106 protein-coding genes and 1 pseudogene (2 of these 107 only partly in view) are annotated in these 115,343 nt (G+C 53.5%); 59 read left to right on the forward strand and 48 right to left on the reverse strand.

Features of this window, described 5'->3' with window-relative positions; translation table 11 throughout:
* The 7 genes from CDH47_RS02915 to CDH47_RS02945 form a co-directional block, all read left to right on the forward strand.
* Positions 1–363, forward strand: the 3' portion of a protein-coding gene (locus tag CDH47_RS02915; protein ID WP_100638313.1) for a ribonucleotide reductase subunit alpha. The gene continues 39 nt to the left of window position 1, outside the view; 363 of the gene's 402 nt are visible here — the last part of the coding sequence; its start codon lies off the left edge, out of view; the stop codon is at positions 361–363.
* 185 nt (positions 364–548) lie between these two features.
* Positions 549–2,639, forward strand: coding sequence for a transcriptional regulator NosR (gene nosR, locus CDH47_RS02920; protein ID WP_100638748.1), 2,091 nt, complete (start codon positions 549–551; stop codon positions 2,637–2,639).
* Between the two features lie 73 nt (positions 2,640–2,712).
* Positions 2,713–4,608 carry a TAT-dependent nitrous-oxide reductase gene (gene nosZ, locus CDH47_RS02925; protein ID WP_100638314.1) on the forward strand — a complete coding sequence of 632 codons (1,896 nt, stop codon included), beginning with the start codon at positions 2,713–2,715 and terminating at the stop codon, positions 4,606–4,608.
* 210 nt (positions 4,609–4,818) lie between these two features.
* Positions 4,819–6,084, forward strand: a complete 1,266-nt coding sequence (locus tag CDH47_RS02930; protein ID WP_100638315.1) for a nitrous oxide reductase family maturation protein NosD — start codon at positions 4,819–4,821, stop codon at positions 6,082–6,084.
* Complete coding sequence (locus tag CDH47_RS02935; RefSeq protein WP_100638316.1) at positions 6,084–7,016, forward strand: ABC transporter ATP-binding protein; 933 nt, start codon at positions 6,084–6,086, stop codon at positions 7,014–7,016. The genes CDH47_RS02930 and CDH47_RS02935 overlap by 1 nt, the downstream gene beginning before the upstream one ends.
* Positions 7,013–7,843, forward strand: coding sequence for an ABC transporter permease (locus CDH47_RS02940; RefSeq protein ID WP_100638317.1), 831 nt, complete (start codon positions 7,013–7,015; stop codon positions 7,841–7,843). Before CDH47_RS02935 ends, CDH47_RS02940 begins: the two co-directional genes overlap by 4 nt.
* A 27-nt stretch (positions 7,844–7,870) precedes the next feature.
* Complete coding sequence (locus CDH47_RS02945) at positions 7,871–8,425, forward strand: nitrous oxide reductase accessory protein NosL (RefSeq protein ID WP_100638318.1); 555 nt, start codon at positions 7,871–7,873, stop codon at positions 8,423–8,425.
* On the opposite strand, the gene CDH47_RS02950 is transcribed toward CDH47_RS02945, so the two are convergent.
* Both CDH47_RS02950 and moaA read right to left on the reverse strand, forming a co-directional pair.
* Positions 8,422–10,152: a thiamine pyrophosphate-binding protein gene (locus tag CDH47_RS02950; RefSeq protein ID WP_100638319.1), complete on the reverse strand. Its 1,731-nt coding sequence runs from the start codon at positions 10,150–10,152 to the stop codon at positions 8,422–8,424. The genes CDH47_RS02945 and CDH47_RS02950 overlap by 4 nt on opposite strands.
* Positions 10,153–10,289: 137 nt before the next feature.
* Entirely contained in the window at positions 10,290–11,282 is a 993-nt protein-coding gene (gene moaA, locus CDH47_RS02955) for a GTP 3',8-cyclase MoaA (RefSeq protein ID WP_100638320.1), read from the reverse strand.
* A 242-nt stretch (positions 11,283–11,524) separates the two neighbouring features.
* On the opposite strand from moaA, the gene CDH47_RS02960 reads away from it, so the two are divergent.
* From CDH47_RS02960 to CDH47_RS02970, 3 genes are read left to right on the forward strand one after another with little or no spacing between them, the layout of a single operon-like run.
* Positions 11,525–11,740: a hypothetical protein gene (locus CDH47_RS02960; RefSeq protein ID WP_100638321.1), complete on the forward strand. Its 216-nt coding sequence runs from the start codon at positions 11,525–11,527 to the stop codon at positions 11,738–11,740.
* Positions 11,741–11,787: 47 nt separating this feature from the next.
* Positions 11,788–12,156 carry a YbaN family protein gene (locus CDH47_RS02965; protein WP_100638322.1) on the forward strand — a complete coding sequence of 123 codons (369 nt, stop codon included), beginning with the start codon at positions 11,788–11,790 and terminating at the stop codon, positions 12,154–12,156.
* Positions 12,157–12,185: 29 nt separating this feature from the next.
* Positions 12,186–12,623 carry an RrF2 family transcriptional regulator gene (locus CDH47_RS02970; protein ID WP_100638323.1) on the forward strand — a complete coding sequence of 146 codons (438 nt, stop codon included), beginning with the start codon at positions 12,186–12,188 and terminating at the stop codon, positions 12,621–12,623.
* Positions 12,624–12,797: 174 nt separating this feature from the next.
* Here the strand turns inward: CDH47_RS02970 and CDH47_RS02975 are convergent, their stop codons facing one another.
* The gene (locus tag CDH47_RS02975; RefSeq protein ID WP_100638324.1) at positions 12,798–14,240 is read right to left on the reverse strand and encodes a WS/DGAT/MGAT family O-acyltransferase; all 1,443 of its coding nucleotides are present in this window, start codon (positions 14,238–14,240) and stop codon (positions 12,798–12,800) included.
* Positions 14,241–14,464: 224 nt separating this feature from the next.
* On the opposite strand from CDH47_RS02975, the gene CDH47_RS02980 reads away from it, so the two are divergent.
* Entirely contained in the window at positions 14,465–15,343 is an 879-nt protein-coding gene (locus CDH47_RS02980; protein ID WP_100638325.1) for a bile acid:sodium symporter family protein, read from the forward strand.
* Between the two features lie 54 nt (positions 15,344–15,397).
* Here the strand turns inward: CDH47_RS02980 and CDH47_RS02985 are convergent, their stop codons facing one another.
* Positions 15,398–15,874, reverse strand: a complete 477-nt coding sequence (locus tag CDH47_RS02985; protein ID WP_100638326.1) for a hypothetical protein — start codon at positions 15,872–15,874, stop codon at positions 15,398–15,400.
* Between the two features lie 170 nt (positions 15,875–16,044).
* Here CDH47_RS02985 and CDH47_RS02990 point away from each other — a divergent pair, with 170 nt between their 5' ends.
* From CDH47_RS02990 to CDH47_RS03000, 3 genes are read left to right on the forward strand one after another with little or no spacing between them, the layout of a single operon-like run.
* Entirely contained in the window at positions 16,045–16,413 is a 369-nt protein-coding gene (locus CDH47_RS02990) for a PepSY domain-containing protein (RefSeq protein WP_100638749.1), read from the forward strand.
* A complete protein-coding gene (locus CDH47_RS02995) occupies positions 16,410–17,084 on the forward strand; it encodes a winged helix-turn-helix domain-containing protein (RefSeq protein ID WP_100638327.1) in 675 nt (224 codons plus the stop codon). Before CDH47_RS02990 ends, CDH47_RS02995 begins: the two co-directional genes overlap by 4 nt.
* Complete coding sequence (locus CDH47_RS03000; protein WP_239985553.1) at positions 17,081–18,442, forward strand: sensor histidine kinase; 1,362 nt, start codon at positions 17,081–17,083, stop codon at positions 18,440–18,442. Before CDH47_RS02995 ends, CDH47_RS03000 begins: the two co-directional genes overlap by 4 nt.
* On the opposite strand, the gene CDH47_RS03005 is transcribed toward CDH47_RS03000, so the two are convergent.
* From CDH47_RS03005 to tmpT, 4 genes are all read right to left on the reverse strand, one after another.
* Positions 18,431–19,990 carry a SpoVR family protein gene (locus CDH47_RS03005; protein WP_100638328.1) on the reverse strand — a complete coding sequence of 520 codons (1,560 nt, stop codon included), beginning with the start codon at positions 19,988–19,990 and terminating at the stop codon, positions 18,431–18,433. The two genes, CDH47_RS03000 and CDH47_RS03005, sit on opposite strands and share 12 nt — an antisense overlap.
* The gene (locus tag CDH47_RS03010; protein ID WP_100638329.1) at positions 19,987–21,282 is read right to left on the reverse strand and encodes a YeaH/YhbH family protein; all 1,296 of its coding nucleotides are present in this window, start codon (positions 21,280–21,282) and stop codon (positions 19,987–19,989) included. The genes CDH47_RS03005 and CDH47_RS03010 overlap by 4 nt, the downstream gene beginning before the upstream one ends.
* Positions 21,283–21,350: 68 nt before the next feature.
* Entirely contained in the window at positions 21,351–23,273 is a 1,923-nt protein-coding gene (locus tag CDH47_RS03015; RefSeq protein WP_100638330.1) for a PrkA family serine protein kinase, read from the reverse strand.
* A gap of 238 nt (positions 23,274–23,511) precedes the next feature.
* Complete coding sequence (tmpT, locus tag CDH47_RS03020; RefSeq protein WP_100638331.1) at positions 23,512–24,165, reverse strand: thiopurine S-methyltransferase; 654 nt, start codon at positions 24,163–24,165, stop codon at positions 23,512–23,514.
* Between the two features lie 74 nt (positions 24,166–24,239).
* On the opposite strand from tmpT, the gene CDH47_RS03025 reads away from it, so the two are divergent.
* From CDH47_RS03025 to CDH47_RS03050, 6 genes are all read left to right on the forward strand, one after another.
* Positions 24,240–25,175 (forward strand): D-2-hydroxyacid dehydrogenase, encoded by a 936-nt coding sequence (locus tag CDH47_RS03025; protein ID WP_100638332.1) that lies wholly within the window; start codon positions 24,240–24,242, stop codon positions 25,173–25,175.
* Positions 25,176–25,425: 250 nt separating this feature from the next.
* The gene (locus CDH47_RS03030) at positions 25,426–26,934 is read left to right on the forward strand and encodes a COG3014 family protein (RefSeq protein WP_239985554.1); all 1,509 of its coding nucleotides are present in this window, start codon (positions 25,426–25,428) and stop codon (positions 26,932–26,934) included.
* Between the two features lie 35 nt (positions 26,935–26,969).
* Positions 26,970–27,362, forward strand: a complete 393-nt coding sequence (locus CDH47_RS03035; protein ID WP_100638333.1) for a YcfL family putative periplasmic lipoprotein — start codon at positions 26,970–26,972, stop codon at positions 27,360–27,362.
* 12 nt (positions 27,363–27,374) lie between these two features.
* Positions 27,375–27,977, forward strand: coding sequence for a penicillin-binding protein activator LpoB (gene lpoB / locus CDH47_RS03040; protein ID WP_100638334.1), 603 nt, complete (start codon positions 27,375–27,377; stop codon positions 27,975–27,977).
* Positions 27,978–28,016: 39 nt separating this feature from the next.
* Entirely contained in the window at positions 28,017–29,408 is a 1,392-nt protein-coding gene (locus tag CDH47_RS03045; protein ID WP_153045455.1) for a DUF6844 domain-containing protein, read from the forward strand.
* Positions 29,408–30,670: a CsgG/HfaB family protein gene (locus CDH47_RS03050; RefSeq protein ID WP_100638336.1), complete on the forward strand. Its 1,263-nt coding sequence runs from the start codon at positions 29,408–29,410 to the stop codon at positions 30,668–30,670. Before CDH47_RS03045 ends, CDH47_RS03050 begins: the two co-directional genes overlap by 1 nt.
* Before the next feature lie 83 nt (positions 30,671–30,753).
* Here the strand turns inward: CDH47_RS03050 and CDH47_RS03055 are convergent, their stop codons facing one another.
* Positions 30,754–32,007 (reverse strand): OmpP1/FadL family transporter, encoded by a 1,254-nt coding sequence (locus CDH47_RS03055; RefSeq protein WP_100638337.1) that lies wholly within the window; start codon positions 32,005–32,007, stop codon positions 30,754–30,756.
* A 206-nt stretch (positions 32,008–32,213) separates the two neighbouring features.
* On the opposite strand from CDH47_RS03055, the gene CDH47_RS03060 reads away from it, so the two are divergent.
* Complete coding sequence (locus tag CDH47_RS03060; protein ID WP_100638338.1) at positions 32,214–33,548, forward strand: YihY/virulence factor BrkB family protein; 1,335 nt, start codon at positions 32,214–32,216, stop codon at positions 33,546–33,548.
* Here CDH47_RS03060 and CDH47_RS03065 read toward each other — a convergent pair.
* The 4 genes from CDH47_RS03065 to CDH47_RS03080 form a co-directional block, all read right to left on the reverse strand.
* Entirely contained in the window at positions 33,526–34,566 is a 1,041-nt protein-coding gene (locus tag CDH47_RS03065; protein WP_100638339.1) for an HDOD domain-containing protein, read from the reverse strand. The genes CDH47_RS03060 and CDH47_RS03065 overlap by 23 nt on opposite strands.
* A 109-nt stretch (positions 34,567–34,675) precedes the next feature.
* Positions 34,676–35,905 (reverse strand): DUF445 domain-containing protein, encoded by a 1,230-nt coding sequence (locus CDH47_RS03070; RefSeq protein ID WP_100638340.1) that lies wholly within the window; start codon positions 35,903–35,905, stop codon positions 34,676–34,678.
* 105 nt (positions 35,906–36,010) lie between these two features.
* Positions 36,011–36,745: a 16S rRNA (uracil(1498)-N(3))-methyltransferase gene (locus CDH47_RS03075; protein ID WP_100638341.1), complete on the reverse strand. Its 735-nt coding sequence runs from the start codon at positions 36,743–36,745 to the stop codon at positions 36,011–36,013.
* A gap of 15 nt (positions 36,746–36,760) precedes the next feature.
* Complete coding sequence (locus CDH47_RS03080) at positions 36,761–38,110, reverse strand: adenosylmethionine--8-amino-7-oxononanoate transaminase (protein WP_100638342.1); 1,350 nt, start codon at positions 38,108–38,110, stop codon at positions 36,761–36,763.
* Positions 38,111–38,295: 185 nt separating this feature from the next.
* Between CDH47_RS03080 and CDH47_RS03085 the strand changes: the two genes are divergently transcribed.
* From CDH47_RS03085 to CDH47_RS17515, 3 genes are all read left to right on the forward strand, one after another.
* Complete coding sequence (locus tag CDH47_RS03085; RefSeq protein WP_100638343.1) at positions 38,296–38,784, forward strand: DUF2505 domain-containing protein; 489 nt, start codon at positions 38,296–38,298, stop codon at positions 38,782–38,784.
* A 38-nt stretch (positions 38,785–38,822) separates the two neighbouring features.
* Complete coding sequence (locus tag CDH47_RS17660; RefSeq protein WP_239985555.1) at positions 38,823–40,049, forward strand: type VI secretion system PAAR protein; 1,227 nt, start codon at positions 38,823–38,825, stop codon at positions 40,047–40,049.
* Between the two features lie 711 nt (positions 40,050–40,760).
* Positions 40,761–40,937, forward strand: a complete 177-nt coding sequence (locus tag CDH47_RS17515) for a hypothetical protein (RefSeq protein ID WP_161494473.1) — start codon at positions 40,761–40,763, stop codon at positions 40,935–40,937.
* A gap of 43 nt (positions 40,938–40,980) precedes the next feature.
* On the opposite strand, the gene CDH47_RS03105 is transcribed toward CDH47_RS17515, so the two are convergent.
* The 7 genes from CDH47_RS03105 to CDH47_RS03135 form a co-directional block, all read right to left on the reverse strand.
* Positions 40,981–41,727, reverse strand: a complete 747-nt coding sequence (locus CDH47_RS03105) for an amino acid ABC transporter ATP-binding protein (protein WP_100638345.1) — start codon at positions 41,725–41,727, stop codon at positions 40,981–40,983.
* A gap of 13 nt (positions 41,728–41,740) precedes the next feature.
* A complete protein-coding gene (locus CDH47_RS03110; RefSeq protein WP_100638346.1) occupies positions 41,741–42,412 on the reverse strand; it encodes an amino acid ABC transporter permease in 672 nt (223 codons plus the stop codon).
* Between the two features lie 90 nt (positions 42,413–42,502).
* A complete protein-coding gene (locus tag CDH47_RS03115; RefSeq protein WP_100638347.1) occupies positions 42,503–43,261 on the reverse strand; it encodes a transporter substrate-binding domain-containing protein in 759 nt (252 codons plus the stop codon).
* A 217-nt stretch (positions 43,262–43,478) separates the two neighbouring features.
* Positions 43,479–44,348, reverse strand: coding sequence for a methylenetetrahydrofolate reductase [NAD(P)H] (metF, locus tag CDH47_RS03120; RefSeq protein ID WP_100638348.1), 870 nt, complete (start codon positions 44,346–44,348; stop codon positions 43,479–43,481).
* 12 nt (positions 44,349–44,360) lie between these two features.
* Complete coding sequence (gene ahcY, locus CDH47_RS03125; RefSeq protein ID WP_100638349.1) at positions 44,361–45,734, reverse strand: adenosylhomocysteinase; 1,374 nt, start codon at positions 45,732–45,734, stop codon at positions 44,361–44,363.
* Positions 45,735–45,949: 215 nt separating this feature from the next.
* Entirely contained in the window at positions 45,950–47,140 is a 1,191-nt protein-coding gene (gene metK / locus CDH47_RS03130; RefSeq protein ID WP_100638350.1) for a methionine adenosyltransferase, read from the reverse strand.
* A 177-nt stretch (positions 47,141–47,317) separates the two neighbouring features.
* Positions 47,318–48,322: a metalloregulator ArsR/SmtB family transcription factor gene (locus CDH47_RS03135; protein WP_100638351.1), complete on the reverse strand. Its 1,005-nt coding sequence runs from the start codon at positions 48,320–48,322 to the stop codon at positions 47,318–47,320.
* A 256-nt stretch (positions 48,323–48,578) separates the two neighbouring features.
* On the opposite strand from CDH47_RS03135, the gene tkt reads away from it, so the two are divergent.
* The 19 genes and pseudogenes from tkt (at position 48,579) to CDH47_RS03230 (ending at position 67,520) form a co-directional block, all read left to right on the forward strand.
* Entirely contained in the window at positions 48,579–50,579 is a 2,001-nt protein-coding gene (gene tkt, locus CDH47_RS03140) for a transketolase (protein WP_100638352.1), read from the forward strand.
* Positions 50,579–51,607, forward strand: a complete 1,029-nt coding sequence (locus CDH47_RS03145; protein ID WP_100638353.1) for a type I glyceraldehyde-3-phosphate dehydrogenase — start codon at positions 50,579–50,581, stop codon at positions 51,605–51,607. The genes tkt and CDH47_RS03145 overlap by 1 nt, the downstream gene beginning before the upstream one ends.
* Positions 51,608–51,645: 38 nt before the next feature.
* Positions 51,646–52,806 (forward strand): phosphoglycerate kinase, encoded by a 1,161-nt coding sequence (locus tag CDH47_RS03150; RefSeq protein ID WP_100638354.1) that lies wholly within the window; start codon positions 51,646–51,648, stop codon positions 52,804–52,806.
* Positions 52,807–52,855: 49 nt separating this feature from the next.
* Positions 52,856–53,920 carry a class II fructose-bisphosphate aldolase gene (fba, locus tag CDH47_RS03155; protein ID WP_100638355.1) on the forward strand — a complete coding sequence of 355 codons (1,065 nt, stop codon included), beginning with the start codon at positions 52,856–52,858 and terminating at the stop codon, positions 53,918–53,920.
* A 642-nt stretch (positions 53,921–54,562) separates the two neighbouring features.
* Positions 54,563–55,765, forward strand: coding sequence for a reverse transcriptase family protein (locus CDH47_RS03160; protein WP_205077490.1), 1,203 nt, complete (start codon positions 54,563–54,565; stop codon positions 55,763–55,765).
* A complete protein-coding gene (locus tag CDH47_RS03165) occupies positions 55,762–56,451 on the forward strand; it encodes a retron Ec48 family effector membrane protein (RefSeq protein ID WP_100638356.1) in 690 nt (229 codons plus the stop codon). The genes CDH47_RS03160 and CDH47_RS03165 overlap by 4 nt, the downstream gene beginning before the upstream one ends.
* Before the next feature lie 537 nt (positions 56,452–56,988).
* A pseudogene (locus tag CDH47_RS03170) lies at positions 56,989–57,216 on the forward strand (diguanylate cyclase domain-containing protein); the annotation flags it as partial.
* Positions 57,217–57,465: 249 nt separating this feature from the next.
* Complete coding sequence (locus CDH47_RS03175; RefSeq protein ID WP_100638358.1) at positions 57,466–58,083, forward strand: 2'-5' RNA ligase family protein; 618 nt, start codon at positions 57,466–57,468, stop codon at positions 58,081–58,083.
* Complete coding sequence (locus tag CDH47_RS03180) at positions 58,080–59,162, forward strand: endonuclease/exonuclease/phosphatase family protein (protein WP_100638359.1); 1,083 nt, start codon at positions 58,080–58,082, stop codon at positions 59,160–59,162. The genes CDH47_RS03175 and CDH47_RS03180 overlap by 4 nt, the downstream gene beginning before the upstream one ends.
* A gap of 70 nt (positions 59,163–59,232) precedes the next feature.
* A complete protein-coding gene (locus CDH47_RS03185) occupies positions 59,233–60,096 on the forward strand; it encodes a phytanoyl-CoA dioxygenase family protein (RefSeq protein WP_100638360.1) in 864 nt (287 codons plus the stop codon).
* 18 nt (positions 60,097–60,114) lie between these two features.
* Positions 60,115–60,333 carry a VF530 family protein gene (locus CDH47_RS03190; protein WP_100638361.1) on the forward strand — a complete coding sequence of 73 codons (219 nt, stop codon included), beginning with the start codon at positions 60,115–60,117 and terminating at the stop codon, positions 60,331–60,333.
* Positions 60,334–60,369: 36 nt separating this feature from the next.
* Positions 60,370–60,768, forward strand: coding sequence for a nuclear transport factor 2 family protein (locus tag CDH47_RS03195; RefSeq protein WP_100638362.1), 399 nt, complete (start codon positions 60,370–60,372; stop codon positions 60,766–60,768).
* A gap of 67 nt (positions 60,769–60,835) precedes the next feature.
* Complete coding sequence (locus CDH47_RS03200) at positions 60,836–61,204, forward strand: DUF3703 domain-containing protein (RefSeq protein WP_100638363.1); 369 nt, start codon at positions 60,836–60,838, stop codon at positions 61,202–61,204.
* A gap of 66 nt (positions 61,205–61,270) precedes the next feature.
* Positions 61,271–63,679, forward strand: coding sequence for a Lon protease family protein (locus tag CDH47_RS03205; RefSeq protein WP_100638364.1), 2,409 nt, complete (start codon positions 61,271–61,273; stop codon positions 63,677–63,679).
* Positions 63,621–64,526 carry a universal stress protein gene (locus CDH47_RS03210; RefSeq protein ID WP_239985556.1) on the forward strand — a complete coding sequence of 302 codons (906 nt, stop codon included), beginning with the start codon at positions 63,621–63,623 and terminating at the stop codon, positions 64,524–64,526. The genes CDH47_RS03205 and CDH47_RS03210 overlap by 59 nt, the downstream gene beginning before the upstream one ends.
* A 57-nt stretch (positions 64,527–64,583) precedes the next feature.
* Positions 64,584–65,051, forward strand: coding sequence for a DUF1643 domain-containing protein (locus CDH47_RS03215; RefSeq protein WP_100638366.1), 468 nt, complete (start codon positions 64,584–64,586; stop codon positions 65,049–65,051).
* Between the two features lie 44 nt (positions 65,052–65,095).
* Positions 65,096–65,857, forward strand: a complete 762-nt coding sequence (locus CDH47_RS03220) for a metallophosphoesterase family protein (RefSeq protein ID WP_100638367.1) — start codon at positions 65,096–65,098, stop codon at positions 65,855–65,857.
* Between the two features lie 85 nt (positions 65,858–65,942).
* Positions 65,943–66,509 carry a tellurite resistance methyltransferase TehB gene (tehB, locus tag CDH47_RS03225; RefSeq protein ID WP_100638368.1) on the forward strand — a complete coding sequence of 189 codons (567 nt, stop codon included), beginning with the start codon at positions 65,943–65,945 and terminating at the stop codon, positions 66,507–66,509.
* A gap of 186 nt (positions 66,510–66,695) precedes the next feature.
* On the forward strand, positions 66,696–67,520 hold the full coding sequence (locus tag CDH47_RS03230) for a TSUP family transporter (RefSeq protein ID WP_100638369.1): 825 nt from the start codon (positions 66,696–66,698) through the stop codon (positions 67,518–67,520).
* Positions 67,521–67,750: 230 nt separating this feature from the next.
* Here CDH47_RS03230 and CDH47_RS03235 read toward each other — a convergent pair whose 3' ends face one another.
* The 10 genes from CDH47_RS03235 to CDH47_RS03280 form a co-directional block, all read right to left on the reverse strand.
* Positions 67,751–68,164: a hypothetical protein gene (locus CDH47_RS03235; protein WP_100638370.1), complete on the reverse strand. Its 414-nt coding sequence runs from the start codon at positions 68,162–68,164 to the stop codon at positions 67,751–67,753.
* Positions 68,165–68,268: 104 nt separating this feature from the next.
* Positions 68,269–69,456 (reverse strand): AAA family ATPase, encoded by a 1,188-nt coding sequence (locus tag CDH47_RS03240; protein ID WP_100638371.1) that lies wholly within the window; start codon positions 69,454–69,456, stop codon positions 68,269–68,271.
* Positions 69,457–69,458: 2 nt separating this feature from the next.
* Positions 69,459–70,088 carry a DUF2894 domain-containing protein gene (locus tag CDH47_RS03245; protein ID WP_100638372.1) on the reverse strand — a complete coding sequence of 210 codons (630 nt, stop codon included), beginning with the start codon at positions 70,086–70,088 and terminating at the stop codon, positions 69,459–69,461.
* Complete coding sequence (locus CDH47_RS03250) at positions 70,085–70,741, reverse strand: OmpA family protein (RefSeq protein WP_100638373.1); 657 nt, start codon at positions 70,739–70,741, stop codon at positions 70,085–70,087. Before CDH47_RS03250 ends, CDH47_RS03245 begins: the two co-directional genes overlap by 4 nt.
* A complete protein-coding gene (locus CDH47_RS03255; RefSeq protein ID WP_100638374.1) occupies positions 70,741–72,732 on the reverse strand; it encodes a DUF802 domain-containing protein in 1,992 nt (663 codons plus the stop codon). The genes CDH47_RS03250 and CDH47_RS03255 overlap by 1 nt, the downstream gene beginning before the upstream one ends.
* A complete protein-coding gene (locus CDH47_RS03260; protein ID WP_100638375.1) occupies positions 72,729–73,433 on the reverse strand; it encodes a DUF3348 family protein in 705 nt (234 codons plus the stop codon). Before CDH47_RS03260 ends, CDH47_RS03255 begins: the two co-directional genes overlap by 4 nt.
* Positions 73,434–73,593: 160 nt before the next feature.
* On the reverse strand, positions 73,594–74,328 hold the full coding sequence (locus tag CDH47_RS03265; RefSeq protein ID WP_100638376.1) for a glutathione peroxidase: 735 nt from the start codon (positions 74,326–74,328) through the stop codon (positions 73,594–73,596).
* A gap of 259 nt (positions 74,329–74,587) precedes the next feature.
* On the reverse strand, positions 74,588–75,142 hold the full coding sequence (locus CDH47_RS03270; protein WP_100638377.1) for a hypothetical protein: 555 nt from the start codon (positions 75,140–75,142) through the stop codon (positions 74,588–74,590).
* Positions 75,142–76,158, reverse strand: a complete 1,017-nt coding sequence (locus CDH47_RS03275) for a hypothetical protein (protein WP_153045456.1) — start codon at positions 76,156–76,158, stop codon at positions 75,142–75,144. Before CDH47_RS03275 ends, CDH47_RS03270 begins: the two co-directional genes overlap by 1 nt.
* 148 nt (positions 76,159–76,306) lie before the next feature.
* Positions 76,307–76,804, reverse strand: coding sequence for a DUF2780 domain-containing protein (locus CDH47_RS03280; RefSeq protein WP_100638379.1), 498 nt, complete (start codon positions 76,802–76,804; stop codon positions 76,307–76,309).
* A gap of 243 nt (positions 76,805–77,047) precedes the next feature.
* Here CDH47_RS03280 and CDH47_RS03285 point away from each other — a divergent pair, with 243 nt between their 5' ends.
* Positions 77,048–77,653, forward strand: a complete 606-nt coding sequence (locus CDH47_RS03285; protein ID WP_100638380.1) for a M15 family metallopeptidase — start codon at positions 77,048–77,050, stop codon at positions 77,651–77,653.
* 132 nt (positions 77,654–77,785) lie between these two features.
* Here CDH47_RS03285 and CDH47_RS03290 read toward each other — a convergent pair whose 3' ends face one another.
* The 6 genes from CDH47_RS03290 to CDH47_RS03315 all read right to left on the reverse strand — a co-directional run bounded on the left by CDH47_RS03290 (position 77,786) and on the right by CDH47_RS03315 (position 82,785).
* The gene (locus CDH47_RS03290; protein ID WP_100638381.1) at positions 77,786–79,048 is read right to left on the reverse strand and encodes a TRAP transporter large permease; all 1,263 of its coding nucleotides are present in this window, start codon (positions 79,046–79,048) and stop codon (positions 77,786–77,788) included.
* The gene (locus CDH47_RS03295) at positions 79,045–79,563 is read right to left on the reverse strand and encodes a TRAP transporter small permease (protein WP_100638382.1); all 519 of its coding nucleotides are present in this window, start codon (positions 79,561–79,563) and stop codon (positions 79,045–79,047) included. Before CDH47_RS03295 ends, CDH47_RS03290 begins: the two co-directional genes overlap by 4 nt.
* Entirely contained in the window at positions 79,564–80,559 is a 996-nt protein-coding gene (locus tag CDH47_RS03300) for a TRAP transporter substrate-binding protein (protein ID WP_100638383.1), read from the reverse strand. It abuts the gene before it with no gap.
* Between the two features lie 189 nt (positions 80,560–80,748).
* Entirely contained in the window at positions 80,749–81,366 is a 618-nt protein-coding gene (locus tag CDH47_RS03305; protein WP_100638384.1) for a TPM domain-containing protein, read from the reverse strand.
* 54 nt (positions 81,367–81,420) lie between these two features.
* On the reverse strand, positions 81,421–82,203 hold the full coding sequence (locus CDH47_RS03310; protein ID WP_205077492.1) for a TPM domain-containing protein: 783 nt from the start codon (positions 82,201–82,203) through the stop codon (positions 81,421–81,423).
* A complete protein-coding gene (locus CDH47_RS03315; protein WP_420843658.1) occupies positions 82,204–82,785 on the reverse strand; it encodes a LemA family protein in 582 nt (193 codons plus the stop codon).
* 270 nt (positions 82,786–83,055) lie between these two features.
* On the opposite strand from CDH47_RS03315, the gene CDH47_RS03320 reads away from it, so the two are divergent.
* The 8 genes from CDH47_RS03320 to CDH47_RS03355 all read left to right on the forward strand — a co-directional run bounded on the left by CDH47_RS03320 (position 83,056) and on the right by CDH47_RS03355 (position 91,547).
* The gene (locus CDH47_RS03320; RefSeq protein WP_100638386.1) at positions 83,056–83,772 is read left to right on the forward strand and encodes an NYN domain-containing protein; all 717 of its coding nucleotides are present in this window, start codon (positions 83,056–83,058) and stop codon (positions 83,770–83,772) included.
* A gap of 130 nt (positions 83,773–83,902) precedes the next feature.
* Positions 83,903–84,382 carry an FKBP-type peptidyl-prolyl cis-trans isomerase gene (locus tag CDH47_RS03325; RefSeq protein WP_100638387.1) on the forward strand — a complete coding sequence of 160 codons (480 nt, stop codon included), beginning with the start codon at positions 83,903–83,905 and terminating at the stop codon, positions 84,380–84,382.
* 57 nt (positions 84,383–84,439) lie between these two features.
* Positions 84,440–84,970 (forward strand): RNA 2',3'-cyclic phosphodiesterase, encoded by a 531-nt coding sequence (thpR, locus tag CDH47_RS03330; protein ID WP_100638388.1) that lies wholly within the window; start codon positions 84,440–84,442, stop codon positions 84,968–84,970.
* A gap of 106 nt (positions 84,971–85,076) precedes the next feature.
* On the forward strand, positions 85,077–87,212 hold the full coding sequence (locus CDH47_RS03335) for an EAL domain-containing protein (RefSeq protein ID WP_100638389.1): 2,136 nt from the start codon (positions 85,077–85,079) through the stop codon (positions 87,210–87,212).
* Positions 87,213–87,467: 255 nt separating this feature from the next.
* Positions 87,468–87,965 carry a PaaI family thioesterase gene (locus CDH47_RS03340; RefSeq protein WP_100638390.1) on the forward strand — a complete coding sequence of 166 codons (498 nt, stop codon included), beginning with the start codon at positions 87,468–87,470 and terminating at the stop codon, positions 87,963–87,965.
* A gap of 20 nt (positions 87,966–87,985) precedes the next feature.
* Complete coding sequence (gene radD / locus CDH47_RS03345) at positions 87,986–89,749, forward strand: DNA repair helicase RadD (protein ID WP_100638391.1); 1,764 nt, start codon at positions 87,986–87,988, stop codon at positions 89,747–89,749.
* 55 nt (positions 89,750–89,804) lie between these two features.
* On the forward strand, positions 89,805–90,365 hold the full coding sequence (locus tag CDH47_RS03350; RefSeq protein WP_100638392.1) for a YgjV family protein: 561 nt from the start codon (positions 89,805–89,807) through the stop codon (positions 90,363–90,365).
* Between the two features lie 39 nt (positions 90,366–90,404).
* A complete protein-coding gene (locus CDH47_RS03355; protein ID WP_100638393.1) occupies positions 90,405–91,547 on the forward strand; it encodes an iron-containing alcohol dehydrogenase in 1,143 nt (380 codons plus the stop codon).
* Between the two features lie 14 nt (positions 91,548–91,561).
* Here CDH47_RS03355 and CDH47_RS03360 read toward each other — a convergent pair whose 3' ends face one another.
* The 4 genes from CDH47_RS03360 to CDH47_RS03375 form a co-directional block, all read right to left on the reverse strand.
* Positions 91,562–92,044: a nucleoside deaminase gene (locus CDH47_RS03360; RefSeq protein WP_100638394.1), complete on the reverse strand. Its 483-nt coding sequence runs from the start codon at positions 92,042–92,044 to the stop codon at positions 91,562–91,564.
* Positions 92,045–92,107: 63 nt separating this feature from the next.
* On the reverse strand, positions 92,108–92,626 hold the full coding sequence (locus tag CDH47_RS03365) for an NUDIX hydrolase (RefSeq protein ID WP_239985557.1): 519 nt from the start codon (positions 92,624–92,626) through the stop codon (positions 92,108–92,110).
* A 165-nt stretch (positions 92,627–92,791) separates the two neighbouring features.
* Positions 92,792–93,688 carry a patatin-like phospholipase family protein gene (locus CDH47_RS03370; RefSeq protein ID WP_100638395.1) on the reverse strand — a complete coding sequence of 299 codons (897 nt, stop codon included), beginning with the start codon at positions 93,686–93,688 and terminating at the stop codon, positions 92,792–92,794.
* A gap of 110 nt (positions 93,689–93,798) precedes the next feature.
* The gene (locus CDH47_RS03375; protein WP_100638396.1) at positions 93,799–94,767 is read right to left on the reverse strand and encodes a ribonuclease Z; all 969 of its coding nucleotides are present in this window, start codon (positions 94,765–94,767) and stop codon (positions 93,799–93,801) included.
* A 141-nt stretch (positions 94,768–94,908) separates the two neighbouring features.
* On the opposite strand from CDH47_RS03375, the gene CDH47_RS03380 reads away from it, so the two are divergent.
* On the forward strand, positions 94,909–95,556 hold the full coding sequence (locus CDH47_RS03380; RefSeq protein WP_100638397.1) for a DsbA family oxidoreductase: 648 nt from the start codon (positions 94,909–94,911) through the stop codon (positions 95,554–95,556).
* On the opposite strand, the gene CDH47_RS03385 is transcribed toward CDH47_RS03380, so the two are convergent.
* The 7 genes from CDH47_RS03385 to CDH47_RS03415 all read right to left on the reverse strand — a co-directional run bounded on the left by CDH47_RS03385 (position 95,553) and on the right by CDH47_RS03415 (position 108,353).
* The gene (locus tag CDH47_RS03385) at positions 95,553–95,894 is read right to left on the reverse strand and encodes a DUF5368 family protein (protein ID WP_100638398.1); all 342 of its coding nucleotides are present in this window, start codon (positions 95,892–95,894) and stop codon (positions 95,553–95,555) included. The two genes, CDH47_RS03380 and CDH47_RS03385, sit on opposite strands and share 4 nt — an antisense overlap.
* 11 nt (positions 95,895–95,905) lie before the next feature.
* On the reverse strand, positions 95,906–97,240 hold the full coding sequence (locus CDH47_RS03390; protein WP_100638399.1) for an FAD-dependent oxidoreductase: 1,335 nt from the start codon (positions 97,238–97,240) through the stop codon (positions 95,906–95,908).
* Positions 97,241–97,460: 220 nt separating this feature from the next.
* On the reverse strand, positions 97,461–100,598 hold the full coding sequence (locus tag CDH47_RS17665) for an efflux RND transporter permease subunit (protein WP_100638400.1): 3,138 nt from the start codon (positions 100,596–100,598) through the stop codon (positions 97,461–97,463).
* 7 nt (positions 100,599–100,605) lie between these two features.
* Positions 100,606–101,679: an efflux RND transporter periplasmic adaptor subunit gene (locus CDH47_RS03400; protein ID WP_100638401.1), complete on the reverse strand. Its 1,074-nt coding sequence runs from the start codon at positions 101,677–101,679 to the stop codon at positions 100,606–100,608.
* A gap of 249 nt (positions 101,680–101,928) precedes the next feature.
* Positions 101,929–104,391, reverse strand: coding sequence for a molybdopterin guanine dinucleotide-containing S/N-oxide reductase (locus CDH47_RS03405; RefSeq protein WP_100638402.1), 2,463 nt, complete (start codon positions 104,389–104,391; stop codon positions 101,929–101,931).
* On the reverse strand, positions 104,384–105,529 hold the full coding sequence (locus CDH47_RS03410) for a NapC/NirT family cytochrome c (RefSeq protein WP_100638403.1): 1,146 nt from the start codon (positions 105,527–105,529) through the stop codon (positions 104,384–104,386). Before CDH47_RS03410 ends, CDH47_RS03405 begins: the two co-directional genes overlap by 8 nt.
* A 139-nt stretch (positions 105,530–105,668) precedes the next feature.
* Positions 105,669–108,353, reverse strand: coding sequence for an EAL domain-containing protein (locus tag CDH47_RS03415; RefSeq protein WP_153045457.1), 2,685 nt, complete (start codon positions 108,351–108,353; stop codon positions 105,669–105,671).
* 184 nt (positions 108,354–108,537) lie between these two features.
* Between CDH47_RS03415 and CDH47_RS03420 the strand changes: the two genes are divergently transcribed.
* The 6 genes from CDH47_RS03420 to zapE all read left to right on the forward strand — a co-directional run bounded on the left by CDH47_RS03420 (position 108,538) and on the right by zapE (position 114,687).
* Positions 108,538–109,752, forward strand: coding sequence for a serine hydrolase domain-containing protein (locus tag CDH47_RS03420; RefSeq protein WP_100638405.1), 1,215 nt, complete (start codon positions 108,538–108,540; stop codon positions 109,750–109,752).
* Complete coding sequence (locus CDH47_RS03425) at positions 109,749–110,216, forward strand: peroxiredoxin family protein (protein ID WP_100638406.1); 468 nt, start codon at positions 109,749–109,751, stop codon at positions 110,214–110,216. The genes CDH47_RS03420 and CDH47_RS03425 overlap by 4 nt, the downstream gene beginning before the upstream one ends.
* Positions 110,217–110,298: 82 nt before the next feature.
* Complete coding sequence (locus CDH47_RS03430; RefSeq protein WP_100638407.1) at positions 110,299–111,471, forward strand: RtcB family protein; 1,173 nt, start codon at positions 110,299–110,301, stop codon at positions 111,469–111,471.
* Between the two features lie 121 nt (positions 111,472–111,592).
* Positions 111,593–112,327 carry a glucose 1-dehydrogenase gene (locus tag CDH47_RS03435; protein WP_100638408.1) on the forward strand — a complete coding sequence of 245 codons (735 nt, stop codon included), beginning with the start codon at positions 111,593–111,595 and terminating at the stop codon, positions 112,325–112,327.
* A 76-nt stretch (positions 112,328–112,403) separates the two neighbouring features.
* Positions 112,404–113,522, forward strand: coding sequence for a baeRF11 domain-containing protein (locus tag CDH47_RS03440; protein ID WP_100638409.1), 1,119 nt, complete (start codon positions 112,404–112,406; stop codon positions 113,520–113,522).
* A 52-nt stretch (positions 113,523–113,574) separates the two neighbouring features.
* A complete protein-coding gene (gene zapE, locus CDH47_RS03445) occupies positions 113,575–114,687 on the forward strand; it encodes a cell division protein ZapE (RefSeq protein WP_100638410.1) in 1,113 nt (370 codons plus the stop codon).
* 19 nt (positions 114,688–114,706) lie between these two features.
* Here the strand turns inward: zapE and CDH47_RS03450 are convergent, their stop codons facing one another.
* Positions 114,707–115,343, reverse strand: partial view of a class I poly(R)-hydroxyalkanoic acid synthase gene (locus CDH47_RS03450; protein WP_100638411.1) — the final stretch only. It continues 1,175 nt past the right edge of the window; the window shows 637 of its 1,812 coding nt (coding positions 1,176–1,812); its start codon lies beyond the right edge, outside the window; it ends in the stop codon at positions 114,707–114,709.

The raw sequence follows: 115,343 nt of genomic DNA on the forward strand, positions 1-115,343 counted from the left end.
AACGAGCACGAGCCTCAAAGACTTTTGTTCGTATTCTGTCGAGCCGAGCTGCCCGATGATGCGTCCGCTGATGAAAAAGCCGCTTTTGAACAAGGTGAGGGTGGTGCCCTCACACCAGTTATCTGCGTAGACAAAGCGTTGCACGAAGTTCTTGAGTTTCCTCTGCTGGTCGAAGAATCCAAAAGTACCGGCCAACCCTGGGATGTGGTCTTTGTTGCAGCTATGTCCGGCAGGGGTGGTACGCCTCCTACGACTGACGAAGCGCAACAGCCATTGACAATGATGGTGGAGTCCATTCGTCTGGGGCATATCAGTAACTACTTACCCCTCGACAAGAGCGGAAACGCTGTCAGCCTCGGCTGACACGCGTATCTCGTTGGTTTCCAAGAGGAAGATATAACCATATAGAGGTATTTGATTTACATCTGGATCGATTAGGCTGTAAGCATCACAAGTAGGTGATCTGCTGTTTCTGTCGGGGGCATGTTTTGAACGTTATTTTCCGCACTGTTTTTTGTTTCTTTTCTGCGTTGTTGGTACTCACATCCATGGCTCAGGCAGAGCCGCTAAGCCAGTATGAGCCGATCGCCGGGCGTCAGGTTATCGAGAAGGCCTTCCCGGAAGTAGACCGGATCGAACCGAAGGAAGGTAATCGAGCAATACAAGAGTTGTATGCCGGCGACGAACTTAAAGGCTACGCCTATCAGTCCCTTGACTTTGTCCAGACACCTGCCTATTCCGGAAAACCATTGAACGCGATGGTGGTGCTCGATACCGAAGGCGCAATCCGTTTTGCCAAAGTGATTCATCACGATGAGCCCATATTGTTGGTGGGCATCCCCGAGAGCAAAATGCATGATTTTACCGACCAGTACGCGGGCCTGAAAGCAGACCAGCGAGTAACCGTGGGCGGTACCTCTACCGAGCGCAAGGTCGCAGTTGACGGTCTCTCCGGTGCGACGGTAACGGTGATGGTGATTAACGAAGTCATTATGCGAACCGCTCACCGGGTGGGTGTTGAGCTGGGGCTGGTTGAAGGTAGTGGTGCCAAGCGCCCGCCTGTTGCTGAGGTTATCGAAGATGGTTACCAGTCACGTTCCTGGGAGGAGTTAACCGGCGATGGTTCGATTCGTCGCATGCTTCTGACCAAGGGGCAGGTTGATGATTCCTTCATAGGCACTGATGCGGAAGGCATTGAAACAGCCGCGCCTGATGAGCGCGATGAAGCGCTGATTGATCTTTACGCTACCTACCTGGATGTGCCGTCGATTGGTCGAAACCTGTTAGGCGAAAAGCAGTATGACTGGCTGATGACGGAATTGAAGGAAGGTGAGCAGGCCATTGCCGTGTTGGCTAACGGTGAATACTCCTTTAAAGGCTCAGGCTATGTGCGCGGTGGTATTTTTGACCGAGTACAGATCCGTCAGTTTGGCGACACCTTTAACTTCCGCGATCTGGATTTTTACCGACTCAGCGATGTTTATGCCCAAGGCATGCCCGGGTTTATGGAAATGGCGATTTTCATTATCCGGCAGCAGTACAACTTTGACCCGGGTTCACCCTGGACTTTGGAGTTAACAGTTAAGCGCCAGACCGGACCCTTGGACAGTGAATTCCAGGTGTTCCCTCTGGAATACCAGCTCCCGGAGCAGTATTACACCCGTGCGGAGCCAGTACTTACCGAGGAGGAGTGGCTCGAAACCCAACCGCTCTGGGTGCAGGTTTGGTATCAGCGTCAGTTCCAGGTGATCGTTCTGGGGGTTGGCATCGGAGTACTGCTACTGATTCTGTTCTTCCAGGACTGGTTGGTGAAAAAGCCCAAGGTGACGCGCTGGATTCGTCATGCATTTCTTACCTACACAGTGTTTTTCATTGGTTGGTATGCCTTGGGCCAGTTGTCCATCGTTAACGTGCTGGCGTTTGTACACAGCCTGGTTAGCGGATTCACCTGGGAAACCTTCCTGATTGACCCGATTATCTTTGTGCTCTGGGCCTCTGTAGCAGGCATCGTGTTGCTATGGGGGCGTGCCGTCTATTGCGGTTGGCTGTGCCCGTTTGGAGCACTGCAGGAGCTGATCAACGAGATTGCCCGCTTCTTCAAGGTTCCACAGTACAACGTGCCCTGGCCCATTCATGAGCGTTTGTGGGCGGTGAAGTACATCGTATTGCTGGTGCTGTTCGGTGTGTCTCTGGATTCGCTGGCAACCGCCGAGAGGATGGCAGAAATCGAGCCCTTCAAAACCGCGATTACTCTCCGCTTTGATCGCAGTTGGCCATTTGTCACCTACGCGGTCCTGCTGCTTGTAGTAAACATTTTTACCCGCAAGGTGTTCTGCCGCTACATGTGCCCGCTGGGTGCGGCATTGGCGTTACCCACCAAACTGCGTGTTTTCGACTGGCTCAAGCGTCGTAAGGAGTGCGGCAACCCATGTCAGCTGTGTGCCAAGGAATGTGAAGTTCAGGCCATTCACCCTGACGGCACCATCAACTATCAGGAATGTCATTACTGCCTGGATTGCCAGATGACCTATTTCGATGATCACAAATGCCCGCCGCTGATCGTTAAGCGTCGTGGCAAGCGCCGTGGTCGCAATGCACCGGGTCGCCCTGAAGAAATTCCAGTGGTTCAGGTGACCTAGCAGAGTAAAACCCAAAAAAAGAAAAAGCGAAGCAGAAATAGAACCGCCATTACCAATAACGGAGTTCAATGCTATGAAAAAGAAAGATGAGTTAGGAGCCGAAGTGGCTGAAAATGGCGAAAGTGGCCTGAGCCGTCGTCGTTTCCTGGGTGCCACTGCTCTGGCCGGAGCGGTTGGCGCAGCGGGCCTGGGTGGTGCCGTAATGACCCGTGAATCCTTTGCTGCTGCAGCCAAGGAGGCCCAAAACAAGATCCACGTAGGGCCCGGTGAGCTGGACGAGTACTACGGTTTCTGGAGTGGTGGTCACCAGGGTGAAGTACGTGTGCTTGGTGTTCCGTCCATGCGTGAACTGATGCGGATTCCCGTGTTCAACGTTGATTCAGCCACAGGCTGGGGTATCACCAACGAAAGTAAGGATATCCTGGGACGCGACAAAACCTATCTGAACGGTGATTGTCACCACCCCCACATTTCCATGACCGACGGTCGCTATGATGGCAAATACCTGTTCATCAACGACAAGGCCAACACCCGCGTTGCCCGTATCCGCCTGGATATCATGAAGTGTGACAAGATTACCCATATTCCCAACGTACAGGCCATTCACGGTTTGCGCTTGCAGAAAGTGCCCCACACCAAGTATGTGTTCTGCAACGCGGAATACATGATTCCACACCCCAACGATGGTAGCGATTTCTCCATGGAGAACAGCTACACCATGTTCAACGCGCTGGATGCGGAAACCATGGAAGTCGCCTGGCAGGTGATTGTAGACGGCAACCTGGATAACACAGATGCTGATTACACTGGCAAGTACGCGGCTTCTACCTGCTACAACTCAGAGAAAGCAACGGATCTGGCAGGCACCATGCGCAACGACCGCGACTGGGTGGTTGTGTTCAACGTTGAGCGCATTGAGGAAGCCGTCAAAAACGGCGACTTCAAGACTCTGGGCGATTCGAAAGTTCCCGTGGTTGATGGCCGTGGTAAATCCAGGCTGACACGCTACATTCCCGTACCAAAGAACCCGCACGGCATTAACACTTCTCCCGATGGCAAGTACTTCATTGCCGCCGGTAAGCTGTCGCCAACCTGTTCGGTGATTGCCATCGACAAGCTGGACGACTTGTTTGATGACAAAATCGAACTGCGTGATGCGATTGTTGCCGAGCCTGAGTTGGGTCTTGGGCCCCTGCATACCACCTACGATGGTCGCGGCAACGCTTACACCACGCTGTTTATCGACAGCCAGGTCGCCAAGTGGAACATCGAGGATGCCATCAAGCACTACAATGGTGAAAACGTTAACTACCTGCGCCAGAAGCTGGATGTGCATTATCAGCCGGGCCATAACCATGCGTCTTTGACGGAATCTCGGGATGCCGATGGTAAATGGCTGGTTGTATTGTCGAAGTTCTCGAAAGACCGTTTCCTGCCGGTTGGCCCGCTGCACCCGGAGAACGATCAGTTGATCGATATTTCCGGCGAGGAAATGAAGCTGGTTCACGATGGTCCTGCGTTCGCAGAGCCTCATGACTGTATTCTGGTTCGCCGCGATCAGATCAAGACTCAGAAGGTTTATACTCGTGACGATCCCTACTTTGCAGCGGCTCGCGAGCAGGCCAAAAAGGATGGGATTACTCTGGAAGCCGACAACAAGGTGATTCGCGATGGTAACAAGGTTCGCGTTTACATGACGTCGGTTGCGCCTATGTTTGGCTTGAATGAGTTCAAGGTCAAGCAGGGTGATGAGGTGACTGTGTATGTTACTAACCAGGATACCATTGAGGATGTGACTCATGGTTTCTGTATGGTAAACCATGGTGTGAGCATGGAGATCAGTCCTCAGCAGACTTCTTCGGTGACGTTCATTGCGGATAAGCCGGGTGTTAACTGGTACTACTGCAACTGGTTCTGTCACGCTCTGCACATGGAGATGACAGGTCGGATGTTGGTAGAGCCGGCTTGATTTAGGCGCTTTGACCGGAGCTCTGTACGGGGCTCCGGTTATTTCTGACTTTGGAGTAGCAAGACACTGGAAGAGCGCTTTCCAAAACACGCTGTGGATACGTCCCTGTACGCTTGGCTCCGCCATCCATGGCTCCGCACAGTTTTGGAAAGCGCTCTTCCAGTCTCTTGCCCGAATTTGGCAGTAGCTTTTAGCTCGAGAACTTATTTGATGCACCACATTTTGCGTTTAGGGGCGGCCCTGACAGTCGCCTTGCTATCGCTGACCGCGCAGGCCGATATTCAACAGCAGTTGGATGATCTGGAGCCGGGCGCGACTTTTGATCTTCCTTCCGAAACTCTTCCATCTATCGCTATCCGGGTGCCGGGTGTGACTGTGGCCTGTGGGTCTGAAACTCTTATTGATGGCGGAGGCCAGGGCAATGGGGTGGAGATTCAGGCGGAGGGTGTAACGCTTACTGGTTGTCGTATCCGGAACTGGGGTACGGATTTGAATGAATTGAATGCCGGAGTGTTTGTTAAGCGGGAAGCCAGCAAGGCAACGGTTGAGAATAACGATCTGCAGGGTTCGGCGTTTGGTGTTTGGTTGGATGCAGCACCAGATGCGACGGTGAAGAATAATACGATTCGGGGGGATGCAACGGTTCGCCCGAATGATCGGGGTAATGGGATCCATCTGTTTAATACCACCGGGGCATTGATTGAAGGGAATGACATTCGCCAGACCCGGGATGCCATTTATATCGAGACTGCGAACAAGAACAGGATTCGCAATAACACCATGGCCGATCTGCGTTACGGGATTCACTACATGTATTCCATGGATAATCTCCTGGAAGGCAATGTGACCCAAGGGACTCGTACGGGTTATGCGCTGATGCAGAGCAAGCGGCTTACGGTGTTGAACAATCGTTCTGAGAATGATGAGAACTACGGCATTCTGATGAACTTTATTACTCACTCGGTATTGCGAGGGAATGTGGTTTTTGGAGTGTCGCAAGGGCAAACAGCCGGGGTGGCGGTTTCTGGTGCAGAGGGGAAGGCTGTTTTTATCTATAACTCTTTGTATAACACTTTTGAGAACAATGTGTTTCGAGACAGTGGTGTGGGGATTCACTTGACCGCTGGTTCGGAAGAAAACCATGTTTTCCGCAATGCGTTTATCAGTAATCAGCGTCAGGTTAAGTATGTAGCCCTGCGCACCCAGGAGTGGTCCAAGGACGGTGTGGGCAATTATTGGAGTGACTACCTGGGCTGGGATCGTAATCAGGATGGTGTTGGTGATGTGCCCTATGAGCCTAACGATAATGTTGACCGGTTGTTGTGGACCTATCCTGAAGCAAAAATCCTGATGTTCAGCCCGGCGGTGGATACGCTGCGTTGGGTTCAGGAGGCGTTTCCTGTTGTTAAAGCCGCGGGTGTCAAAGATTCTCACCCGTTGATGAGCCCGCCAAAATTATTGGAGCCGGAGTCCTGATGAGCTGTTTTCGTCTTGAGAATGTGAGCTACCGGTACGACAAAGCGCTGGTACTGAATGGCGTTGATTTGCGCCTTGATCCGGGGGAAATCCTCGGTCTTTTTGGTCACAACGGTGCCGGCAAGACCACCAGTATTAAACTGATCCTTGGGTTGATGGCCCCTTCACAAGGCAAGGTGACGGTGTTGGGTGGAGAAGCAGGTGATCCCAAGGTGAGCCAGTACATAGGCTATCTGCCAGAGAACGTGATGTTCTATCCGCAGTTGACCGGTCGCGAGATTCTTGCGCATTTTGCACGGCTGAAAGGTGCAGATCTGCGTCAGGTACCTGAGCTTTTGGGGCAGGTGGGTCTGGATGATGCTATGGATGCCCGGGTTAAAACCTACTCCAAAGGCATGCGCCAGCGCTTGGGGCTTGCCCAGGCTCTGCTCGGAAAGCCGCGTTTGCTGATGCTGGACGAGCCTACGGTTGGGCTGGACCCCATTGCTACGGCAGATCTTTATCGTTTGTTGCGCACCCTGCGTGATGATGGAACGGGTGTGGTGCTTTGTTCCCACGTGCTTCCCGGTGTGGAGCCGTATATTGATCGCGCCGCGATTCTGACCGAGGGCAGTCTGAAAGCGGCAGGGGACCTCGCTGCGCTGCGCAGGCAGGCAAATATGCCCACTACGCTTTCTCTGGAGCCTGAGAACTCAGTGGCCGCTCTGGAAGCGGTAGTGAACAGTGCCAAGGCCTCAGCGGGATTGATGATGCGTCAGGATAATGGGCGACTGCATGTGGATGTGCGTTCTGCAGAAAAAATGGGATTAATGAAAGCGTTGATGGCGTCGGGTGAAGTGCGGGATATGGGAGTTTACCAGCCAACTCTGGAGGATTTGTACGTGCACTTTATTGGTTCTGGTGGCTTGGCCCATCGCGGAGGCGCCCAATGAACAGCATCTGGACCATCGCTCGTAAAGAGTTAAGTGATAGCTTCAGAAACCGTTGGTTGATTGCCATAGCCCTGGTGTTTGCCACTCTTGCTGTGGGCATCGCCTGGTTTGGCGCAGCGGCTTCCGGGCAGGTGGGTTATGCGTCTACACCGGCAACGATTGCCAGCCTTGCCAGCCTCGGTATTTTTTTGATCCCGCTCATTGCGCTGCTACTGGCCTATGACGCGATTGTGGGCGAGGAGGAGGGCGGCACGCTCTTGCTGCTGATGACCTATCCACTAAGCCGTGGGCAACTGTTGTTTGGCAAGTTTTTCGGGCACGGGCTCACATTGGCGCTCGCCACCCTGATTGGCTTTGGTGTGGCGGGAATCGCCATAGCACTATTGGTAGAAGATGTTGCCGTTGGCGCTCTGGCCATTGCCATGTTGCGCTTTATTATTTCCACTACGTTGCTGGGCTGGAGCTTTATTGCGTTGGCGTATGTGGTCAGCGTACGAGTAAGTGAGAAGCCGATTGCCGCTGGTTTGGCCCTGGCAATCTGGTTCTTTTTTGTTCTGATTTTCGATTTGATGTTGCTGGGGGTTTTGGTCGCCAGCCAAGGCGAATTCAATGCGGAATTGCTGCCTTGGCTTCTGTTGCTGAACCCGACCGACATATACCGTTTGCTGAACATAGTTACCTTCAGCGATAGCGCGCAGTTGAGCGGGGTTCTTAGCCTTGGTTCGGATTTGCCCATAGGTCCGAGCGGGCTTTGGCTGGCGCTGGTGCTTTGGTTTGTTATTCCTTTGACCGGCGCCTGGGCGTTGTTCCGCGGTCGCCGTATCTGATCTTTGCAACCCACTCTGGAGAACTCCATGAAGTTCACTCATTTGAAATCCCTTTCACTAATGCTGTTGCTGGCATTGTTTCTGGTGGGCTGCTCCGGCGAAGCTGAAAAGGTGGTTGAAAAACCTGCCCCCGTGCACATCGAATCCGGCGATGAATGCCACATTTGCGGCATGGCCATAACCCGTTTTCCCGGGCCAAAAGGTGAAGTGATTACCGAGAAAGAACAAACCGTTCACAAGTTCTGTTCTACTCGCGACATGTTTGCCTGGGTGTTGCAGCCGGAGAACGTTATGCGCAAGCACACTCTGTATGTGCATGATATGAGCCAGACCGAATGGGCCAGCCCGGACGACACTGCGCTGATTGACGCCCGTGAAGCGGTTTATGTGATTGGTTCAGAGCGCAAAGGAGCCATGGGGCAGACAATGGCCTCCTTTGCTACAGAGGCGGCTGCCCACGATTTCGTGATGGAATACGGGGGTGAAGTGGTGCGCTTCGACGCAATCACCCTGGAGCACCTCAACACAGAGATGCCCATGGGGGATATGCACGGCGATATGCATGGAGAAATGAAGCACTAAGGCCGGACTCTTCTCCACAAGGCGCGGCCCACAATCTTCACCTTGTCTCGCGTCGCCATGCGGGAGAGGTTGGTTTTGACCACGCCTGCTGTGAAGCGTGTCGATTTGGAGTAGTCGATGCGCACATTCACCAGTACGGGCTTCCCAGCCGCCGATTTCTGCAGTGCGGCCTCTATGCTTGCAGGAATATCCTGATTGCCAGCGAGGGAAACATACTCAACACCCAAGGCCTTGGCTAAAGCCTCATAGTCTACTGAGCCAAGCACTGTGCAGGTTTTCTGGTTATAGGGAATCTGCTGTGCTTGAGCAATCTGTGACAGTTCGCCATCGTTGAAGACAAAAACCATCACCCCTACATCCAGGCGAGCAGCCGTTACCAGCTCCATGCCTGTCATCAGTAGCGCACCATCCCCTGCAATACCAACTACCTGCCGATGGGGATTTGCCAGTTTGGCGCCTATAGCACCTGGAACACAGTACCCCATTGCGTTGAAGTCGCTGGGTGACATGTAATTCCGTGCGCCCAGTATGGGCATGAGTTCAGCTACCAGAAATGTATGATTGCCGTCATCAGCAACCACTATGGCATCGTCATCAAGACGCTCACGGAGGTGACTGAAAAACAGCTCCGGGTTTACCCGGTCGCCGCTGTCATGATCCCGCCACTCTTTCTTGTAAGCCGCTTTATCTTTGGCAATCTGCTCGCGAATGCCTGTGTTTGACGCAGAGGGCTTCAGCTTTTTCACAGCTTCTAACAACGCCGGTAGAGTCACTCTGGCATCGCCCTCGATGGTGTGGCTGGCCGGGTAGTTGGCGCTGAATACCTCAGGATTGATGTCCATGTGAATCAAGGCTGCTGGCGGGGTGATGCCATAGCTACCTGTGGGGATTTCAGAAAAGCGTGTGCCTATGGCCAGCAGACAGTCGGTTTTGGCGAAGGCATTGGTTGCTGCTGGAACAGCATAGTTGCCCATACCCATGCCGGTATGCAGAGGGTGGTTGCCCGGAAAGGCGCTAAGGCCTTGCAGGGTTGTTGAAACGGGTGCGTCCAGCAGTTCCGCCAGTTCGATCAGATCGGCTTGAGCATCAACAGAGCCCCAGCCTGCAAAAATCCCGGGCTGTTTTGCTTGCACCAGGGCTTGGGCTGCCGCATCAACCAGAGCCTGATCCGGCTGTTTGAGTGTTGGGGGGGCTTGGTATAGCGGCATGTCATCTACTTCGCCCAGAAAATTACTGATGTTGACGGGGATTTCGATAAACACTGGCCCCGGCTCGCCACCCATGGCGGTGTCATAGGCCTCGTAGAGCGTCGGGATGATTTCTTTATGACTGGTAATACGCCAGGTTTTCTTGGTAATCGGCTTCAGCAGGGCGTGTTGGTCCATCTCGTGGAGCTGGTACCTGTGCCCGGATTCCGAATGAATCCCGCCAGAGATAATCAGCATGGGGATGCCATCTATGCCTGCTTCACCTATGCCGCTGGCTGCATGAGTAACGCCCGCAGCAGGTACAATCAGCAGCGTGCCTAATTCGGTACCAGTCCGGCTTATGGCATCGGCCATGAAGGCGCCACCACATTCATGGGTAACAAGTGTCGGTTCGATGCTTTCTGAGCGGTTAAGCTCATCATAGATTTCGGTGGTATGGACGCCCGGGATGCCAAACGTGCGGCGAATGCCGAGCTGCTCCAGTGCGTGGCGAACGAGTGTGGCGCCGGTTTTCTTCATGGATATGCCCTGAAATTTATTGTTGTGAGTTCAATAGCTTAAAGCTTAGCGACTAATCAGGCCAGTGATGGGAGTCATAGAGTGGAGAAATGCTGCAGGGATCTGGCTTGGCCAGCAGTGCGGCTATTACCGGGGGGTCACCCCCCAGTCATATTCATGAAACGCAAAATCTGCACATCACCGTTGGATGAGAAGTGATGGCGCTCTGGTTTCAGGTCCATGGAGTCGATGATGGTTTGTCTGAGCTTGTCGTCTGTTACCGGGTGGCCACGAAGAACCCGCCGCAGATCGACAGAATGCTCATTGCCCAGACAAAGCAGTAATCTGCCTTCAACAGTTACCCGCACCCGGTTGCAGGTGGAACAGAAGTTGTGGGAGTGAGGTGAAATAAAGCCAACCTTTATCGGGCTGTCAGACATTCGGTAATAGCGAGCTGGGCCACCTGAGTCTTCAGCTGTAGGGATCAGTTCGTGATGCTGGCCGACAATGTCGCGCACCTCATCACTGGTGCACAGAGCCTGTCCGCGATCACGCTCTGAAATCTCACCCAATGGCATTTCTTCAATAAATGTAATGTTGACGTTTTTCTTCCGTGCAAACTCGATCAGATCAGGAACCTCATGATCATTCCCGCCCTTCATCACCACGGTATTCAGCTTGATGCCTTCAAAGCCAGCATCACGGGCCGCATCTATGCCGTCCAATACCTGAGATAGCTTGCCGGTGCGGGTGATGCTCGCAAACTTTTGTGCATCCAGTGAGTCGAGGCTGATGTTCAGTCGCTTCAGGCCTGCTTCTCGAAGCTTCTCTGCCATGGCAGGTAGCTGGCTGCCATTTGTAGTCATGGCGAAATCGCGCAGGCCGTAGGTGCCAATCTCCCGAACCAGTTCAAGAATGTCCTTGCGAACCAGGGGTTCGCCACCGGTAAGGCGGATTTTCTCGGTTCCAAGAGATACAAACGTTTTCGCAACCCTGGCGATTTCCTCAAGCGTCAGAACCTGCTGTCGGGGAAGAAAGGTCATTTCTTCTGCCATGCAATACACGCAACGGAAATCACAGCGATCAGTAACAGACAGGCGTACATAATTGACGGTTCTGCCAAAACGGTCTGTCAGTTTGCTCATGGCCATTGGATTCATTCCTGTAATAACTGAATTCGTGCTTACGGATTCATTATAGGCCCAGTATCGCAGAACCCAACTGCGAATCCGATACCCCACGCGGGGTAAGCCTGGTGGCTTTCTTGAATCTTATGGCTTTGTGGGGGTGTCATCAAACATAGCATAAAGTGATTGATTTTCACCGTTAACATTACTATAAAATACTTGTTATGTTTTGGTGACTAAATTTGATGGTGTTCCTGGAGGGTAAAATGGAAAAACTACTGTTTCGTGCCAATAGCGCCATGGTTTGGTCCGTACTCGGGTTGGCGGCCACCGTTTTGATGGCCTATCCCCTTGCCGGGCGCTTCCCGATGATGGTTCAGGTATTGGCTCATGTCGGCACTTTGTTGTTTGCAGTCGGAATCAAAATATCCTATGTCGCTCGTCTGGTGTTTTTAAGTCGCTTGGGAAGACCTGTTCACTGATAAGCGGTAGAATAGGTGAAAGATTAAACAATGCTGAGGTTCTCGCCATGACCGTGCAATCCGGAAAAACCGGTTTCAGGGTTCTTGCGTACATATCCATAGGGCTTGCTGCCATCGGAGTGGTATTGCCTTTATTGCCTACTACGCCCTTTGTCCTGCTGGCCGCATATTTTGCCGGCAAGGGGTCCCCGGCCTTCGCCAGTTGGCTTGAGAGGCACCCTACGTTCGGGCCTGCCATCAGAGATTGGCGCCAGAGCCGGGTTATACCCTTAAAGGCCAAGATGCTTGCCTGCAGCATGATGCTGTTGAGCTGGGGAATGCTTTGTGCTCTTGGGGCAGCAGCAATAGTTTTGGTTATTTCGGGAACTTTTATGGCTGGCGTGGCGTCCTATTTGCTGACCAGGCCCTCGTACTGACTGCTTTCACCTAAAAACCGGAGTGCTGAATGCATATTACCCGTTACACCGATTACTCGCTTCGTGTACTGATTTATCTCTCAGTGCAGGGTGATCGCCTGACCACCATTCAAGAAATTGCGGATAGTTACGACATTTCTAAAAACCACCTGATGAAGGTGGTGCACCAGCTAAATAAAAAGGGCTACATAGAAACGGTGCGAGGGAAAAAAGGTGGAATGAGGCTGCACAGAGCCCCAGAAGATATCAACGTGGGTGTGCTGGTTCGGGAAACCGAACATGATCTTAGTATTGTTGAATGCTACTCATCGAAAAACGACTGCAAAATCTCTCCGGTTTGTGGCCTCAAGCCGATTTTCGGAGAGGCCTTGCAGGCTTTTCTCTCTGTACTCGATAAGTACACCCTGAAAGACATTATGCAAGAACAACATAAGCCACAATTACTCAGGCTGCTTCAGATCGCCTGATTGCCTTTATTCATGAACCATGGTGCCCCCGCGTGCTCTATACCCCTATTCTGAAGCGCAACTATGCCGCGCAGCAGAGCGTGGACGTAGCCAAGGTCTTTGTGGCCTTTTTCGATGATGCAGCAGCAGCGCATTTGGGATAACCAGCAACCCTGAAAACAGGGTTGCTGGTATTCAAGGTTTCGCGTTTTTGCTCGCCTGCGCTTTTTTTGGTTTGCGCTTTGGCGGCAAAATGAGCTGCTCCAATTCATCCAGAGCTTCGCCAGTGTAAACAGCCAGTTTCTGCATGCTGGGCAGGGTATCCCGGCAGCCGGTAAATCCGAAGTTCAGCGACCCCGCATAGCTCAGGCACGTAATGTTCAGTGCGCCGCCATGTGCAATCAGCGAAACCGGATACATGGCCTCCAGCTTTGCACCCTCGTAATACAAAGCCTCCTGAGGACCAGGTACGTTCGAGATGGTAACGTTGAACACCGGGCGCATACGGCCACCAAGGCCAGACACAAGCTGCAGAATATAGGGCGACATCAGCAGCATTGTGTACTGAGTGAGGGCGCTCTTGGGCAACTTTTGCAGGTGCTCTTTAGCCTGATGAGTGGAAGTCTTGATGCTCTGCAGACGTGTAAGAGGGTCGGCCTCATCGGTGGCCAGAGAAGCAATCATGAAACTGATCGCCGTTCCTGTGCCCTGATCATCCGCTGGGCGAATATTCACAGGAATGCCCGCTGTAAGAGGTGTATCTGGAAGATCGTCCTGCTCCAGCAGAAAACGCCTCAGAGCTGTGCCGCAAAGATAAAGAACGATGTCGTTAAGAGGGGAGCCGGATGCGTGGGCCAACTCCTTCAAACGATCAAGTTGATAGTGCTGGGTGGCGAAGCGACGCTGGCCGGTTACTCGATGGTTGATTTTGGAGACCGGGCCAGCGAAAGGTGCGGTAAGCCCCCCTTCCGGGTGGCGGGCAGACTGCACAAGGCGGTTACCCGCGCGCAAGAGTGTTGGCGCCATGTCTGCTTGCAGTTTTACGGCGCCCACCGCTTGTGAAAATATAGCGGGAACGCTTTGTCTGGTCTCGCCCTTGCGGGGCTTGAGCCTTTCTGGCCGCATAGCCCAAGGCGGCAACATGCCTCGCTCATCCGGGTCTTTGCTCAAAACCCGTTGTAGCAAACGTACGCCACTGATGCCGTCAATCATTGAGTGATGCATTTTTGTGTAAAGTGCAAAGCGGTTGTTTTCCAAGCCCTCGATAACGTGGCACTCCCATAGTGGGCGGGCGAAATCCAGAGGGTTGGAGTGCAGACGCGATACCAGAACACCCAGCTCCCGTTCACCACCCGGTTTGGGAAGTGCTGAGTGGCGTACGTGGTAGTCAAGATCGAGATCCTTGTCTACCTTCCAGGCGGGGGCCAGTAACCGGCCCAGTGTGCCAGACCAAGCCAGTTTGGAGCACCAGGGAGGAGCGATCTCTCCGGTTTCCTTCATGCTGGTAACCATATCGCGAAGGAAAGTGTCAGGCGCGCCTTCCGGCAATGAAAAGATCAGCATGTTCCCCACATGCATTGGCGTGTCTTCAGATTCTACGGCTAGCCACGAGGCGTCCAGTGTTCCCAGGCGTTTCATTCCTTGTTCACCTCTGCCCGGTTTGGGCTCAAAAGTTGGAATTTTAATTGTTAGTTGCAAGTATACGGGTTGATGGCCTTGCAGACGATCATGTGAGTGAAAAAATCACAAAGTGAGCACCGGGGCGGTTATGAATTCTTGTTCGTCATGCACTCCCGAAAGGGAAGCAGTTGTGTTATTTTCAGAACAATGAATTAATAAAAACAACAACATCCGGAGGCTCTGTGGAATCCAGTCCACTCATCTCAGCAGGATTACCGATCGCCCTGTTTATTATCATGATCGGTATAGGCATGACCCTCAACATCCGTGATTTTCGGCAGGTAGCAGTTTACCCCAAAGGGATGATCATCGGGACCTTGGCGCAGATTGTACTCATGCCTCTGGTAGCGTTTGCGCTTGCATCATTGCTGGCCGTGCCGCCTGCCATTGCGGTGGGCCTGGTCATTATTGCCGCCTGCCCTGGAGGAACAACGTCCAACCTGTTTGTATTGCTTGCCCGGGGTAATATTGCGCTGTCTATTGTGCTAACCGTTAGCGCCAGCCTGATTACCATCCTCACCTTGCCACTTTTTACCAACCTGGCACTGAAATTTTATATGGGTACGGAACACGACATTGTGCTGCCAGTATGGAAAACCATTGCCATGCTGACCGGCATTGTTCTTTTCCCGGTCGCAATAGGCATGCAGGTTCGCTCCCGTAAGCCGGAGGTGGCGCATAAAGCAGAGAGTATTGTGAGTGTGTTTGGTGGCATTGTGCTGGCCATTTTGATTGCTGTGATTGTTTATGGGGTGCGGGATGAGATCTGGGACTTGTTGAAACAGGCGGGGCCAGCAACGATTCTGCTGAATGTGGTGGGTATTTTCATGGGCTTGCTGGCAGGCCGTGCGGCCAGGCTTACCCAGCGGGAGTCTTTGGCTGTTGCAGTAGAGTTGGGTGTAAAAAATGGCACCATTGGTCTGATGGTCACGCTCACAATATTGGAGTCCAGCGCCATGTCCATACCGGCTGCGGTCTACGGCGTGCTGATGTTTCCGATCGGATTTTTACTTGCCATGTACGGTAGGCGCAATATTCCCGCAGCGACTGCTGGCTCTTGATAACAGGGGTTGTTGCTGCCGGCGGTCCCTCGACCGCCGGCAATGGTTTCGGGTTTACATCCGGCCGTCTCTATCCACTTTGGTGGGTTCCAGGCTGCCGGTGCGGAAATCAATTTCCAGCTCCTGCCCATCGGCGTTATCCCCTTCCACTTCAATATCGCCTCGAGCGTTGGAGTTAATTTCCTCAATCCGGCTCATGCCCTGGTTTACGCTGGCATCAATGTAGTCTGAAGCTTCGGCTGCGGATAGGCCCCATGGGCCATCTGTGCGCTTGCGGCGCTCCTCCTTACGGATGGAGCCATCGCTGTTTACATCCAGCTCTACGTACCACTCCCCATCTACCCAGCCTTCAATTTCCATGCTGCCATCGTCGTCGCGGTCATCTTCCAGCTCAATGCTGCTGAAGTGGGAAATGCCATAGTCCGAGCCGATCTGGATGGCTCGTTTGGCGTCGTCTATGGTTCCGGATGCAAAAGCCAGCGGCGCGCCCACAAGGCTGGCTGCAAGTGCGGATGCGATAAGTGTTTTCATGGTATAGCTCCTGATTCTTTGATTTACAGTACTTGTGATATTGCGCCCTTGGGGAAACCACCTGAAGGAAAACTTCCTGAGCGTTGAGTGCATCTTAAGTAACGTCCGCTTGCAGGAGGGTGAGTGTTTCGTTCATGGTTCATTCATCTTGGCTCTGCCAGAATGAACCTATGAAAAATCTGCCAGGCTATCTTTTGAAACTCATCATCCCCACCGCCGCGTGTATTGCTGCGGCGTTTGCCATTGCCTTGTGTCTGGCTGTTCCCGTGCCGGCCTCAGCTGACGACGACTGGCGCAAACTCCATGAAGAAGTGCAGGCAGGTCGTATAAAGCCCTTGGGCGATATTCTGGACAGCCTTCTGCGCGACTGGGACGGCCAGGTGATTGATGTGGAGTTTGAGGAAGACGATGGCCAGCGACTCTATGAAATTGAACTGCTGGGCTCAGAAGGCCAGGTGGTGGAGTTTGAGGTGGATGCAGTAACTGGTGAACTTTTGGGCATTGAAGGCACCAACATCAACGGAATGAGGCGCCAATGAAAATTCTACTGGTAGAAGATGATCAGCCCTTGGCTAAGGGGCTCGCTACGTCGCTGGAAGCTGCCGGACTGCTGGTGGAAGTTGCCGGTGATGGTCGTACGGCGGATTTTCTCATCAGCACCGAGCGCTACGATGCGGTTATTCTGGATCTGGGCTTGCCCGATGGCAGCGGGGTTCAGTGGTTGTCTGGGTGGCGCGAGCAGGGGATTGAGCTGCCGGTTCTGATTCTCACTGCCAGAGAGCGCTGGTCAGACAAAGCCGCAGGGTTTTCAGCAGGCGCCGATGATTACGTTACCAAGCCGTTTGAAACGGCTGAAATCCTGTTCCGGTTGAGAGCCTTGGTGCGCCGGGCCCACGGCCACGCCCACCCGGTTATTCGGGTAGGGGATATTTCCCTGGATACCCACAGTGCCCAGGTAACTCGTGCCGGCATGCCAGTATCCCTGACTGCTCAGGAATTCCGGCTGCTTTCCCACCTTGTTCATGCTGCGCCCCGGGTGGTCAGCCGAACCGAGTTAACCGAGCATGTGTATGACGGCGATACAGAGCCAGACTCCAACGTGATTGATGTGCAGGTCAGCCGCTTGCGCCGCAAACTGGGGAGCCAGAGCATTGAAACCCTGCGCGGCCAGGGCTATCGGATGCATGCAGATAACACTGAGACCCCATGATGCTGGCAAGCCGGCTGCGTCGTCTTCCCATTGCCATGCGCATGCTGGTATCCGCGTTGGTTCTGGTGGTGTTGGTATTGCCAGCTGCAGGCGCGCTGTTGTCATGGAACTTTCGCGAGGCGGTGAACACCGCCTTTGATGAGCGCCTGGAATCCCTGCTCAATGTGGTGATTGCCGGAGTTAGCTACGATGTTCGGCAAAATGCCTTGGTAACCAACCGGCAACTGGGCGATTCCCGCTTCGACCGGGTGTTTTCCGGCTGGTACTGGCAAGTCAGTAACGGCGGTGAGCGGGTGCTTACTTCCCGCTCGCTATGGGATCAGCGGCTGGCGGTTATCCGCGAGTCTGGTATGACTTTCCGCAGCATTACCGGCCCCAGAGGCAAACAGCTTCGATTGTTGGAGCGGGATATACGCCTTCCCAACCTGGATGAGGTGCTGCATGTGCAGGTGGCCGCGAGTCTGGACGAAGTAGAGGCACAGGTTGCGCGTTTCCAAACGTTACTGTGGCTGTCGCTGGTGACACTGGGCGTGGTTCTTGTTGTATTGATTGGTTTGCAGATTCGCTGGGGGCTGGCTCCTCTGCGCCGGGTTGAGCAAAGCCTGAAGGCGGTAGAGCAGGGCAGGCAAGCCTCGATTGAGACGGATTTGCCCAGGGAGTTGGCGCGGCTGGCAGGTGCCATCAATATCGTACTGGAAAGAGACCAGCGATTGATGGAGCGGGGCAGAACGGCAACGGGCAATCTGGCCCATGCCCTGAAAACCCCGGTGGCGGTACTGGGCACTCTGGTGGAGCGGTTGCCTCAGGAGCAGCAAGAGGCCATGGCGGCGGAACTCAAGCGTCTGGATGAGGCTATAAGTCACCATCTCGCCCGTGCTTCCGCAGCGGGGCCAGTAACTCTGGGGGCGGAACAGGATATCATGGTCGTACTCAAACCGGTGATTGAGGGTGTAAAGCGCCTTGCCGGCAGGCGCGGCCTGGTGTTTCACTGTGATGTGCAGCAAGGTCTCGGGGTACGGATTGATGCCCAGGACTTACAGGAAATTGTCGGCAATCTGCTGGAAAATGCCATCAATTGGGCCAAAAGTTCCATAGGCTTGACCAGTGCTGTGGAAGGCGGCTGGCTGGTGCTTGCGGTCTTTGACGACGGGCCAGGCATGTCACCAGAAACCCGTCAGCAGGCCCTGAGCCGGGGCGGCAAACTGGATGAAGCAAGGTCTGGCTCCGGGCTGGGGCTGTCGATTGTTACTGATCTTGTGGAGTTGCACGGCGGCGAGCTCCGCTTGGACGAAAGCCCCGAAGGCGGCTTGCGCGTTGAAGTAATCCTGCCCTTGGCGCACCTGCGTTCAGGGCTTTAGCGGTGGCGGGTGCGGGCAATGGTACTCCTCTACCACGGTGCCTTCGTCCACGCTTTCCAAATGCACATCAAAGCCCCAAAGCCTGTGGGCGTGGCGTAACACTTCTTCGGTATCCTCGCCCAGGGGCACTCTGTCTACAGGCACATGCCTGAGAGTGAGCGAACGGTCGCCCCGTAAATCCACGTTCCACACCTGGATGTTGGGCTCCCGATAGCTGAGATTATATTGGCGAGCCAGCTTCTCACGGAGTTCACGATAGCCCGGCTCATCGTGTATGGCGGTTACCTTGTAACTGTCCTCCATATCGTCATCCTGAATGGCAAACAGTTTCATATCCCGCATCACTTTGGGTGACAGGAATTGTTGGATAAAACTCTCATCCTTGAAGTTGGCCATCGCAAAGTGCAGGGTTTTTATCCAGTCTGTGCCGGCGATATCCGGGAACCATTCCCGATCCTCATCGGTGGGGTCTTCACAGATCCGCCGCAGGTCAGTGAAGATAGAAAATCCCAGGGTGTAAGGATTGATGCCGGAATACCAGGGGCTGTTGAACGGGGGCTGGTACACCACAGCTGTGTGGCTTTGCAGAAACTCCAGCATGAACCCGTCGGTGACCAGGCCTTTCTCGTACATTCTGTGCAGCAGAGTGTAATGCCAGAAGGTGGCCCAGCCTTCGTTCATCACCTGGGTCTGGCGTTGAGGGTAGAAGTACTGCGCCAGTTTGCGCACAATCCGGATGATCTCCCGCTGCCAGGTTTCCAGTAGCGGCGCGTTTTTCTCGATGAAGTACAACAGGTTTTCCTGGGGTTCCTCCGGGTAGCGCTTTTTGCGCTTTATCGGGTCTTCATCCTCGTCCATTTTCGGAATGGTGCGCCAAAGATCATTCACCCGGCGCTGCAGGTATTCTTCCCGTTCTTCCTGACGCAGAGCTTCCTTGGCGGCAGAAATCGGCGCAGGTCGTTTGTACCGGTCAACGCCGTGATTCATCAGCGCATGGCAGGAATCCAGTATTTGCTCAACCGCATCCACGCCGTAGCGCTCCTCACAGTCCGACACATAATTCCGGGCAAACACCAGGTAATCAATAATAGCGCTGGCGTCGGTCCAGGTGCGGAACAGGTAGTTACCCTTGAAGAAGGAGTTGTGACCGTAACAGGCATGGGCAATCACCAGTGCCTGCATGGGCAGGGTGTTTTCCTCCATCAGGTAGGCAATGCAGGGATTGGAGTTAATCACAATCTCATAGGCCAGGCCCATCTGGCCGCGCTGGTAACCTTTGGATGTGCTGAGGAATTGCTTGCCGAAGGACCAGTGATTGTAACCAACCGGCATGCCAACAGAACTGTAGGCGTCCATCATCTGCTCGGCGCTGATTACTTCAACCTGGTTGGGGTAGGTGTCCAGGCCGAACTCGGCCGCACACTTGGCGATTTCTTCATCGTATTGCCGGATCAACTCGAAGGTCCACTCTGACCCTGTGGAGACCGGGCTGCGAGTGTCCGGGTTTTCACTGCCCTGCACATTGGGGCGGTCGATAGCATCGCTCATGCCGCTTTCCTCTCAAACAGCCGGCGGAAAACCGGGTAGATCTCGCTCGGGTCGGCAATTTGCTGCTGGGCAAAGCTCCCCGGGAATTGCTCCTGCACCCGCTCGTATTCGTACCACAGCATCTGGTGATCCTGGGGCGTAATCTCCACATAGGCGAAGTACTGCACTAACGGCAGAATGCGCTCGGTCAGCAGCTTGCCGCAAATAGGGGAGTCGTCGTTCCAGTTGTCGCCATCGGATGCCTGGGCGGCATAGATATTCCACTCTGCTGGCGAGTAGCGGGAGTCGATGATCTTGTGCATCAGTTTCAGGGCGCTTGAAACAATGGTGCCACCGGTCTCCCGGGAATAAAAAAACTCTTCCTCATCCACTTCCTTGGCGCTGGTGTGGTGGCGTATGAACACCACGTCGATTTTCTTGTAGTTCTTTTTCAGGAACAGGTACAGCAGGATGAAAAACCGCTTGGCGGTATCCTTGTGCATCTGCGTCATGGAGCCGGATACATCCATCAGGCAAAACATGACCGCGCTGGTGGCGGGCTTGTGCTGCTTCAGGTGCTGGCGGTAGCGCAGGTCGATTTCATCAATGAAGGGGATGCGCTTCACATTGGCTTTCAGTCGGGCAATTTCGTCCTCAAGCACCCGGATTTGATCGTCGTGGCTGAAGGCTGCGTCCAGATCCGCAGGGGCGCTTTTGAGATCCGCGAGTTGCGCCTCAAGCTCCCGGATTTTCTTCCTGCGTGCGCCACCCAGCCCTAACCGGCGAGCATGGGCACCGCGTAAAGAGCGGATAACGTCGAGTTTGGCAGGCACGCCTTGGGTGCTGTACCCGGAGCGCACATAGTTGAAAGACTCAGTATCCTTGAGTTGTTTTCGGACAAGGTTCGGAAGTTCCAGATCATCGAACAGAAAGTTCAGGAACTCGTCCTGGGTGATCTGGAAAGCAAACTCATCCATGCCTTCGCCGTCAGGGCTGGCCTTGCCTTGCCCCTGGCCTTGACCGCTGCCACCCTCTGGCTTGGGTATCCTGTCTCCGGCTACAAAATCCTGGTTGCCCGGGTGCACCATTTCACGGTGTCCGCCCTGGCCGTGATGGAACACCGGCTCATCGATATCCCGGGTAGGAATGCTGACGTTCTCTCCCCGCTCTATATCGGTGATCGAACGCCGGTGTACCGCGTCAGAAACGGCTTTCTTGATGTGATGCCGGTAGCGGCGCAAAAATCGCTCCCGGTTCACTGCACTCTTGTTTTTGCCATTCAGCCGTCGGTCGACAATGTGGGTCATACCCATAATTCACACTCCACTTACACGTTCGGGGCTAAAGCTGCAGGCTGGGTTTCCCCAGCCATGCCGCCCTGCTAGTGGGACTTGCGAACCCGCAGGTACCACTCTGCCAGCAGGCGTACCTGCTTCTCGGTGTAGCCCCGATCGACCATACGTTCGACAAACTGCTTGTGTTTGCTCTGATCCTCCTGGCTGGCTTTGGGGTTGAAGGAGATAACTGGCAGCAGGTCCTCGGTATTGGAGAACATTTTCTTCTCGATCACACTGCGCAGTTTTTCATAGCTGAGCCAGGACGGGTTTTCACCCTGGTTGTTGGCTCGCGCCCGAAGCACAAAGTTGACGACCTCGTTGCGGAAATCCTTGGGGTTACTGATGCCCGCCGGTTTTTCGATCTTTTCCAGTTCCTCGTTGATAGAAGAACGGTCGAGAATCTCCCCGGTTTCCGGGTCCCGGAATTCCTGATCCTGAATCCACAGGTCGGCATAGGTTACGTAACGGTCGAACAGGTTCTGCCCGTATTCGCTGTAGCTTTCCAGATAAGCCGTCTGGATTTCCTTGCCGATAAACTGAACATAGTGGGGGGCCAGGAATTCTTTGATGAAGCGCAGGTAGCGCTCCTGAACTTCCGGTGCGAACTGTTCCTGTTCAATCTGCTTTTCAATCACGTAAAGCAGGTGCACCGGGTTAGCCGCCACTTCGGTGGTGTCGAAGTTGAACACCTTGGAGAGAATCTTGAACGCAAAGCGGGTGGAAAGGCCGTCCATACCTTCGTTTACGCCCGCCGCATCACGATACTCCTGGATGGACTTTGCTTTCGGGTCGGTATCTTTGATGTTCTGGCCGTCGTAGACTCGCATTTTGGAGAAGATACTGGAGTTTTCCGGCTCTTTGATCCGTGAAAGCACGGAAAACTGAGCCAGCATATCCAGCGTATCGGGAGCGCAGGGCGAGCCTGCAAGGGAGCTGTTTTTTAGCAGCTTCTTGTAGATCTCGACCTCTTCCGTAACCCGCACACAGTAGGGCACTTTGACGATGTACACCCGGTCAAGGAATGCCTCGTTGTGCTTATTGTTCCGGAAGGTCTGCCACTCGGATTCGTTGGAGTGGGCCAGGATAACGCCATCGAAGGGTACAGAGCCCATGCCTTCGGTGGTGTTGTAGTTGCCTTCCTGCGTTGCGGTCAGTAACGGGTGCAGCACTTTGATGGGCGCCTTGAACATCTCCACAAATTCCATTAGTCCCTGGTTGGCCTTGCACAGGCCGCCACTGAAGCTGTAGGCATCCGGGTCATCCTGGGAAAAGTCTTCCAGCATGCGGATGTTCACCTTGCCCACCAGAGCAGAGATGTCCTGGTTGTTGTCGTCCCCAGGTTCGGTTTTGGATACGCCAATCTGATCCAGCACAGAGGGGTACTTTTTCACCACGCGGAACTTGCTGATATCGCCACCATATTCGTGCAGGCGTTTCACCGCCCAGGGGGACATGATGTTCTTTGTATAGCGCGTGGGAATACCGTATTCCTCTTCCAGAATGGCGGCGTCTTCTGCGGGATCAAAAAGCCCAAGAGGGGATTCGTTAACGGGAGAGTCCTTGATGGCATAGAAGGGCACCTTCTGCATCAGGTACTTGAGCTTTTCCGCCAGTGACGATTTACCACCACCAACCGGACCCAGCAGGTATAGAATCTGTTTCTTTTCTTCCAGGCCCTGAGCCGCGTGCCGGTAAAAAGACACGATGTTTTCTACAGCTTCTTCCATACCGTAGAACTCGGAAAATTCCGGATAGCGCTTGATGATTTTGTTGGAAAATATGCGCGACAGACGGGTATCGCGGGAGGTGTCGACAAATTCGGGTTCGCCGATGGCAATCAGTAATCGTTCGGCGGCCGTGGCATAGGCCGTGGGGTCGTTCTTGCAGATCTCGAGGTATTCCTCGAGGCTGTACTCTTCTTCCTGGGTGCTCTCATACCGGTTTTTAAACTGCTGCAGTATGCTCATGGGTAGCCCCTCGCTTGCTGGTCTTCAGCTTTTAATACACGCAATATCCCCGTTGCAGTTACGGACGCCATGCTGGCGATTCGGTTAGTTAAGGGTGGGTGGAATCAACTAATACAGCGGGCCTCGATCTGTGTCGGGTTTCCGCCTGCTCATTCTGAGCTTAGTTCACGGTCACTGGGTTGGACAGGGAGTAAATGGTTAAGGTTCATTAAATTATGTTATCGCCAGAATTACAGCCTCAGCGTTTGGTAAGCCGAAAGACGCTCTCCGTTGCGCTGGCAAGGCCTTTGCGCTTGGTGAATGGGTGGTCGCTGGCCAGGGTGTTGGTAAGAATGTGCTCAATATTATAATCGGGTGAATAGAGTTCGCGGACTTCATCATCGCTCACGTTGAACGGCGGTGGGGTAATTTTGGTACCGTAGTCCAGAGTGATGAGCAGAATGCGTGTGCCCTCTGGGATGATGGCCGTAAGATGGTCAACATAAGCCTTGCGCATGGAGGCAGGCAGTGCGATTAACGCAGCGCGGTCGTAGACCAGGCGGGTGTACTGAAGGTCTTCCGACACCAGTTGAAAGAAATCGCCGCACCATAGTTGCAAGTTCTCATGCTTGAATGTGGTGAAGGGCTCGCTTGGGTGGACCATGGCTTTCTCGCCGGCCTCGGCAAAAAAATCCTTGCAGGCAATTTCGCTTAGCTCCACGCCGATGACAGGGTGGCCGCGATCGTGGAGCCACCACATATCGTGGGCCTTGCCGCACAAGGGTACAAAAACCCCTTCGGTGCCTCCGCCAGAAAGCTCCGGCCAGTGCTCGTAAAGATATTTGTTAACAGAGCCTTCATGGAAACCGATTTCTTTTTTGCTCCAGCGTTCGTGCCAGAATTCGTGTTCCATGGTTGCTGCTCCCTTACTTGTGTGTTTGATTCAGTTTACCCTAATCTTTGCGTTCATTGATGAAGGACGAAAGTATGAAAGCCGTATTTTTAGATGCCACTACACTGGGCGAAGATGTGGATCTCTCGCCTGTTGAGCAGGTTGCCGGCGGCCTGGTGAAGTATGAGGCCACCTCGCCAGGCCAGGTAGTTGAGCGGATTGGGGGCTTTGATACGGTGCTGGTCAACAAAGTGGTACTTGCCCGGGAACATATCGAACAATGCCCGGATCTGAAAACCATCGCTGTTGTGGCCACCGGGCTGAATAATATCGATCTGAATGCAGCTAAAGACCATGGCATACGGGTGCTGAATGTAAAGAACTATGGGCGCTCAACAGTGGCACAGCACACCATGGCACTGATGTTGGCGCTGGCAACACGCTTGCTGGATTACGACAGAGATGTGCGAGCCGGGCGCTGGGCGCAAAGCGACATGTTCTGCTTGATGAATCACCCGATTCTGGAGCTGGAAGGGAGGACTCTGGGTATTCTTGGCTACGGAGACCTCGGCCAGGGTGTTGCCGAGCGAGCCAAGGCATTCGGCATGAAGATACTGCTCGGCGCACGCCCCGGGCAAGCGACGGGGGAGGTCGATGGCTATCCCCGGATACCTCTGAATGAACTCCTGCCGCAGGTCGACGTTCTCTCTCTGCATTGTCTGCTCACGGACGAAACCCGCAACCTGATTGGCGCCCCGGAGCTGCAGGTGATGCGGTCAGACGCCTTGCTGATTAATACCAGTCGCGGTGGTTTGGTCGATGAGGCTGCGCTTGCAAATGCGCTGCGAAAGGGTGTTATCGGGGGAGCAGGGTTTGATGTGTTGACCGAGGAACCTCCGGTAAATGGCAATCCACTACTTGCTGATGATATTCCAAATCTGATTGTTACGCCGCACTCGGCCTGGGCCAGCCGTGAGGCAAGGCAGCGGATTGTGGAGATCACGGCACGAAACCTTGCTTCAGTTTTATGATTTGGTTGGTGTTTTGCACAAGTTGGTTGGTTACTGTGCAGTCAATAATTTTTGCTCGATGTTCGTGTAGCAATTTGTTGGTGGGATTGTAAAACGTTGCAATAAAAGCCGGGCTGCTTCTATCAAATCGGACGCTTTCAAACTAGGTTAACGCGTTGTAAGTATTTGGTAATCTAACGGCTGACATCAGTGTTATGGGCTTTTGCCTCTCACTGAGATAAAACAGCCAGCAGCTTCAGGGAGAGGATGTGTGACGGCAATCAAGTATTTGGTGCTGGTGTTAGGCGTTGCGGCAATGGTTTCCGGGTGTTCGTCATATCAGCATCGTAATCAGATGGCTTCGTTCAATACGGCTTATTCCTCGGGCGATTACGACGCTGCTTTGAAAACGGTGAGTTTCGGTTCCGAAGATGATGAGACCGTAGATTCTGAGGGGCGACTTCTGGAGCTCCTGCATCAGGGCGAGGTGTACCGGCTCACAGGACGTAACGAAGAGTCGGTAAGGGCGTACGATCTTGCAGAAGTGGGCATGAAGTACCTCGACACCGAGGGGATGCTTGAGACAGCTGCCGAGAACTTTATGGCGGTGATGGTGAACGACTCCCAGCGGGATTATGAAGCACTGATGGCTGAGGCTGTCCTGGTTAACACCTACAAAGCGCTAGCATTCCTGGCGGCCGGTAATAATGAGTACGCTCGCATTGAATTCAACCGGGCCAATGACCGTACCCGCCGTGCGGTTGATTACTTCCGTGAGGAAATTGCTGAACAGCAGGCTGCGCTTGAGGAAAAAGCGCGAGAGGGAGAAAACAACGCCTCTATGGTACGAAACAGCCTTCAGAACAAAGAGTTTCAGGCAGCGATTGAGAACCACTATGGTCCCGCCTCCAGCTGGTCTGTTTTTCCCGAGTTTATAGTTCCTTCGAGCACTTACCTCCACGGCATATACTTCCTTGCGAATGCCACGAGTGGTGGAGATTATGAGCGTGCGGCCACGTCGCTCAAGCGGGTTGCGCAGATGAGCCCCGATAGCGCCATATTGAAAGCCGATTCAGACCTGGCAACGAACCTTGCATCTGGCAAGCAAAGCTTGACCGAATTGCCTCCGCAAGTCTGGATTGTTTATGAAAACGGATTGGGTCCGGTTCTGCAGGAAGAGCGCTTTGATGTGCCCTTGCTGCTCTTTCATGGTAACCAGCAAGCTCCGGCTTACATTGGCATTGCATTGCCGAGATACGCTGACCGACCGATGGTCCCGGGAACCTTGGGGGTAATGGGCGATAACGCTGAGACTGTGCAAACGGAGCGGATCTCGGATATGGGCACAGTTATCCGTACCGAAATGAAAGAGCGCTTTGCCGGTGTGCTTACCAGAGCGGTAACTTCAGCGGTTATCAAAGCAGTGATACAGAATGAGGCAGCGGAGCAGTTTGGAGCCCTTGGGCAATTGGGCGCAGCAGCGCTCACGATTGCTACCACCCAGGCAGACTTGCGTGGGTGGCAGGCAATGCCGGATCACTGGCAGGCGGCCCGAATTGACCGGCCAGAGAGTGGTAACCTGACTCTGCTGGATAACCAGGGTGGCGTGCTTGGTAATGTGGAAATACCACAACAACCTTTTACTCTGGTGTATGTTAAGCGCCCGACAATGCTCGCCCCGGCAACGGTCATCACTATGGATCTGCAGGGCGGTGGCGAGGCCGTAGTGGCGCGCCTGCCTGAGATCGCAGAATCAGCTCAGGTGTCCGGTATTCAGTAACAAGTACAACGCATCAAAATCACAGGATGTAGATTATGAAAAGGATAGTGTTTGCCAGCATGCTGGTGCTCAGCCTGGTGGGCTGTGCTTCCCAGCCCGAAACCAGTAGCTCCCTGATCGACAGGCCTGAGTTGAAAGTAGATCCGGAGGTTGTTTACACCATGGGTGTGACCGAACTCTTTCAAGAACGCCTGGCTCAACCTGATGGTGAAAGCCTCCTGCAGGTACAGTTTGCAGTTGAAGCAAGATCAGACGCCGAACTGGCCTGGAAAGTGACCTGGTTTGACGCCAGCGGCATGATGGTTAAGGGCGTTGGTGAAAGCTACCGAAAAGCATCCTTGCTGACCGGCCAGACCCGTTACTTCAAGGCAACGGCGCCCCATTCACGGGTCGTCAGTTACCAGTTACATCTTCGCGAACCCCAATAAAAGGAACATTCAATGCTGATACGCGCTGTTGCTATCTCTGTAGGCCTTACCGTCATCGCCGGCTGTGCCGCACCCACTCGCTATATTGACCCGGCTGCCGACGATGGCCCTGTAGCCATGACTATGGATTACCGGGATTTTGAAAAAGCGGCGACCGATGCCGTGGAAGACATGCTTGCGAGCGGCGCTGTTAATAACCCCAACGGTGGGCGCTACATCATGGTGGTCAGCCGAATTACTAACGACACCATGCAGCGTATTGATACTGACCAGCTGACCAAGAAAATCCGTGTGGCACTTTTGCGCTCCGGCAAGGTAGTCACCACTACTGCCGTTGGCCTGAATGGCGCTGAAGACGAAATGTCCATGAGAGCCCGTGAGCTACGTGATTCCGAAGAATTCGACCAGTCTGGTGTGCAGCGCAAGGGTACGCTCCAAGCTCCCGATTTGAGCCTTTCCGGAAAAATCCTGCAGCGTAATCATCGGGTTGGTAAGGAGCAGCAGGTGGAGTACTACATCCAGCTGTCACTTACAGATTTGGCATCCGGCCTGGCTTTCTGGGAAGGCGAGACTCCCATCATCAAACGTGGCTCTGACAGCTCAGTTTCCTGGTAACCAATCGAGAGATTTGAATAAATGGAATTTCGCAGAACAATGTTATCACTGCTTGTTGCAGCCACCATCTCAGCCACACCGCTAATGACAGGTAGCGCCCTGGCGCAGGAAGATCTCAGCGCACAGGTTGAAGCTGCCGAGCAGGACGCCAGCAAAACCCCGCCGTCCCCCTTTATGGCGGTATCTGAGGTGGATTCAGGCAATGAAGAAGTGCAGAATTTTCTGGATGCAAGGGGTTGGGTGCAAGGTGAGTCTGAAAAGAATCCCGGTGGAGGCATGCTGGTTATTGGTCGCGCATACGTGGCTGCAGATCCACGGGATATCAGCTACAGCGAAGCCCGGATTCTGGCCACTCAGGAAGCCTTCCTGAGTGCCATGGGAGAGCTTATTTCCCAGAACGCGGTGCAGGTCGGTGCCCGGATGACAGACAAGTTCATGAAGGATGACTTGCCAGAGGATGTCAAAGACACCACCAGCATCGAAGCCTTCGGGAAAGCGGTAGCTGGCCGGGCTGCAGAGCTGACTGTGCAGGGGCTGAACGCTCTTCTTGAAGAGTTGGGAGCCGACACTTCCGAAATGCCGGAAATGAGCGTTGCCGAGCGCAAGAACATGCTCTATGACGAGTTTGTAGCTGAAGCAACCAAGCGGGCTATGGGCGAACTCTCAGGCATCGGTATTTTTGGGGTTATCCAGGAAGTGGGCGGCTCTGCAATATCGGAAAATGGCGCAGTTTCCGTTGTTGTTGTGAAGTCTGACCGTTTCAATGAGTTTGCGCGACAGTTGCGAACCGGTGATGTGGCTCCAGGCCAAGCTATTCCGGTAGATGATATTCAGAAGCGTTTGATGCCTCACGTTAAAGATAAGGTGCCCATGCTGGGATACTACGGCGTTCAGCCTATGGTGGACGGTTCCGGCAGGTTTGGTCTGGTGTCATTCGGTATGGCGGGGCCACAGCTGGTGCGTGGCACAATGGACAAGTACGACGTAGCCGCTGAGCTTGAGGCCTCGCGCAAAAGCGCCAATGCCATGGCCGATGCCTGGCTGGCACAGTTTGCATCCATGACCGTGAAAATGGATTACGAGGAAATCCGGCGCAAGCTGGTGCAGAAAGTTCGGGAAACCCGCGGCAACGGTCGTACGGAGATCAAGACATCCACTGGTGTGGGCAAGATGGTGAATGAAATCCTGCAGTCAGAGGCCAACGTGCGCCTGCGGGGAGTTCAAACCATCGCTCAGTGGGATGCGCAGGATCCGGAAACCGGCCACCCCTACCTGGGCTACGTAAAATACTGGTCGCCCAGCACATCTGCCAAGGCTCAGGGTATCGATAAGCCTGCCCCCAAGGCCGCAAAAAGCACGTCTGCAGATGGCGCCGGTAAAGCCGGTACAGAGCGCTCGGTGAGAAGCACCGGTTCGTTCGGAGACTGGTAATGAAGTGGCTCCAGATTGTTATTGCCTTTCTGCTTCCGGTTGTAGCCCATGCTGCAACCGAAATCAGGACCGTGTCTGCCGAGGCCACCGGAGTTAACCGGGAGGAGGCCGTCTACAATGCGCTGAGTGAGGCAATACGGCAGGTGCGTGGGGCCCAGATCAGTGCCAGCCGGCAGGTTCAGAGCGCTCTGCTCAGAGTTACCGAGCGTAGCGAGGGGGGGCGTGAACGCAGTACGACCATGTCGGCGACCCAGTCGAGCGATACGCAGGTATCATCAAGCGGTCTCATTTCCGGGTACAGGATTCTGTCGGTATCTGACGCGCCGGGTGGAGGTGGCAAGCTTGCCCGGCTGGAAGTGAAAGTTCCTGTTTATAAAACGCCAGGATCATCATCCCAGGATAGCCGCTGGCGGATGGCGGTTTATCCGGTCTGGGTACCCCGTCCACACTATCAGGTGGCCGAGCGGCGCCTGTCCAGGGTAGAGGTCTCTGATCGCATGACTCAGGCCATTAGCGAAGCTCTTGTTCAGTCCCGCCGCTTTGCAATGCTTGCTCGAGACAAGGAGCATGCCATGGTTCTGGAAAGGGCCCGCATGGCCGGGGAGGACATTCCAGTGGCAGAGAAGGCCATGCTCGGTAATGAACTCGGTGCAGAGTATCTGGTGGTTGCTCAGGTTACGGACTTGACGCTGGGCGTTGATGAAAAAGTATCCTCGCTCACCGGGGAACGCACACGGCAACAGACCGGAGCAGTCGTAGTTGAAGCGCGAGTGGTCGTGCCTGCCACTGGAGCGATGGTTTGGAGCGATACCCTTAACCTGTCAGCTGACGCTCTTGGCCTTGAGCTGGACGGATCTCCGGGAGCCATGCAGCGGCTCTTTGACAAGGCCGGGCAGGAAGTTGCCCTGGCTGTTATTGATGCAGTCTGGCCGCCTCTGGTTGAAGCCCGTCAGGGTGACGAGTTGGTGATTAATATGGGTGGCGAACTGATGAAGAAAGGTCAGCGCTGGGAGGTTTTCTCCCTCGGTAATGCCGTCCGAAATAGCCATACCGGCAAAAGCCTGGGGCGCACAGAGACTTTAATTGCAACTGTGGAAGTGACTCGCTCCACGCCCAAAATGGCATACGCTCGAATTGTTGAGGGTGCCGTTCAGGGAAAAGGGCATGTATTGCGCCAGCCTTCCTACGTTGAAAGTCAGGATCCGGCTGAAGCAATTCGGGGAACCCGTAAGCGCACTTGTTTGCCTATTGATCCTTGCTAATCAGCTTCCCCGGAAACTGGAGTCAAAATCTGATTCAGTGGTGTCCGGGGAAGTCTGGTCTACCCAATCGGTCGGCTTGGGTATCAGTACCTCCAGCCAACGCTGAAGGATGCACCCATCTGGCTCATGCTCAGCTCAATTTCCTGGCCAGGGCCCATTGGGTTATCGCCACGGACGCTTTTGCGTGGAGAGTAGAACGCCATACCGGACGCTTCCAGGCTTTCGCTGAAGTGATGGGTGAAGCCGCCGGTGAAGTGCCATTCCTGAACGCCCGGTGCGAGGATGTTAAACAGCACTTCCTCGTCGCGAATCGGTTGCTTGCCGTAGCTAACACCGGCGCGCCAGGTTTGCGTGTTGTCTTGCTGCCACTGCCAGCCGAGTTTAACGATGGTCATATCGTCCCAGCCAAAGCCGGCGCCTTGATCATCACCTAGCGGCGCTTGCATCAGGTTGGGCATCATCGGATTGCCAACACTGTTGATGTCACTGTAACGGACGTGCTGCACATCCAGCAGAATCCAGTGGTCTTGAATGCCTGACCAGGCAACGCCTGCATTGAACATCTGTGGAATATCGAATCCACCTTGTTCTGCAAACAGGCCTTCGTATCGGTCAAACTCTTCCATATCGAGAATGGTACGCCAACTTGCACCTGCACGAAGAGTTTCGCTTACCTGACCCTGCCAGCCAATTTGAATGCCATAGCCCCAGGCATCATCAGTGCCGTTGTTGGTTAAGGCATCAGGGTTGGAAGAAAAGCCCGAGAAATTGCGCAAGCCTTCGGCTTTAAAGCGCTGGTAGGCGATCAGTGGCGAAATACCCAGAGCCTGCCCTTCAGAGAACTCCCAGGACCAGGTGGGAGCAATGAAAACCTGCTCCAGATTAACCCCGGCTTTACCCCCTCCATAAGTGCCGCCATTATCACCACTGTACTCGGTGTTCATGCCGCCATTGGCAAATATAGACAGTCCGAGGCTGTGACCATTGCCGAGATCACGGTTATAGCCAAAGTGAGGAATAAAAAAGGCTTTGTTCTCGCTCGATACCTTGCCAGGAGCCAGGTAAAAGGTCTGCGGTGTGTTAGGGGCTCCACCCTCCACTGTATAGCGGCGGCGAGGAGAGAAAACTTCCAGCCCACCGTCTATTCTGCTGCCTACAAACGCCATGCCCGCCGGATTGGTCGCTGCTGCCATGCTGTCTTGGGACAAAGCGGCCCCAGTGCCTGCCATGCCCGCACTAATGGTGCCGTAGCCATGGCTGAAGTAGCCATTGGTTGCCAGAGCTGTTGTTGGGAGGGTTGCAAGAGCGAAAGCCCCTAAAGCAAGTTTAAAGCGCATGTGTAGTCCCGTTTGGTTTAGCGACATATATTAGGTAGCCGCCTTTTTACAGAGAAATGGTTATAAGGGGAAGTGATAAATATAAATATGGTTATATCTAATGGTGAGCCTCGCAAAAAACGGCTGATCAGCCATACTTGATTGAAGGCGGATATCTAACTGATAATCTGGATAAAACAGGAACAACAGGAACAACAGGAACTAAAGTGGCTTCATTCCAACTTAAAGAACGGCTCCAGGCAGCAGAAACATGGATTCTTGCAAACCCGAATCCGCCGCAAAGTTGGCCCTGGACTCTGTTGTACAAGGCCGGGCGTTCTGTATATGCGCTTATACGGGATGTCGTCAGTGGCCAGTTAACCCTCCATGCCATGAGCCTGGTGTACACCACACTGCTGAGTATTGTGCCGCTGTTGGCTCTGAGCTTTTCGGTGTTAAAGGCTTTGGGTGTTCATCAGCGTATGGAACCTTTCCTGTTCCAGTTTTTTCAGCCCATGGGGCCGGAAGGCGTAGAAATGGCGGAGCGCATCCTTGGCTTCGTGGACAACATGAAGGTTGGCGTTCTGGGCTCTGTGGGTCTTGCCTTGCTGGTGTACACCGTCGTTTCGCTGGTGCAGAAAATCGAGCGGTCTTTCAATATGATCTGGCGAGTGCCAGAGATGCGGTCGGTGGCCCAGAGGTTCAGTAACTATTTAAGCGTTATCATGGTCGGGCCGCTGCTGATGGTGTCGGCTATTGGCGCGAGCGCCACTATTTTTTCCTCCTCAATTGTTCAAACCCTGATGGCCGTTGAGCCGTTTGGCTCGCTGATTCTTGCAATTAGCCGCTTTACCCCATTCTTTCTCGTGGTCGGTGCCTTCACATTCGTCTATGTGTTTATGCCCAACACCCGTGTAAAACTGCGATATGCATTTCTTGGTGGTTTGGTTGCTGGTGTGTCCTGGCAGGCTGGTGGCATGTTGTTTGCCTCGTTTGTTGCAGGTTCAGCAAAATACGCAGCGATTTATTCCAGTTTTGCGATCGGCATAATCATGCTGATATGGATTTACCTTAACTGGATGATTCTTCTTTTAGGGGCGAGTTTGGCATTTTACCTGCAAAACCCGGGGTCGGTTGCCAAGCGCAGTCATGTTCAGCTTTCTCCGGAGCTTCAGGAAAAGATCGCCTTGGCCATGATGTGGTTGGTAGCTCGGCCGTTCAGTGAGGGCAGCAAGGCGCCGCAACAGGAAGTTTTGGAGCAATCATTACGGGTGCCAGGAGAGGTTACGCGAGGGGTAAGTGACAAGCTGATTCGCGCTGGTTTGTTGACGCTTGCCGGTCGCCAAGGCGACCAGTTGGTTCCGGGGCGTGCGCTGGACCTTATTACAGTGGGAGACGTGCTGAAGGCCGTTCGCCACGATGAAGATCGTGTTGTGGACAGGCTTCCGCCGGTGTTCCCCCCTGAGCTGCTCAAGGGCGAGCGAGAAAATGACTCCACGACCTTTGCGGTCCTGCTGAAAAGCGGCGGTGGTACGGCGGTCAGCCCCGAGCAGTCTCGCTAAGAACTGCTTTAAGGGCCGCCCGAACGCGGCCGGTCTGCTCCGGAGTGAGTCGCACGAGTTTATCCAGATCTTCCTCAGGCAGGTTGCGCTGGTTAGCATGACGCAACACCTCACGGCTGCCTATCACCATGCCATCTGCCAGTGTTGTCTGTTCCTGATCTGGCACAGGGCGCTCAGCAGACATTAGGTAAGCGTGATATTTTGGCGGCAAGCCCCATTCGCTGGCGATTAACTGTGATGCGACCCACTGGTAGCGAGCCAAAGCGGTGCGAATCAATGCAACATCCGGCTCGCCGCCTCCACGTTGCGCCCGGCATATCCGCTGAAGCTCGCGAAGAATGGTGATATAGGACAGTGCTGGCAGCAAGCCGACAGTGAAATATGCGCTGGTGTCCTCGCCATGAAACTTGGCGATAAACTCCGATGCCCTTGCACAGGTAAGCCCCCAGCGCCATGCTCGCTTCGCAAACTGCGCTTCCCGGCTGTTGCGGGCCGTCATCAACGGGCGCATAACTGCCGCCGCAACAACGTTCCGGATACCATCGATACCCAGGATGAAGACAGCCTGGTCAACAGATTCGATGGTGTGATCACCGGTGCGGAAATAGGGGCTGTTAGCAATCTGCAATATTTGATCGGTTAAAGAAGGGTCGCCCAGAATAATTTGACTCAGCTTTTGCCTGTCGCCTGAATCATCCGAGAGGGCTCTCATCAACATGGGGAGTGTCATAGGCTGTCTTGGCAGCTCTTCCACCTTGTTGTTTGTGAGACGGTGCTCAAGCTCCTGAAGTGCACGGTCGGAGTGCGACAGCTCACCGCGCAGCCTGGCCGGGCCTGTGTCCAGGAGCCAGCAGAACAGGTTTTCTTCAAGCAGCAGCATCAGGCTCTGGTTGCCGTCTGCTGGTGTCTTTGGTTCAGAGGGCGATGCCGAGTTGAACAGCCGCGCCTCTGGGGCCGGAGGAGGCGATGGTTTTGCTGTGGTGAAGAATCCTGCTATCCAGGAAAAAAAGCCTGGCATCCATTGCCTCCAGGTAAATCAGTCGTCAAAGTATACGTGCTTACAAAATACAGTATAAAGATCTGCTGAAGCCTTTGCACAGAATAAAGCATTGCGGCCAGAACAGTCGTTACGTCAGAGCTCCACCGAACACAAAGATGAGCTGGCAAACACCTGCAGAAAAACCCAAAAATGCGCCTACAAGGATCAGCTTTATTTCGTCTTCCTGGAAGCAGGGGCGAAGCAAATCCTGAAACTCCTCAGACGAAAGCGCAATCATCCGCTCAAGCATAATCGCCTCAATAGCCCGGGCTCGGTCTGTCTCAAACATCGGATCATTAAAGGATGTTTTCGATATTTCGATGGCCTTTTCGCCCACCTGGTTTTTCAGGGTGGCAAAGCCGGTAGGGCCGAATGCCACCTGTGTAAGAGCTTTGCCCATACCCGCTGTTTCGTCCACCAGCGGTTTGATGTGCTTTTTAACCATGTTACGTGCGCGGTCTCCCTTGGGGCCTTCAAGAATGGCGCCAATGATATTGCCGACGGTGAGAATTTCATGGGTGATGATATGGCAGAAGGACTGGGAAACTTCGGGTTGCCGTTTTAGGAATAACCCCTGAATTCGCAAGGGGCCAATTTTTCTTTCTCGCAATGGCCGGAAAATAACGTTCAGTGCAATCCAGTTGGTTGCCCATCCCACCATCAGGCCAAAGAAAGGTAGCACCCACCAGGCCTGGTAAAAGTACCAGACAGCCATCTGAACCAGGCCGAAGAGAAAGCCGAAATAAAGGCCGGAATTGACGATAAAGCGAAACTCGGCTTCGCCACATTCGAGAAATATCCGGTTCAACAGTTTCTTGTCTGCGGAGAGCTTCTCAATGGTCATGGTCTTGATATCGAGCAGGTCTTCTATGTTGTTGGAGATGTCGCCAACCAGGTTGTCCACCAGTTGTGGAGTAGCCCTGCGAACCCTGTCATAAATCATCTTGCGGGCAGAGGCGGGCAGGTTCTCCCAAAACGTGGGGTACTCCCGAAGCATCATTTCATCAACATATTCTTCAATGCGAGGCTCTACCGAATGAACAATATGCGTAGCGAGTACTTTGGGGTCAATTTGCTCAAAAATCTCCCGCACCGTGCCGATTTTCGAAATGGTGGCATCTACGGCAATGGCTGCCATCTTACTGGCCTTTGAAGGAATAATGCCCTGCCAGCCCAGAAGTGGAGGTTTGCCAACAAACTCCAGAGGGAGGAAGGTCATTTTTATGGCGAGCCAATTAGTAATCCAGCCAATGAGAGCGGCAATAACGGGAATGCTGAGGTATTGCCAGAATTCAGGGTTGTTGAGCAGGCTTGTCATCCGGGTGTTGCACTCGCTTTTTGTTAGTGTCGGCGGGTTGAAGCATGTGTGGGTGGCGAGAGTCTGTCAATGACTCATCAGACTCGCTGGGGGCGGCAGTGTGGTCTAGCCGCCAACATCTCCCCATAACCACTGGCACAGGGTCATTGCAGCGACGGGCGCTGTTTCTGTTCTCAGAACCCTTGGGCCCAGTGCTACGGGTAAAAAACCTTCCTTTTCCGCAAGGGCAATTTCGTCTGCCGTCAGGCCACCTTCAGGGCCGATCATCAGGGCCAGGCTGCCAGGTTTGGATATGGAACTGAGGGATTGTTCAGTGCGGTGGTGCAGTACCAAGCGCAACTCACAGATACGGCTGTGCTCCAGCCATTGTTCAATGGTCATAACCGGAAGAATCTCGGGTATGCGCGCCCGGCCGCATTGCTCTGCGGCGCTGATGGCAACCGATTGCCAGTGGCGCAGGCGTTTTTCCTCCCGGTCGCCTTTGAGTTTTACGTCGCAGCGCTCAGTTGTGAGGGGCACTATTTGGGTAACGCCCATCTCAACTGCTTTTTGAACGGCGTAATCCATTCGATCGCCCTTGGATAAGGTTTGGCCAAGGGTGATTTGAAGAGGCGATTCATTAGGGTTGGCAATTGGCGCGCCCACTAATACCTCTACGTGCTTCTTACCTGCTTCAGTAATGGTCGCCGGGTAATCCTGACCATCCCCGTTAAACAGTCTGAGCTCTTGCCCTGGCTGCATGCGCAACACCTTACCAACATGCTGGGCAGCGTTTTCGTCCAGACCCGCATGGTTGCCTTCGCTTAGTGGCGAATCGGTATAAATTCTGGGGATGCGCATGTGTGTTTACCTTGATCAGTCCCTAACGGCTATGTTGATGCCTTCTGTCGCAACCTGGGCCAGATGGCGTATCTGATCTTCAGTAATGACGTAAGGCGGCATGAAGTAAACCACATTACCCAGGGGGCGAAGCAAGGCCTGGCGCGTGAGAGAGTGCTGATACACGCGAACACCCCGGCGTTCTTGCCAGGGGAAGGGTGTTTTCGAGGCTCTGTCTTTCACCATTTCAATTGCCAGAGTCATTCCGTGCTGGCGGATATCACCTACATTCGGGTGATCGGCCAGGTGAGCTACGGAATCAGCCATGCAAGCCGAAAGTCTGCGGTTGTTCTCAATCACATTATCATCCCGGAAGATGTCCAGAGTGGCCAGCGCCACGGCGCAGCCGATGGGGTTGCCGGTGTAGCTGTGGCTGTGCAGGAACGCTTTCAGAGTTTCGTAATCATCGTAAAAGGCGTTATAAACGGTGTCTGTTGTTAGCACGACCGAGAGGGGAAGGTAGCCGGCGGTAAGGCCTTTAGATAAACACATGAAGTCTGGCGTAATGCCGGATTGCTCGCACGCAAACAGGGTGCCGGTGCGGCCAAAGCCCACGGCAATCTCATCGGCAATCAAATGCACGCCATAGCGATCACAGGCTTCTCGCAACTTGGTGTGGTAAATCGGGTGATGCATGCGCATGCCACCGGCGCACTGGATCAGCGGCTCCACCACAACGGCACAGATTTCATCGTGCTTTTCTTCAAGCAGCTTTTCCATTACTTCAAACTGACGCAGAGCATAGGCCTCGTCGGTTTCGCCTTCTTCCTTGTTGTAGGCATCGGGTGAAGGTGCGGTGATGACCTCCATAAGCAGGGGTTGATAGGTGTCCTTGTACAAAGCCACGTCGCCTAATGCTAAAGCTCCCAGGGTTTCACCGTGATAACTGTTGGCCAAATTCACAAAATTCTTCTTGTTGGGTTTGCCCTGGTTCTTCCAGAAATGAAAGCTCATTTTGAGGGCAGCTTCGATGGCTGATGATCCGTTGTCGGCGTAGAAGCATTTGTTGAGGCCTTCAGGGGTCACCTCAATCAGCCGCTCTGAAAGGTTAACCACGGGTTCGTGGGTGAAACCGGCAAGAATGACGTGTTCCAACTCACCAATCTGCTTCTGGATGGCTGCGTTGATTCTGGGGTTAGCGTGGCCGAACAGGTTAACCCACCAGGAACTGACTGCATCAATAAACCGGTTGTTTTCGAAATCCTCCAGCCAAACACCTTCACCACGCTTGATAGGCACAAGTGGCAGGGTTTCGTGGTCTTTCATCTGGGTGCAGGGGTGCCATACAGATTTGAGGCCGCGGGCGACAAGGTCGGCGTTACGCATAGGGCGGGGCTCCAGTTAAAGCAGTAGTTCAAGAATCGTGAGTTATCGGCTGTTAACCGAAAGGGATAATACAGTTAACAGCGGCGACTGACTACTGTGCCAAACCTCATCGATTAATTGGCCAATGTGTGCAATGGGATCTGCCCTGACAATCTCAAAAAAACAAATATAGAGGTGAGATTACTATGGACGTTCAACTGACCCACCCGTATCAGGCAGGCCTTGAACAAGTGCTGGGAGCCTTCTTTAGCGAGGATCATATACTTGAGCGTAATGCCATACTGGGCGCCCGTAACGTGCGTGTGGCTGAGCTGGAACGGGATGATTCAACGGCAAAGGTGGTTGTTGAGCGACAAATGACAAGCTCCAGTGAGGTGTCGGGGTTTCTGTCTCACTTCCACCGTGAGTGGAATGAAGTCCGGCAGGAAGAACACTGGTTTCGCAAAAGTGACGGCGAGTGGCACTGCGAGTTTCGGGTGCACGTGAACGGTGTGCCGGCGAAAATCAAAGGCATGATGCGGCTGGAAGGCACAGCAGAAGCTTGCACCAATCATGTAACCCTGAGCGTGCGCTGTGATGTGCCATTGCTGGGTAAAAAAATTGCGGCATTTCTGCGAGACGACTCACACGCCAAAATCGAACGTGAGTATGAAACCATACAGCAATTGCTATAATGCGCGATCACGGATGAACACAACGCAAAGGATGCGGTATGAGCAAACCAGTAGTGCTTCTCGGAGACTTGGGCTCTGATCACCAGGGCTTCCCTCCCACACCGGTACTAGCCGGCTCCCCCGATGTGCTGATAGATGGCAAACCCGTCGCCCGAGTAGGCGACCCACTAGCTCCTCACTCCAAACCGAAACATCCTCCACACCCCCGGGCTATTGCAGCCGGTTCTGGCACTGTGCTGGTTAATGGTATACCTGCTGCTGTGACGGGTAGTGCTATTACCTGTGGTGGGGTGGCGATTGGCACTGGTTCGGTGGTTATTGGTGATTCTCATACGCCAGCGGCTTTTTCTGGAGCATCGTCTGCGCTTAAAGGACCGGATCGTGCATTGATGGAAATCGGTACTTCTGGCGAGAAACAGGTGTCCTCTGAGTCAGCTCGGTGGTCGGAAAGGAAAACAGGCGCGGTGGACGTCCCAGGTTTCGCCTCAAAGTTGCAGGTAACAGGGTCATCAGAGCAAACCGATGGTTTCCGCGGCGGACAGCTGGAGGGTGCAGCGACCAGTAAGTCTGGCGCCTCGACAGATGACGAACTCTTCGAGCGAGCTATTCGAGCTCTAGAAGCAGAGGTTGCCAATATCGGAGCTCACGCTACGGTCGATGGGCAAACTCGACAAGCGTATGCACGCCAAATCGGAGAAATGGCTGAAGAACTTCGAGCTCAGGCTCGATCTGGGCACATTAGCTGGAAGCAAGCTGCCGAACAGGCAGAGGAGGCCCGAAACCTGATCATGGACATTATCCGGAATCGTAGCACTCCTGTCGGACGGGCCCTTGCTCAGCAGATTAAAAGCGAAGGAAAAACACTGAATGAGCTGGTTGGTCGAAAGACAAGACAGCTCTTTGGCTCGAATGCCAGCTTCCCGTTTTTGGACTCATCGCAGAAGCAGGCAGTTTATGGGGCGATAGTTGAATCGGCAGGGAAGTCGAATCCGAAAGTATCGGCGACCATGAAGCGACTTTCTCATGCAGGAAAAGGACTTATCATTTTGTCTCTGGGACTTTCGGTCTACAGAATCGCTGTCGCGGATGATCGGGTGGAGGCCGCTGCAGAAGAGGCCGCGATTACCAGCGCGGGTGTAGGTGGAGGCATTGCAGGAGGTGCAATTGCTGGACTCGCCTGCGGCCCTGGTGCGCCGATTTGCGTAGGTGTCGGAGCTTTTGTTGGCGGCGGGTTGGCTGCTTTTGGCGTAAGCGTTTTCTGGTGAGGGGGTTATTGTGAGGCAGTTACTCCGCGAGGACGTTGAGCTTATTCTAGCCAGTAAAGCTACGGAGACCCGCTTGGCAACAAGCCTTGTTAAAATTGGGGCTGGCATAACCGGAGAGCCGGTTGAAGGCGCGGTACTGGAGGCATGCGTTCAACAAGGTGAGCATTACATTGTCTTCCTTACGGCTGGTATTCCATATGAGGATTCGTTGCATATTCATTTGCTGGATAGTGATCTCTTACACCGGGACAGTGTGATGCTAGCTGCCGCGTACACGACTGGCAATTTTCGAAACCTGATCCTTGAGGAAGGGGGAGCCCTTTCCTTCGAGTTCTTTGGGAGCAGACTATGGACAGTATCTGTTCTTTCAGAAAAGCGGCTGCGTATACCGTATCTCTCGGGACCCTCCGGTGTGTCTTGGAGTAAAGGCCTTTTTCATCAACTGGATATACGAAGTAGCCGCAACTAACTTGCTGAAGGTTAAGGTTTGACAGGGGGATTCGAAAAATCTATGAGTACATGGTTTGATCGTTATCCCATGCCAGCATACCGGCATTATTTTATAGTAGGTTTTTCTGGCAATGAGTGTGTGGTCGTTTTCCATATGCCGGAACCTGCCAATCAGACTGCTTTCCGTGATGTCTGTTTTGGGCCAATGGACAGTGATTAGGATTTCCGTAGTAGAAACCAAAGAGGCAAGGAGGCTTCAAAATGATTATCAGAACTATTCTCAACTTTTCTGGCTTGTACGCAGCCATTCAGTTACTTGCAGTCACAATTACTCATGTGATCAATCTCGAAATCCCATCTGGCGCCCACCCGTTCGGAAAAGCTGCACGTCGTCACTTGTTGAAAGTACAAACAAAGAAGGCAAGCGCCGTAGTCTGACCCAAAGAATAAAGCCCCCGATCGGGGGCTTTATTGTTATGGCCTAGCGCACCAACACCCTCGATAAAAACGCCTGAGTGCGTTCGTTCTGGGGATTATCAAACACATCGTCTGGCTTGCCTTCCTCTACAATCTGGCCTTCGTGAATGTAGATCACCCGGTCGGCTACTTCCCGGGCGAAGCCCATTTCGTGAGTGACCACCATCATGGTCATGCCTTCTTTTGCCAGTTCGCGCATTACGTCGAGCACTTCACCGATCATTTCCGGGTCCAGCGCTGAAGTAGGCTCGTCGAACAGCATCAGCCGTGGTTCCATGGCCAATGCTCGGGCGATAGCGACACGTTGTTGCTGGCCACCGGAAAGCTGGCTGGGGTATTTGTCAGCCTGGCTGCCAATGCCCACTCGTTCTAACAGGCGCTCTGCCGTGGCGTTGGCAACAACTTGAGAGGTGCTTTTCACTTTCATGGGCGCCAGCATGATGTTCTTTTTCACCGTGAGGTGAGGGAACAAGTTGAACTGCTGGAACACCATACCCACTTCTTTGCGAATTTCCGCAAGAGCTTGCTGATTGCCGCCTTTCGGAGCAAGCGCTTGGCCATCGACTTCCAGGCGGCCAGATTCAAACTCTTCAAGGCCGTTCACACAGCGAATAAGTGTGGATTTGCCGGAGCCGCTGGCGCCGATAATCACCACTACTTCGCCTTGCTCTACGGACAATTCGATATCTTTAAGGACATGCAGCTTGCCGAAGTACTTGTTCATGCCCTTCATTTGTACAATCTGAGTCATGGGTCAGGTTCCTTCAGACAGAGGCCAGTCCGCGCCTTTCAACCAGGCGGAGAATCAGGGACAGGGAGAGGGTGATGGCCAGATACATAACCGCGACCACAAAATACACCTCAAAGGCGGTGAAGGTGCTGGCAATGTAAACCTGGCCCTGACGAACCAGTTCGCCCACGCCAATAACTGAGAACAAAGATGTGTCCTTGATGCTTACAATGGCCTGGTTGCCAAGCGGCGGAATCATGCGCCGGAAGGCTTGTGGCCAGATGATTGACCAGAATGTCTGAGTGCGGGACAAGCCCAGAGAAAGCCCGGCTTCTGACTGGCCTTTATCGATGGACTGAACGCCACCGCGTACCACTTCAGAAATGTAAGCGCCGGAGTTCAGCGCAATCGCGGCGATACCCGCGGTAAGAGGGTCGATAGGGCCTCCGATCAGATCTGGCAGGCCGTAAAAAATAAACAGGACCTGTACAAGAATCGGGGTGCCTCGGAAGATTTCGATATAGGCTGTTGCAGGCCATTTCAGAAACCATTTTTTGTTGATGCTCAGCAAGCCAAAAATGATACCCAAGGCAAAGCCAATCAATAGGCCGCCAAAGGAAATCATCAGAGTGTAGGGAATCCCCTTGATAAGGAAGGGAATAGAGTTGATGGCTGCTTGCCAGTCGAATTGGAACTGGGATTCCACAGTGTGCGTCTCCGCAGGGGTTGGGGTCAGAAGTCGCCGGAGCTGTTAGCCCCGGCGCTACATAACAAAGGGCCGGTGGGCCCTTGGTCTTTACTTGCCTTCCGGCATTGGACCAAACCATTTTTCGTAAATGGTTTTGTAGGTTCCGTCTTCTTTCATTGAAGCGAGGGCTTCATTTACCTCGTCAACCCACTCACTACCGTCTTTCAGCGCGATGCCATACTGCTGGCCTTCGTAGAGCTTACCAACGGTTTTAACCTTACCTTTGCCTTTTGTACTGGCGAAATAGCCAACGTTCGGGGCGTCGTAGAATACTGCATCTACTGCACCCGACATCAATGCCATGTACATGTCCGAGCTGCCTGGATAGGGCGTGACGCCATCGTTTTTATCCAGGTTTTTCTTCAGGAAATCGTAACTGGTGCTGCCAATCTTGGAGCCAACTTTCAGGCCTTCAAGGTCAGAGATTTCTGTTACGTCGTTGTTGTTCTGGCGAATCAGGATTCTCAGGCCAGAATCGTAATACGGGTCGGAGAAATCAACGATTTTTTCCCGTTCTTCAGTAATGGTAATGCCGGCAATGGCGATATCCACGTTACCCGTTTGCAGGGCAGGAATAATGCCGTTGAAATCCATGGTGTTGAGCTTGTAATCAAAGCCAGCGCGCTCAGCGACTTCGGCAATGATTTCCATGTCAAACCCGATCATTTCACCGGTTTCCTGGTCCATCATTTCAAAGGGAACAAAGCTGGGGTCGGTAACCACCCGCAGGGTTTCAGCGCTTACGCTGCTGGCAGCGATGGTAAGAGCCAGGCCTGCACCCAGTGTTTTCAGCCATTTCGTGCTCATGCTTTCTCCTTTCTTTCTTATTGAGGCTCCATTTGCCCGATAAGGCAGGCCGGGTGGTTCACTGTTGATGACCGTGACCCCAGGGGAGCATTAGTGGAACTGCATCACGTACACTTTAGACTATGACTCAGGTGAGCGCCGAAAATCAAATGCTTGGAGAGGAAAACACCCTCTCCGCGAGCGGGAGAGGGGTGGGGCCAAAGGTGAGCGGGAAACCTCAGAAAGAGATTCTTTCCCGCTCACCGATACCCAGGTTTTTCCAGATGCTGATACTTGGCTCAGCCTGGTTCAGAGTATAAAAGTGCAACCCCGGTGCGCCAGCTTTCAGTAACTTCTCACACATTCCGGTAACCACTTCCTCACCGAATTTGAGAATGCTTTCTTTGTCGTCACCGTAAGCTTCTAACTGCTTCCGAATCCAGCGAGGTATTTCCGCACCGCACATGTCAGAGAAACGCACCAGGCTAGAGAAGTTCACGATGGGCATAATGCCAGGCACCACCGGAATGGTGACCCCTAGCTGCTCAAGTCGATCGATGAAATAAAAGTAACTGTCCGGGTTGAAGAAGTACTGGGTTATGGCACTGTTGGCACCAGCCTCCACCTTACGGGCGAAGTTTTTCAGATCTTCTTCAGCGTTACGGGCCTGCGGATGAAACTCCGGATAGGCCGCGACTTCCAGGTTGAAGTGATCGCCACTGTGCTCGCGGATAAACTCAACCAGTTCGTTGGCATAGCGCATCTCGCCGGATGCACCCATGCCGGAAGGCATGTCACCGCGAAGGGCGACAATCCGGTTGATGCCGTTCTCTTTATACACATCCAGCAGTTCCGCAATCTCTGCCCGCGTACCACCGACGCAGGAGAGATGTGGCGCTGTGGAAATGCCCTGCTTGTGGAGGTTGAGCACGGTTTCAATGGTGCGGTCCCGGGTGGAACCGCCCGCGCCGAAGGTGACCGAGAAAAAATCCGGGTTCACCTCGGCAAGCTGGTTGCGCACAACCTGGAGTTTTTCCTTGCCCAAGTCGGTCTTGGGCGGGAAAAACTCAAAGCTGAAGCGGCGTTTGAATTGCTTCTGGGATTGCATCTTGTTACCCGATCAGTATTTGTAGCTTTCTGGCTTGTACGGGCCTTCGACCGGTACACCAATATATTGTGCTTGCTCTGGAGTCATCTTGGTGATTACACCACCAAAACCTTCAACCATGGCGAGGGCCACTTCTTCGTCGAGCTTCTTGGGCAGAACCTGAACATAGATGCCTTTGGCGCGGGCTTCTTCCGGCAGATCGGCGAACTTGCGCTCGAACAGGTACATTTGCGCCAGAACCTGGTTGGCGAAAGAGCCGTCCATGATGCGTGACGGGTGACCCGTTGCGTTACCCAGGTTTACCAGGCGGCCTTCGGAGAGCAGGATCAGGTGGTCGTTTGCAGCCTTGTCGCGGTAGATCACGTGAACCTGAGGCTTAACTTCGTCCCACTCCCAGTTCTTGCGCATGAAGGCAGTATCGATTTCGTTATCGAAGTGGCCGATGTTGCACACAACCGCGCCGGACTTCAGAGCCTTGAGCATGTGCGCATCGCACACGTTCATGTTGCCGGTGGTGGTTACCAGAATGTCGGTGTTTTGCAGCAGGGCCCTGTCGATGCCCGCTTCGGTGCCGGTGTTAATGCCATTGATGTATGGGGAAACAACTTCAAAACCGTCCATGCAGGCCTGCATGGCACAGATGGGATCCGCTTCGGTTACCTTAACGATCATGCCTTCCTGGCGTAGGGAGGCAGCAGAGCCTTTGCCCACGTCGCCGTAACCAATAACCAGGGCTTTTTTACCAGACATCAGGTGGTCGGTGCCGCGTTTGATCGCGTCGTTCAGGCTGTGACGGCAGCCGTATTTGTTGTCGTTCTTGGACTTGGTAACGGCATCGTTCACGTTAATAGCGGGAACTTTCAGAGTGCCGTCGCGCAGCATTTCCTGCAGGCGGTGTACGCCAGTGGTAGTTTCTTCGGTCACACCGTGGCAGTTGGCCAGTACTTCAGGGAATTTTTCGTGGAGCAGGGCAGTCAGGTCGCCGCCATCATCCAGGATCATGTTGGGTTCCCAGCCATCTACGTCTGCACCGATTGTGCGCTCAAGGCACCACTCGTATTCTTCGTCGGTTTCGCCTTTCCAGGCAAATACCGGAATATTCTGGGCGGCGATGGCAGCAGCCGCCTGATCCTGTGTGGAAAAGATGTTGCAGGATGACCAGCGTACGTTCGCGCCGAGTTCGATCAGTGTTTCGATCAGCACGGCGGTCTGGATGGTCATGTGGATGCAGCCCATGATGTTGGCGCCTTCCAGCGGCTGCTCTGCTTTGTATTTCTCGCGAAGTGCCATCAGGGCGGGCATTTCGCCTTCGGCAATTTTGATTTCTTTGCGGCCCCAATCGGCCAGGTTGATATCGCGGACTTTGTAGTCGTTGAAGTTGCTCATTGGTGTTCTCCGGTTAGTTCTGTTTTGGCCATTGATTCTGGCCGCTAAATTGGGAGTCTGCGGGGATGGGGCAAAGCTTCCGTGGAACCGCTACGAGCACATCCATGTGCGCTTGTCTCCGGCCGTCCTTGGCCTACGACATTCCACGGAAGCTTTACCCCACCCCCTTGTTCTGACTATTGGCGCATGAGGTCTTTCATGCGGCTGAAATTTGTTTAGATACCTGCAGCGTCTTTAAGCGCGGCTGCACGATCCGTCTTTTCCCACGGGAAGGTGGTGAAGGTCTTGCCGGCAACGGTTACTTCTTCTGGCTCGCGGCCGAAGTGGCCGTAGGCTGCTGTTTCCCGATACATTGGGTGCAGCAGGTCGAGCATGTTAGTGATGGCATAGGGGCGCAGGTCGAAGTGCGCGCGTACCAGGTCGATGATTTTGTCATCGCTGAGTTTGCCAGTGCCAAAGGTGTTCAAGGAAATGGAGGTAGGCTGTGCTACACCGATGGCGTAGGACACCTGGATCTCGCATTTCTCGGCCAGGCCGGCGGCAACAATGTTTTTGGCAACATAGCGGCCAGCGTAGGCAGCAGAGCGGTCAACCTTTGAGGGGTCTTTGCCCGAGAAGGCACCGCCGCCGTGGCGAGCCATGCCACCGTAGGTGTCTACGATGATTTTACGGCCGGTCAGGCCGCAGTCGCCTACGGGGCCTCCTATGACGAATTTGCCGGTCGGGTTGATGTGGAACTGGGTGTCTTTGTGCAACAGCTCAGCGGGCAGCGTGTGTTTGACGATCAGTTCCATCACTGCTTCTTTCAGGTCTTCCTGGCTAACGTCCGGGTCATGCTGAGTAGACAGCACAATGGCGTCAATGCCAACCACTTTGCCGTTTTCGTAGCGGCAGGTTACCTGGCTTTTTGCGTCCGGCCGCAGCCATGGAAGCAGGCCGCTTTTGCGGGCTTCGGCCTGGCGGTGAACCAGACGGTGCGAGAAGGTGATGGGAGCAGGCATCAGCACGTCGGTTTCGTTGCTGGCGTAGCCGAACATCAGGCCCTGGTCGCCAGCGCCTTGATCTTCCGGCTTTTGGCGGTCAACGCCTTGGGCGATATCGACCGACTGTTTGCCGATGATGTTGATCACGCCGCAGGTGTCGCCGTCGAAGCCTACATCTGAGGAGGTGTAGCCGATGTCTTTGATCACGCCGCGAACCAGGTCTTCCAGATCAACCCACGCGCTGGTGGTGATTTCACCACCTACGATGGCTACGCCGGTTTTCACCATGGTCTCGCAAGCAACGCGGGCGTGGGGATCCTCTACCAGAATGGAATCCAGAACCGCATCAGAGATTTGGTCGGCGAGTTTATCCGGGTGGCCTTCGGAGACCGATTCGGAGGTGAAGATGTTGTAGTCAGACATAGCGTTGCTCCTTTGTGAGCGTTTCGAAATCTTGCCGGTGGCTGAGCGATACTGCAGGTACCGGCTGAGTTATTTTTCTGGTTCGACGCCTGTAGGTGTTACTACTTACGTCAATATCAAAGTTTTTTGATATTCCACGCCAGAAGGCGGAATCTCAAGGTTTGATGCCTATAGGAGCTATCGCAGCGGTAATTGGGTTTTCCAGAACTCTCTAACCTGAATCTGAAAGCCATTACGTAAGCCGATAAACAGCTGTTCTCCAGCCTTCAAGCCCGCTGCTGCTGCCCAGGCGGTGAGCTCCTCTGGCTCAAATCCAAGCCATAGGTCACCGCAGTTTTCTTTTGCCCAAGTCTGGTCGTGCCGGCACAGGTCGCTAATCATTAAACAACCGCCGTTATTCATCAGTGCGGCCGCATCCAGAAAAATGTCTGCCGGGCTGGGTACGTGGTGTAGCACCATGTTGGCGACTACAAGATCAAACGCATCCCCTCGGGCCAGCAGGTTGTCGGTTACACCTTCAATCAAATCAATGTTATTCAGGCGCTCATCAATGCAGGTGCGCGTTGCTTTGGCGAGCATGTCCCGGCTGTTGTCCAATGCGACAACGTGGTCGCAAAGTTCCGATAACACCGGCAAAAAACCGCCTTCGCCGGGGCCGATTTCCAGGGCTGTATGCCACTGTTTTTTCTTCGTCCGCTTGCGGATCATGTCCGCAACTGGTGCGGCATACAGGTCGAATGCGGCAATGAGTTCCTGCTGCTCCCGGAATTGCTCCGAATGTCGGGAGAAAAACGCCTGGGACTGATCTGCGCGCTGATCACGAATGGATTCAATCTTCTCCTGCAGGTGCGCGGGCAAAGGTGCGCGATCCACTGCTTCAAAGATCTGGCGAATGGTCAGGTCTGTTGGCTTGTCGTTGTCCAGATGCAGCGGGCGGCGGTAAAAAATCGCGTTGCCTTCGCGCTGTGGCTCTACCAGCCCGGCCTTGTGCATCACTTTCAGATGATGGCTCATGCCCGACTGGCGCATATCAAATAGTTGACTTAGTTCCAGCACGCCGAACGTATCCCTGCGCAGTACTCGCAGTACTTCCAGGCGCAATGGGTCGCCACTTGCCTTGAAGATAGGAGCAAGTACGTCCACAGAGGAGATTGGGTTAGTGTGGGTGCTTAAACTTGTCATGGTTGCGGAGTGTAAGTGGGTTGGGGTGTTCAATCAATAGCAATATCAAAGTTTTTTGATATAGATTTATCATTCTTTGAAATCAGTCTCTTTCGACAATCCCTTGCAGGGAATTCACCTATAAGAGGTACGTCGATTTGCCCCCGCCCACCCTAATCGGCGAAAATACGCGCTTTATTTCTAAGCAGTCTTTTATTGCCCTGTGCAAAAGTGCTGGAACCTTGCCTACTTCCTTGAAAACATTGGAGAAACGTAAATGCCCTCTCGTAAAGATCTCGCCAACGCCGTTCGCGCGCTGAGCATGGATGCGGTTCAGAAAGCCAAATCCGGCCACCCGGGTGCGCCCATGGGTATGGCGGATATCGCCGAGGTGCTGTGGAACGATTACCTGAACCACAACCCGGCCAACCCTGAGTGGGCCAACCGCGATCGCTTTGTGCTTTCCAATGGTCATGGGTCCATGCTGCAGTACTCGCTGCTGCACCTGAGCGGGTACGATGTTTCCATTGACGACATCAAGAACTTCCGGCAACTGCACTCCAAAACACCGGGCCACCCGGAATACGGTTACACCCCGGGCGTAGAGACCACCACCGGCCCACTGGGACAGGGTCTGGCTAACGCTGTAGGTTTTGCGCTGGCAGAGAAAACTCTGGCGGCACAGTTCAACCGTCCTGGCCATGATGTTGTTGATCACTACACCTACGCCTTCCTCGGCGATGGTTGCCTTATGGAAGGGATTTCCCACGAAGTGGCATCGTTGGCAGGCACCCTGGGGCTGGGTAAGCTGATCTGCTTCTATGATGACAACGGTATTTCCATTGATGGCAAGGTCGATGGTTGGTTCACCGACAACACCCCGCAGCGCTTTGCTGCCTATGGATGGGATGTGCTTGCCGGTGTTGACGGCCACGACGCAGATTCCATCAGCTCTGCGCTGGAAGTTGCTCGCAGCAACACCCGCAGGCCAACGCTGATTTGCTGCAAAACCGTTATCGGTTTTGGTTCCCCCAACAAGCAGGGCAGCGAATCCTCCCACGGCGCACCGTTGGGCGAAGATGAAATCGCATTGACCCGCAAGGCACTGGGTTGGGAGCACGGCCCGTTTGAAGTTCCGGCTGACATCTATAATTCCTGGGACGCCAAAGAAAAAGGCGCCAAGGCAGAAAGCGACTGGAATGAAGCTTTCGCCGCCTATGAAAAAGCCGAGCCAGAACTGGCTGCCGAGCTGAAGCGCCGTATGGCCGGTGACTTGCCTGCCGACTTCTCTGAGAAAGCCCAGGCGTATATTCAGGAATGTCAGGACAAGAGCGAAACCATCGCCAGCCGAAAGGCTTCCCAGAACGTTCTGAATGCTTATGGCCCGATGCTGCCAGAACTGCTTGGCGGCTCTGCCGACCTGGCCGGCTCCAACCTCACTATCTGGAGCGGCACCAAAGGCCTGACCAAAGAAGACGCCAGCGGCAACTACGTTTATTACGGCGTTCGTGAATTCGGCATGGCAGCCATCATGAACGGTGTTGCCCTGCACGGCGGCTTCGTGCCCTACGGCGCCACCTTCCTGATCTTCATGGAATACTGCCGCAACGCGGTACGCATGGCAGCACTGATGAAGCAGCGCGCCATCTATGTGTTCACCCACGATTCCATTGGTCTGGGCGAAGATGGCCCCACACATCAGCCAATCGAACAGCTGGCCAGCCTGCGCACTACGCCCAACATGAGCACCTGGCGCCCGGCTGATGCAGTAGAATCTGCCGTAGCCTGGAAAGCCGCCCTTGAGCGTAAAGATGGCCCCAGTGCCCTGATCTTCTCCCGTCAGAACCTGCCAGCTCAGGCTCGTGATGCACAGCAGTTGGCAGACGTAGCCAAAGGTGCTTATGTGTTGTCTGACAGCGAAGGCACCCCGGATCTCATCCTGATCGCCACCGGTTCCGAAGTTGGCCTGGCGCAAGATGCCGCAGCCAAACTGCGTGAGCAGGGCAAAAAGGTACGGGTTGTTTCCATGCCATCTACCGATGTATTTGATGCCCAGAGCGCCGAGTACAAGCAGCAGGTACTGCCACTGGAAGTCACCAACCGCATTGCTATCGAAGCGGCGATTGCAGATTACTGGTACAAGTACGTTGGCCTGGACGGTCGCATTGTGGGCATGACCACCTTCGGTGAGTCGGCACCTGCCGGCGAGCTGTTCAAGGAGTTCGGCTTTACCGTGGACAACATTCTGGAAGTGGCTTCGGAACTGCTGGACGCCTGATGACAGACTCCACGCCCTTTCGTATTGCGATCAACGGGTATGGCCGTATTGGCCAGTGCGTGTTGCGTGCTCTGTACGAAAACGGTTTTCGCGATCACCTGCAGGTGGTCGCGATTAACGAGCTTTCTGATATCGACACCATTGCACATCTGACCCGCTACGATTCCACCCACGGCCGGTTTACCGGAAGTCTTGCAGTGCAGGATCAGGATTTGATCATGAACGGTGATCCTATCCGCATACTGCGCCATGCAGATCCGGCAGAACTACCGTGGAAAGAGCTGGATGTCGATCTGGTGCTGGAGTGCTCTGGTTCTTACTCAGACAGAGCCACCGCGGAGCTGCACCTACAGGCAGGTGCCAAGCGACTGCTATTCTCCCAACCGGCAGAATCAGACGTCGACCGCACCGTAGTGTTTGGGATAAATGAAACAGAAATCACCGGAGACGACCGCATAGTGGCAGCAGGGTCCTGCACCACCAACTGTCTGGTACCGGTGATTACCGTATTGGATAAAGCCTTTGGCGTGGAGCAGGGCAGTACCACTACTATTCATGCCGCCATGAACGACCAGCCGGTGATTGATGCCTATCACCAGCAGGATTTGCGGCTTACCCGCAGTGCGTTGCACAACATGGTGCCGGTAGATACCGGGCTGGCGCGGGGCGTTGAACGCCTGCTTCCACACATGGAAGGCCGCTTCAGCTCAGTGGCCTTGCGCGTGCCCACCATGAACGTGTCTGCCATCGACATGGTGTTCAACGTGCGGGAAGCCACTGACGTGCCATCGGTAAACGCCGTATTGAAAGAGGCAGCCGATGGCCCGCTAAAAGGCATACTCGGCTACACCGACGAACTGCTGGCCAGCTCCGATTTCAACCATGATTCCCACTCCGGCGTAGTAGATGGCGGCCAAACCCGCGTAACCCGGGGCACCATGGTGAAAGTGTTATGCTGGTTTGATAACGAATGGGGATTTGCCAGCCGCATGCTGGATGTAAGCCAAAGCTGGCTGTCCCGGCTTTAAACTCTTTGCCAACTCATTGAATTAACGGAACCCAGATCATGGCCATTAAGAAAATGACCGACCTGAACCTCGCTGGCAAGCGGGTTCTGATCCGCGAAGACCTCAACGTGCCGGTAAAGAACGGCGCGGTATCCAGCGATGCCCGCATCCGCGCCTCCCTGCCAACCATCAAGGCCGCCAGAGACGCTGGCGCTAAAGTGATGTTGATGTCCCACCTGGGCCGCCCGGAAGAAGGCGTGTACGATGAAGCCTCCTCCCTCAAGCCAGTTGCAGACCACCTCACCAAAGCCCTGGGCCAGGAAGTGCGCCTGATTAAAGACTACCTTGGCGGTGTTGAAGTGGCCGACGGCGAAGTGGTTCTGTTTGAAAACGTTCGCTTCAACAAAGGCGAAAAGAAAGACGACGAAACCCTGGCCAAGCAATACGCAGCTCTGTGTGATGTTTACGTGATGGACGCCTTCGGCACCGCCCACCGCGCCCAGGCATCCACCCACGGCGTGGCAAAGTTTGCCCCTGAAGCCTGCGCTGGCCCGTTGCTGGCAGCAGAGCTGGATGCTCTCGGCAAGGCTCTGGATAACCCGGCCAAGCCCGTAGTCGCGATTGTTGGCGGCGCTAAAGTGTCCACCAAGCTCGACGTACTCAACGCACTGGAAAAAGTGTGTGACCAGATCATTGTTGGTGGCGGCATCGCCAACACCTTCCTGGCCGCAGCCGGCCACCCGGTAGGCAAATCCCTGTGCGAACACGACCTGCTGGATACCGCCAGAGATATCGCCTCACGTGTTAACATCCCGTTGCCCGTCGACGTAGTGGTTGCCAGCGAGTTCGCGGAAGACGCGACCGCCACCATTCGGAACATCTCCGACGTAACCGAAGACGACATGATTCTCGACGCAGGCCCGCAAACCGCTGGCCAGTTCGCCGAATTGCTCAAGAGCGCCAAAACCATTCTGTGGAATGGCCCAGTGGGTGTGTTCGAGTTTGAGCAGTTTGGAAACGGCACCAAAACACTGGCCGAAGCCATCGCAGAAAGCGACGCCTTCTCACTGGCCGGTGGCGGCGACACAGTGGCTGCCGTTGACAAATACGGCATAGCTGACAAGATCTCATACATTTCCACCGGCGGTGGTGCCTTCCTGGAGTTTGTGGAAGGCAAAGTGCTGCCCGCCGTAGCCGTACTGGAAGAGCGCGGCGCGTAAGAATTTCTGACCAGATTTCAAACTAATGTGTAACTAAGGAGACAACCAAATGGCCCTGATTTCGCTGCGGCAACTGCTGGATCACGCCGCCGAGCACGGTTACGGTGTGCCAGCCTTTAACGTAAACAACCTGGAACAGATGCGCGCCATCATGGAAGCCGCCGACAAAACCGATTCCCCGGTTATTGTCCAGGCCTCTGCTGGTGCCCGCAAATACGCCGGAGCCCCCTTCCTGCGCCACCTGATCCTCGCCGCTATTGAAGAGTGGCCACACATCCCGGTGGTAATGCACCAGGACCACGGCACCAGTCCCGCAGTGTGCCAGCGCTCCATCCAACTGGGCTTCAGCTCCGTAATGATGGACGGCTCCCTGGGCGAAGACGGCAAAACCCCTATGGATTACGACTACAACGTAGACGTAACCCGCCGCACCGTAGAAATGGCTCACGCATGTGGCGTGTCTGTAGAAGGTGAACTGGGGTGCCTGGGTTCTCTGGAAACCGGCCAGGCCGGTGAAGAAGACGGTATCGGCGCTGAAGGCATTCTGGACATGGACCAGATGCTGACCGACCCGGAAGAAGCTGCCGACTTCGTGAAGAAAACCCACGTAGACGCACTGGCCATCGCCATCGGCACCAGCCACGGTGCCTACAAGTTCACCCGTCCACCCACGGGCGACATTCTGGCCATCAACCAGATCAAAGCCATCCACGCCCGCATCCCAGACACCCACCTGGTCATGCACGGCTCCAGCTCCGTACCCCAGGAGTGGCTGAAAGTCATCAACGAATTCGGTGGCGAGATTCCCGAAACCTACGGTGTACCGGTTGAGGAAATTGTAGAAGGCATCAAGCACGGTGTGCGTAAAGTAAACATCGACACCGACCTGCGCCTAGCAAGCACCGGTGCAGTACGCCGCTTCATGGCCCAGAACCCGGCCGAATTCGACCCACGCAAATTCCTGCAGGCCACCATGGTAGCCATGACAGACATTTGCGTAGCTCGTTACGAAGCCTTCGGCTGTGCTGGCCAAGCCAGCAAGATCAAGCCCATCAACCTGGAGCTGATGTATCACCGCTATGAGTCTGGTGAGTTGGACCCTAAGGTTAAGTAAGTATTTTGAACTAAGTCGCCCTGGGTATTTTGACCGGGGCTTTTTTCCCCACCTGAGAGCTCCTCCGATACTTTCTGCGGGCACCCGATCGAAAAAGCGATCACAGCCTCGCATTACTCTCTGAGATTAATGGCTTTTCATAAGGCAAGCGCATTTAGTCCAAGTGTGGTCGAATGTAGCTGGTTATAGGCTATGGAAGCTTGTTCTAGAGAGCGGTCGGTGATATTTGGGCTCTGATGTAGATTTTTTCTTCCGGTTTTCGGCCCTTTTGCTGGTCAGGCTAGCTACGCTTATCACCTATGCCCTGTTCTGAAATTGCTACCGTTTTATTTCATTGTTTGTGTTGCTGTTATTGACATATCGATATTTTTTCATAGTATGTTACTAGCTCGCGCGTTTCGCGTGAATGCTGCAGTTAGACATCAAGCGCTAAAGCGATGCTTCATAGAATTTATGAAGCGCTTTGAGAAAAGCACTTCCGGCAGGGGATTTAGTCGCCCCAACTGCTACGCAGTAGATGTCGGTGATTGCACGGGCCGGAAACGCAGAGGCTGTTTCTTTAGCGAGTCTAATGAATGCAACTCTGCGTTTTCTCTCCTTGGGTATGGAGCGGCCTAGTGCAATATCAATACAGGAAGTATCGTGATAGACCCAAGATTTCCTCTTTTCCCCGAAAAAACCTCTAAACAAGCTATCTCAAGTCTTGAATCCTTGGCCGAGGCACTTAGTGTAACAGTTAAAGATTTGGAAGAGGTACGCAGTCTAGAATCCGACAAGTGTTACAGGTTGAAAGAAATACCGAAAAATGGAGGGGGGCTTCGTAAAGTTTATGACCCTCATCCTTTGATTCGGAGACTGCAGTCACGCATCAATAAAAGAATATTTTTGGATTTGATCCAGTGGCCTGGGTATCTTTTCGGCTCATTGCCAAATATAAATATTGATGGTCAGTTGGTTAGTAGAGATTATATAGCTTGCGCCCAGAAACATTGCAAGGCTAAAAGTTTATTGAAGGTCGATGTAAATAATTTTTTTGATAATATTCATAGAGATCATGTTTTCGATATATTTAGGATGTTTCTTAAATTTTCGGATGAAGTCTCTAACTGTTTAGCTGATATTTGTTGTTACAATGGATTTCTTGTTCAGGGTGCTTTAACTTCAAGCTATATTGCAACATTGTGTTTTTGGCAAAATGAAGGTTATGTTGTTAAGCGGCTTTCTAGGAAGGGGTTGATTTATACAAGATTGGTGGATGATATTACGGTATCATCTAAGCGTCATGATTTTAATTTTGAATATGCAGAGCATCATATAAAGATGATGTTGGTTGATCTAGACCTGCCTGCCAATAAGAGAAAGAGAGAAATACTCCGTGACGGCATTGAACCTCTTCAGGTCCATGGATTAAGAGTTAACTACGCTAGCCCAAGATTACCTGCAGATGAGGTGCGAAGAATACGTGCTGCAGTGAAAAACGTAGTTAGAATGTCTAAGATAAATAACTACAGAACATCTTTATCGTATCGTGCGATGCATGATCGCTGCATGGGTAGAGTAAATAAATTAGCGCGAGTTGGTCACAATAAGCATGGAGATTTTAAGCGTGAGCTTGTCGATGTTATACCACTGCCTTCGGTGCGAGATTTAGAAAAAGCTGAAAGTTCCATTTCATTTCTTGAAAAGTTAGACCCAGAGAGATTAAAGCTAAGGAAGTATACTAGAAGATATCATCTAGCAAAGTATCGAGTTTCTATTGTGGCTAGGACATATTGTCAGGAAGCGGATGATTTGAGTTTTCGGTTACAGAAGCTCTCTGTTTTTGTAGGGGATTATGAGTTATGAAGGTTTTTATAGGTGCGATCCTAACTATAGCTTTCATAACCTTTGTTTTTTCTGTGCTTTCATATTGGCAAACATTAAGTAATAGCTCCTTAAGTTTTGAGGATTTTTGCTTGGCGTCGCAGTGCGTATTGAATTTTGAGAAGACTTTTTCCGGTACAATTAAAATCATGCAGTTTGGTGCCGCTGTTGCATGGATTTTTGTTTTTGTTAGTGGTGTGTATATAGCATTGAAAAATTATCTTACAAGTGTGAGGTCCACCGCACTCTCTGGGCATATTAGTCACCTTTCTATGTTTAAGGAGTATTTGGAAGGTGAGGTTGTAAAGTTTGGAATGTTAAAGCTAAAAGAAATAGATGTATATAAGTGGTATGGTTTTGCGTTTCCAAATTCTTCAAAAGGTGATATTAGTGTTTCCAAGAAGTATCTCTATGCTGTGAGCGAGATTTTAAGTGTAATTGAAGAGACTAATTTATCTATAAAATCTCCAAAAGGTGGTTATGGTTACCGAAAGCATCAAGATAGAGTTAAGCGTGCTCTTGCCCCATTTGGGATAGATATGCCATATTTGCCAAAAAACAACTTTAATGATGTTGAGATCCAGATTTTTAATTTAATTGATTCGGTCAATCACACGTTTACTGATTTAAGTGATGTTATAAGTGACTGTGATCGTGATTATGTTTAAGTGTTTTTGTTTTTTTGTCCTGGGTTCGAGCGTTAAATGTAGCGCCAGCCGTGTCCATGATTACAGAGTTTGTTTATGGGAGATAACACCTAAGCGTCAACAGCTTTAATCGAAGCAGGGTGCTGGGTTAACCCATATTTATTCTGGAGTGTAGCCCTGATTCTGCTGGCTTTGTTGCTGGCTGGCGCATAGTGCCTTCTGCTTTACCGCCGAGCTATGGATGCTCAAGATTTATTGGTGCAGGAGTTGCGTGAGGGCGCGGGTTCTTTTCGTTATCTTGTTGAAACTGCCCACGAAGGGATTGCCGTGGTGCAAAATACACGGCTGGTATACCTAAAACAAACCGCGCATGTGCGAAATGAGCGGGTATGATGAAGCTGAGCTCAAGGCACTGCCGTCTTCCATGCCTCTCATTGGTCCCTCTGCGCAGGATGAAAGGATGGCACCAGCTACCCTATAAAAATAAGTTGCGCAGCGCAGTAAAGACCTATTTGCCGTGTTGTTCATCGACCTTAATTCCCCCATAAGCAAGTAAATGATACCTACGGGTACGAGGTGGGAGGCGCTTTGCTGCGGAAGGTGAGTCAACGCATCAAACAGCAACTGAGAGACGCGGATACCTTTGCCCGTACTGGCGGTGATGAGTTTGTAGTTTTGCTGCCCCAAATAAAAGACAACTTGGGGGTGAAGCAAATCATGCCCGCTTTGAAGAGGCTACGGCTGAGCCATTTTAGATTCAGCATCATACGCTGCAATGCCATGTGAGCCAGGGTGCGGCGCTATCCCCTGAAGACGGAGCATCGGTACAAGCGCTGTTGAGTCAGGCTGATAAAAATATCTATGCGGATAAATGTGATTGCTACGTAAGCAATAACTAGTCCTCCAGCATGATATTGTTCCTGCTCATCCGTTGCGGTTCTTGCGTGAACCACGGGTATCCCGACATCGCACTTTTTTCAGGCTCATTGGTTTAATCAACAAAGTCGCCTTAAGCGTACTAGCGGAATTTAGTTTATGTTTTCCGATTTCCTGAACCATAAAACGACGTATGAAACCGAGTTGCGAGACTTTCCCGAGTGGCATGAGGGTATTGAGCATTTTGGCTTCTGGGCGATTGAAATATCAGACGCTGATTGCCTGAAGAAAATAAGGTCTCATCAAGAACATCTTTCCGATAAATTGCATTCTGGCTACTTGCGGCAGCCTCATATTACCTTGGCTCTGGAAGGGTTGATGGAGGATGGCGCTCGCCTCGGGCCCTCGATAATGAAAACTGTCAAGCGGTTGGAGGCGTGCAATCTGCAGGTTTTCCCTTTGTGGTTAGGCGGCTGCAACAGTTTTCCCACCTGTCCTTACCTGCAAGTTATTGATCCAAAAAATAACTTAAGCGATATTCGTAGATGCTTGAACAGTGCTCCGCACGCTGGTGACCCGAAAATATACACGCCACACGTCACCCTTGGCTTTTATAATAAAGCTTACGATACGATCCGTATCTCAGAGCACATATCAGAAATACAATCTCCAGATATAGAATTCACGGTTGATGAAATCGTATTCGCTCAATATAAAACGAATGAAGTGCAGGGGCCGTATCGGGTTTTGCACCGTATCAGATTGGGGGGATTATGAATTTAGTCGTTTTAATCGCTACCGGCTTGCTGGTAGTGGCTACGCTATTGCCAATATGGCGCCATCCCCATTGGTTGATACGGGGATTGGATTTCCCACGCCTGCAACTGGCCGTGGTTGCAGCGCTATTAATTCTGGTGCAAGTCTTACTCCTTGATCATGCCAAAGCTCAAACCTGGGTTCTTGTTGGTGTCACATCGGCTTGCCTGGCCTGGCAGCTGTGGTGGGTTCTGCCTTATACGGTTTTCTGGCGAACGGAAGTTAAAAGAGCAAAGTCCCCCAGCCCCGAACGCACTTTAAGCATACTTACGGCCAATGTACTGACACCCAACAAGCAAGCCGATGCCTTGTTGCGGCTGGTTAACCAACACAAACCGGATGTGCTGGTAACGCTGGAGTCTGATGCGTGGTGGCAGGGGCATCTCGATACGCTGCAACAGGACATGCCCCACAGCATGAAATGTCCTTTGGACAACCTGTATGGCATGCATGTGTATTCTCGCTTGCAGCTGGATGAAAGAGAAATATCCTACCTCGTTGAAGACGGCATCCCCTCAATGCACGCCCTGCTCACGCTGCGCACGGGCGACCAGGTGCGCATGCATTTTCTTCATCCTGCGCCACCAAGCCCTACAGAGAATCCCGAGTCTGCCGAGCGGGATGCTGAGCTGGTGATTGTTGCCCGAAAAATCGTAGACAGCGACCAGCCTGTAATCGTGACCGGGGATCTGAATGACGTGGCTTGGTCAGAAACCACACGGTTGTTCCGTAAGCTCAGTGGGTTATTGGACCCGAGAGTGGGGCGTGGCATGTTCAATACGTTCCACGCTAAATACCCTTTCCTCCGCTGGCCCCTGGACCACCTGTTCCATAGCCATCATTTCACTGTGAGTTCGATCAAACGCTTGCCCTACTTTGGTTCAGATCATTTTGGGTTGTTCACAGAGTTGTCGTTCCGCCCTGTGCGGGGTAAAGATCAGGAAGGCGTGAAGGCCGACGCCGATGACAAGTCCTGGGCTAAATCTATCGCTGAAGAGCAGGATGTGGATTCGAGAGATGTGCCTGCGCCGGGTGAGTAGACAATAATACGATCCCTGTTGTTGGTGTGCCTTGGAGGCTTCCGACGCTCGACATTAGGAGCACTCGAAAGTGAACCAACCCAAAACCATCGATTCTGTTGTTGAGCTGCAAGGCGACCTTGCACGGAAACACAAAGCCTATGTGCCCACCGAGGCGGAAGCGACCAAAGCGCTGGTTGCTCAGGATTTCGAAACCCTGCAGAAAAACGGCTATGTGATTATCGAAGGGTTGCTCAGTGATTCAGAGCTGGAATCAATCCGTGCGGAAACCGCGCCGCTGTTGAATAAACCCGGCCGCAATAATTTTGAAGGTGTGAAAACACAGCGGGTTTACAATGTTCTGGAACAAACCCGGGTTATTGATTTCCTTGCCGTTCACCCGAGAATTACCGGCCTTCTGAATCGGCTTTTTCAGCCAAATTACCTGCTTAGCCAAGCCCAAATAATCAATATCTTGCCGGGAGAAGCCGCTCAGCCACTGCATTATGATGATGGCTTCTATCCCATACCCCGCCCACGGAAGCCCCTTGGTGCCGCTACGGTCTGGGCGATTGATGATTTCACAGAAGATAACGGTGCAACGGTGCTCATCCCGGAAAGTCATTTGCTTGGCCAGGAGATAGTGACCGATCGCAGCAAGGTGATTCCAGCCGTTATGCCTGCGGGATCGGTTGTATTCTTTCTTGGCACCACTTGGCACGGTGGCGGTAGCAACCAGTCAGCCTCATCACGCCTGGCGGTTACCTGTCAGTATTGTGAGCCTTGGCTTCGCCCGCAGGAAAATTTCTTTCTGGAATTGAACCAGGAAACCTTGGCCGCCATTCCGGAACAATTGCTGAGTATGGTTGGCTATTCGATTCACCCGCCTTTTATGGGCATGGTGAACGGTATGCACCCCAAGCGCACGTTGAGCAGGAAGAAAAATGACAGCTAACTATGGTGTATTAAACGCATGAGCAATGAGCAACCGAATAACCCTCTGCATGGCATCACGCTGGAGCAAGTCGTAACACGGCTGCAGGAACATTACGGCTGGGACGGGCTGGCTCAGCGGGTCAATATCAATTGCTTCAAGAGCGATCCGTCGATCAAGTCATCCCTGAAGTTTTTGCGCAAAACCCAGTGGGCCAGGGATAAGGTTGAGGGTTTGTATATATCAACGTTTGCTTGAGGCTAATAGCCTCCGGATTTCAAAGGAACCAAATTAATGAACCAACACCCAATCGAAGCCTGGCACCAACTCGTCAAATCCAGTGACCCATCCCGCTTGGACAGCCTGCTTGCAGACGACGCAGTGTTCATCTCTCCAATCGTTCACACCCCACAGCGCGGCAAGGCGCTGACCAAAGCCTATTTGAGCGCTGCTTTCCAGGTCTTCTTCAACCCAAGCTTTCAGTATGTTCGAGAAATCATCGGAAACACTGATGCAATGCTGGAGTTTGAAACAGAGGTGGATGGCATTCTGGTAAACGGAGTCGACATCATCAAGTGGAACGAGCGTGGCCAGATCATCGAGTTCAAGGTAATGGTTCGCCCGCTCAAGGCAATCACTGTTATCCATGAGCGCATGGGCGCTATGCTTGCGGCAGCAAAGGGTGGAAGCTAGCAGCCAACAATTCATTTGAGCAGTGCCAGCCTTGCAGATAACAAGATATCCCCCCAAGGAGGCTTTTATGCAATCCGAGTTTTCACGGCAAATAGCACCGCATGTTGAGGCTGAGCTGGCGAATGCCAGGCGAGCGGGTTCCGCTGGTGATGCGCAGCAGGAGTTTGCCCATCTGGAGCGGGCCCACGTAATCGGGCAGGAATCAACGTATTGGCACGTTAAGGTTCACGTGCTGATGCTGGGTTGGGCTCTGCGAAACCGCTCAGCCCGAGAAGCGTTCGGCCAAGGCTTTCGGATACTGGGAGCGGCAACGAAAACAGTGTTTGGGTTGGTTCCTCAGGGCAATACGGGTGGCGCGAACGTCAGCCCGTTCAAAAACATGCCGATTGAGCCGGAACTTGCCACATTGATTCAAAAAGCCAAGACTCATATATAGGCAAGACCATCTCGGTCTTGAGTGCAGAAAAGGTAACTCGAAAACAAGGAATCCTGAGGAGTAAGAATGGCTGTACCCGCGGCGTTAACCGAGAGCCAGATTTACCACCGCTGTCCACCGGAGAAACTGGACTTTGAAACCACAGAAACGCTGGAAGACCTTGATCTGCCATTTGGTCAGGATCGCGTGCTGCGGGCCCTGGAGTTCGGAGCAAGCATGGCAGCCAGTGGCTTCAACCTGTTTGTGCTGGGGCCCACGGGGGCCGGCAAGCACGAATTGGTAAAGCGGTTTCTGGCCAGTCATGCTGCCGCCAAGCCGGTGCCGCCCGACTGGTGTCATCTGTTCAATTTCCAGCAGTCAGACAAACCTGGCGCCATAGAGTTGCCGCCGGGCGACGGTCGAACCTTCAGAAGTGATATGGATGATCTGGTCGGCGAACTGAAAACGGCCGTTCCGGCTACGTTCGAAAGTGAGGAGTACCAATCCCGCATTCAGGAACTGCAGGAGGAGGTGAATCGCCGCCAGCAGAAAGGGCTGCTTGTTATACAGGAAGAGGCGAACGCCAATAATATTGCCATGGTATCCACGCCCGCCGGGTTTTCCTTTGCCCCAATGCGCAACGGCGAGGTGATCGAGCCTGAGGAGTACGAAACCTTCTCCAATGAGGAGAAAGAGTTGGTTGAAGCCAAGGTTGAAGATCTTCAGCAAAAGCTTCAGCAGGCGATTCAGCAGGTTCCGCGATTGCGCAAGGAGGTGCGGGAGCGGGTACATCAGCTTAATGAAGAGATGGTGCAGCTCACCCTCGGTGGCCCCATCGGTGAATTGCGTGAAAAGTGGGCACATGTGCCCGCGGTAGTCGCCCACCTGGATGCGGTACGGGAAGACATAGTGGAGCACGCCGAAGCCTTCCAGGATAACGAGAAGGGTGCGCCCACCGGGTTACTGAACCGGTACCGGGTGAACTTGTTGGTCGACAATGCTGAAACCCTGGGAGCCCCCGTGGTGTATGAAGACCTGCCCACCCATCAACACCTGAGTGGGCAGATTGAACACAGGGCCCGCCAGGGTAACTTGTATACCGATTTTACTCTGATACGTGCCGGCTCCCTTCACCGGGCCAACGGCGGCTACCTGATTCTGGACGCCCGCCGCATTCTTACCCAGCCTCTGGCCTGGGAGAGCCTGAAGCGTATTTTGTTCTCCGGTGAAATCCGGATTGAATCGCTGGAGCGTTTGTATGGCCTGGCGACCACGGTCAGCCAGCAGCCGGAGCCGATTCCGCTGAACGTGAAGGTGGTTCTGCTGGGTGACCGCATGTTGTATTACCTGTTGGCCCATTACGACCCGGACTTTCTGGATCTGTTCAAGGTGGAAGCAGATTTTGAGGACGATCTGGACCGGGATGATAGCAGTTACACGCTCTATGCCCGGATGATTGCCACCATGGCCAGGGCCTCCGGATTGAAGGTGCTCGACAAGGCTGCGGTGGCAAGGGTGATTGAACATGCGAGCCGCTTGGCCAGCGACCAGAAAAAGCTCACAGCCCACGATCGGGTGCTGAGGGATCTACTCGCCGAGGCAGATCATTGGGCATGTCAGGATAATCAGAGCCTCATCAGTGCTGAACATGTGCAGCAGGCTATTGATGAGCGGGAGTACCGGGCCAGCCGTATTCGTGAGCGGAGTCTGGAGCAGATTCGTCGGGGCGTCATGATGATTGCTACCGAGGGTGCACAGGTAGGGCAGGTGAATGGTCTTTCTGTAATGCAGATTGGCGCCACCCGGTTTGGCCAGCCAGCCCGCATAACCGCCACTGCGCGCCCTGGTAAAGGGCAGGTGGTGGATATCGAGCGGGAAGCCAAACTTGGCGGGCCGATTCATAGCAAGGCGGTAATGATTCTGTCCCGCTTTCTGGCCAACCGTTATGCCCCGATGGGGGAGCTTTCGCTGTCTGCCAGTCTGGCGTTTGAGCAATCCTACGGTGGCGTGGAAGGGGATTCCGCGTCGGTGGCAGAAACCTGTGTGTTGCTTTCGGCCATTACCGGCGTTCCTTTGAAGCAGTCACTGGCGGTGACCGGTTCGATGAACCAGCACGGCGAGGTTCAGGCTGTGGGTGGTGTGAACGAGAAAGTTGAGGGCTTTTTCAATGTCTGTGCTCTTTCTGGGCGCGTGGATGGCCAGGGCGTGCTGCTTCCAGCCAGTAACGTGGAGCACCTGATGCTCAACGAGCAGGTTCGGGAAGCCGTGCGGGAAGAGCGGTTCAGTGTTTACCCAATCAGCCATATTGATCAGGCCATTGAGCTTCTGATCGGTATGAAAGCGGGCGTTCCCGATGCCGATGGTATTTACCCGGAGAATACCTTTAACCGCCTGGTGGCCGATCGGCTGGCTGAGTTTGCCGAAGTCAGCAAAAAACATGACGATGACACGAGCGGAAGCGGAGGCAATCGTGGTGACAACAACGGCGACCACTGACAAACCGAAAGCGCCACTGTCGGCCGGCCGAGTTCTGATTCTGCTGGATGGCTCGCGCCTGAGCCATGCCGCGTTGGAAGCCGCTGCCGAAATTGCCTCGGCACGTAATGCAGAGGTTTTGGGTATCTTTGTGGAAGAGACCAACCTGCTGCGCGCCGCCGGTTATGGTTTTGCCCGGGAAGTAGGCGGCAGTTCCGGGCTGGCCCGCCCGTTTGACGCGGCAGCGCTGGAGGCTCGCATGCAAGCTTTGGCGGTGCAGGCCCGGAGTTCGCTGCAGCAAACCATGGCTGGCAGGGGGCTGGTTCAGACTCTGAAGCTCTGTAGGGGGCGGGTGGCAGAGGAAGTGTTGAATCTGATGCAGCCGGAAGATCTGATTGTGCTGGGGCGGGCCGGTTGGTCCGGTATTCCCGGAAGTCGACTGGGTTCCACTGCTCGGGACCTGGCGCGACAGGCACCGGGTGATGTGTTGCTCTGGGCAGCGCCTCGGACTCAGCGCCAGGATCGCGTGGTGGTACTGCTCAATCATGATCAGGGTGCCAATCACCGCGCGATACGTTTAGGGGTCGAAGAGGCCCGTCGCAGCAACCAGCCGTTGAGTGTGTTGATTCGCACCAACCCTGAAGATGATCAGCGGGTGGCGGAGGGCGTGCGGGCCTACCTGCAGAGTGAGGGCATTGCTGGCCGGGTAAAGCAGGTGCCAGTGGCCAGTGCCCACGCTGTTGTGAGGGTTCTGCAGGAAGAAGGCGCCACTCAGTTGATAGTAAGCCGCACCAGCAGCTTGTTTGCCGATCGGGGCGCAGAGGCCCTGTTGTCGGAGTTGAACCTGCCGATTACGGTTACGCCTTGACCCGCATTGGGCAGAGCAAGGTTTATAAGTTGGACAGAAGGGAGCAGAGAGTAAGCATTGAAAAACACAGCTAAGTTATCCGATTGCAGGAAATACCGTTTCGCCCTCTGGCGAACCTGGGATGAATCGAAGCCCTATGTGATGTTTGTTGGGCTCAACCCATCCACTGCGGATGAGACGACGGACGATCCAACCCTGATTCGGTGCATGAACTATGCGAAATCCTGGGGATTTGGTGGAGTGTGCATGGCCAATATTTTTGCGTTTCGCGCCACTGCACCTAATGATATGAAGGCGGCTGCAGATCCGATAGGCTCCGAGAACAACGAGTGGCTTATCAAGCTGTCTGACGATGCGGGTTTGGTTGTGGCTGCATGGGGCAATGACGGTTCGTTTCTGGGTCGGTCTGAGCAGGTAAAAGAGCTTCTGCCGAACCTGCACTGTTTGAAGTTGAACAAGTCAGGTGAACCGGCGCACCCGCTGTACCAGAAAGCGGATAGAAAACCTGTGCCGATGGGTATTTAAAAAAAGCCGCGACTTTTATCGCTGTTCTCCAGGGAGATGTGATTTTGCGTTTGCGAATACTGTCGGATTTGCACGTTGAGAGTTTTAAAGAAGGCCGCGAACTGCCTGAGGTCGCCGCGGATGTGGTTATTCTTGCGGGCGACATTCACCGCACAACCGAAGGCCTGGCTTGGGCGGCGGAGCGATTTGGTGGACAGGAGATTATCTACGTTGCAGGCAACCATGAGTTCTATGGAACCAGCATGCCCAAGGCCCGTGAAGCACTGCGTGCCGAAGCGGAGCGGGTGGGGATTCACCTGCTTGATAACGATACGATTGATATTGACGGTGTGAGGTTTCACGGCACCACGCTATGGACAGATTTTGCTTTGTATGCTGGCCAACCTGACGATGATCCGGTGGGAACCCGCCAGCGCGCGCTGGCGTTCATGCCGGATTTTCGGATTATCCAGCAGCCAGTTGGAGAGATATTCACGGTTGATGAAAGCCAAAAGTTGCATGCAGAAGCCATTGCATGGCTGGAGGCGGAATTAAGCGAACCTGCCTCTGGGCCGCGAGTAGTGGTCAGCCACCATGCGCCGCTGCCCGAGTGCATTCCACCAAAATACCAAGGGGATATGTTGTCACCAGCCTTTGCGTCGGATTTGCGGGCGCTGATGGGGAAGATGGATTTGTGGGTTCACGGCCATGTTCATGAGCCTGTTGATCTTGAAGTTGAAGGCACCCGCGTTGTGGCTAACCCAGGCGCCTATCCAAAAGAATACGATCCACCACTGTTTGCTGCAGACAGAATCATTGAAGTGTGAGCCCGGGAAGGCTTTGATTTTTGCCATTTAACTATGCCCATAAACAAGTATGATGGATGCCTTAATTCAAAGTCGAGTGAATATCATGACAACAGATCTGAATAGCCGGCACGGTTTGAACCCTGCGCACAGCGAGTTGGTAGAGGCGTGCAATCTTGTTGAACCCTGTAAAGCCCTTGATATGGGCTGCTCCAATGGGCGTAACGCGTTATACCTGAGCCAGCTTGGTTTTGATGTAACCGCCGTGGATAACAACCCGGGTGCTATCAACATGCTGCAGCAAATTGTCAGCAAAGAGGGTATCACCAATGTTGAGGCGAAGGTGTACGACATCAATAATGCCGATCTTGGTGCCGATTATGGGTTGATTGCCTGCACTGTAACCTTGATGTTTCTCGATCCGGCCCGTGTGGGTGCTGTGATTGCTGACATGCAAGAACGCACTCTGCCCGGTGGCTATAACCTGATTGTTTGCGCCATGAATACCCCGGAATACCCTTGCCCCGTTCCCTTCCCGTTTACCCTCGAATCGGGGCAGCTGAGAATAGCTTACGAGGGCTGGGAGCTGGTTAAGTACAACGAGGAGTTGGGCACTATGCATAATGGCGCCCAGTTGCAGTTTGCTACGATGTTGGCTCGGAAACCTGGCTAGATGCAGTGGTCGCTAATCAGGAACAGCCCCTTAGGATATTTGTCGCTAGTAGGATCTCTGTCGAAGCATCCTTGTGTGCGACACTGTCGGGGCCGAATGGGTGTGTGTCCGGGCCAATAAATAGTTTCTGCGTAGCCTTGGGAAAATCGTTAAACTGGGGCGGTTTTTTTCACTGCTCGGGATTGTATGTCAGATTTTTCTCTAATCCAGTATGCCCTGGTCGCACTGATTTTTATCTGGAGCGGCTTCGTGCGCTCTGGCCTGGGCTTTGGGGGAGCGGTGCTGTCGCTGCCGTTCCTGTTGCTGGTGAAAGATGACCCGCTAATATTCCTGCCCATCATTGCGGTGCACCTGCTGTTTTTCTCATCTCTGACCATCTGGATGAACAATCGCAAAAGCCGAACCGGTAAAGCCGGTGATGGCAGCCAAAAGCTGACCGGGTTCGGGCCAGATGCAGCCTCCAAAGCACCCGAAGGCACGGTTGATTGGCCCTACCTCTGGCGGATGCTGGGCATCATGCTGGTACCCAAACTGATTGGCGTGTTCGGCCTGTTTACGCTGCCGCCACATGTGCTGAGCGCGATTATTTTTGTGATTGTGGCGGTCTACTCGGTGTCGTACATCATCAATCGACCTTTCCGCAGCAGAAGTAAAACCGTGGATGTGATCTTGCTCATGACAGGTGGGTACATCAGCGGTACCTCGCTGATCGGCGCGCCTCTGATAATTGCAGTTGCGTCCCAACACGTGGCACGGGAGAAACTGCGCGATACCCTGTTTGGTCTTTGGTTTATTCTGGTGCTGATCAAGCTGGCCGCGTTCATCTGGGTTGGGCTTGACCTGCAGTTGATCCACCACTTGTGGCTATTGCCCTGCGCTGCCATAGGGCATGTGATCGGGCTGCGTTTTCACGAACGCATTCTGAAAGCAGACACGCCGGTGTTTTTCCGCATGCTCGGGGGGGTGCTGTTGGTGGTTAGTGGTGTGGGTATGGTTAGCGCATTGCTTTAAACGCGCTATTCTATGGGCAGAATTCGATCTGTATTATGGCCAGTTTGATGGCAATGATCCGCTGTCGACTGACCGCGAGGGCCTGACGTTTATGCCGGATTTATCAAGGTCTGAGCTATAGGGTTGTGCAAGCCTTAGCAAAGCGAGCAGTAACAAGTCTGCTCGCTTCGGTTAGGCACTGGCTTGAAGTACATTGCCCGTTTTTTATGTTTGCGAGGTGAGCACTCCGATTACATGCAGGGTCTATGGCGCCCTTCATGAATCTTTACCCGGTCAATGGCGAAACCGTCAAACTGCCTCATGTAGGCAGCATCTCCCACCTTCTCAAAAACACTGCAACCGCCACGATGCCCGTAACCCACGTTGGTGCAGAATTCTCCATCTTTTACCTCCCAGGTTCCGAGATATCTCGTATAGCCAGAAGCTTGTTGAGCTCGCTTTTCCTGACCATAGATTTTTCCATCCTCTGAAAAGTACTCATAAAATGTGCGACGACATTCACCACCTTCCTGGTAATCTGCTTGCAAAGTATTGCCTACGAGCAACTTGGCAATCTGCTCTCCATCGAGAATCTCCTGGCTGAGAACAGCGCTGGAAGCAGAAAACAAGAACGCCAACACGGTGATAGCAAAAGTTTTTTTCATAATATTCCCTCAAGAGTGAATCCAAGATTCAGAGTATAGGATATCTGCCCTGCTTTTCCATTCATAATGCAGTGCCGTGAAAACTTGCTATGATGCTCAAGGCATCAATGCTGATCAGGCCATTGCCAGGGTGGTGCGTCCAATAACCCTTGGCCCACAACAACCGTTTCACCCAGTTCCTTGTTCAGGGCAATGGAATTGCAGTCACCATCCCTTTCCAGCGTTGCCACTAGCCGTGGTGCGTGGGAGACCACCCAAACCTGAGTCTCCCGCGAGGCACGGATAATCAGGCGCCCGAGTGCAGGAAGCAGATCCGGGTGCAGGCTGGTTTCCGGTTCGTTCAGCACCAACAGGGAAGGGGGCCGGGGTGTAAGCAAGGCAGCCACCAGCAGAAGGTAGCGCAGCGTTCCGTCAGAAAGTTCCGCCTGGTTCAATGGCCGCAAAAGCCCATCCTGAAGAAACTCCAGAACAAAACGATTCCCCGAGTCTGCAGAGAAGTTTATTGTTGCTCCGGGAAACGCATCCTCAATCGCGTGATACAACGCTTGGCGGTCACCTATCTCATGGATGGTTCGCAGAGCCGCAACCAGGCTATGGCCATCGTGATCAAGCACAGGGGTTCGTGTGCCTATCTGTGGCGTGCGAATGATGGAATGGGGATCGGTTCTGAACTGATCGTAGAAGCGCCAGTTGCGGATTGTTTGTCTCACCGCGTGTACTTCAGGCACGGCCACTGGGTCGCTGATTTCGTTGAGGATGCTTTCGTAAGAATTGAGGTGGGCGTTATACACCTCCCACTTTCGGCCGGAGCGCACTTTTACCACAGGCCCCACGCGGTCGATCAGGCAGCTGCTGGGCCGAAAAACATCCCCCACCCAGATGCATTCACGCTTTATTTCCGGGTCGAACTGAAACATGGAGGGGTCTTGGTAGCCGGCGAATCCCTGCGGTGCTGGCATGCCCAGTGAGATAGCGTAGCTGAATTCTTCACTCGCAAAACCCAGTCTCAGGCGTGAGTTGTGTTTTCGGGCGGAGCCTTGAACAGGCGCGGAACCTTCCCTCATGCCGCTGGTAAAGCTGTCTGGCCCGGCCCAGAAGGTGTAATCCAGCCCGCCTTCCTGTGCAATCGACGAAATCAGGTTTCCTTTCGCCGCTTCTGCGAGTAGGCGCAGTGATTTGTACAGGTTGGATTTGCCGCAACCGTTTGGGCCCGTCACCACGTTCAGGCCCGCCAAAGGTGCGGCAACATTCTTCAGACTGCGGTAGTTTGATACTGCGAATGCATTGATCATGCTCACGAGCCCAGCCCCTTTCGCCCCAACCTTTCCAGCGCCATTAACGTATCCGTGTATTTCACCAGCCGGTTCAAGTATTCCGGTGACAGCCTTTGCATTTCAGCCATGGCCAGGCTCACCAGGCGGTGAGCGTTCATGGGGCCAGCGTCTTCAGGTGCATTTTCAATGGCATGGCGGACACGGTCATGGAGGGCTTGCTCGCCACGGCCTGCCGATGCTCTGGCCATGGCTTTTAGCGGCTGACGGGAGCTGGTGGCGGAAGCGTTCTCGGGGGCGCTAGCGCCTTTTTCGGGCGTGCCAAATACCAGCTGTTCCAAGGCGGAGCGGGGCTGAGTTTGGGGTGCTGACGGGGTTTGATTCAGTCTGTCCAGCAGAGCTGAGAGCGGCGAAGGGCTGCGGGTCTCAATGGCTTGTGTTTGCTGTTGCGGTACTTCGAATCGTGTTTTGTAGTCTGCAACCGCCTGCTCCAGCTTCTGCCAGTGCCGGGTGTGCTGCAGGCCTTTCGTTTCCAAGCGCAGCGCCAGGGCTTCCAGGTAACGGAAGTGAGTCGGGTTCATCTGGTCGGCTCCGGCGTTTCGGAGATTTTCCAGTTGCGGGTGCAAGCTGGTGGCTTCAGCTAACGCATTCATTCGTTGTCAGCCTCCGCTTCAATGTTTGCAGGTGCTTGAGGCGCCAGAGGTACGGTACTGATCTCTACCCGCCGATTCTGAGCTCGGGATTCAGCATCAATATTGGGTACCGCGGGATGGTGTGGACCAAAGGCAGCGGCAAATACCCGGTCGTTGGGTAGCCCAAGTTCTATTAATGTTCGGGTGACGGTGAGCGCTCTCTGGGCAGACAGCCCCCAGTTGTCTTGGTACCGATTGCCGCTATGCATGGGTAGGTCATCTGTGAAGCCGCTGATCATCAACAGTTCCTGGTGTTGAGTCAGATAGGTTTGCAGCGGGGTGATGAGGGCTTCCAATACGTCCACACCGTCGGCTTGCAACTGATCTGAGTTCAGCTCAAACAGCACGTTGCCACTGATACCAATGCGGCCATTCTGAAAGGTCACCAGGCCTTTGGTGAGTGGATCTTCCAGTGCTTGCTCCAGGGCAATGCGCCGCTGCTCTTCCGCCTCCCGCTTGGCCTTTTCTTCTTCCAAAGATTGGCTCAGTTCCAGCTGAACGCCAATCACCCACACCAGGATCAGTACCAGAATACCCACCAGCGCTGCCATCAGGTCTGAGAATATCGCCCAGATGGGGGTGGACTGCTGTTCGCCGTCTTCCAGATATTCCATTAACTGGCTCCACTGGTCTCGGCGTGATTGGCGATCAGGGCCGAAGCCGCATCAATCACATCTTTCTGGGAGCTTACGGAGAGGTCGATGACTTCTCGGGCCTGGGCAACGTAATAGGCCAGTTGTTCGTCGTGGCGGGTGCCGGCTCCATCCAGTGCTTTCTGGATGTTAGTCAGGCTTTCCTGCAGCTGAGTGTTGGACGCGCTGAACATTTCCACTGCGGCAAGGAAGGATTCGCTGAGGGCGCCGACTTCCTGGCTGCTGCCGGTGATATCTTCGCCCAGTTTGCCGAGTTGCTGGCTTTGTTCCTGAATCAAAGTGTTGAAGCGTTCGCTGATGCCTGTGAGGGTCTCACCTGCGCCGCTGATAAGGGAATCCACGGCCTGGCGTTGGCTGTCTGCATTGCTGCGCTGGGATTCCAGGAGGCTGTCCAGTTCCTGAACCAGCCGCTGACGCTCTTCCAGTAACTGGTTTTCGCGCTCGCTGTTGCGTGTCATTTCGCTTTGCAGTTGCGAGATCACCTGTGCTGCGGCCTTTGGAGTTTCCGACGCGGTTTCTATCAAACGGGTCATGGGGGCTTCCAAGCCTACGCCCAATTCGGTCAGGTGTTTGGTGACTGTTGCTTCCAGCTGAGCCAGGCGCTCATTAGCTGCGTCGCCTCGGGCTGCTTCTTGCTCATGCAGTTGAGAAAGCTGCTCGCTGATGCGGGTGATGAGAGCATCCAGGCCTTGCTGCTGATGAGAGGCAAGCTTGGCGCTTTCTTCACGGAAGTGGGCTTGGTATTCCTGCAGGGTGCTTTGCAGATTGGTTGTCAGCTTTTCAGCGGTTTGCTGTTGCTGCTCTACACCAGACTGCCACTGTTGCGCGGTTTGCTCAGTTGCCTGCTGTACCTGTTCCAACAGTTGTTGCTGAGCCTGCTGGGAAGTTTCCTGCAGGGCTTTGTTGTGTTCAGCCGAGGCCTGTTGCTGAGCCAGAAGATTCTGCTGCCAGTTATCACCCGCCTCTTGGGTGGTTTTCTGGAAGCTTTCTGTGAGTTCAGCAAGCTGCTGCTTGGTGGTGGCAGACCAGTCTTCATGCAGTTTACCAGCGCTGGACTGCAGGCTTGCCATGGCTTCGGTAACGATCGGCTCTATGCGTTCAGCGGTCAGGCGGCTGCTCGATTCCAGAGCTTTCTCAAGAGAATCAGCCACAGACGTGGCTAAGGTCTGGTAGTGGCCGCCAACGGTGGTGTGGAACTCTTGCTGGTTTCGGGTAAGGGACTCTTCCAGCTGCTTGCCTAATTGCTCCATGCGGGCGGTCATGGATTCCATGGCGGTGGCCATTCGGGGCAGGGCATCCGCCTGGGTTTCCAGTGCTTTGAACGCCTGTTGGCGCTGATGATCAGCCGACAGGTGATGTAATCGTTGGCGCAGGGTTTTATCCAGCTGGCGGGACACCTGCAACAATTCTCGGCGGCTGAGGGTGGAGGCCAGCCCCAGCATGGCAGAAGCTGCCACACCGGCAATAGACGTGCCGAAGGCCAAGCTTAATCCGGCAATAGGGGCAGCCAAAGCACTGCGAATCACACTGAGTTCGGTGCTGCCATCCAGGGCAGATGCCGCGCCGCTCAAGGTCACAATCATGCCGGCAAAGGTGCCCAGCAAGCCAAGCATAACCAATAGCCCAACTAGGTAGGGTGTGAATTGTGGGCTTGGCAGTGCAGCAAAGTGCCCATCAATGCGCCTCTGTACTGAAAATTGCACCTGCTCCGGCAGGCCAGAGAGCCAGCTTGTCACTTGTTCGTGGCTTTCCGGTGTGGTGCTGAGTTTATGCTGTAGTTTCCGGGTTGTGCCCCGGAACCCCAGCAACTCAACAAAGCCCAGCGTATAGACCGCAGCAATGATCACCGTGACGGACAGTGCCAGCAGGTCAGAGCCTAAAAAGCGCTGGCCAATCCAGGCCGTTACCGTCAGCCCTATGGCAAAAGCGAGAAAGAAGAAAAGTCTGCTCATGGAGAATCCATTACCTCGTTGTGGCAGGCCTCAAGTAATCCCAGTACCGGCTCCAGCCGAACATCCAGTTCAGCGAGCAAAAGATTCTGCGCTTCTTCGCAGTAACGGTGGAGCCAGTCATCCGGCGCAATGCCGGTTTCATGGGAGAGTTCAGAGGTTGTCTGTTCTGCGGAAGAAAGCGCGTGGAATCGCTGCTCCAGCACTTTGGAAATATGGGAGAAACACTGGCTGGTGTACCCGGCCATCGCGTGGTCGAAGGTTGCATCCAGCTCTGCCAGCCTGGCCAGATTCTGGCTGTGATCCTTCATCGCTTTTCGGGTTTTGTCCCGAAGCTGCCGGCTGGCGGCGGTCACTCTGCGTTGCAGGGTGAGCCAAGTGTTCAGCCAGGGCTCAACATCCACTTCGTTGGCAGGCTCAATATCATCGCCGTACTGTTTGATTTTGCGTATCAACGCTGTGCGAGTGGTGGCCAGTTCCTGAATGATTCGTTCAAACGTTGACCCCTGATCCATGCCCGGATGGCGGGCCCGGAAGGCAATCGCGGAATCCAGCACCAGGGTGTCTGAAAGCCCAAACAGTCGTCCCAGCCGTTCGCCGCAACAGGGCAGCGGGCCGTCCGCAAGCGGCGCCCCGGATTGAGCAAGCAGCTGCAGCAGCCTGGGCGGTGTAACCCCGGCAGAATGTGAGGGTGTTTGAGTCATCAAATAATCGCGTACAGATTGGGATATCTGAGTGAATTTTGAGCTTTCAGGGGCGACTATTCTAAAGGGAAAGGTGGGGGAATGATAATGGCTGAGTTGCCGAAAAGAACGCGCCTGAACCGCTAGGGTTCAGGCGCGAATGCACTTGGCCTGGTGATTATTACTTGGCCAGCAAAGCCTCTAATTCATCGGCGCCGCCAATTAGCTTGCCATCGATAAAGACTTGCGGAGTAGTGCCTCGGCCGGTTACAGCCTGCAGGGTGCTGTATGACAAGCCACCACTGCCCAGAGCAATCTCTTCATACTTGAAACCTTTATCCTGCAGCAGCACTTTGGCGCGGGTGCAATGAGGGCATCCGGTTTTTGTGAAGAGGCTTACCCGTGCCGGCAGGGTTGCATCTGGCTTGATGTAATTGAGCATGGTGTCGGCATCGGACACTTCAAACGGGTCACCAGGCTTGTCTGGCTCAATGAACATCTTCTCGATAGTGCCATCCTTTACCAGCATGGAATAGCGCCAGCTGCGGTCGCCAAACCCTATGTCGCTCTTGCTGACCAGCATGCCCATTTCACGGGAGAAGTCGCCGTTACCGTCAGGCAGAAACTCGATGTTGTCAGCGTGCTGATCTTCAGCCCAAGCCTGCATCACGAAAGGATCGTTCACCGATAAGCAGATCACCCGATCTACGCCCAACTCTTTGAATACCGGTGCTAGCTCGTTGTAGCGCGGCAAGTGAGTGCTTGAACAGGTTGGTGTAAACGCGCCTGGTAAAGCGAATACAATGACTGTTTGGCCGTTGAATAGTTCGTCGCTGGTTACTGTTTTCCATTCGTTGTCATGACGAATAGGAAACGAAACCTGAGGGACTTTCTTGCCTTCTGATGAACTTAACATTTTAAATTCCCTGAAGTTGGTGGGTTCTGTGCAACAATGAAACTGTATCCTAATCAACAGCCTCTGGACACAGGAGATTCTCTGGAAGACCTACGGAACGGATCTCGTAAACCCCGACCCGGGTTTCTGGAATGAAGAGAATAAATGGGGTTCGCCACTGAATTATGTTCGGCTACTCCCTGTAACAGGAGCTGGGAGGGCGGAGCACTGTCAATGAATCAAAAAGGGCTGAGCGCCTCAGGGAACGACGCCACGTGGTTTATAGTATTTCCTCAATCGGGTAGACATACTGCAGGTACAGATAGAAGAACAACAGCGAGATCACCAGGATGATCACACCCAGTACCGGTGAACTGACCTTGATGCCTGAGGTCGAGGCTTCCAGCGTGGAGACGCCCCGATTCCCTTCCTTGTCGGTCGTTTTCAGGTCTGCCCGGAACTGCAGCCATGAAAAATAGATGCCGGCACCAACCAGGACGATCACAACGACAAAGATGATCCTGGATGACAACAATTGCCACTCAAATACTCGCTTACGGTGGTCGTATCCTTCCGTGCGGTAGTCGTAGTAGGCCTTGAGGGCGGCCTGCATGGCAGCGCGCCCTTCGGCGTCCAATAACTCGCCAGAGATCACCGCCGGGGCCTGCAGTGGTTCGAAGCTGTTCTGATTGTCTTCCGCTTCGAGGGCGGCCTCCATAGCATCAATCCGTGACGTATCGGCCGGTTCGGGGCTGTTTTCACGGTCCTCGCCCCAGGTAATCGACAGGGGACCTAACAACAAGCCACTTACGATTAATGCATGCCAAAGTCGCACTATTCATCGCCCTCCAGGGCGGTCAGGAACTGGATACTGCGTAGGCGCCAGTTGATACGCTGGTAATAGTCTTTGTCGGCTTCGGTTTGCTGGAAGGCTGCGAATTCAGCGTCGGTCAGGATGTTTCTGAGGATGGCCAGCAGGTCGCTGGAAAGGAAGCTTCCCCAGTCGTTCAATGCCTCGGGCAGCTCCGGCAGATCGGCGCCCTGAACCTGGAGGGCTATGGGAGACATTACGGTGCCATCCGGACTGACGTATGCAACCAGACCGTCCGGCCTCAGGTGCCGTTGTGAACCATCCGGCCATTTCAGGACAATAGACCCGTCTTCAAGAATGGTTCGTGTTGCGTCGGATGTGTCGACCGGCGTCTCCGGCGTGACAGGAGGCGGGCCAAGGTTGCCCCGCTCCGGCCCGATGATGCCTAGCTCCAGGTCTCGGTGTTCGGGCAGGAGTACCTCAAACCTAGGCAGGGTTGGAATCAGTCTGGGGGACAGATTGATTGAAAGGCTTTGGCAATGAGTATTGTTGTCTTCACTTTCTTCCCGGATTTTATCTCCCGGGTCTATACGGGCGCAGAGCTGATAGCGGCCGGGTGGAATGTCTGTTGGCAGTATTGCGGAGCTGACATAGTGTGCGCGTTGCCGCGGAGGCAAATCATCGGTATTGCTGACGCGCCCACCCTTGAGCAGCACGCCATCGAAGTAGTGTTCATCGTAACGGGCATAGCCAGTGGGCATGGAGTTGCGGGTGATAAAAATGTCGATCATATAGCCGTTGCTGGACGATCGAGTCCCTTGGGCTATGCGATCACCGCGGTTTATGACATTCAAGGTAAGGGAAGCGCTGATGTCTTCGCCGGCGTTTGCGTTGCCCGGCGCTTCAAGCCCGATCATCAGGTCTGCCCGCGCCCAGGTCAGTGCAGGCAGAACGGAAAAACCGACAATCATCGTTAGGTATACGCACCAGGGCGGCCGATCCTGGATAGCCGTTCGCGGCGGGCATCGAGTACGCGTCATCCGGCATCTCCCTGCATGGGGGCAAAGTAAGACTGCCTGTACACTCAGCTTAGTAACAAAACAGAAGGAGTGCCATCAGGCGTTCATTAAACCGGGTGTTGCACTTAGAGTTGGAAACCGCCCTGGCAGGCTGCCAACGTGTTGTCATTCAGCCGGCAGGCGACCATAGGTTTTGCAGCGGGCCAAGTAATGAGGAGCCAACCCCTTGGTCTCCCAGGAACCCCATAATAATCGGTACAAATTGCTGGATCATGGCGCTGTCCATACCCAGCATTGAGAAGGCTGACTGCACCTCGCTCATGGACGAAATATTGGAAAGCAGGCTTTCGCTCAGACTGCTGTCTCCTCCCAATAGGCTGGAGAGGCCAGAGGCTTTGCTGGTCAAAGAGCTCATAGTGCCGGCTCCAAGCTCGTTTTTTGCCAACTGCAATAAAGCACCGGTACCACCAACTGCCTGAGTTTCGGTGATTCCAAGCTGATTCTGAAGTGAGCCGACCAGTTGTTGAGCTTCGCCAGTGACTTCCGTTGCTGAAGATAGGGCTTGTGTCCCGTTTGATAAGGCATCATTCAAGCTGAAAGCGCTGGCGGTCGGTGCCAGTAAATAGATGCTTGAAACAAAAAGGAACTGTTTGAGAATGGCGTTCATGGTCACGTCCTGCGAGGTGTTTTCTGGAAATTGCAGCATTATATATTGGGGGTTTGAGGCAAAATAAAAGTGCAGAGTACGAAAAAGCCTCGAATCTGATACTTCGGGTTTTTTTGTTGTTGGAAACTGAGCTTGTGCTCAGCTTTGACTGAAAATGATATATTCTGAAGTTATAGGGCCCAGAGAAAGTGGTAATTTGTGGTCGGGCATTGCTACCACCAAGGATCACCCGGGAGGTTCAGGATGAGCGACAGATTGTTTGGCGAGGATGTGCTGTTTTTTCAGCGTCTGCTCAAATCGGAAGGCTTTTATCAGGGTGCCCTGGATGGATTGTGGGGCCGAATGTCGGAGGCGGCCTCTACTGCCTTCGATTCCGAATACGAAAAGCTCAGGGGCGAACTTGGCACCTTTGACCGACGCACGGAACAGAACATTTCTTCGTTGTCTATCCGGGCTCAGCGGGAGGCTCGTCAGTTTATGACCCGGGCATTGAGCCGAGGTGTAAATGTAAAAATTATTTCCGGAACCCGCACGTACCACGAGCAGAATCAGCTCTTTCGCCAAGGGCGTTACGGCAATCCTGGCCCGGTCGTGACGCGAGCGCGGGGAGGGCAGAGCAATCACAACTTTGGCATTGCCTGGGATATTGGCATTTTCAGAGAGGACGGCTCTTATTCAACGAAGGAGAGTGATTACGACGCGGTTGCTGAATACGCCGTTGGACCTCTGGTGTGGGGTGGCAATTGGCGCTCGTTCAAGGATTCGCCGCACTATCAGTTGGCAACGGCTTACACCCAGATTGCCTGGGTGCGAGCACGCTTTGAGCAGGGTGAGGCCTATGTAGCTTGAAGGCCAAGGGAGCTTGTTAACATGTCGGGAGTGAGGTTACTTGCCCTGACTTGGCTGTACTCAGGCGAAATCATATTCCCCGCCCTTTTCAAAAGCGTGATGTTTAAGAAATCCGAAATCCCGGGCCAGTACTCAATTTCCTGACCAACCGGCGAAAATCGGAGCATATACGATCAATAACAGCACGCTGATCAACCCTAGCAAGTAGGGAATGATTGCGCGGGTGATGCGCTCCAGAGGCAGTTGTGTGATTGAGGAAGCCACATAGAGGTTGATTGCCACCGGCGGGGTGACCATGCCGATCGCCAATCCCACAACGATGACGATGCCGAAATGAATCGGGTCAATTCCCAGCTGAAGTACCAGAGGCAGCAAAACGGGTGTCAGGATGATCAAAGCGCTGGCGGTTTCGATGAACACGCCGGTCAGCAAAATTATTCCGACCACCAGCAGCATGATGATGTAGGGGTTGGTAGACATGGACAGCACGGCTTGAGCAATGGCACCAGGAACCTGCCAGCTTGAGAGTGTCCAGCTCAGCACCGCCGAGGTGGCGATTACCAACATGATCACTGAGGTTGTAATGGCTGAGCGAATAAGGATGCGATACACATCTCTCAGCTTGAGATCGCGATAGATGAACAGTGAGACCAGCAGTGCATAGTTGACTGCTATCACCGCTGCTTCGCTGGGTGTGAAGATGCCTGAGAATATGCCGCCCAGAATGATTACCGGCGTCATCAACCCCCAACTCGCGCTTTTCAGCGTACGGTATATGGTGCGCAGCGAGAGTGGTGTGCCTTTGGGGTACTGGCGCTTGTAGGCCTGGGTAATCGCAATCGCCATCAACCCCAGCCCCATGGCCAGCCCCGGCAAAAAGCCGTTCAGGAACAGCTCGGTTACGGATTGCTGGGCAATCACTGCGTAGATAATCATGGGCACGGAAGGAGGGATCACCACCCCGAGGGTGCCGCTTGCGGCAATCAGGCTGGCGGCGGATGCCGGGTCATAACCTTTCTTGCGCAATTCCGGCACCAGGCTTGAACCTACTGCCGCGGTAGTTGCAGCACCGGAGCCTGAGATCGCGGCAAAGAACATCCCTGCCATCACCGATACCAACGACAAGCCTCCGCGCAGAAAGCCGAAGAGCGAGTCTGCGAAGTTGACCAGTCTCTCGCTCACCTTGCCCTGGGCCATCAGATCGCCGGCCAGAATGAACATGGGAATGGCCACCAAGGCAAACGAATTGATGCCCTGAAACATCTGCTGGGTGACGACCATCAACGGCACCCCGGCCTGGCTCAGTGCGACCATGGTGCTGGCACCGATCGCCAGGGCAATAGGTACGCCGAGCAGCATGAACCCGAAAAACAGCCCGAACAGAAGCAGCGTCATGGAGCAGAATCCTCAACGCGTTCGCCGTCCACTGCCAGCTCTACCAAATCCACCAGGGCATACCAGCACATTATGGCCGCGCTAAGCGGAATCACGGCGTAAACGTAGGTCATGGAAAGACGCAAAGAGGCGGATTTCTGAAAGCTTTGAACTTGCATGTAGCGATAGCCAATCACCACGAGCGCCACCAGAAAGGCTAGCACCGCCAGCGTAGCGACAATGCGTGCGGCTTGTCGCAGACGCACGGGTAGTGCGTCTACGGCAAAGGTTACGGCGATGTGCCGGCCACGCTGAAACGCCAGAGTGCTTGCCAAAAAGGTGATCCAAACCAGCAGAAAGCGGCTGACTTCTTCTGTCCAGCCGACCGCGCTGAAGAGTACCCGGGAGACAATCTGCAGAGTAATCACTCCAATCAGCGCCGCCATGGCAGCAAAGACCACGGGCTGGAGGATTGCATCCAGCCCGCGCTCAACTCGCTTCAGTGGCTTTAGCAGCAATTGATTTGCTGTTGTCACTTACTTGAGCGCCTCCTGAATGCGTGGCAGGTAATCACCGAACTGCTTGCCGTACTTTTCATACACCGGTGCCACCGCCGCCTGAAAGGCTGAGATATCCGGGTTGTCGTTGACCTGCATGCCGGCTTCGCGCAACTCGGCCAGCTGCCTGGATGCCATTTCGGCGTTTACCTCGCGCTCATGCTCGGCGGCTTCCTGGGCAGCTTGGGCCAGCACATCCTGAGCCGCTTCCGGAAGCTTGGTCCAGGCGGGCATGCCCATAACAAAGATTGCCGGGGCATAGGTATGCCGCGATAGTGTCATATAGTTCTGGGTTTCGTTGAGCTTGAAGGAGTGAACCACGTTAACCGGATTTTCCTGGCCATCAATGGTGCCTTGCTGCATGGCCGTTAAGGCTTCCGTCCAAGCCATTGGAATAGCATTGGCGCCCAACGCACGGAAGGTGTCCACATACACCGGGTTTTCCATCACGCGAATGCGCAGACCGTCCATGTCTTCTGGCGTGTTGACCGGGCGCTCGCTGTTGGTCAGGTTGCGAAAGCCACGCTCGGCATAGGCCAGGCCTTTCAGGTTAACCCCAGAGAGTTTATCGAGCAGTTCCTGGCCGATGGGTCCATCGAGCACGTCGTAAGCTGCTTGCGGTGAAGGGAACAAAAACGGCAGCTCGAAAACCGCCATTTCTTCAACAAAGTTGGCTACCGGGCCGTTGGTGATTACGCCCATATCGACTGTGCCGATCTGCATACCTTCCAGCAGGGTGCGTTCGTCACCCAACGAAGCGTTAGGGTAAAGCTCTATGCTAACTGCGCCCTCTGTTCTTTCTGAAACCAGGTCCTGAAATTTTACAGCGGCAATATGGAAGCCATCCTGTTCGTTGACCACGTGCGCAAGGCGCAGGGTGACAGGGTCCATGTCGCTAAAGTCAGAAGCAAAAGCTGTGCTGGCCAAAGCCAGCGAAATGCTGAGCGTCAGCGTATTCAAAGTGAGTTTTTTCATTGTAATTTTCCTTGACGAAACAGGCGGTAACGCATCCGAAAAGTGTACCCCCGTTTAAAATGAGGAGTGAACTTCGAGCTTAGTTGATTTCAAACAGAAAATCGATTGAACAGAGGGTTGTCCTGGAACAGCTCGCCGGGCGAAAACTCAGGCAATTGTCCCGACTACCGGTGAGCAACTTGAGGGCCTCTAAGACAATATAACAAGATGGTTTGGCAGTTCATCTTTCTGGTGAGTGGCGGGCAATTCGGCTTCCAGGTGCTTCCCGCAATCTTCAATGCAGGAAATAAAGCCCTTCAGTGTTTCGCCCTGTTTCACGTGTTTGGTGAATGCCGCAATGATATCTTCCCAGGCGTCATTACCTATTTTGTCTGATATACCCCGGTCTACCAGAATCTCGACGTAGCGCTCGGCTTCAGAGACGAAAATCAGCATGCCCGTAGCGCCTGCGGTGTGGTGCAGGTTCTGTTCCAGAAACTGTCGCCGTGCCAGGTTTGAAGCACGCCAATAGCCTACGGACCGGGGAATCAGCCGCCTGTTGATGCCAGGTGTCCGGAACACCAGACTGAGCACAACGAACATTCCCCATTGGCTCAGGAGTAAGACGTCTGCCGATAGCCAGTCGGTAAAGTAATTGATGATGCCGGGCACCAAAAGCGTAATGACCCCGGCCCAGAGCAGAGGGATATAGGCGTAATTGTCGGCTTGGGCGGTTAACACCGTTACCAATTCTGCGTCGGTTTCCCGCTCAACCGCAGTGATAGCGGCCGCAACTTGTTCTTGTTCCTGCTTGCTTAGTAATGTCATGGGGTATCACTGTTTAATGAGTTGATGGCTGTCTTTCCGGTGAATCCTTGTTCGCTACCAGCCGCCAGATGCTCCTCCGCCGCCGAAGCCTCCGCCCCCGCCGCCAAAGCCACCACCGAAGCCGCCGCCACGCCCTCCCATGCTGGAACCTAACAGTGCGCCACCTAGAAGCGCTGCACCGGTGCGCCCGCCTCGGCCGCGGCCACCACCAATGAAGAAAATGATGGCCATAATGATAATGAAGAACAAGATTACCAACTTGGGGTTGGGCTTTTCCTGGGTGCCGCTGCCTGTCCTTTCCGGCACAGCCAGGGGTTTGCCACCCAGAACCTGCACCATGGCGGCAGCACCATTGGCAATGCCCTGTTCAAACTGGCCCTGCTTGAAATCGGGGGCAATTATCCGGTTGATAATGGTGGCCGAAGCTGCATCGGTAAGACGTCCCTCCAGACCATAGCCCACTTCTATCCGGATCCGGCGTTCCTGCTTGGCAACGATCAGCAGAGCGCCATTATCTTCACCTTGCTGGCCTATGCCCCAGTGGCGGCCTAGCTGATAGCCAAAGTCCTCTATGCCATAACCCTGAAGATCCGGCACCGTGACCACCACAACCTGTTCTGTGGTGCTCTGTTCATGGGCCTCAAGCATTTGGGCTATTCGGCTTTCGGTGGCTGTGCTGAGCATATCTGCGTTATCCACCACCCGGCTGGTTAACTCCGGAAACTCCGGCGTAGATTGCGCCAGAGCCGCTGATGCCGGCAGTACCATCAGGGCAAGTATGAGCGCAACGGGGTGAATAAAGGCGTACCGCAAGGAGTGCCGTGAAGAAAATTGCATTTAAAACGTCACCTTGGGTGCTTCGTCTGCGTTTTCAGCCGTGGCCTCGAAGTTCTCACGCAGCTCCATATCGCTATACAGAATGCTGTGCCAGATTTTACCGGGGAAGGTGCGAATCTCCGTGTTGTATCGCTCTACCGATTGAATGAAATCACGCCGGGCCACAGCGATGCGGTTTTCCGTGCCTTCAAGCTGAGATTGCAGGGCAAGGAAGTTCTGGTTCGACTTCAAGTCCGGATAACGTTCGGAAACCGCCATCAATCGGCTCAATGCGCTGCTGAGCTCACCCTGAGCCTGTTGAAACTGCTGGAGCTTCTGAGGATTGTTCAGAATGCTCTCATCAACCTGAATGGAGGTTGCCTTGGAGCGCGCCTCAATAACTGCCGTGAGCGTTTCCTTTTCCTGAGCCGCAAAGCCTTTCACGGTTTCCACCAGGTTAGGCACCAAGTCTGCCCGGCGCTGATACTGGTTTTCAACCTGCGACCAGGCGGATTTAACCTTTTCGTCGTAGGTGGGAATGTTGTTGATGCCACAACCGGTCAGCAGAAATGCCAGCATGAGCAGCGCCGCCAGTTGCCGCATCGAGCGCAGAGTTGTGAAGGTTGGCAGTGTTTGCATAATGTCGTGATTCCCTGAAAGTTAACAAGGCTCTTGAACCAAGAGTTGTGATGCGGGAAAGGGTCTCATATTCAGGCAATTCAGGACAGCCTGGCAGGGTTCTATAGCAGCACCTATCTGACAGCCTGTATCATCATTTTTACTGTGTTGGCGCTGGTGATTTTGTGTATTGCCTGTCGCTCATGTTCGTTCCTGGCCTGCCGGCACCATGTTTTCAAAAAGGTGTAGATGTAAATGAGTGATTCCAAGCAAAAAATTGCGTTGTTCATAGATGCGGATAATGCGCCCGCCAGTAAGTTTGAAGATGTTCTCAGTGAAGTTGCCAAGTATGGGGTCGTAACCATAAGAAAGGCATACGGAAACTGGAAGAAAGCTTCCCTGAAGGCTTGGGAGGATCATCTGCATGAGTATGCCATTCAACCGATACAGCAATATGATCTCTCCAAAGGGAAAAACGCCTCTGATATCGCACTGGTGATTGACGCGATGGATGTGATGTATACGAAGGACATAGATGTAATGTGCTTCGTATCGTCTGACTGTGATTTCACGCCGATGGTCACTCGCGCCTTGGCTGAGGGCAAGGTGGTTTTAGGGTTCGGCGAGCGAAAAACACCGTCGCCATTTGTGAACGCTTGTTCCAAGTTTCTGTTTCTGGACGAAGAGCCCAATAATAATGAAACAGCCCAGACTAAAACCAAAAACATAAAGTCTGACACCAAATTGATCAATTTACTGCGCCAAGCCATAGAGGCCACGGAAGAAGACAATGGATGGGCTGCTCTGGGGCCTGTTGGTGCGCATATATCCAACAAGACGTCATTCGATACCAGAAATTACGGCTATAAGAACTTGAGCAGTCTGATCAAGGCAATCGATCTCTTTGAGCTGAAGCGTGGGCCAGGTAATTCCTATTTGGTAAAAGATGTCCGAAGGAAAAAGTCAACATAGCAAAACTCTCTGGAACTTCGGTTTATAGAATGCTTGAGTGGTTTCAGCTAAAAAACCGGAGCGCAGGCAGTGCTGGAGTCGCCATCAGTGCTGGTTATAATGGCATTTTCAAACCATCGCAGAGAACCCTATGCCAATCGAAAAGAATCAAGTCGTCTTGTTCCACTACAGCGTCAGTGATGAACAAGGCAATGTTGTCGAAAGCTCCCATGGCGGCAAGCCAAACGCATACCTGCATGGCCACGGCGGCGTTATCCGAGGTCTGGAAGAAGCTATGGAAGGTCGCGAGGCTGGCGAGACTTTTAGCGTTACCATCACTCCTGAAAAAGCTTACGGACCGCGCAAGGCCGATGCCGTTCAGCGCGTACCAATCAAACATTTGGTTGGCGCAAAACGCTGGAAGCGGGGCATGGTCGCCCAGGTGCAAACCGAGCAGGGCCCTCGTCATGTGGTTGTTGTCAAGGTCGGCCTCAAGTTTGCCGATGTCGACACTAATCACCCGATGGCGGGTAAAACCCTCACATTTGATATCGAAATCATCGAGGTACGCGATGCCGATGCGGATGAAGTTGCTCATGGGCACGCTCATGGGCCGGGCGGGCATCATTGAGGGTTCGCCAAGGGGTGCCTCTAATGTTGCATGTGATTGGCTTTCAGGAGTGAAACCGTGCGCAGACTTTTCTTCGGACTGGATATTCCCGCTGAAATTAAATCGCGCCTGTTGAAGGTAAGGGCAGAGGTGGCCGGTGCCAGGTGGCAAAGTGATGAGCAACTGCACCTTACGTTGCTGTTCCTTGGCAACCTGGAAGAAGAGCGTGTGCTGGCAGTTCGCGAGGCGGCCCGCTGTGTTCCTTTGATTGCTTTCGAACTGAATATTGCGGGGCTGGGGTGCTTTGGCGGGCCTCGTGCCCCCCGGAATCTTTGGGCAGGCGTCCAGTCGCAGGCGTCGATTGCCCTGCTCCACAGTTCAATCAAGCGCCAAATGGATCAGCTCGGAATAGCTACGGAGGACCGGGTATTTCACCCCCACATAACTCTCTGCAGGTTCAAGCGTCCGACCGGTTCAGTTGAGAGCCTGCTGGAGGGCGGAAAGGAAATGGATTTCGGGTCGTTTCAAGTGAATCAGTTTGTGCTTTTTGAGAGCGAGAAGGACTCTGGTGGCTCGGTCTATAATAGGATTGAGTGCTTCCCCCCATAGGCTTTTGGTGCGCTGTGCCATGTTGCGGGGGTGATATACGATTGTTTTTTGACACCTCAATATCACTAGGCTAGTTTCAAGGTTCTACAAAACAGGCAACAAGGTCATGGACGATTCACATCGGTCACAGCTGGATGCAGAAAGAGAAAAGAACAGGCTGTTATCTGACATTGTGAACGCAATACCTGAGCCTATATTGGCCAAAGACTGGGATGGCAACTTTGTTTTTGCAAACAATTACGTTGCTAAACTGTACGGCACCACACCAGAAGAAATGATTGGGAGAGAGGACTCTTTCTTCACTGGCAATAAGGAGCAGGGCCGGTTTTTCAAAAAGAATGTCCAGGGCATCATGCGGCGCTTCAAACCTGAAACGGTTTATGAAGACTCCACTGATAGCAACACAGGCGAAATCCGCCATTTCCAGTCTCTGAAGATCCCTTTTAGAAACAGCAGCGGCGAGCTGAACATTGCAGTCATTGCTCAGGACATCAGCGAAATAACCGAATTAAAGAATCTGGCTGAGTTTAACGCCAAGCGGTTAGAGCATGTGCTGGCTGTATCCCGGGAAGGAATGTGGGATTGGAATACGAAAACCAATGAGGTGCTGTTCAGCAAAGGCTGGGAGAAAATTACCGGGGTTCAGCGCACTAAAGGGTCGTTTTCATACTTTATGGCTCGCGTGGTGGAGGATGACAAACAGCGCGTAGCCGACGCTCTTCAGGCGTTGCTAGAGAAAAACATCCCCTATGACATTGAGTTTCGGTTCAAACGCCCGGACGGCAGGGTGATATGGCTCTGGGACCGCGGAAGCATTATAGAGTGCGATGAAGAAGGCAAACCGCTACTGCTGGCCGGAATTATTCAGGATGTTACTCAGCAAAAAAAAGATCAAGCCGAAATAGAAACGCTGGCGTTTTATGACTCCCTCACCAAGCTTCCAAATCGCGCCTTATTGAGTGACAGGTTGGGCTTGGCACTTGATCGCTGCAAGCGTTCCGGAAAATGCGGCGCAGTCTTTTTTATAGACCTGGATAACTTCAAGAATCTGAATGACACCTATGGACACCATGCGGGTGATGATTTGCTTGTGGTATTGGGGGCTCGACTCAGCTCGCTGGTGCGTGGGGATGATACGGTTGCCAGGTTTGGTGGTGATGAGTTTGTTGTCGTTTTGAATGATCTGGATTCTGACCCGCAAAAAGCGGCCGTTAAAGCAAAACTGGTTGCTCAAAACATCCGTGCGGCAATTGGGAAGGAAGTAATAATAAAACTGAATAATAATCGTCCACCGATTGAGTATGCCGTAACAGCAAGTGTTGGAATTACCATTTTTGAGCCTGATTTGAAGGTGGCCTCTGAATTGTTGCAGCTGGCTGACCTGGCGCTGTATCAGGCGAAGAGTAAAGGCCGGGATGATTTCGCAGTATTTGATCCAGTCATACAAGAAGAGATTGACAGGGCCACGAGCTTAGAGAGAGAGTTTCGGCATGCATTGGCTCAAGATGAGTTTGTTCTGCACTACCAACCTCAATATGATGAGCAACAAAACCTGGTAGCTGCAGAGGCACTTATCCGCTGGGCTCACCCTGAGCGTGGGTTACTCAGCCCTGATGAGTTTATAGCGGTAGTAGAAGCGTCAGACCTTATTTTACCCATGGGTGATTGGGTACTGGCCGAAGCCTGCAGGCAGCTAAAAGAATGGCAATCCGATTCGCGATACCAGCACTTAAGCTTATCCATTAATACCAGTGCCAAGCAGGTTTGGTCTGGAGATTTTGTCTCGAATGTAAAAGCAATTGTTTTGGAATCTGGTATTGATCGCTCCAAACTGAAGCTGGAAATCACAGAAACGATTTTGTTGGGTGACACCAAAGAAATAATCGAAAAGCTCAATAAGTTGGTAGACTTCGGATTGTCGTTTTCTCTGGATGATTTTGGTACGGGTTATTCATCGCTCAGTTATTTGAAGCATCTGCCCATTAATGAGCTCAAGGTTGACCACTCCTTTACTCGCGACCTGCTGGATGACGAGATGGATTTGGTGATGGTTAAATCCATCATCGATTTGGGCAAGAACTTTGGCATTAATGTTGTGGCTGAAGGGGTGGAACACGCGTCTCACCTGGACGTTCTTAAAGGGCTCGGTTGTGATCTGTACCAAGGGTATTATTTCAGTCGCCCCGTTCCGATCTCGGAATTTGTTGCGCTTGTTGATGGTTTAGTTAAGGTAAGTGAATAAGTGTCGATTATTACGATCGACTTTTCCGCTATATCGACAGGCATTGCCGCCTACCTGCTTCTTCCAAGTCTTGTTTTATTGGCCATCTGGACTGTGAACATCACATTGTGCTTCGTACTTCTCGTTTTCGTATTGCACTAATCTTGCTGTTTTCTTGCTGCCACTGCCTCTGTCGTACCATTATTTAGGTATTATGCGGACCTTGTTGCGGTTTTTGCCGCTTAAATGAGTGGATTCGTGAAGGAGTCTATGAACATGAGCAATGTTTCCCCCGCCTTGCAGGATATCGTCGCCCCCGATGGGGTTTGTTTCGGTTGCGGAAGTGTCCACCCCGAAGGCCTGCAGCTGAAAAGTTATTGGCATGAGGACGGTGTTCACGTGGTGTGTGCCCATACACCGGATCCGAAATTCAACGGTTGGCCGGAGCTCGTTTACGGCGGTTTTCTGGCCATGCTGGTGGACTGTCATTCCAACTGGACTGCTATGGCCTATCACTATCGTGCAGAGGGTCGTGAGCCGGGCAGTCTGCCACGCGTTGATTGCGTTACCGGCAAGCTCAATCTTACCTTTATCAAACCGACGCCGATGGGTGTGAAGCTGACCCTAAAAGCCAGAGTAGAAGGCGAAGTAGGCCGTAAGAGCCGAGTAATCTGCGAGATCTGGGCCGGTGACGTTCTTACGGTGACTGCGGATTCGATCTTTGTTCGGGTAGATGCTGAACAGGTGCAATCCCAGGCACACGGTCGCGCATAGAGAAATAGGGGCAGTTCAAAATGAATGCTCCTTTCAAGCTGCGGCCCTATCAGCAGGAAGCCGTTGATGCCACCTTGAGGCATTTTCGGAAGTCTGATGAGTCTGCCGTTATTGTGCTGCCAACCGGTGCGGGTAAAAGCCTGGTTATCGCCGAGTTGGCTTGCCTTGCCCGGCGCAAGATTCTGGTGCTGGCCCACGTCAAAGAGCTGGTGGAGCAGAATCACGCCAAATACCAGAGTTATGGTTTAACGGGCGGTATCTACTCTGCAGGGCTCAATCGCAAGGAAAACCTGCACCAGGTCACTTTTGCCAGTGTGCAGTCTGTATCGGCCAATCTGGAGCAGTTCAGGGATGAGTACTCGTTGGTCATCATCGATGAGTGCCATCGGGTTAGCGATGATGACAGCAGCCAGTATCAAACAATCGTTGATCTACTCCGGCAACGGAATGCCTCCCTCAAAGTACTCGGGCTGACCGCCACACCCTACCGGTTGGCCATGGGCTGGATCTATCGCTATCACTACCGGGGCTTTGTTCGTAGTGAACAGGATAAGCCCTTTGTGCATTGCATCTACGAACTGCCGTTGAGCTATATGATTAACCGTGGATTTCTCACCAAGCCCAAGTTGGTCGATGCTGCGGTAACGCAATACGATTTCTCCGCGCTACCCCGGAACCGCTTTGGTGAATACACCGAAAATGACGTTAATCAGCTGTTGAGCAAACATCAGCGTGTAACCCGCGCCATTATCGAGCAAGTGATGGACTTAGCGGTTGAGCGTAAGGCGGTGATGATCTTTGCGGCAACGGTGGAGCATGCTAAGGAAATCACTGGTTATCTGCCCGAACATCAAACGGCTTTGATTACCGGCGCTACCGATCAAAACGAACGGGATTCGCTGATTCAGCGCTTCAAGCAGCAGCAGTTAAAGTACTTGGTGAATGTATCTGTTCTCACCACTGGCTTTGATGCGCCCCATGTGGACTTTATCGCCATTCTCCGCCCTACCCAGTCGGTGAGTTTGTATCAGCAGATCGTAGGTCGTGGTCTTCGCTTGGACGAGGGTAAGCAGGATTGCCTGGTGATTGATTATGCCGGCAATAATGTGAATCTCCATCATCCGGAAGTGGGGGAGAGGAAACCAAACCCCGATAGCGAACCGGTGCAGGTATTCTGCCCGGACTGCGGGTTTGCCAATGTGTTCTGGGGTAAAACAGACAGCGACGGCCAAGTGATCGAGCACTATGGCCGCCGTTGTCAGGGGCTGCTGGAGCCTGCTGAAGAGGGTGAGTCTGGAGCGCCGAGCGAGCGCCCTGAACAGTGCGATTACCGTTTTCGTTTCAAAGAGTGCCCACACTGCAATGCCGAGAATGATATCGCCGCCCGAAATTGCCACCAGTGTAAAAAAGCCATTATCGATCCGGATGATCAGCTAAGAGATGCCCTGAAGCTGAAAGATGCCATGGTGATCCGCTGTGCAGGAATTACATTGAGCGCCCAGGGCAGCAAACTGAAAATTACCTATCACAGCGAAGACGGGGAAGAACTCAGCGAGTCGTTTGATTTCAGCAAACCGGCTCAACGTAACGTTTTCAACAAACTGTTTGGAAGGCGTTTCGCGAATAGCCAAGCTCCGCGCGAGTTTGGCAGGATTGATGAAGTGCTTGAGGTGCAGGCTTTGATGCCTGCACCGGATTTTGTGATTGCCCGTAAACAGAAGCACTACTGGCAGGTGCAGGAACGGATATTTGATTATCAGGGTGGCTATCGCAAGGCGTATTGAGGTCAGAGCCTGCCTGCCAGTTCAATCTGAGGCATGTTTATCGTAGGCTCTATTCATGCTCTTACTTGATCAGATGACATACACAGAGCTGGCGGGCCAGATTGTCAGCTTGATTGCATTGGGCTTCTGCATTGCAGGCTTTGCCAGCAAGCGCGATGATCGGCTGATGGGGCTGCTGATTTCTGCGAATGTGGCCTTTGCACTACAGTTTGCATTGTTTGGTAGTTGGACAGCTGCAGTTCTGAGCATGTTGGTGATCGGCCGCATCATGCTGGCCCAGCGGTATGTGGGAAACTGGAAGGTGATGCTGGCCGTGCTGGCGGTGAACTTTGTGGCAGCGTTGATAACCTGGAGCAGCCCTGTAGATTTTTTTGCCCTTGCGGCGGCCGTTTTCGGAACCGTAGGAATGTTCATGCTCAGAGGCATTCCTTTGCGGCTAATTCTTGCTGCAGGGGCGACTGCCTGGATGCTGAACAATATCGCCATAGGCTCGGTAGGTGGAACCTTGGCCGAAGCCATGGTGCTGGTTACCAATTTCATCACCATATACCGGTTGGCGAAGATGAAGCGGCGTTATCCCGGGGCGTTTGAAAGCCTGAAAGAGCCGGGCACATAATTCTAACGCCATCTCTCCTCCCTTCAGGACGACATGTCTATGTTAGGCACATTTAGCTTGGTAACCCCCACGGAGATTCTTTTTGGGCGGGGATTCATAGTGCAACTGAACGACCGGGCGGCCAAGCTGGGTTCGCGCGCATTGATTGTGCACGGCAAAAACCCGGGCAGGCTCTCGGCAGTGTTCGAGTCACTCACGTCTATCGATATCGTCCAGACGCTGCCTATTGAACAAGAGCCTGATTTGGACACTCTTACAGCCGCCATTAGCCAAGGTAAATCGCTGGGGGTTGATCTGGTAGTCGGGATTGGTGGTGGTTCGGTTATGGATTCGGCCAAGGTGCTGGCGGCCATGCTGCCCAGTGAAACAGGTTTTTTAAGTCATCTGGAGGTGGTGGGTGATGGGCTACCGCTATCGGCAAGGCGCCTGCCTTTGATTCTGGTGCCAACCACTTCGGGTACCGGTGCAGAAGTTACCCGTAATGCGGTCATAGATGTTGTGGAGGCTCAGCGCAAGGTAAGCCTCAGGGATAACCAGCTATTGCCAGACCTCGCGCTGGTCGACCCGGCACTTACCGACAATTGCCCCATGCAGGTCAGCTTGTATTCCGGGCTGGATGCGGTTACTCAGGTTATCGAACCCTATCTTTCGTCACGATCAAATCTGTTCACAGATATGTTGTGTAAAGAAGCTATCCCCAAGGGGCTTCGTGCGTTGAAGCAGTTGATGGAAGGTGAGTCCAAAGACGCTCGTGATGCTTTGGCTCAGGTGAGTCTCTTTGGTGGACTCGCACTTGCTAACTCCGGATTGGGTGTTGTGCATGGCATCGCAGGCCCGCTAGGCAGCTTGTGCGGTGCGCCCCATGGGGCTATTTGCGGTGCTTTGTTGCCCGCTGGTATTGCAGCGAATCGGGATAATGTAACCGAGGCTGATCATAAAGCTCGTGTCGGCCATGTAATTGGCTGGATTGCTGAAACGTTTGAGGTGCCGGCAGAGCAGGCGCTGGCCCATTTCCATGAGTGGATCGCGCAGAATGGCTTGCCGGGGTTGGCTTCAATTGGTGTGAAGGAAGAGCACGTAGTCGCTGCCACTCAGGCTGCCGCTGGCGCTTCGTCCATGAAGGCCAATCCGGTTGTGCTACCAACGGCAACCATCGAGAAGGTGATACGCCAGTCGCTTTGAAAATCAGGCCAAGCCTACTTGCTCTGGTTATGAAATTGCTTGTGCAGCTCATGAATGGCCGCCGCTTGTTCCGCAAATGGCCCCTCCACGGGCACATCGGGCACTACGCTATTGATGGGGAGGGTTGCCACGGGTGGTAGCGGTGCTTGCATGTCTTTTAGCCAGGCAGCCAGCTGTTTGGAGGAGCTGGCATAAACAATACGGCCAAGACCAACCCAGCCGTGGGCGGCAGCGCACATGGGGCAGTGCTCTCCCGAAGTGTATACCGTTGATTCGGCACGCTGTTCAGGTGTCATGTTTTCCGCTGCCCAGCGAGCAATGGCGAACTCGGGGTGTTGAGTGTCATCGCCTCCGACCACGTGGTTGTGGTCTTCAAATCTTACAGTGCCGGTTTCATCCACCAGCACTGATCCGAACGGCGGGTTGCCGGTTTCCAGCGCTTGAGCGGCTAACTCAACGCATCGGTCCAGGTGTTTTATGTCAATTTGGTGGGTCATATCTTGCTCCATGACGATGGGGTATCTTTCCGCCGACTCTGCAGCATGCTGGTTAAGTGTACCCTAGCGAGGATTTTCCCGGCCAGGTTCAATGCCAAGTGCTAAAAACTCCTGCAGCATGCTGTAACTCAGGCCCCAAATGCAGTAATCCTGATATCGGCAACAGGGCATCTTCAAGGTGCCAAGAGGCGTGCGCCAGGAAAGCTTGCCTTGGTTTTCTTTTGCTGTGAGATAGTCGATGGAGATCCACACCATGCGTGCCACTTCGTGGTTAGGCGATTCGGTTTGGGGTCCTTGCCACTCGTAAACATAGGGCGTGACAATCATCGGCCGCCAGCGGCTGTGTTGTCGGGTAATCAGATCAGACAACCTGAACAGAAAGCGACCGTGGCGTTGCAGGTCGACACCGGTTTCCTCAAGGGTTTCCCGTTCAGCCGCAGCCCTGGGTGTGGAGTCTCCGGGCTCCATCCTGCCTCCGGGAAAGGCCATGTCGCCAGACCAGGGATCCCCCTCTCGTCGGGCCCTTTGAATGAACAGCAACTCCATTTCACCGGCTTCATTCGTGCGGTACAACAAAGCCACGGATGCACGAGCAAGGCGGCGCCGAAATGGTATTTTTTGCGGGCGGATGGTCAGTCTTTCACTGTTCCATCCCCGAAGTATCCTGAAACGTAGCAAATTACTTTACTCTTCCAAAAGGCTGTTAATTGCCTGGGCAAAGGGCACTGGCGCGCGCTTAAGCGCCTGTTAGTCGTTCTGATTCCGATTGGCAAAGACGTGGTTTTTAAAGTCTTTGATAATTTCGGGTACCTTTATAGGCAGAAGCTTTTTAATGCCTTTGAAAAGATACATGAAAACGTTGGTCCGTTTGTACCAGAGCACCCGTTGAATCTTTTTCTTCATCGGGTGGTAGCCTTCCATATAAAGCTCTTGCACATGTTTGGCGTTGTTGGTGAGGCTGTATCTGCTCAAGTCCAACGGTACCACAATGTCTGCCTTTTTCAGCTGCTTGCGGGTATTGAAATCAATCGCAATGTTGATGGCATTGCTGATTACATCAAAGGTGTCTTCCGGTTTCTGGTACTGGCTGACATGGCTGAGATCAATGGCGACGGTAATACCCGCTCCCATTTTGGCCAAGGGTGATATAGGAACGTTTTCAACCAGCCCACCGTCTACCAGAATCCGTCCATCCACCTCTACCGGAACAAACAGGCCAGGTACGGCCATGGATGCACAGACCGCGTCTGCCAGATTCCCTGTTCTGAACACCAATTGCTTACCGGTTTCGATATCCGTTGCACAAATAGCGAGGGGAATATTGGCGTTTTCGATGAGACAGTCCCCAAGATCCCGCTCAATCATATCCCGGATGGCTTGTGTGCTGAACAGGCCTCCGCGCTCGAAGGTAAAGTTCAGGATTTTGGAAAGGTTGAGGGCAGAGCCAATGGATAGTATGGATTCCACCGGGCGACCAAAAGCATAATAACTGGCAACCAGTGCCCCGACACTGGTGCCTGAAATGCAGTGAACCTGAATCCCTTCCTCTTCAAAAGCCTTCAGGACGCCAATGTGAGCAATGCCTTTGGCTGCACCGCCGCCCAAAGCAAGGCCGATGCGAGTGTTAAAGGGGTTGAGTTTCATTGATGGCGGCCTGTTGGGGGGCAGAAGTTAAGTTGGGGGGATTTTAACAGACTCAATAATGCTGTCAGCTCAACATTGCAAGTAGAGAAGAAGCCGGGGAAGAGAAGGAACTAGTGGTTCAGGCGACTCAAAGAAAGGTCTTTCTCCAGCCGGTAGCTATCGAAGTCCCTGGCTAGAAATAGCTCACCCCGGAAGTGCTCCTGTGCCTCAGCAGCCAGTTGGTTGATGTGGGGTGTGCCGCCAGGCACAGACTGGTAACGGGAACTGAAATGGGTAAGCACCAGATTAGGCAGCCGGGCCTGTTGCGCAAAACGAGCCACCTGTTCAGCTGAGCTGTGCTGAGGCCAGGGGCCAACCTTGTCGGCAATGTCTTGTGTATAGGTGGCCTCATGAACAAGTACATGGCTGCCAGTACAGGCCTCGTTCAGCAAGCCCGGATCATCATTGTCACCGGCCACGATCATGCGGCGTGCCTCGCGGGGAATGTGAGTGTAATCATCACTTCTGAGGGTGCGCCCGTCTTCCAGTACTACATCCATGCCTTTCTGCAGTTCGCCCCAGTTCGGGCCGGCTTCGATTCCGTCCTCGATCAATTTTTCCTGTAACAGCTGGCGCTCCAGGTTGCGTTCAGTAAACACATAGGCACGGCAGGGTACCCGGTGGGATAACGCCACGTTCGTGACAACTGTTTGTTGATCTTGCCAGCGGAAATCCGGAGCTTCTGAGTCGATGAAATTCAACGTGTAGCTGAGGCCAGAGTCGCTGTTTTCGAGCGCCGCTGTGATGAAACGGTGAGTCTGCACAGGGGCAACAATGTCCAGTGGCTCTGTGCGGCCGAGCATCGAGGCACTGGCAAGCAGACCAGGCAGGCCGAAGGTGTGGTCGCCGTGGATGTGTGTGATGAATATCGCCCGCAACTGCATAACAGAGTAACGGGTTCGTAGCAGTTGGTGCTGAGTCGCTTCGCCACAGTCCACAAGGTACCAGAATTTGTGGCCGGAATTCGACAAGGCAAGGGCGGTTACATTGCGAGAGCGGGTTGGCGTTCCGGCAGAAGTGCCCAGAAATGTAAATTCCATTGCTCCCCCTTGTTATTGGCGGCAGTTGTGAACGCTCAGATTATATAGTGGGCAGGTTGTGCAATCATTATGATGTGTGCATATAGTGGTTTTAGAAATTTCTTGACGTTAAAGTCCATACAGAAATCCTCAGGATCCACCATGAAAAATATTCATATTGATATCGTTTCCGACATTGCCTGCCCCTGGTGTGCCATTGGCTTTGCGCGGCTGGAGCAGGCCATGGATCAGCTGGCTTCAGAGTTTGAGTTCACTATTCAGTGGCATGCTTTTGAGCTGAACCCGGATAGCAGTGGCGATGGCGAGCCGATTTTACCGGCCCTTGCTCGTAAGTATGGTCGTAGCGAGGAGGAGTTGCGCGCTACTCAAGACCAGATGATGGCTATTGCAAAGGATTTGGGTCTTAACTTCGAGAAGATACAGGAGCGCCGGGTTTGTAATACGTTCGATGGCCATCGGCTGATTAAGTGGGCGGGAGAGCAGGGTCAGCAAACCGGCATGAAGAAAGCTCTGTTTGAGGCTTATTTCGGCAGGGCAGAGAATGTGGCCGATCACGATGTTCTGATCCGGTGTGTTGAAACTCTGGGGCTGGATGCAGCGCAGGCCAAAGATGTGCTGAATTCTGATCAATACGCTGTTGCAGTGCGGAAAGACGAAGCCACTTACCAGAAGGCGGGCGTGTCGGCTGTGCCGGCGTTCATTGTTAACAACAAGTACCTCATCGCCGGCGCCCAGGAACCTGACACGCTGGTGCAGGCGATAAGGGATGTGGACTCAGAAAGCGCTTAGCGCGGACCGCGGATCAGATAGCTCAGTGGGTGCAGTACCAGCCAGACCAACAGGGCAACGCCCAGTGCTGCAGCTATAAGTGCGAGCCAGTCAATGGCCGTGGTTACGAAAGCCAGTTGAGAGTGGGTCAGCAGCGGCAGCCACCAAACCGATGAAGCGCCTACCAGCAGCGCAACGATCATCGCCGGCATGTATTGGTGAGCTTTGGTTCGGTAGCTGCGTATTCTTGCAGTAAACTGAACCGCTACCAGCACTGCCAGAATAGTCAGTATCAGCACCAAAAACGGTTGGATGGCGTTGGACAGGACAGAGAAAATGCCGGCAAGGGAAAATGTCATGGTTGATCTCCTTAAACCCGGCCTTCGAGCATGGCGTAGTAAGCGGGCTGCAACAGGTAGTCTTTAAGCACCCATGCTGACCAGGATTCTTCTTTTGGGTCGATGAAAGAGAAAGATGGCAGGAACTCCATGTTGTTGTCATAGCCAAATTCCACCAGCATCGCTTTGCCAATGTCTGTAATCAGTGGGCATGAGGTGTAGCCGTTATGGCGGGCTGGCAGCGGTTTTTCCTGCAAGTAGGCCAGAATGTTGGCTTCCACAACCGGCGCTTGTGCTTTGACGCTGGCGGCGGTTTTGTTGATAGGTGCGCCTATTACGTCGCCGATACCGAATACTTCCGGGTAGCGGTTATGCTGCAGGGTATGAATATCGGTATCCAGCCACTCCCCTTGGAAGGCGCCGCTCTGGGCGATCAGATCACTGTCTTTCACAAAATCAGGCGCGCTCATTGGCGGCACCACATGAATGAAGTCGTAATCACGCACTTCGGTGCTGCCGTCTTTAGAGGTGAACTGGGCCTGTTTGGCCCCGGCATCAATCGCAGACAAATACTGTGAATGATGACGAGTAATATTTTCACGGTCGAAGCGTTGCTTCAAAAAGTCGTTAATCCAGGGCTGGCTGAACATCCCGCCGCCGCCAGTAAAATAGTCCAGATTAAAGTGGTCGCGGACGCCTTCTGCTTTAATTCGCGAAAGCGTGGTGAAGGTCATTTTGATGGGTGCGCCGGCGCACTTGATGGCCGTTTGTGGCGAAGTGAAAATGCCTTTGCCTCCGCCTTCCGCCAACCAGGCATCAATCGCATCGCGGGTGCGGCGTGCTGCATCCAGGCTTGCGTAAACGCTGCCAATACCGTTGCTGCCAATCAGGTCAGGTGACATGCCATCAATCAACTGATAGTTGAGTTGCAAACCCGTTGCCACCACCAGCACGTCGTAATCCAGAGTACTGCTGTCGGCTAAAGTGATACGGCGCTGGCCAGCGTCGATACCTGCTGCCTGTCCCTGCACCCACTCAATGCCTGCGGGGCGGAATTTTGCGTTGGGCTGCAGCGTCCGTTCGGCTTCCCAAACGCCAGAGGCGACCAGCGTCCAGCCCGGCTGGTAGTGGTGCAACTCTCTTGGCTCCACCACGGTTATGGTTGCGCCACTCAATCGCCTTGCCAGGCGATTGGCCATACTCATGCCTGCAGCCCCGCCGCCTAAAATGACGATGCGGGCCTTCGTCGACAGGGTGTTGGCAAAGACGCTGGAGAGCGGTAACAGACTGGCAGCACTTGCACCCAAGCCCAATTTGAGCAGTTGGCGGCGCCCCAGGCTTGGAGGACTCAAAGTGAATCGAGACATGTAAACCTCCTCACGGTGCCTTTCAACTGGCCCGTGGCTAAAAGCGGTATATTGTTATACTTTTAACGTATCACAGGAGGTGAGGACTAAATGCTCTTCAGGCTGCGGCATATTGTCTCATGCCTGAGCAGTGTTCAGTCTGGCTGCGTAGCTGGCTTCTTGCTCGCCCACGATCAATGCGTTTTAACGTTTTACAGATTGATCGCAGGCGGGTCACACTTTAGCTGCGAAAGCGAAACAAGGTGGCGTACAGAACCGGCACCACCACGAGTGTGAGTATCGTTGCGAAGCCAAGTCCAAACATGATGGTGACGGCCATGGCGACGAAGAAGGCATCTGCCAAAAGTGGCAGCATGCCGAGAATCGTCGTCAGTGCTGCCATTGCGACCGGAATCAGGCGGCTGGTTCCGGAATCGACAATGGCCTCAACAGGAGCTTTACCGCTGGCCAGTTCGACGTCGATCTGGTCCACCAGTACGATGGCATTTTTGATCAGCATACCTGCAAGGCTCATGAACCCCAGCAGTGCCATAAAGCCAAAGGGTTGGTTAAACAACAGCAGTCCCGCGGTTACCCCGATAATAGCCAGTGGCACCACCAGCCAGATCACCAGAGTTTTGCGAATGGAGTTGAACAGGGCGATCACGATGAACACCATCAGCCCGAAGAACATCGGAATGGATTCGGCGATGGAGGTTACGCCTTTAATGGAATCTTCATTCTCACCGCCCCAGGCGAAGTAATATCCGGACATGTCTGCAACGGGAATGCGGTCACGGTAGCGCAGCGGAATGGTTTTGCCTGTGTGTTGTACGTCAGCATCATCTGACAGGTCGAGGTACTCCTGCACATCGGCATTTAATGCCTTTTCCACATCCGCTTTAATGTCGGCCAGAAGTTCTGAAGACAATCCGGTACGTTGGTCGAAGTGCAGACGCAACATGGTGGTGCGATCCTGGCGCCAGATGTGAGCATTCTCAAAACCAACATCGAAACCGGAGACTGCCTGCCCAAGGGGCACCATACCTTGCGCAGCAGGGCTCCATATCGATACCTGGTCAAGGTTGTTCAGGCTCATGCGTTCGTTCAGCGGTGCCCGGGAAATAATCGGCAGTAACTCATCGCCTTCACGGTAGGTGCCGACACGCACGCCATCAACGGCAAAGGCCATCGACTGTGCTATATCGGCACGAATCAGGCCCAGTTTTTGGGCCTGAGCGTCTGCGATCTCAGGTTTGATCACCTTCACCGGATCGCCCCATTCGTCACGTAACCCTTTTACGTTAGGGTGTGCTGCCAGTACCTCCTTTGCCTTGCCGGCCAATTGACGCAGGGTTTCTGGATCCGGTCCGGAAATGCGCAACTGAATCCTGCCTCCGGTTGCGGGCCCGAGCACAAACTTTTTGACGTTAGCGGAAACGCCTGGGCGCAGAGGTTCCAGCTCTTGTAGGGCTTTCTCGGTTAGTTTGTTCAGGGTCTCGTAACTCTCAACATCTACCAGAATACGTGCAAAATTAGAGCTGGGCTGTTCCGGTGGATAGGTCAACAAAAACCGGGGTGAATTGCCGCCGACCTGAGTGGTTACCTGGGTGACGCCGTCATAGCCGGCCAGTATGTCTTCAAACGCGCGGGCGCCGTTGGAAGTGGCGCTGATATCAGAGTCATCCGGGAACCACAGGTCAACGTAAAATTGAGGTCGGGTCGAGTCTGGGAAAAAACTTTGCTTTACCGAGCCAAACCCAAATACCGCTAACGCAAACAAGGCGGCGATGATGCCAATGGATAGCCATCGATACTGAATGGCGTAGTGAAGCAGGCTGCGATAGTTGCTATAGAAAGTGGAAGAATATGCTTGCTGGCCATAGTCCGTTGTTGCAGTGTTCAAAAACTTTTGACACATCAAAGGGGTCACGGTTACTGCAGTGAACCAGCTCAGAGATAAAGAAATCAGGATGACTGAAAATAGCGAGCGGGTATACTCGCCGGTGAGATCCTCAGATGTGCCAATGGCGGCAAAGGCAGTTACGGCAATGGCAGTGGCCCCCAGTAAAGGAATAGCCGTTTGGCTGACAACTTTACTGGCAGCTGCCAGAGAGTCTTCCCCCCGCTGCATGCGCATGCGAATACCGTCAGTGACCACGATGGCGTTGTCAACCAGCATGCCCAGGGCAATAATCAGTGCCCCCAGCGATACGCGCTCAAGGTTGATGCCGTATATGTTCATGAAAATGAACGTGCCCATGATAGTGATCAGCAGTACCGTACCGATAATCAGCCCGCTGCGCAGTCCCATAAATACCAGCAGCACGAGTACCACGATAGCGATCGCTTGTAGCAGGCTTAAGGTAAAACCGTTAATGGCTTCTGACACCGCATCCGATTGAATCGAAATCGGGTTAAGGGTTATGCCTAAGGGAATCCTGGGTTTCAGCTGCGCCAGTTTGGTGTCAAGGTCTTCACCCATGGTAACGACATTACCGCCGGCCCGGGTTGAAATGGCCAGACCAATGGCCTGTTCGCCGTTAAAGCGCAGGATGTTTGTGGCTGGGTCCTGTTGCCCGCGATATACGTTGGCGATATCTCCGAGCACAATCTGACTGCCACCGCGACCCCGGCTGGATATCATCAGAGATTTGAACTGTTCTGCGGATTCCAGTTCGCCGGAAACCTGAACGGCCAGGCGGGCCTCGCCGGCGCGGGCGTATCCGGCATAGGCGACAGTGTTTTTATCCCCCAGCACGTTGAATATCGCAGCGGGAGGTATGCCCAGAGCTGACATTCGCTCTTTGTAAGGCTCAACGTATATTGTTTCCTTGGGCTCCCCGAATAGCTCAATGCTTTTCACATCGTTGACCAGCAGCAGTTCTCGCTTCAGAAACTTGGCGAACTCATAGAGTTCGTTCTGGTTGTAGCCGTCGCCAGTGATGGCCAGGTAGACACCGAAGACATCGCCAAAGTCATCAATCACCTGCGAAGGCCCGGCGCCGGGTGGGAGCTTGGACTGTACATCGCTTATTTTTCGGCGAAGTTCGTCCCAAACCTGAGGCAGTTCTGATTTTCCGTATTGGTCGAGAATTTTTACTGAGACAATGGACTTGTCCCGGTAAGAATGGGATTCGACATAGAACAGTTGCTCCATTTTCTGAACAGCCTGCTCAATAAGGTTGCTAACCTCTTCTTCTACCTCGCTGGCGGTTGCCCCAGGGTAGGGGGTAACAACTTTGGCTTCTTTGATTGTAAATTCGGGGTCTTCAAGGCGGCTCAGGTTGTTGAAGGAATGATAACCAACCGCGACCATAACAAGGGCAATAATCCAAGTGATGGTGCTGTTTTTAATACTCCATTCGGCTATGTTCATCGTGGAATCAGAACTCCACTTTGTGGATGGGTTTTACTTGCATGCCTTCGGTGAGCGATGACGCACCGGCAGTGGCTAGCGTGTCCCCCGTATGCAGTCCGGAGGTAATCAGAATGCTGCTGGAACCTACCAGATCACCTGTCTCCACCGGGCGCTTACTGACCCGGTTGTCATCATTAATAATCCAGACAACTTTTTGCCGATTGCTGTCTGCAACCACGGCAGACAGCGGTACCGCTATCAGTGTCTCGCCATTGCCGCCGTCCGATTTTCGTTGCGCACGAACGATGGCCGTCATCCCGGGCAACAGGTTCTGGCCCGCGGTGTCTTCGAAGGAAAGTACATACTGAAAAGTTTGGGTATCGGGGCTGGCTTCGGTGGCATGTTCTTTTATCGCCAGCGGGAAGGATCGGTTGGGTATGCCGTCGAAACGAGCGCTTAGGTCGATGCGGCCACCCGTACTGCTGTAGCGTACGATCAGGTTTTCCGGTATGTCCACCACAACCTCCAGTTCGCGATTGTTCTGTAGGTTCAGAATCGGCTCTTTGGGCTGTACTTCCTGAAAATTATCGACAAAAGTGCGGGCGATTACGCCTTCGAAGGGCGCTATCAGGCGAGTTTCGTTCAGGGCTTTCCGGGCTTTCTCAAATTCGGTTTGGGCAACGTTATAGCTGGATTCGATCTTGTCGTACTCAGCCTGGGAAATGTACTTCTTCTCGATCAGGTCTTTGGCCCGTTTAAAATTTGCCTCGGCTGTTGTCATCTGCGTGCGTGCGGCGGAAAAATTACTGTTGTAGTCTGACGGATCCAGTCTGGCGAGCAGTGTGCCTTTGGTAATTGTCTGGCTCTCCCTCACTGGGAACTCGACCAACCGACCAGGCACTTGAAAAGCCATGGTAACCCGCTGACTCGCCCTCACTGTACCGGGGAACTCACGGACCAGGGTTGCGTCTTCGCTTCCGATCGTCATCACTTTGACTGGCTGAATAACAGGCTGGGAGGTGGCTTTCTCTGGTTCACTGCAACCGACAAGGATGATTGTTGCGAGAGCGTAAAACGCTATCCGTAGCGTGAGGTTCATAAGTTCAACACCTTGATTGGAAAAGTAATGTTTCAACTTGGCGCATATTAACCGGTACTGTCACTTTGCAAAAGTTGATTACACAAAGGTACAAATCTGAAGGTGGGCAACCACACATTTACTTGAGGACAGGATGGCAGAGAATATCTCATGGAGAAATACAATGATTTCAAAACTGGCCATTCCCCGGGTTTGTCTTGCCTGAAGCAGGTTTACATCTGTTTCAGGCAAGACACCAGGTGCTAGCTGTTAGGCTGCGCCAAGCGGCGGTTCGAAGGCGGTAAGCTCGGGCGCATCGCCGGTGAATTTCTCGAATTGTACAAGGGCGGTATAACCGCAGGTGCCCTGGGCGAGTTTCGAGGTGCCTTTGTCGATCACCAGCACGTTTATGTTGCCGTTCTTGCACAGCGCATTGTCGCCATTGTCCGACGGGTCGTACCAGGCGCCCTGGTGCACCGCGACCACGCCCCGCTTGATTCCATCGTCAAGCACTGCTCCGCACAGGATCTGCCCGCGTTCGTTGTAAATGCGCACCAGATCACCGGCCTTGATGTCGCGATCAGCGGCGTCCTTGGGGTGAATCGTCACTGGCTCCCGGTCTGCTATCGCATACTTGTCACGCAACTTCGAGTAGTTGAGCTGCGCGTGCAGGCGATAAGCGGAGTGCGGAGTGATCAGGTGAACCGGGTAATCCGACGTGGCATTGCCGAGATATTCCACCGGCTCCAGCCAGGACGCGTGGCCAAGGCAGTCGTCGTATTTCATATCGTCGATGGTCTGGGAGAAGATTTCGATCTTGCCGGAAGGCGTGCCGAGTGGATTCAAGATCGGATCTTTGCGGAAATCTGCATGGCGTACCCAGTTCGCCCGACTCGGATCTGCTGGATTTTCAAGGATCTCGTTTGCCTCCCAGAATTGCTGGAAACGCGGCATGCGAACGCGCTGCGCGCGCGCGACATCACTCGCTTGATCGTAAAAGTGCTTGATCCACTGTATCTGGCTGCGGCCTTCGCCAAATTCCTTCTCGACGCCAAAGCGCGCCGACATCTCGCGGAACACCTCGTAATCGTCCTTGGCTTCATGTTGTGGCTCGACAACCTTCTTCATGGGCACTATGTGCATGTTGGAGAAGTCACCGGTCATGGTGATGTCGTCGCGCTCAAACGAGGAGGTGATTGGCAGCACGATGTCCGCATGCTTGGCGGTTGCAGTCCAGTAGATCTCGGAGACGATGACGGCCTCGGGCTTCTGCCATGCTTCACGCAGACGGTTGGTGTCCTGGTGATGGTGGAACGGGTTGCCGCCGACCCACCAGATCAGACGAATATTCGGCAGGGTAACCGTGGTACCGTTGTAGTCAAGCGGCTCGCCCGGCTTTTCCAGAGCGTCAACGATGCGTGCCACCGGTATGGTGTACTTGCTCGTATCTTCGACCTGGCCGGCCAGGTGCGGCGCGTCCGGAGTGGCACTGATGCCTGGCACGATGACACTCTTATGGGCCGGGACACCGCCGTTGGAGTAGTGGTAGCAAAACCCGAAGCCGCCACCGGGCAGCCCGATCTGGCCAAGCATGGAGGCCAGGGTAACCAGCGTCCAGTGCGGCTGTTCGCCTTTATCAGCGCGCTGCATGGACCAGCCAGACATCAGCATGGTGCGGTTTTCCGCGAACAGCTTCGCCAGTTCGCGGATCTTGTCTGCGGGAACACCACAAATGGCCGCCGCCCACTCGGGCGTTTTCTCGGTGTCGTCGGTTTCTCCGCGCAGGTAGGCGGCAAAGCGATCGAAGCCGACGGTGTACTTATCGAGAAACGCCTGATCGTGGCGTTTGGTCTTGAGAAGTTCGTGGGCGGTGCCGAGCATTAGCGGTACATCTGTGCTCGGATTCGGTGCGATCCACTCGGCTTTGTCGCCAAAAAACTTGGCGGTTTCCGAACGCATCGGGTCAATGATGATGACACGCTTGCCGCTGTCCCGCAGCTTCTCAAAATACATGCGGCCCGCTTCATCGGAAGCAGACCAGGCGATCTCAAGGGTGTTCATCGGGTTGGCGCCAATCATCACAACCACATCCGAACTCTCGAGAATGACCGGCCAGGTGGTCTGTGGCACGGTGGTCTCCGGATTGCCCATAACGTGAGGCATGATCACGCTGATGGCACCCGTGGAGTATGAGTTTACGCGATTGACATAGCCGCCGGTGAGCCATAAAAACCTCTTCAGAAGCGTAGGGCCGGAATGCAGACTGCCCACCGAGTACCAGCCGTAGGAGCCGCCATAGATCGACTCGGCACCGTGGTCTTTGCGCACGCGCCTTAGCTGTTGCTCGATAATATCGTAGGCGCGTTCCCAGCTTACAGCCACGAATTCATCCTTGCCGCGCTTGCCGTCCGGATTTTCGATGTTATCGAGGTTATCCAGAAAGCCCTTGCGCACCATTGGCTGTTTGATGCGCACGCGATGGTGAACCTGGTCTGCCACGACGCTCTGCAGATAGTTCTCGCGGCGATTGGGTAGTGCGGGGCCTGACTCGATAATCCGCCCGCCTTCCACGGTAACCTTTAACGGCCCCCAGTGCGCGGCGGTGATAATGGTCTTGCGCATATCCTGTGCAAAGGCGCGTACCGTACCCAGCGGCGATACAAGTGCGCCGGCGAGGAGGCTGCCCCCACCTTTCAGGAAGGTTCTCCGCTTCATGTTCCAGAGCTTATTCATCGCTTTCTCCTTGCGTCGGCATGTCGTTTGCCTGCGTTTGCAGATAAAAGGTCAGCAGCGTTTTGTCAGAATCGCTGATTGAGGTGCGGTCGGCGTAGGCGTTGACCATGGATGGCCATTGGTTGGCGGTGTAGTCCTTGGGGCCCATGACGGCGTGACAGCTGCCGCAGTAAGCGTTATTGACTTCTTCTCCGTAAGTCCAGAGCAAGTGCACGTCGCCAACCATGCCTTCAGCCTTGATCCAGCCCGTTATCGTGGTTTGGTCCCAGCCAGCGTCGTTGTCTGCCCCCATGCTCGACAGGTGCGGCAGGCCTTCATTTTCGATAATGGCGGTTATGATCCGCTTGCCGGGATTGCGATAGGTAATCTGTTCCACCCCGGGCGATTGAAAGCCACTGACCTGAACCTTGCGCCAAGTGTCCTCGCGCTCGAGTACCTGCAGTTTTGTGCCAGGCAGGATGCGTGCAATCTTGCTGTTGCCATCCTGGCTTTCAAACAACCCGCTCTCGCGAATGGGGTAGAGTGTTTGTGTATTTTGGGGCGTGTCAGCGGCTATTCGATCAAGCTCGCCAGCGGCCGCTTGCGCTTCCTGGCCGAAGTCTGGGGGAAAGTGAGCGATGCCACGGTGGCAGTTGATGCAGGTTTCCCCGGTTTCTGCCATGGTGCTGTGATCGGCTGCGGCTTTCTCGGTTTGCTCGTAGAGATCCCAGAATTCTGTGTTGTGGCAACTGCGACAGGTGACCGAGTCGTTGGCTTCCATCTCGGCCCAAACGTGTCGGGCCATGGCGCCACGTTTTGCTTCATAGGCTTCTGCATCAGGGATGCCGCCCATGATCTCCGCGTACAGGTCGCTGATGCCGCTGGTCAGTTTCTTTTTGAGGAAGGCAAAGCCCTCTTTCGGAATATGGCAATCGGCACAGCCAGCCTGAATGCCTTTTGCATTTGCGAAGTGGCTTGTGTACTGCCATTCGGCGTTCGGCACATCCATGGAATGACAGCTGACGCAGAACTCGTTCGTTGAGGTTGCGTGTAAAGACCATTGAGTCGCATACAGTGCAGCTGCACCGAAGACGGCGCCGATGAACAGGATTCCAAAAAGTAATGCCAGGCTGATCCGATGTGGCTTGCTTCCTTTCATAACAGCACCTTTTTTGTTTCCTGTGTCAATGGAGCCTAGCCCTTATACTTGGGCTCCTGTTTGATATGGGTCAATTAAAATCATAGCTGGGGTTGCGGGAATGTGCAGATGTTGATCGTTGGGTGTGCCCAGTGATCGCTTACGCAGTCCCCTTGGCATTTACAAGAAATTCTTCAAACTTCGCGGTGGGCAGAGGGCGTGAAAACAGGTATCCCTGGCCGTAATCACATCCGATTTCCAGCAGTAGCTGGCGTTGGGCCTCGGTTTCGACGCCTTCGGCGATGACCTTCAGGCCGAGCCTGTGGGCCATGATCACAATGGCTTCAGAGAGCACCAGGTCATTCTGGTCTGTTTCAAGGCTATGTATAAAAGACTGGTCAATTTTGAGGTAGTCGATATCGAACCGTTTCAGATAAGAAAGTGCTGAGTAACCTACTCCAAAGTCGTCAATGGCCACCTGAACCCCAGCATCCCGGAATCGGAGCAGCTTGTCTTTCACGTTGTTGCTGGCATTGAGCAGCAGACCCTCGGTGATTTCGATACTCAGGTGTTCTGCCTCCAGTCCTAGCATTTGGAGATAATGCAGCCAGTCTGAGATATTCAGAGCGTCGCTTTGAAACTGCACCGGTGACATATTTACCGATATTTGTACTCCGTGATCAAATGACTCGCGCCAACGCTTTGCGTGGGCTGCCGCTTCCCGAAACACCCAGTCGCCGATTCCAACGATTAGCCCGGTCTCTTCCGCCAAAGGGATAAACTCGGCCGGGCTGATGATTCCAAGCTCTGGGTGGTTCCAGCGTATCAGTGCTTCTGCCTTGCTGGCGCTTCCGGACGCAAGATCGATGATGGGCTGAAAGTGAAGCTCGAACTGCCCGCTTTGAACAGCCGTGCGCATTTCACTTATCAGTTTGAGGCGGTTCTGAGCCTCATCGTGTAAGGATTGGGTAAAGTAACTCAGCCGGTTTCGCCCCGCCAATTTCGATGCGTACATGGCCTGGTCGGCGTTGCTGATGAGCAGGTCAACGTCGGATGCGTCGTCTGGGCAGAAGGTGATGCCAACGCTGGCTTGAGCGTAAATTTTTTGGCCATTGATTAAATATGGCTCTGCCAGTGAGCTGATGATCTGCTCAGCTACCTTTTCACCATCAATCGTGTTTGCAAGCCGGGGCAGGATAACAGTGAACTCGTCGCCCCCCATGCGGGCCACTGTATCTGAGCCTCTGGCACAGCCACTGATACGCTCTGCAGCCTTTACCAGCAGCCGGTCGCCCACAGGGTGCCCAAGGGAGTCGTTTACATCCTTGAAGTGGTCAAGGTCAATAAACAAGAGCCCTAGCAGTGTTTTCTGGCTTAGAGACGCTCGGATTTCCTGTTCAAGCCGATCCTGGAACATGTATCTGTTTGGTAAACCGGTCAGAAAGTCGTAGTTTGCCTGGCGCCAAACCAGCTCGTCTGTGCGAACTTTGTCGGTGATATCAGAGCCCATAAATACATGGCGCTGGATGTCACCTTTATCATTGTGAATAACACTGATGGTTACCCAAGCAGGAAAGGCTTCGCCATTTTTGCGACGACTCCAGATATCCCCTTGCCAAAAATTCTTTGAGGCGACCTCTTTCCAGATAGCCTTGTAGAAATTGGCGGGGTGACGACCGGAACGAAAAAACGAAGTGTCTTTGCCTCGGATGTCGTCAAGGGTGTAGCCGGTTATGCGGGTAAAGGCAGGGTTGAGTGCAACGATTCTGTTACTGGCATCGGTAACCAGCAAGGCCTCCGCAGTGTTTTTGTAGATGGACGAGGCAAGGTGGAGCTCTTCTTCTGCGCGGCTTCTCTCGATGGCAATACTTACAAGGTTGGCGGCCCTTTCTATCAGTACAACTTCCTGTTCATCAGGGGCGCTCGGTTCTCTGCGATAAATAGCAAAGGTGCCTAAGACCTTGCCCGACGAAGAATGTATGGGCTCCGACCAGCAAGAGCCAAGCTCGGCTGAAGCCGCCAGTTCTTTAAAGTTATCCCAGTAGGGGTGAGATGCGATGTTTTCGACGACAACGCGCTCTTCCGTAAAGGCCGCAGTTCCACAGGAGCCAACACCCATCCCAATCTTAAGGCCGTTAATGGCCTTGGTGAAAAAGCCCGGTAAGCTGGGCGCAGCGCCAGTCAGCAGGCGTTTCCCTTCGTCGTCCAAGAGAAGGATCGAGCACATGGAGTTGGAGAGAATGGACTCGGTCGATTCGATAACCTGTAACAAGATCTCTTCCAAAGAGCCGCCTTTGGCGACCTTCTCCAAAGTCTCTTGTCGCATCTGTTCGCGGCGCTCTGCCATCTTCCGGGGTGAAATGTCCTCGATCAGCGACACCACGTACGCAAAGCTGTGGTCAGCATTTCGAACAGCACGCAGGGCAAGGTGAGTATCGATGGAGCCGCCGGATTTATGAATAAACCGCCTTTCAACAGACCGTTCATCCACTGTGCCGTCAATCAGTTGCTGGTACTGAGCTTGGCAGACTTCCAGGTCTTCAGGGTGGATCAGGTCAGACCACTTTGTTGCCAGGAGTTCACGCTCTGTATAGCCGAGCATGTCGCAAAGTGCCTGATTTACCTCTATCCAGCCTTTGTCCGGGCTAGTGCTCGCCATGCCAAACATGGAGCGCTCGAAATAAGCCCGGAAATTCTGCTCACTGGTATCTAGTGCTTCCGCGACATTGCAGCGCTGTTTTTCCCGATCGAGGTTGTCAGGTGCACGGGTGGTGTCGCGGGCCTCTGCGCGCGTTTTGGAGCGTGTGTTTTCGGGCTTGGCCTCTCTATCTGATGGTACAGTCAAAGGGCTACTCGCTGTGGCCAGGACTTGATTTTTGTTTGCCACTAGAGTGTTCAGCCTTTTCGTGTAAAGTTCAAGGTAATTGCGGGGGAAATTCTGATTCTGGTTCGGCAGTTACAAGAGGTGGCTGCAGAGTCTCGCTGAGTAATGCAATAATCGGTGTATCAGACCAAAAGGCGCCTTCTCTATGACGAATTCGAAACAGATCGCTGGCCTCGCACCGGGGCGGCTGCTCAATATTGAACGTCACCTTGACCGCTGTTACATCCACCCTGGAAAACTACCAGGCGCCCTGACACTGGTGGCTCGAAGGGGAGAGGTCGCGTACGTAAAACCCCAGGGGCTTATGGATGTGGAGCGCAACAAGCCGGTCTGTCGGGATACTATTTTCCGTATTTACTCCATGACCAAACCGATAACGTCCATTGCCATGATGCAGCTTTATGAGCAAGGGCGGTTTTTGCTGGATGATCCAGTGCACAAGTATATACCAGCCTGGAAAAAACAGCGGGTTTATAGCAGCGGTGTCTATCCTTGTTTTCTGACCACGCCCGCAACCAGCACCATGACCATCCGCGATTTGTTTACTCACATGTCCGGCCTGACCTATGGATTTATGAACCGCACCAACGTGGATGCCGCCTATCGCGAACTGGGGCTAGATGGCAGCCAGGATCTGACGATGGAAGCCTTGGTTAATCAACTGGCGGAACTGCCCCTGGAGTTCTCGCCGGGCACTGCCTGGAACTATTCCGTCAGCACCGATGTGTTGGGGTACCTGGTGCAACTTCTGGCGGATCAGCCGTTTGACGAATATTTGCAGAAGCATGTTTTTGACCCATTGGATATGACTGATACCGGCTTCCACGTGCGCGATGAACAGCTTGATCGCTTTGCTGCGTGCTACCAGTATAAGCCGGGGGATCAACTCAAGCTTCAGGACGATCCGGAGACATCACCGTTCCGGCGCAAGGGAAAGTTTTTGTCGGGCGGGGGAGGTCTGGTTTCCACCATCGACGATTATTTTCATTTTGCCCAGGCACTATGCCAGGGCGGGGAGTTCCGGGGCCAGCGCATTATTGGTCGCAAGACCCTTGAATTCATGCGCAATAACCATTTGCCTGGCAGTCAGGACCTTCCGGGGCTGGCGGTTGGGTCGTTCAGCGAGGCGCCTTATGCCGGAACCGGTTTTGGGTTGGGCTTTTCGGTAAAAACCGATGTTGCCAAGTCCCAGACTAACGGGTCTGTTGGCGAATATGGCTGGGGTGGCCTGGCAAGCACCAGCTTTTTTGTAGATCCGGTTGAAGAGTTGGTGATGATATTCATGACGCAACTGATCCCCTCATCCACCTACCCGATACGGCAGGAGTTGCGGGCGATTGTTAATGGAGCGCTGGTATGATCAGTAGAGGAATCAAGGCCCCGGAGTTAACCGTGGTTAGCTGGCTGAATACAAACGAGCCCTTGCTGCTGGAAGAGCTGCGGGGGCAGGTGGTTGTGCTGCATGCTTTTCAGATGCTTTGTCCCGGCTGTGTCACCCATGGGCTGCCGCAAGCCGCAGCCATTCACGAGATGTATCGCAGCGATGAAGTGCAGGTGATTGGCCTGCACTCAGTGTTTGAGCACCACCACGTGATGACGCCCGATGCACTCAAGGTGTTTGCCAGTGAGTACCGGTTGCAGTTTCCTATAGCCATTGATTTGCCCTCAGAAACGGGGCCAATTCCTGTGATGATGCAAAAGCTCAACCTGCAGGGGACCCCATCGCTGGTGCTGATCGACAGGGATGGCACTATCCGCTTTACCCAGCTAGGGCGTGTGAGTGATATGCAGGTGGGAAATATGATTGGGCGCCTGTTGGCCTAGATTCCAGCATGAGTACCCGGCATTGACATACTCCGCGCAAGGCGACTGAATAGATCTGTTCACCGTGAATTGTGGAGGTGTTATGAACGCGGGTGTAAAGGCAGTGATCAAAACAGAGAAACTGCCAATCAAGCTCTGGCTTGATGAAGACCAAATGGAAGAGGGTGCGCTGGAACAGGCGCGAAACCTTGCGAATCTTCCGTTTGCCTACAAACACATTGCCATCATGCCGGATACCCACCAAGGGTACGGCATGCCGATCGGCGCTGTTCTCGCCACTCGCGGGGTTATTGTGCCCAACGCGGTTGGAGTCGATATCGGCTGCGGTATGTGCTCCTTGCGCACCAACCTGAAAGATATCTCAACAGACGATCTGAAAGATGTTATCAAAATCATCCGTGAAACCGTTCCCGTAGGCTTCAGCCACCACGAGGAGCCCCAGGATGAAGCCTGGATGCCTGAGCGAAAAGGTGAGCTACCCATCGTGAACCAGGAGTACGAGAGCGGGCTTTATCAAATAGGAACCTTGGGCAGCGGCAACCACTTTATCGAGATCCAAAAAGGGTCTGATGGTTATATCTGGATCATGATCCACTCCGGCTCACGCAACATCGGCTTCACCGTCGCAAATCATTATAACGATGTGGCTAAGCGCCTGAATGAGGAAGCGGGGGAGGAAGTGTCTGAGGGGTTGGCCTACATTCCGGAGTCGTCTGAGTATTTCGATCTGTACCGACGAGAAATGAATTACTGCCTTGAGTTTGCCTTGGCCAACAGGAAGTTGATGATGGAGGCCGCGAAGGCGGCCTTCATGGAAGTACTGCCGGGTGTGGAGTTTGCAGACTTTATCAACAAGCCGCACAACTTTGCTTCTGAAGAGGAGCACTTTGGTGAGACGGTTATCGTGCACCGAAAGGGCGCAACACGGGCGCGAAAGGGTGAGTGGGGAATGATTCCCGGCTCCCAGGGTACTCGGTCTTTTCTGGTAAAGGGTAAAGGGGAGCCCGAGTCTTTTGAATCCTGTTCCCATGGTGCCGGCCGAATTATGAGCCGTTCCAAAGCTCGCAAAACACTCGACCTGAAAGAGGAAGTTAAAGCGCTCAAGGATCGCGGGATTTTACATGCCATTCGTAACCGTAAAGATCTGGATGAGGCGCCGGGGTCTTATAAAGATATTGATGAGGTAATGAGAAATCAGGTCGATCTTGTTGAGGTACAGATTGAGTTGCAGCCTCTGGCTGTGGTGAAGGGGTAGTGCGCCCGTTGCAGCACTCTCAGGCCGGTCTTGGATAATACTGACGCGGAAGTTAGCGCCTTCTGCTATAGTGATGTTAGTGGCCCTTATTAAATAAGTTATTTAAAAACAGGGAGTTAAGATGGATCGCTTGAAAGGTAAAGTCGCTGTTATTACCGGTGCAGCACAGGGAATGGGCGCCTCACACGCTCAGGCATTTGTAAATGAAGGCGCAAAGGTCGTTTTAACCGACCTGAATGAAGAAAAGGGTCAGGCCCTTGCCTCCGAGTTGGGCGAAAACGCTCTGTTTGTAAAGCAGAATGTAACCAGTAAGGCAGACTGGGCTGAGGTTATCAAGGAAGCCGAGGAACAGTTTGGGCCGGTCGATATCCTGGTGAACAATGCCGGTATAACAATGGCGAAGTCTCTTTTGGATACATCCCTGGAAGATTATCGCCGCATTCTGGAGATTAACCAGGTGTCGGTGTTCCTGGGTATGAAGGCCGTTGTTCCCTCAATGAAAAAAGCGGGCGGTGGTTCTATCGTCAATGTGTCCTCCATTAATGGTTTGGTGGGAGGGGCCATTGGCTATACGGATTCCAAGTTTGCCGTACGCGGTATGACGAAAGCCGCTGCCTTGGAATGTGCATCTTATGGGATCAGAGTGAACTCGGTACACCCCGGCGTTATCGAAACGCCGATGATTATGCAGGGCGACACGAAAGCCGCTGTTGAAGAGTTCGCGAAACACATCCCCTTAAAGCGCTTGGCTAAATCTGAAGAAGTCTCGAGCTTAGTGCTGTATTTGGCATCCGATGAAGCAAGCTATTCCACGGGTTCTGAATTTGTAGTGGATGGCGGGGTAACCGCCCAGTAAAGATCTGAATGGATTGTTCGAACTGGTACGGGCGACCCCGTCCGGCCAGCGTCTTGAACTTGCAGGAGGTTTTTATATGTACTACGTAGACATGCCAAGCGCCAAGGAAATTGGCGACCTTAATCTGGTTCGCTCTGATGCGGCCGTCTCAATTTACTTGCCAACCACGCCGCTTAGCCGTGAAGTTGAAGCGAGCCGAATCAATCTTGGAAACCTGGTTAAAAAGGCAGTCAGTCAACTGGAAGCCAATGGCCTGGATAAGCGGCGCATTGCACAGCTCCAAGAGCAGTTTGACGATCTGGCGGCTGATCTGGATTTCTGGAACCATCAGGCGAACAGTCTCGCGATTCTCGCTACGCCAGAGTCTTTGCGTACCTACCGCATGGCTAACAACCTGAAAGATATCGTTGAGGTGTCCGACCGCTTCCACCTGAAGCCGTTACTGCGCGCTGTTACATTTCCCCATACGGCACATATCCTGGCGCTTTCAGAGAATGCTGTGAGATTGATTGAAGTGTCGGCTGACTTGCCGGCGAGAGAGGTGACAGTGGCGGATATGCCCGGGGATCTCACATCAGTTGTTGGTGATGCAACCATCAAGAACTACTCAGGTACCGGACACAGGCATGGCGCTCAAGAGCATAGCTCTTATCTTGCACGTTATGTACGCAAGATCAATAGCTTATTGCGCCCGGTACTTATGCGCTCCGACCGCCCGCTGATTCTTGCCTCGGCGAAACCATTGGAAGCATTGTTCCGTTCCTTAAGCGCAATTCCGGCACTTCCTGATGCTATTTCCGGAAACCCCGAACATCTGAGTAATGCAGAGTTGGCAAGTGCAGCAAGGCCTGTACTGGATGCCCACTATGCGAGCCAGATTGAGGATTTCCACCACCTGTTCGAAGAGCGAGCTGGGCAGAACCGGTCAACTACGGATATATCCGATGCAGCCCGATTAGCAACGTATGGCGGAATCGACAGCTTGCTTATTGATATCGACAGTGTGGTTGATGGCTACGTGGATGATGAAACCGGTGAAGTTGAGTTTGGCTCACACGAAGACGCAATCAGTTACGGAGTGATTGATGAAATAGCGGGCCGGGCACTGCGTACAGGTGCGAAGGTAATGGCTGTCCGCAAGGACGATATTCCGGGCCGCCATGATCTGGCAGCTATCTCGCGTTATCCGATTTGATGCCATACTCGATCAGAGGGACCGCTGTCATTATATGAAACCATGCAGTTCTATGGCGACAGCGCTCTCTCCTGAAGCAGCCTATCAGCGTGCGCTGGCCTCAGGCTTTAAAAACGACCCAGCCCAAGAGAAGGCTGCCAGGTGCTTGCAGCAATGCTATGAGCAGTTGCAGGTGGGTGCTGCTGATGTTCAGGGCGTGTATTTGTGGGGGCCGGTTGGGCGGGGTAAAACCTGGTTGATGGATCGCTTTCACCAAGCTTTGACCGTGCCGGCCCGGCGGCAGCATTTTCACCATTTTATGCGCTGGGTGCATCAGCGCTTGTTTCAGCTGACCGGGCAGGAGGACCCACTTCGTTTGCTTGCCGAGGAGTTAGCGGCAGAAGCCAAAGTGCTGTGTTTCGATGAGCTGTTTGTCAGTGATATCGGGGATGCCGTATTGATTGGCGGCTTGTTTCAGCATTTGTTTGCTCAGGGCCTGGTTCTGGTGGCGACATCCAACCAGCCGCCCGACGAACTTTACAAAGATGGGTTCAACCGCGAGCGCCTGTTACCCGCCATAGAGGCGATCAAGAAAAATACGCAAGTGCTGAGTGTCGATGGTGGAGAAGATCATCGGCTCCACCCCGGGGTGCTCCAGCAGCGCTATTGGGTTAACCAGCCGCAAGCACTGGAGGCGGTGTTTTGGGAACTGCTTGGTGAGAATGGAGAGGCCAGGTGTGAACCAGTTCTTATAGGGCACCAGGAAATAAAAGTAGTGCTGCGTAGTCAGCACCTTTTGTGGTGTCGTTATGATGACTTGTGTGAGCAGAAGCTGTCGGCTCAGGACTTTATCGAGTTGTGCGACCGCTTTTCCCATCTCTTTTTAAGTGACGTGCCACAACTTGCAGGTGGCAGCCAGCAAGCTGCTATTGCCCGCGGTACTGAAGATGGTGTGACCCAGGTAAAAGCGGGGGATCGTCAACTGCCCACATTAACCCATCAGGATGACGGCGCTCGCCGGTTCATTGCCTTGGTCGACGAATGTTACGACAGGGGCGTTCCTCTATACCTGGATGCTGCCGTGCCAATGAATGAACTCTACTCCAAGGGTGCGCTGGCTTTTCCATTCCAGCGCACCCTGAGTCGTTTGCAGGAAATGCAATTGCAGCGTTTCCTGCAAACCTGACTACTGCACCAGCTAGCTATTACATATCTGGTGCAGGTTCGTCTTTCACGTAGGCGCCCGGCGCTGGTTCGATGATTGGCAGTTTTCCATTCTCCGCGTGTCGGGCCTCTACCTCGCCACCGCCAAACTGCTCGGCCCAGGCAATCCAGTCTGGCCACCAGGACCCTTCAGATTCCTCGGCCCCCTGTAGCCATGCATCGGGCTCCAGTCCTTCCTCCTCGTTAACTCGGTAACCGTATTTTTTTCGTTCCGGCGGGTTGATAATGCCAGCAATATGGCCAGAGCCACCAAGCACAAACCGAACAGGGCCGCCCAGGCAGCGAGAGCCTCTATAACAGGAAGTCCAAGGCGCAATGTGGTCTTCGATGGCTGAAGCAAAGTAGCTTGGAACTTTGACTTTACCCAGATCAATGGGTGTGCCGGCCAGCCCAATGCCACCAGGCTCACGCAGTTTGTTATTCAGGTACATGTTGCGCAGATAGAAACTGTGCATGGCCGCGGGCATGCGGGTTGCGTCTGAGTTCCAGTACAGTAAGTCGAAGGGGGCAGTGTCCTTGCCAAGCAGATAGTTGTTAACGAAGAACGACCATATCAAGCCATTGGCTCTCAGCATATTAAACGCCGTTGCCATGGATGCCCCGTCGAGATAGCCTTGT

The organism is Marinobacter salexigens (assembly GCF_002806945.1).
GTDB classification, from domain to species: domain Bacteria; phylum Pseudomonadota; class Gammaproteobacteria; order Pseudomonadales; family Oleiphilaceae; genus Marinobacter; species Marinobacter salexigens.

Bases quoted from the DNA above. Each gene is read 5' to 3' on its own strand.
- ahcY (WP_100638349.1), bottom strand. From the start codon at position 45,734: ATGAGCAACTTCAACGACTACAAAGTCCGCGATATCAACCTGGCCGAT.
- CDH47_RS03230 (WP_100638369.1), top strand. From the start codon at position 66,696: ATGTCAGATTTTTCTCTAATCCAGTATGCCCTGGTCGCACTGATTTTT.
- CDH47_RS17665 (WP_100638400.1), bottom strand. From the start codon at position 100,598: ATGAACATAGCCGAATGGAGTATTAAAAACAGCACCATCACTTGGATT.
- CDH47_RS03190 (WP_100638361.1), top strand. From the start codon at position 60,115: ATGAGCAATGAGCAACCGAATAACCCTCTGCATGGCATCACGCTGGAG.
- nosR (WP_100638748.1), top strand. From the start codon at position 549: ATGGCTCAGGCAGAGCCGCTAAGCCAGTATGAGCCGATCGCCGGGCGT.
- CDH47_RS02960 (WP_100638321.1), top strand. From the start codon at position 11,525: ATGGAAAAACTACTGTTTCGTGCCAATAGCGCCATGGTTTGGTCCGTA.
- CDH47_RS03405 (WP_100638402.1), bottom strand. From the start codon at position 104,391: ATGAATAAGCTCTGGAACATGAAGCGGAGAACCTTCCTGAAAGGTGGG.
- CDH47_RS02975 (WP_100638324.1), bottom strand. From the start codon at position 14,240: ATGAAACGCCTGGGAACACTGGACGCCTCGTGGCTAGCCGTAGAATCT.
- CDH47_RS03070 (WP_100638340.1), bottom strand. From the start codon at position 35,905: ATGACAAGCCTGCTCAACAACCCTGAATTCTGGCAATACCTCAGCATT.
- CDH47_RS03000 (WP_239985553.1), top strand. From the start codon at position 17,081: ATGATGCTGGCAAGCCGGCTGCGTCGTCTTCCCATTGCCATGCGCATG.
- CDH47_RS03035 (WP_100638333.1), top strand. From the start codon at position 26,970: ATGAAAAGGATAGTGTTTGCCAGCATGCTGGTGCTCAGCCTGGTGGGC.
- CDH47_RS03055 (WP_100638337.1), bottom strand. From the start codon at position 32,007: ATGCGCTTTAAACTTGCTTTAGGGGCTTTCGCTCTTGCAACCCTCCCA.
- radD (WP_100638391.1), top strand. From the start codon at position 87,986: ATGAATGCTCCTTTCAAGCTGCGGCCCTATCAGCAGGAAGCCGTTGAT.
- CDH47_RS03180 (WP_100638359.1), top strand. From the start codon at position 58,080: ATGAATTTAGTCGTTTTAATCGCTACCGGCTTGCTGGTAGTGGCTACG.
- CDH47_RS02940 (WP_100638317.1), top strand. From the start codon at position 7,013: ATGAACAGCATCTGGACCATCGCTCGTAAAGAGTTAAGTGATAGCTTC.
- CDH47_RS03150 (WP_100638354.1), top strand. From the start codon at position 51,646: ATGGCCATTAAGAAAATGACCGACCTGAACCTCGCTGGCAAGCGGGTT.
- metK (WP_100638350.1), bottom strand. From the start codon at position 47,140: ATGTCTGACTACAACATCTTCACCTCCGAATCGGTCTCCGAAGGCCAC.
- CDH47_RS02965 (WP_100638322.1), top strand. From the start codon at position 11,788: ATGACCGTGCAATCCGGAAAAACCGGTTTCAGGGTTCTTGCGTACATA.
- CDH47_RS03280 (WP_100638379.1), bottom strand. From the start codon at position 76,804: ATGAACGCCATTCTCAAACAGTTCCTTTTTGTTTCAAGCATCTATTTA.
- CDH47_RS02945 (WP_100638318.1), top strand. From the start codon at position 7,871: ATGAAGTTCACTCATTTGAAATCCCTTTCACTAATGCTGTTGCTGGCA.
- CDH47_RS03390 (WP_100638399.1), bottom strand. From the start codon at position 97,240: ATGTCTCGATTCACTTTGAGTCCTCCAAGCCTGGGGCGCCGCCAACTG.
- moaA (WP_100638320.1), bottom strand. From the start codon at position 11,282: ATGGCCATGAGCAAACTGACAGACCGTTTTGGCAGAACCGTCAATTAT.
- CDH47_RS02970 (WP_100638323.1), top strand. From the start codon at position 12,186: ATGCATATTACCCGTTACACCGATTACTCGCTTCGTGTACTGATTTAT.
- CDH47_RS03290 (WP_100638381.1), bottom strand. From the start codon at position 79,048: ATGACGCTGCTTCTGTTCGGGCTGTTTTTCGGGTTCATGCTGCTCGGC.
- CDH47_RS03320 (WP_100638386.1), top strand. From the start codon at position 83,056: ATGAGTGATTCCAAGCAAAAAATTGCGTTGTTCATAGATGCGGATAAT.
- CDH47_RS02990 (WP_100638749.1), top strand. From the start codon at position 16,045: ATGAAAAATCTGCCAGGCTATCTTTTGAAACTCATCATCCCCACCGCC.
- CDH47_RS03300 (WP_100638383.1), bottom strand. From the start codon at position 80,559: ATGAAAAAACTCACTTTGAATACGCTGACGCTCAGCATTTCGCTGGCT.
- CDH47_RS02935 (WP_100638316.1), top strand. From the start codon at position 6,084: ATGAGCTGTTTTCGTCTTGAGAATGTGAGCTACCGGTACGACAAAGCG.
- CDH47_RS03335 (WP_100638389.1), top strand. From the start codon at position 85,077: ATGGACGATTCACATCGGTCACAGCTGGATGCAGAAAGAGAAAAGAAC.
- tkt (WP_100638352.1), top strand. From the start codon at position 48,579: ATGCCCTCTCGTAAAGATCTCGCCAACGCCGTTCGCGCGCTGAGCATG.
- CDH47_RS03145 (WP_100638353.1), top strand. From the start codon at position 50,579: ATGACAGACTCCACGCCCTTTCGTATTGCGATCAACGGGTATGGCCGT.
- CDH47_RS02950 (WP_100638319.1), bottom strand. From the start codon at position 10,152: ATGAAGAAAACCGGCGCCACACTCGTTCGCCACGCACTGGAGCAGCTC.
- CDH47_RS03430 (WP_100638407.1), top strand. From the start codon at position 110,299: ATGAACGCGGGTGTAAAGGCAGTGATCAAAACAGAGAAACTGCCAATC.
- CDH47_RS03435 (WP_100638408.1), top strand. From the start codon at position 111,593: ATGGATCGCTTGAAAGGTAAAGTCGCTGTTATTACCGGTGCAGCACAG.
- CDH47_RS03375 (WP_100638396.1), bottom strand. From the start codon at position 94,767: ATGGAATTTACATTTCTGGGCACTTCTGCCGGAACGCCAACCCGCTCT.
- CDH47_RS03425 (WP_100638406.1), top strand. From the start codon at position 109,749: ATGATCAGTAGAGGAATCAAGGCCCCGGAGTTAACCGTGGTTAGCTGG.
- CDH47_RS03245 (WP_100638372.1), bottom strand. From the start codon at position 70,088: ATGAATGCGTTAGCTGAAGCCACCAGCTTGCACCCGCAACTGGAAAAT.
- CDH47_RS03265 (WP_100638376.1), bottom strand. From the start codon at position 74,328: ATGTTAAGTTCATCAGAAGGCAAGAAAGTCCCTCAGGTTTCGTTTCCT.
- zapE (WP_100638410.1), top strand. From the start codon at position 113,575: ATGGCGACAGCGCTCTCTCCTGAAGCAGCCTATCAGCGTGCGCTGGCC.
- CDH47_RS03350 (WP_100638392.1), top strand. From the start codon at position 89,805: ATGCTCTTACTTGATCAGATGACATACACAGAGCTGGCGGGCCAGATT.
- CDH47_RS03310 (WP_205077492.1), bottom strand. From the start codon at position 82,203: ATGCAATTTTCTTCACGGCACTCCTTGCGGTACGCCTTTATTCACCCC.
- CDH47_RS03235 (WP_100638370.1), bottom strand. From the start codon at position 68,164: ATGAAAAAAACTTTTGCTATCACCGTGTTGGCGTTCTTGTTTTCTGCT.
- CDH47_RS03195 (WP_100638362.1), top strand. From the start codon at position 60,370: ATGAACCAACACCCAATCGAAGCCTGGCACCAACTCGTCAAATCCAGT.
- CDH47_RS03210 (WP_239985556.1), top strand. From the start codon at position 63,621: ATGACGATGACACGAGCGGAAGCGGAGGCAATCGTGGTGACAACAACG.
- CDH47_RS03385 (WP_100638398.1), bottom strand. From the start codon at position 95,894: ATGACATTTTCCCTTGCCGGCATTTTCTCTGTCCTGTCCAACGCCATC.
- CDH47_RS02985 (WP_100638326.1), bottom strand. From the start codon at position 15,874: ATGAAAACACTTATCGCATCCGCACTTGCAGCCAGCCTTGTGGGCGCG.
- CDH47_RS03205 (WP_100638364.1), top strand. From the start codon at position 61,271: ATGGCTGTACCCGCGGCGTTAACCGAGAGCCAGATTTACCACCGCTGT.
- CDH47_RS03250 (WP_100638373.1), bottom strand. From the start codon at position 70,741: ATGGAATATCTGGAAGACGGCGAACAGCAGTCCACCCCCATCTGGGCG.
- CDH47_RS03175 (WP_100638358.1), top strand. From the start codon at position 57,466: ATGTTTTCCGATTTCCTGAACCATAAAACGACGTATGAAACCGAGTTG.
- CDH47_RS02995 (WP_100638327.1), top strand. From the start codon at position 16,410: ATGAAAATTCTACTGGTAGAAGATGATCAGCCCTTGGCTAAGGGGCTC.
- CDH47_RS03050 (WP_100638336.1), top strand. From the start codon at position 29,408: ATGAAGTGGCTCCAGATTGTTATTGCCTTTCTGCTTCCGGTTGTAGCC.
- CDH47_RS03255 (WP_100638374.1), bottom strand. From the start codon at position 72,732: ATGAGCAGACTTTTCTTCTTTCTCGCTTTTGCCATAGGGCTGACGGTA.
- CDH47_RS03115 (WP_100638347.1), bottom strand. From the start codon at position 43,261: ATGAGCACGAAATGGCTGAAAACACTGGGTGCAGGCCTGGCTCTTACC.
- CDH47_RS03400 (WP_100638401.1), bottom strand. From the start codon at position 101,679: ATGAACCTCACGCTACGGATAGCGTTTTACGCTCTCGCAACAATCATC.
- CDH47_RS03360 (WP_100638394.1), bottom strand. From the start codon at position 92,044: ATGACCCACCAAATTGACATAAAACACCTGGACCGATGCGTTGAGTTA.
- CDH47_RS03260 (WP_100638375.1), bottom strand. From the start codon at position 73,433: ATGACTCAAACACCCTCACATTCTGCCGGGGTTACACCGCCCAGGCTG.
- CDH47_RS03165 (WP_100638356.1), top strand. From the start codon at position 55,762: ATGAAGGTTTTTATAGGTGCGATCCTAACTATAGCTTTCATAACCTTT.
- CDH47_RS17660 (WP_239985555.1), top strand. From the start codon at position 38,823: ATGAGCAAACCAGTAGTGCTTCTCGGAGACTTGGGCTCTGATCACCAG.
- CDH47_RS03305 (WP_100638384.1), bottom strand. From the start codon at position 81,366: ATGACATTACTAAGCAAGCAGGAACAAGAACAAGTTGCGGCCGCTATC.
- CDH47_RS02930 (WP_100638315.1), top strand. From the start codon at position 4,819: ATGCACCACATTTTGCGTTTAGGGGCGGCCCTGACAGTCGCCTTGCTA.
- CDH47_RS03370 (WP_100638395.1), bottom strand. From the start codon at position 93,688: ATGAAACTCAACCCCTTTAACACTCGCATCGGCCTTGCTTTGGGCGGC.
- CDH47_RS03240 (WP_100638371.1), bottom strand. From the start codon at position 69,456: ATGATCAATGCATTCGCAGTATCAAACTACCGCAGTCTGAAGAATGTT.
- CDH47_RS03080 (WP_100638342.1), bottom strand. From the start codon at position 38,110: ATGCGTAACGCCGACCTTGTCGCCCGCGGCCTCAAATCTGTATGGCAC.
- nosZ (WP_100638314.1), top strand. From the start codon at position 2,713: ATGAAAAAGAAAGATGAGTTAGGAGCCGAAGTGGCTGAAAATGGCGAA.
- CDH47_RS03420 (WP_100638405.1), top strand. From the start codon at position 108,538: ATGACGAATTCGAAACAGATCGCTGGCCTCGCACCGGGGCGGCTGCTC.
- CDH47_RS03005 (WP_100638328.1), bottom strand. From the start codon at position 19,990: ATGAGCGATGCTATCGACCGCCCCAATGTGCAGGGCAGTGAAAACCCG.
- CDH47_RS03010 (WP_100638329.1), bottom strand. From the start codon at position 21,282: ATGGGTATGACCCACATTGTCGACCGACGGCTGAATGGCAAAAACAAG.
- CDH47_RS03285 (WP_100638380.1), top strand. From the start codon at position 77,048: ATGAGCGACAGATTGTTTGGCGAGGATGTGCTGTTTTTTCAGCGTCTG.
- tehB (WP_100638368.1), top strand. From the start codon at position 65,943: ATGACAACAGATCTGAATAGCCGGCACGGTTTGAACCCTGCGCACAGC.
- CDH47_RS03410 (WP_100638403.1), bottom strand. From the start codon at position 105,529: ATGAAAGGAAGCAAGCCACATCGGATCAGCCTGGCATTACTTTTTGGA.
- tmpT (WP_100638331.1), bottom strand. From the start codon at position 24,165: ATGGAACACGAATTCTGGCACGAACGCTGGAGCAAAAAAGAAATCGGT.
- CDH47_RS03025 (WP_100638332.1), top strand. From the start codon at position 24,240: ATGAAAGCCGTATTTTTAGATGCCACTACACTGGGCGAAGATGTGGAT.
- CDH47_RS03200 (WP_100638363.1), top strand. From the start codon at position 60,836: ATGCAATCCGAGTTTTCACGGCAAATAGCACCGCATGTTGAGGCTGAG.
- CDH47_RS03355 (WP_100638393.1), top strand. From the start codon at position 90,405: ATGTTAGGCACATTTAGCTTGGTAACCCCCACGGAGATTCTTTTTGGG.
- CDH47_RS03065 (WP_100638339.1), bottom strand. From the start codon at position 34,566: ATGCCAGGCTTTTTTTCCTGGATAGCAGGATTCTTCACCACAGCAAAA.
- fba (WP_100638355.1), top strand. From the start codon at position 52,856: ATGGCCCTGATTTCGCTGCGGCAACTGCTGGATCACGCCGCCGAGCAC.
- CDH47_RS03340 (WP_100638390.1), top strand. From the start codon at position 87,468: ATGAGCAATGTTTCCCCCGCCTTGCAGGATATCGTCGCCCCCGATGGG.
- CDH47_RS03380 (WP_100638397.1), top strand. From the start codon at position 94,909: ATGAAAAATATTCATATTGATATCGTTTCCGACATTGCCTGCCCCTGG.
- CDH47_RS03105 (WP_100638345.1), bottom strand. From the start codon at position 41,727: ATGACTCAGATTGTACAAATGAAGGGCATGAACAAGTACTTCGGCAAG.
- lpoB (WP_100638334.1), top strand. From the start codon at position 27,375: ATGCTGATACGCGCTGTTGCTATCTCTGTAGGCCTTACCGTCATCGCC.
- CDH47_RS03075 (WP_100638341.1), bottom strand. From the start codon at position 36,745: ATGCGCATCCCCAGAATTTATACCGATTCGCCACTAAGCGAAGGCAAC.
- CDH47_RS03325 (WP_100638387.1), top strand. From the start codon at position 83,903: ATGCCAATCGAAAAGAATCAAGTCGTCTTGTTCCACTACAGCGTCAGT.
- CDH47_RS17515 (WP_161494473.1), top strand. From the start codon at position 40,761: ATGATTATCAGAACTATTCTCAACTTTTCTGGCTTGTACGCAGCCATT.
- metF (WP_100638348.1), bottom strand. From the start codon at position 44,348: ATGCAATCCCAGAAGCAATTCAAACGCCGCTTCAGCTTTGAGTTTTTC.
- CDH47_RS03315 (WP_420843658.1), bottom strand. From the start codon at position 82,785: ATGCGGCAACTGGCGGCGCTGCTCATGCTGGCATTTCTGCTGACCGGT.
- CDH47_RS03135 (WP_100638351.1), bottom strand. From the start codon at position 48,322: ATGACAAGTTTAAGCACCCACACTAACCCAATCTCCTCTGTGGACGTA.
- CDH47_RS03045 (WP_153045455.1), top strand. From the start codon at position 28,017: ATGTTATCACTGCTTGTTGCAGCCACCATCTCAGCCACACCGCTAATG.
- CDH47_RS03275 (WP_153045456.1), bottom strand. From the start codon at position 76,158: ATGACGCGTACTCGATGCCCGCCGCGAACGGCTATCCAGGATCGGCCG.
- CDH47_RS03015 (WP_100638330.1), bottom strand. From the start codon at position 23,273: ATGAGCATACTGCAGCAGTTTAAAAACCGGTATGAGAGCACCCAGGAA.
- CDH47_RS03085 (WP_100638343.1), top strand. From the start codon at position 38,296: ATGGACGTTCAACTGACCCACCCGTATCAGGCAGGCCTTGAACAAGTG.
- CDH47_RS03440 (WP_100638409.1), top strand. From the start codon at position 112,404: ATGTACTACGTAGACATGCCAAGCGCCAAGGAAATTGGCGACCTTAAT.